The 115343-nt window shown below is 30.8% G+C and carries 131 protein-coding genes, 1 riboswitch and 1 other annotated feature (2 of these 133 cut by a window edge); of the genes, 11 read left to right on the top strand and 120 right to left on the bottom strand.

The window, feature by feature from the left end; translation table 11 throughout:
• From RH95_RS03090 to hflX, 10 genes are all read right to left on the bottom strand, one after another.
• Window positions 1-177: the start of an ABC transporter ATP-binding protein gene (locus RH95_RS03090; RefSeq protein ID WP_010244232.1), read on the bottom strand. It extends 573 nt beyond the left edge of the window; the window shows 177 of its 750 coding nt (coding positions 1-177); its start codon is at window positions 175-177; its stop codon lies off the left edge, out of view.
• A complete protein-coding gene (locus RH95_RS03095) occupies window positions 164-1048 on the bottom strand; it encodes an ABC transporter permease (protein ID WP_010244234.1) in 885 nt (294 codons plus the stop codon). Before RH95_RS03095 ends, RH95_RS03090 begins: the two co-directional genes overlap by 14 nt.
• A gap of 27 nt (window positions 1049-1075) precedes the next feature.
• The gene (locus RH95_RS03100; protein WP_010244236.1) at window positions 1076-2074 is read right to left on the bottom strand and encodes an ABC transporter substrate-binding protein; all 999 of its coding nucleotides are present in this window, start codon (window positions 2072-2074) and stop codon (window positions 1076-1078) included.
• A gap of 36 nt (window positions 2075-2110) precedes the next feature.
• Window positions 2111-2342 (bottom strand) — a binding site (T-box leader).
• Window positions 2343-2490: 148 nt separating this feature from the next.
• The gene (locus tag RH95_RS03105; protein WP_010244239.1) at window positions 2491-3150 is read right to left on the bottom strand and encodes an ATP-binding cassette domain-containing protein; all 660 of its coding nucleotides are present in this window, start codon (window positions 3148-3150) and stop codon (window positions 2491-2493) included.
• A 1-nt stretch (window position 3151) separates the two neighbouring features.
• Window positions 3152-5020 carry a bacteriocin-associated integral membrane family protein gene (locus RH95_RS03110; protein WP_158309963.1) on the bottom strand — a complete coding sequence of 623 codons (1869 nt, stop codon included), beginning with the start codon at window positions 5018-5020 and terminating at the stop codon, window positions 3152-3154.
• 125 nt (window positions 5021-5145) lie between these two features.
• The gene (locus RH95_RS09880; RefSeq protein WP_267888186.1) at window positions 5146-5274 is read right to left on the bottom strand and encodes a hypothetical protein; all 129 of its coding nucleotides are present in this window, start codon (window positions 5272-5274) and stop codon (window positions 5146-5148) included.
• Window positions 5275-5716: 442 nt separating this feature from the next.
• Window positions 5717-6148, bottom strand: a complete 432-nt coding sequence (locus tag RH95_RS09210) for a hypothetical protein (RefSeq protein ID WP_010244245.1) — start codon at window positions 6146-6148, stop codon at window positions 5717-5719.
• Between the two features lie 567 nt (window positions 6149-6715).
• Window positions 6716-7435 (bottom strand): NAD(+) synthase, encoded by a 720-nt coding sequence (gene nadE, locus RH95_RS03125; protein ID WP_010244248.1) that lies wholly within the window; start codon window positions 7433-7435, stop codon window positions 6716-6718.
• A gap of 17 nt (window positions 7436-7452) precedes the next feature.
• Window positions 7453-8085: a YigZ family protein gene (locus RH95_RS03130; protein ID WP_010244251.1), complete on the bottom strand. Its 633-nt coding sequence runs from the start codon at window positions 8083-8085 to the stop codon at window positions 7453-7455.
• Window positions 8078-9367 carry a GTPase HflX gene (gene hflX, locus RH95_RS03135; RefSeq protein WP_010244253.1) on the bottom strand — a complete coding sequence of 430 codons (1290 nt, stop codon included), beginning with the start codon at window positions 9365-9367 and terminating at the stop codon, window positions 8078-8080. The genes RH95_RS03130 and hflX overlap by 8 nt, the downstream gene beginning before the upstream one ends.
• 192 nt (window positions 9368-9559) lie before the next feature.
• Between hflX and RH95_RS03140 the strand changes: the two genes are divergently transcribed.
• Window positions 9560-12451: a transglycosylase domain-containing protein gene (locus tag RH95_RS03140; RefSeq protein ID WP_010244256.1), complete on the top strand. Its 2892-nt coding sequence runs from the start codon at window positions 9560-9562 to the stop codon at window positions 12449-12451.
• 13 nt (window positions 12452-12464) lie between these two features.
• Window positions 12465-12662 (top strand): hypothetical protein, encoded by a 198-nt coding sequence (locus tag RH95_RS03145; protein WP_010244259.1) that lies wholly within the window; start codon window positions 12465-12467, stop codon window positions 12660-12662.
• A 45-nt stretch (window positions 12663-12707) separates the two neighbouring features.
• Here the strand turns inward: RH95_RS03145 and RH95_RS03150 are convergent, their stop codons facing one another.
• The 4 genes from RH95_RS03150 to RH95_RS03165 form a co-directional block, all read right to left on the bottom strand.
• Entirely contained in the window at window positions 12708-13220 is a 513-nt protein-coding gene (locus tag RH95_RS03150) for a macro domain-containing protein (protein ID WP_010244262.1), read from the bottom strand.
• 136 nt (window positions 13221-13356) lie between these two features.
• A complete protein-coding gene (locus RH95_RS03155) occupies window positions 13357-13785 on the bottom strand; it encodes a hypothetical protein (protein ID WP_010244265.1) in 429 nt (142 codons plus the stop codon).
• A 130-nt stretch (window positions 13786-13915) separates the two neighbouring features.
• Entirely contained in the window at window positions 13916-15424 is a 1509-nt protein-coding gene (locus RH95_RS03160; RefSeq protein ID WP_010244268.1) for a Na+/H+ antiporter NhaC family protein, read from the bottom strand.
• A gap of 24 nt (window positions 15425-15448) precedes the next feature.
• Window positions 15449-16159, bottom strand: a complete 711-nt coding sequence (locus tag RH95_RS03165) for a beta/alpha barrel domain-containing protein (protein ID WP_010244271.1) — start codon at window positions 16157-16159, stop codon at window positions 15449-15451.
• A gap of 69 nt (window positions 16160-16228) precedes the next feature.
• A riboswitch (Lysine riboswitch) is annotated at window positions 16229-16368 on the bottom strand.
• Window positions 16369-16521: 153 nt separating this feature from the next.
• Here RH95_RS03165 and RH95_RS03170 point away from each other — a divergent pair.
• Entirely contained in the window at window positions 16522-17424 is a 903-nt protein-coding gene (locus RH95_RS03170) for a HEPN family nuclease (protein ID WP_010244274.1), read from the top strand.
• A gap of 21 nt (window positions 17425-17445) precedes the next feature.
• Here the strand turns inward: RH95_RS03170 and RH95_RS03175 are convergent, their stop codons facing one another.
• The 14 genes from RH95_RS03175 to RH95_RS09670 all read right to left on the bottom strand — a co-directional run bounded on the left by RH95_RS03175 (window position 17446) and on the right by RH95_RS09670 (window position 29413).
• Entirely contained in the window at window positions 17446-17670 is a 225-nt protein-coding gene (locus RH95_RS03175; protein WP_235777708.1) for a DUF1294 domain-containing protein, read from the bottom strand.
• Between the two features lie 61 nt (window positions 17671-17731).
• Entirely contained in the window at window positions 17732-18130 is a 399-nt protein-coding gene (locus tag RH95_RS03180; protein ID WP_026038578.1) for a hypothetical protein, read from the bottom strand.
• A 204-nt stretch (window positions 18131-18334) separates the two neighbouring features.
• Window positions 18335-19246, bottom strand: a complete 912-nt coding sequence (locus RH95_RS03185; protein ID WP_010244282.1) for a metallophosphoesterase — start codon at window positions 19244-19246, stop codon at window positions 18335-18337.
• A gap of 8 nt (window positions 19247-19254) precedes the next feature.
• Window positions 19255-20259 (bottom strand): ABC transporter ATP-binding protein, encoded by a 1005-nt coding sequence (locus tag RH95_RS03190; protein WP_010244284.1) that lies wholly within the window; start codon window positions 20257-20259, stop codon window positions 19255-19257.
• Complete coding sequence (locus RH95_RS03195) at window positions 20256-21035, bottom strand: ABC transporter permease (RefSeq protein WP_010244285.1); 780 nt, start codon at window positions 21033-21035, stop codon at window positions 20256-20258. The genes RH95_RS03190 and RH95_RS03195 overlap by 4 nt, the downstream gene beginning before the upstream one ends.
• Entirely contained in the window at window positions 21035-21874 is an 840-nt protein-coding gene (locus RH95_RS03200; RefSeq protein WP_010244287.1) for an ABC transporter permease, read from the bottom strand. Before RH95_RS03200 ends, RH95_RS03195 begins: the two co-directional genes overlap by 1 nt.
• Before the next feature lie 9 nt (window positions 21875-21883).
• On the bottom strand, window positions 21884-22972 hold the full coding sequence (locus tag RH95_RS03205) for an ABC transporter substrate-binding protein (RefSeq protein WP_010244289.1): 1089 nt from the start codon (window positions 22970-22972) through the stop codon (window positions 21884-21886).
• A 203-nt stretch (window positions 22973-23175) separates the two neighbouring features.
• Complete coding sequence (locus RH95_RS03210) at window positions 23176-24024, bottom strand: MetQ/NlpA family ABC transporter substrate-binding protein (RefSeq protein ID WP_010244291.1); 849 nt, start codon at window positions 24022-24024, stop codon at window positions 23176-23178.
• A 58-nt stretch (window positions 24025-24082) separates the two neighbouring features.
• Window positions 24083-24733: a methionine ABC transporter permease gene (locus RH95_RS03215; RefSeq protein ID WP_010244292.1), complete on the bottom strand. Its 651-nt coding sequence runs from the start codon at window positions 24731-24733 to the stop codon at window positions 24083-24085.
• Window positions 24734-25738 carry a methionine ABC transporter ATP-binding protein gene (locus RH95_RS03220; protein ID WP_026038579.1) on the bottom strand — a complete coding sequence of 335 codons (1005 nt, stop codon included), beginning with the start codon at window positions 25736-25738 and terminating at the stop codon, window positions 24734-24736.
• 313 nt (window positions 25739-26051) lie between these two features.
• Window positions 26052-27659: a hydroxylamine reductase gene (gene hcp, locus RH95_RS03225; RefSeq protein ID WP_010244296.1), complete on the bottom strand. Its 1608-nt coding sequence runs from the start codon at window positions 27657-27659 to the stop codon at window positions 26052-26054.
• Window positions 27660-27857: 198 nt separating this feature from the next.
• Window positions 27858-28418, bottom strand: a complete 561-nt coding sequence (locus RH95_RS03230) for a TlpA family protein disulfide reductase (RefSeq protein WP_010244298.1) — start codon at window positions 28416-28418, stop codon at window positions 27858-27860.
• Window positions 28390-29274, bottom strand: coding sequence for a 4Fe-4S binding protein (locus RH95_RS03235; protein WP_010244300.1), 885 nt, complete (start codon window positions 29272-29274; stop codon window positions 28390-28392). Before RH95_RS03235 ends, RH95_RS03230 begins: the two co-directional genes overlap by 29 nt.
• Window positions 29267-29413, bottom strand: coding sequence for a CD1871A family CXXC motif-containing protein (locus RH95_RS09670; RefSeq protein ID WP_010244302.1), 147 nt, complete (start codon window positions 29411-29413; stop codon window positions 29267-29269). The genes RH95_RS03235 and RH95_RS09670 overlap by 8 nt, the downstream gene beginning before the upstream one ends.
• A 324-nt stretch (window positions 29414-29737) precedes the next feature.
• Between RH95_RS09670 and RH95_RS03240 the strand changes: the two genes are divergently transcribed.
• Window positions 29738-30229, top strand: coding sequence for an LURP-one-related/scramblase family protein (locus tag RH95_RS03240; RefSeq protein ID WP_010244304.1), 492 nt, complete (start codon window positions 29738-29740; stop codon window positions 30227-30229).
• 11 nt (window positions 30230-30240) lie between these two features.
• Complete coding sequence (locus tag RH95_RS03245; protein ID WP_010244306.1) at window positions 30241-31278, top strand: M42 family metallopeptidase; 1038 nt, start codon at window positions 30241-30243, stop codon at window positions 31276-31278.
• Between the two features lie 142 nt (window positions 31279-31420).
• On the opposite strand, the gene RH95_RS03250 is transcribed toward RH95_RS03245, so the two are convergent.
• The 8 genes from RH95_RS03250 to RH95_RS03285 form a co-directional block, all read right to left on the bottom strand.
• Entirely contained in the window at window positions 31421-31618 is a 198-nt protein-coding gene (locus RH95_RS03250) for a hypothetical protein (RefSeq protein WP_010244308.1), read from the bottom strand.
• 444 nt (window positions 31619-32062) lie between these two features.
• Entirely contained in the window at window positions 32063-33046 is a 984-nt protein-coding gene (locus RH95_RS03255) for a nucleotidyl transferase AbiEii/AbiGii toxin family protein (RefSeq protein ID WP_010244310.1), read from the bottom strand.
• On the bottom strand, window positions 33039-33650 hold the full coding sequence (locus RH95_RS03260) for a DUF6088 family protein (protein WP_010244312.1): 612 nt from the start codon (window positions 33648-33650) through the stop codon (window positions 33039-33041). Before RH95_RS03260 ends, RH95_RS03255 begins: the two co-directional genes overlap by 8 nt.
• A 464-nt stretch (window positions 33651-34114) precedes the next feature.
• A complete protein-coding gene (lysS, locus tag RH95_RS03265) occupies window positions 34115-36004 on the bottom strand; it encodes a lysine--tRNA ligase (RefSeq protein WP_050992398.1) in 1890 nt (629 codons plus the stop codon).
• Window positions 36005-36047: 43 nt separating this feature from the next.
• Window positions 36048-36521 (bottom strand): transcription elongation factor GreA, encoded by a 474-nt coding sequence (gene greA / locus RH95_RS03270; RefSeq protein ID WP_010244316.1) that lies wholly within the window; start codon window positions 36519-36521, stop codon window positions 36048-36050.
• 168 nt (window positions 36522-36689) lie between these two features.
• A complete protein-coding gene (locus tag RH95_RS03275) occupies window positions 36690-36950 on the bottom strand; it encodes a hypothetical protein (RefSeq protein ID WP_010244318.1) in 261 nt (86 codons plus the stop codon).
• 48 nt (window positions 36951-36998) lie between these two features.
• Window positions 36999-37931, bottom strand: a complete 933-nt coding sequence (dusB, locus tag RH95_RS03280) for a tRNA dihydrouridine synthase DusB (RefSeq protein WP_010244320.1) — start codon at window positions 37929-37931, stop codon at window positions 36999-37001.
• Between the two features lie 10 nt (window positions 37932-37941).
• Window positions 37942-38724, bottom strand: coding sequence for a type III pantothenate kinase (locus RH95_RS03285; RefSeq protein ID WP_010244322.1), 783 nt, complete (start codon window positions 38722-38724; stop codon window positions 37942-37944).
• A gap of 240 nt (window positions 38725-38964) precedes the next feature.
• Between RH95_RS03285 and RH95_RS03290 the strand changes: the two genes are divergently transcribed.
• Both RH95_RS03290 and RH95_RS03295 read left to right on the top strand, forming a co-directional pair.
• Entirely contained in the window at window positions 38965-39501 is a 537-nt protein-coding gene (locus tag RH95_RS03290) for a biotin transporter BioY (protein ID WP_010244323.1), read from the top strand.
• Window positions 39502-39667: 166 nt separating this feature from the next.
• Window positions 39668-42067 carry a transglycosylase domain-containing protein gene (locus tag RH95_RS03295; RefSeq protein WP_010244325.1) on the top strand — a complete coding sequence of 800 codons (2400 nt, stop codon included), beginning with the start codon at window positions 39668-39670 and terminating at the stop codon, window positions 42065-42067.
• A gap of 236 nt (window positions 42068-42303) precedes the next feature.
• On the opposite strand, the gene ftsH is transcribed toward RH95_RS03295, so the two are convergent.
• The 38 genes from ftsH to rpsJ form a co-directional block, all read right to left on the bottom strand.
• A complete protein-coding gene (ftsH, locus tag RH95_RS03300; RefSeq protein ID WP_010244326.1) occupies window positions 42304-44253 on the bottom strand; it encodes an ATP-dependent zinc metalloprotease FtsH in 1950 nt (649 codons plus the stop codon).
• Window positions 44254-44258: 5 nt separating this feature from the next.
• Window positions 44259-44804 carry a hypoxanthine phosphoribosyltransferase gene (gene hpt / locus RH95_RS03305; protein ID WP_010244328.1) on the bottom strand — a complete coding sequence of 182 codons (546 nt, stop codon included), beginning with the start codon at window positions 44802-44804 and terminating at the stop codon, window positions 44259-44261.
• On the bottom strand, window positions 44794-46125 hold the full coding sequence (gene tilS, locus RH95_RS03310) for a tRNA lysidine(34) synthetase TilS (protein ID WP_026038581.1): 1332 nt from the start codon (window positions 46123-46125) through the stop codon (window positions 44794-44796). Before tilS ends, hpt begins: the two co-directional genes overlap by 11 nt.
• Before the next feature lie 45 nt (window positions 46126-46170).
• Complete coding sequence (locus RH95_RS03315; RefSeq protein WP_010244332.1) at window positions 46171-46548, bottom strand: S1 RNA-binding domain-containing protein; 378 nt, start codon at window positions 46546-46548, stop codon at window positions 46171-46173.
• Between the two features lie 16 nt (window positions 46549-46564).
• Complete coding sequence (locus RH95_RS03320) at window positions 46565-46879, bottom strand: FtsB family cell division protein (RefSeq protein WP_010244334.1); 315 nt, start codon at window positions 46877-46879, stop codon at window positions 46565-46567.
• Window positions 46880-46911: 32 nt separating this feature from the next.
• Window positions 46912-47154 (bottom strand): RNA-binding S4 domain-containing protein, encoded by a 243-nt coding sequence (locus tag RH95_RS03325; RefSeq protein ID WP_010244336.1) that lies wholly within the window; start codon window positions 47152-47154, stop codon window positions 46912-46914.
• A gap of 95 nt (window positions 47155-47249) precedes the next feature.
• Window positions 47250-47528 carry a non-specific DNA-binding protein Hbs gene (gene hbs, locus RH95_RS03330; protein WP_010244339.1) on the bottom strand — a complete coding sequence of 93 codons (279 nt, stop codon included), beginning with the start codon at window positions 47526-47528 and terminating at the stop codon, window positions 47250-47252.
• A gap of 134 nt (window positions 47529-47662) precedes the next feature.
• Window positions 47663-48580 (bottom strand): SAM-dependent methyltransferase, encoded by a 918-nt coding sequence (locus RH95_RS03335; protein WP_010244342.1) that lies wholly within the window; start codon window positions 48578-48580, stop codon window positions 47663-47665.
• Between the two features lie 59 nt (window positions 48581-48639).
• A complete protein-coding gene (gene rplQ / locus RH95_RS03340; protein WP_010244344.1) occupies window positions 48640-48981 on the bottom strand; it encodes a 50S ribosomal protein L17 in 342 nt (113 codons plus the stop codon).
• Window positions 48982-48991: 10 nt separating this feature from the next.
• Window positions 48992-49939, bottom strand: coding sequence for a DNA-directed RNA polymerase subunit alpha (locus tag RH95_RS03345; RefSeq protein ID WP_010244347.1), 948 nt, complete (start codon window positions 49937-49939; stop codon window positions 48992-48994).
• 26 nt (window positions 49940-49965) lie between these two features.
• Entirely contained in the window at window positions 49966-50361 is a 396-nt protein-coding gene (rpsK, locus tag RH95_RS03350) for a 30S ribosomal protein S11 (RefSeq protein WP_010244349.1), read from the bottom strand.
• 12 nt (window positions 50362-50373) lie between these two features.
• A complete protein-coding gene (gene rpsM / locus RH95_RS03355) occupies window positions 50374-50736 on the bottom strand; it encodes a 30S ribosomal protein S13 (RefSeq protein ID WP_010244351.1) in 363 nt (120 codons plus the stop codon).
• 11 nt (window positions 50737-50747) lie between these two features.
• A complete protein-coding gene (gene rpmJ, locus RH95_RS03360; protein ID WP_010244353.1) occupies window positions 50748-50861 on the bottom strand; it encodes a 50S ribosomal protein L36 in 114 nt (37 codons plus the stop codon).
• A 23-nt stretch (window positions 50862-50884) separates the two neighbouring features.
• Window positions 50885-51103, bottom strand: a complete 219-nt coding sequence (infA, locus tag RH95_RS03365) for a translation initiation factor IF-1 (protein ID WP_010244355.1) — start codon at window positions 51101-51103, stop codon at window positions 50885-50887.
• An 18-nt stretch (window positions 51104-51121) separates the two neighbouring features.
• The gene (locus RH95_RS03370; RefSeq protein ID WP_010244358.1) at window positions 51122-51376 is read right to left on the bottom strand and encodes a KOW domain-containing RNA-binding protein; all 255 of its coding nucleotides are present in this window, start codon (window positions 51374-51376) and stop codon (window positions 51122-51124) included.
• 3 nt (window positions 51377-51379) lie between these two features.
• Window positions 51380-52021 carry an adenylate kinase gene (locus tag RH95_RS03375; RefSeq protein ID WP_010244361.1) on the bottom strand — a complete coding sequence of 214 codons (642 nt, stop codon included), beginning with the start codon at window positions 52019-52021 and terminating at the stop codon, window positions 51380-51382.
• 10 nt (window positions 52022-52031) lie between these two features.
• Window positions 52032-53312: a preprotein translocase subunit SecY gene (secY, locus tag RH95_RS03380; protein WP_010244363.1), complete on the bottom strand. Its 1281-nt coding sequence runs from the start codon at window positions 53310-53312 to the stop codon at window positions 52032-52034.
• Window positions 53312-53761: a 50S ribosomal protein L15 gene (gene rplO, locus RH95_RS03385; RefSeq protein WP_010244366.1), complete on the bottom strand. Its 450-nt coding sequence runs from the start codon at window positions 53759-53761 to the stop codon at window positions 53312-53314. Before rplO ends, secY begins: the two co-directional genes overlap by 1 nt.
• Window positions 53762-53774: 13 nt before the next feature.
• Window positions 53775-53951 (bottom strand): 50S ribosomal protein L30, encoded by a 177-nt coding sequence (gene rpmD / locus RH95_RS03390; protein WP_010244369.1) that lies wholly within the window; start codon window positions 53949-53951, stop codon window positions 53775-53777.
• Between the two features lie 11 nt (window positions 53952-53962).
• Window positions 53963-54469 (bottom strand): 30S ribosomal protein S5, encoded by a 507-nt coding sequence (rpsE, locus tag RH95_RS03395; protein ID WP_010244371.1) that lies wholly within the window; start codon window positions 54467-54469, stop codon window positions 53963-53965.
• A 13-nt stretch (window positions 54470-54482) separates the two neighbouring features.
• On the bottom strand, window positions 54483-54845 hold the full coding sequence (gene rplR, locus RH95_RS03400) for a 50S ribosomal protein L18 (protein WP_010244374.1): 363 nt from the start codon (window positions 54843-54845) through the stop codon (window positions 54483-54485).
• A 15-nt stretch (window positions 54846-54860) separates the two neighbouring features.
• The gene (gene rplF / locus RH95_RS03405; RefSeq protein ID WP_010244377.1) at window positions 54861-55397 is read right to left on the bottom strand and encodes a 50S ribosomal protein L6; all 537 of its coding nucleotides are present in this window, start codon (window positions 55395-55397) and stop codon (window positions 54861-54863) included.
• A 14-nt stretch (window positions 55398-55411) separates the two neighbouring features.
• Window positions 55412-55807 carry a 30S ribosomal protein S8 gene (gene rpsH / locus RH95_RS03410; RefSeq protein WP_026038582.1) on the bottom strand — a complete coding sequence of 132 codons (396 nt, stop codon included), beginning with the start codon at window positions 55805-55807 and terminating at the stop codon, window positions 55412-55414.
• 29 nt (window positions 55808-55836) lie between these two features.
• Window positions 55837-56022, bottom strand: coding sequence for a type Z 30S ribosomal protein S14 (locus RH95_RS03415; RefSeq protein ID WP_010244383.1), 186 nt, complete (start codon window positions 56020-56022; stop codon window positions 55837-55839).
• 11 nt (window positions 56023-56033) lie between these two features.
• A complete protein-coding gene (gene rplE / locus RH95_RS03420; protein ID WP_010244385.1) occupies window positions 56034-56579 on the bottom strand; it encodes a 50S ribosomal protein L5 in 546 nt (181 codons plus the stop codon).
• Between the two features lie 11 nt (window positions 56580-56590).
• Window positions 56591-56899, bottom strand: coding sequence for a 50S ribosomal protein L24 (gene rplX, locus RH95_RS03425; RefSeq protein WP_010244387.1), 309 nt, complete (start codon window positions 56897-56899; stop codon window positions 56591-56593).
• A gap of 14 nt (window positions 56900-56913) precedes the next feature.
• On the bottom strand, window positions 56914-57282 hold the full coding sequence (rplN, locus tag RH95_RS03430; protein ID WP_010244391.1) for a 50S ribosomal protein L14: 369 nt from the start codon (window positions 57280-57282) through the stop codon (window positions 56914-56916).
• A 23-nt stretch (window positions 57283-57305) separates the two neighbouring features.
• Window positions 57306-57560, bottom strand: a complete 255-nt coding sequence (rpsQ, locus tag RH95_RS03435; protein WP_010244393.1) for a 30S ribosomal protein S17 — start codon at window positions 57558-57560, stop codon at window positions 57306-57308.
• A gap of 4 nt (window positions 57561-57564) precedes the next feature.
• Window positions 57565-57771 carry a 50S ribosomal protein L29 gene (gene rpmC / locus RH95_RS03440; RefSeq protein WP_005957439.1) on the bottom strand — a complete coding sequence of 69 codons (207 nt, stop codon included), beginning with the start codon at window positions 57769-57771 and terminating at the stop codon, window positions 57565-57567.
• Complete coding sequence (rplP, locus tag RH95_RS03445; protein ID WP_010244405.1) at window positions 57761-58192, bottom strand: 50S ribosomal protein L16; 432 nt, start codon at window positions 58190-58192, stop codon at window positions 57761-57763. Before rplP ends, rpmC begins: the two co-directional genes overlap by 11 nt.
• A gap of 17 nt (window positions 58193-58209) precedes the next feature.
• The gene (gene rpsC, locus RH95_RS03450) at window positions 58210-58956 is read right to left on the bottom strand and encodes a 30S ribosomal protein S3 (protein ID WP_010244408.1); all 747 of its coding nucleotides are present in this window, start codon (window positions 58954-58956) and stop codon (window positions 58210-58212) included.
• Between the two features lie 11 nt (window positions 58957-58967).
• Window positions 58968-59303 (bottom strand): 50S ribosomal protein L22, encoded by a 336-nt coding sequence (gene rplV, locus RH95_RS03455; RefSeq protein WP_010244411.1) that lies wholly within the window; start codon window positions 59301-59303, stop codon window positions 58968-58970.
• 11 nt (window positions 59304-59314) lie between these two features.
• Window positions 59315-59599 carry a 30S ribosomal protein S19 gene (rpsS, locus tag RH95_RS03460; RefSeq protein WP_010244414.1) on the bottom strand — a complete coding sequence of 95 codons (285 nt, stop codon included), beginning with the start codon at window positions 59597-59599 and terminating at the stop codon, window positions 59315-59317.
• A gap of 12 nt (window positions 59600-59611) precedes the next feature.
• Window positions 59612-60442: a 50S ribosomal protein L2 gene (rplB, locus tag RH95_RS03465; RefSeq protein ID WP_010244417.1), complete on the bottom strand. Its 831-nt coding sequence runs from the start codon at window positions 60440-60442 to the stop codon at window positions 59612-59614.
• Window positions 60443-60459: 17 nt separating this feature from the next.
• Entirely contained in the window at window positions 60460-60747 is a 288-nt protein-coding gene (gene rplW, locus RH95_RS03470; RefSeq protein WP_010244419.1) for a 50S ribosomal protein L23, read from the bottom strand.
• Window positions 60747-61370: a 50S ribosomal protein L4 gene (gene rplD, locus RH95_RS03475; protein ID WP_010244422.1), complete on the bottom strand. Its 624-nt coding sequence runs from the start codon at window positions 61368-61370 to the stop codon at window positions 60747-60749. Before rplD ends, rplW begins: the two co-directional genes overlap by 1 nt.
• Window positions 61371-61387: 17 nt before the next feature.
• Window positions 61388-62020, bottom strand: a complete 633-nt coding sequence (gene rplC, locus RH95_RS03480) for a 50S ribosomal protein L3 (RefSeq protein ID WP_010244425.1) — start codon at window positions 62018-62020, stop codon at window positions 61388-61390.
• Between the two features lie 58 nt (window positions 62021-62078).
• Entirely contained in the window at window positions 62079-62396 is a 318-nt protein-coding gene (gene rpsJ / locus RH95_RS03485) for a 30S ribosomal protein S10 (RefSeq protein WP_010244428.1), read from the bottom strand.
• Window positions 62397-62939: 543 nt separating this feature from the next.
• Between rpsJ and RH95_RS03490 the strand changes: the two genes are divergently transcribed.
• Together RH95_RS03490 and RH95_RS03495 are read left to right on the top strand one after the other, a co-directional pair.
• On the top strand, window positions 62940-63737 hold the full coding sequence (locus RH95_RS03490) for an electron transfer flavoprotein subunit beta/FixA family protein (protein ID WP_010244431.1): 798 nt from the start codon (window positions 62940-62942) through the stop codon (window positions 63735-63737).
• An 8-nt stretch (window positions 63738-63745) separates the two neighbouring features.
• Window positions 63746-64741 (top strand): electron transfer flavoprotein subunit alpha/FixB family protein, encoded by a 996-nt coding sequence (locus tag RH95_RS03495; RefSeq protein WP_010244434.1) that lies wholly within the window; start codon window positions 63746-63748, stop codon window positions 64739-64741.
• Between the two features lie 222 nt (window positions 64742-64963).
• Here RH95_RS03495 and RH95_RS03500 read toward each other — a convergent pair whose 3' ends face one another.
• Genes RH95_RS03500 through ftsE form a run of 4 tightly spaced genes read right to left on the bottom strand, consistent with a single transcriptional unit; the run spans window position 64964 to window position 68946 of the window.
• On the bottom strand, window positions 64964-66130 hold the full coding sequence (locus RH95_RS03500; RefSeq protein WP_010244439.1) for a S41 family peptidase: 1167 nt from the start codon (window positions 66128-66130) through the stop codon (window positions 64964-64966).
• Window positions 66130-67362: a murein hydrolase activator EnvC family protein gene (locus RH95_RS03505; RefSeq protein WP_010244442.1), complete on the bottom strand. Its 1233-nt coding sequence runs from the start codon at window positions 67360-67362 to the stop codon at window positions 66130-66132. The genes RH95_RS03500 and RH95_RS03505 overlap by 1 nt, the downstream gene beginning before the upstream one ends.
• 8 nt (window positions 67363-67370) lie before the next feature.
• Window positions 67371-68273, bottom strand: a complete 903-nt coding sequence (ftsX, locus tag RH95_RS03510; RefSeq protein WP_010244445.1) for a permease-like cell division protein FtsX — start codon at window positions 68271-68273, stop codon at window positions 67371-67373.
• The gene (ftsE, locus tag RH95_RS03515) at window positions 68248-68946 is read right to left on the bottom strand and encodes a cell division ATP-binding protein FtsE (protein ID WP_010244448.1); all 699 of its coding nucleotides are present in this window, start codon (window positions 68944-68946) and stop codon (window positions 68248-68250) included. The genes ftsX and ftsE overlap by 26 nt, the downstream gene beginning before the upstream one ends.
• Before the next feature lie 238 nt (window positions 68947-69184).
• On the opposite strand from ftsE, the gene RH95_RS03520 reads away from it, so the two are divergent.
• The gene (locus tag RH95_RS03520; RefSeq protein ID WP_010244451.1) at window positions 69185-70369 is read left to right on the top strand and encodes a coenzyme F420-0:L-glutamate ligase; all 1185 of its coding nucleotides are present in this window, start codon (window positions 69185-69187) and stop codon (window positions 70367-70369) included.
• 189 nt (window positions 70370-70558) lie between these two features.
• Here RH95_RS03520 and RH95_RS03525 read toward each other — a convergent pair whose 3' ends face one another.
• From RH95_RS03525 to RH95_RS03595, 15 genes are all read right to left on the bottom strand, one after another.
• Window positions 70559-71185, bottom strand: coding sequence for a V-type ATP synthase subunit D (locus tag RH95_RS03525; protein ID WP_010244453.1), 627 nt, complete (start codon window positions 71183-71185; stop codon window positions 70559-70561).
• Complete coding sequence (locus RH95_RS03530) at window positions 71175-72566, bottom strand: V-type ATP synthase subunit B (RefSeq protein ID WP_010244456.1); 1392 nt, start codon at window positions 72564-72566, stop codon at window positions 71175-71177. The genes RH95_RS03525 and RH95_RS03530 overlap by 11 nt, the downstream gene beginning before the upstream one ends.
• On the bottom strand, window positions 72563-74335 hold the full coding sequence (locus RH95_RS03535) for a V-type ATP synthase subunit A (protein ID WP_010244458.1): 1773 nt from the start codon (window positions 74333-74335) through the stop codon (window positions 72563-72565). The genes RH95_RS03530 and RH95_RS03535 overlap by 4 nt, the downstream gene beginning before the upstream one ends.
• Window positions 74316-74957, bottom strand: a complete 642-nt coding sequence (locus RH95_RS03540) for a hypothetical protein (RefSeq protein WP_010244461.1) — start codon at window positions 74955-74957, stop codon at window positions 74316-74318. Before RH95_RS03540 ends, RH95_RS03535 begins: the two co-directional genes overlap by 20 nt.
• Window positions 74958-75272 carry a V-type ATP synthase subunit F gene (locus tag RH95_RS03545; protein ID WP_010244464.1) on the bottom strand — a complete coding sequence of 105 codons (315 nt, stop codon included), beginning with the start codon at window positions 75270-75272 and terminating at the stop codon, window positions 74958-74960.
• A complete protein-coding gene (locus RH95_RS03550) occupies window positions 75272-75694 on the bottom strand; it encodes an ATP synthase subunit C (RefSeq protein WP_010244467.1) in 423 nt (140 codons plus the stop codon). Before RH95_RS03550 ends, RH95_RS03545 begins: the two co-directional genes overlap by 1 nt.
• 14 nt (window positions 75695-75708) lie before the next feature.
• The gene (locus RH95_RS03555; RefSeq protein WP_010244471.1) at window positions 75709-77646 is read right to left on the bottom strand and encodes a V-type ATP synthase subunit I; all 1938 of its coding nucleotides are present in this window, start codon (window positions 77644-77646) and stop codon (window positions 75709-75711) included.
• The gene (locus RH95_RS03560; protein ID WP_010244474.1) at window positions 77627-78634 is read right to left on the bottom strand and encodes a V-type ATPase subunit; all 1008 of its coding nucleotides are present in this window, start codon (window positions 78632-78634) and stop codon (window positions 77627-77629) included. The genes RH95_RS03555 and RH95_RS03560 overlap by 20 nt, the downstream gene beginning before the upstream one ends.
• Window positions 78627-78950, bottom strand: coding sequence for a hypothetical protein (locus RH95_RS03565; RefSeq protein ID WP_010244477.1), 324 nt, complete (start codon window positions 78948-78950; stop codon window positions 78627-78629). The genes RH95_RS03560 and RH95_RS03565 overlap by 8 nt, the downstream gene beginning before the upstream one ends.
• 402 nt (window positions 78951-79352) lie before the next feature.
• On the bottom strand, window positions 79353-80045 hold the full coding sequence (locus RH95_RS03570; RefSeq protein WP_010244480.1) for an LrgB family protein: 693 nt from the start codon (window positions 80043-80045) through the stop codon (window positions 79353-79355).
• A complete protein-coding gene (locus RH95_RS03575; RefSeq protein WP_010244483.1) occupies window positions 80035-80388 on the bottom strand; it encodes a CidA/LrgA family protein in 354 nt (117 codons plus the stop codon). Before RH95_RS03575 ends, RH95_RS03570 begins: the two co-directional genes overlap by 11 nt.
• Window positions 80389-80406: 18 nt before the next feature.
• A complete protein-coding gene (locus tag RH95_RS03580) occupies window positions 80407-81375 on the bottom strand; it encodes an electron transfer flavoprotein subunit alpha/FixB family protein (protein ID WP_010244486.1) in 969 nt (322 codons plus the stop codon).
• A gap of 9 nt (window positions 81376-81384) precedes the next feature.
• A complete protein-coding gene (locus tag RH95_RS03585) occupies window positions 81385-82152 on the bottom strand; it encodes an electron transfer flavoprotein subunit beta/FixA family protein (RefSeq protein WP_010244489.1) in 768 nt (255 codons plus the stop codon).
• Window positions 82153-82155: 3 nt separating this feature from the next.
• On the bottom strand, window positions 82156-83292 hold the full coding sequence (locus tag RH95_RS03590; RefSeq protein ID WP_010244491.1) for an acyl-CoA dehydrogenase family protein: 1137 nt from the start codon (window positions 83290-83292) through the stop codon (window positions 82156-82158).
• Window positions 83293-83307: 15 nt separating this feature from the next.
• Entirely contained in the window at window positions 83308-84720 is a 1413-nt protein-coding gene (locus RH95_RS03595) for a D-lactate dehydrogenase (RefSeq protein WP_010244494.1), read from the bottom strand.
• A gap of 219 nt (window positions 84721-84939) precedes the next feature.
• Between RH95_RS03595 and RH95_RS03600 the strand changes: the two genes are divergently transcribed.
• Complete coding sequence (locus RH95_RS03600) at window positions 84940-86340, top strand: hypothetical protein (RefSeq protein WP_235777709.1); 1401 nt, start codon at window positions 84940-84942, stop codon at window positions 86338-86340.
• Between the two features lie 130 nt (window positions 86341-86470).
• Here RH95_RS03600 and RH95_RS09325 read toward each other — a convergent pair whose 3' ends face one another.
• The 27 genes from RH95_RS09325 to RH95_RS03730 form a co-directional block, all read right to left on the bottom strand.
• Entirely contained in the window at window positions 86471-86617 is a 147-nt protein-coding gene (locus RH95_RS09325; RefSeq protein ID WP_081497997.1) for a FeoB-associated Cys-rich membrane protein, read from the bottom strand.
• On the bottom strand, window positions 86604-88766 hold the full coding sequence (gene feoB, locus RH95_RS03605) for a ferrous iron transport protein B (protein WP_010244499.1): 2163 nt from the start codon (window positions 88764-88766) through the stop codon (window positions 86604-86606). The genes RH95_RS09325 and feoB overlap by 14 nt, the downstream gene beginning before the upstream one ends.
• Complete coding sequence (locus RH95_RS03610; protein ID WP_010244501.1) at window positions 88767-89009, bottom strand: FeoA family protein; 243 nt, start codon at window positions 89007-89009, stop codon at window positions 88767-88769.
• Between the two features lie 2 nt (window positions 89010-89011).
• Window positions 89012-89242, bottom strand: a complete 231-nt coding sequence (locus RH95_RS03615; RefSeq protein WP_010244502.1) for a FeoA family protein — start codon at window positions 89240-89242, stop codon at window positions 89012-89014.
• Between the two features lie 254 nt (window positions 89243-89496).
• Window positions 89497-89703, bottom strand: a complete 207-nt coding sequence (locus RH95_RS03620) for a hypothetical protein (RefSeq protein WP_010244504.1) — start codon at window positions 89701-89703, stop codon at window positions 89497-89499.
• Window positions 89687-90268, bottom strand: a complete 582-nt coding sequence (locus RH95_RS03625) for an NYN domain-containing protein (RefSeq protein WP_010244507.1) — start codon at window positions 90266-90268, stop codon at window positions 89687-89689. Before RH95_RS03625 ends, RH95_RS03620 begins: the two co-directional genes overlap by 17 nt.
• An 8-nt stretch (window positions 90269-90276) precedes the next feature.
• Window positions 90277-90984 carry a 23S rRNA (guanosine(2251)-2'-O)-methyltransferase RlmB gene (rlmB, locus tag RH95_RS03630; RefSeq protein WP_010244510.1) on the bottom strand — a complete coding sequence of 236 codons (708 nt, stop codon included), beginning with the start codon at window positions 90982-90984 and terminating at the stop codon, window positions 90277-90279.
• Window positions 90981-91742, bottom strand: a complete 762-nt coding sequence (gene thyX / locus RH95_RS03635) for an FAD-dependent thymidylate synthase (protein ID WP_010244513.1) — start codon at window positions 91740-91742, stop codon at window positions 90981-90983. Before thyX ends, rlmB begins: the two co-directional genes overlap by 4 nt.
• On the bottom strand, window positions 91739-92146 hold the full coding sequence (locus tag RH95_RS03640; protein ID WP_010244514.1) for a Mini-ribonuclease 3: 408 nt from the start codon (window positions 92144-92146) through the stop codon (window positions 91739-91741). Before RH95_RS03640 ends, thyX begins: the two co-directional genes overlap by 4 nt.
• Window positions 92131-93528 carry a cysteine--tRNA ligase gene (gene cysS / locus RH95_RS03645; RefSeq protein ID WP_010244516.1) on the bottom strand — a complete coding sequence of 466 codons (1398 nt, stop codon included), beginning with the start codon at window positions 93526-93528 and terminating at the stop codon, window positions 92131-92133. Before cysS ends, RH95_RS03640 begins: the two co-directional genes overlap by 16 nt.
• A gap of 36 nt (window positions 93529-93564) precedes the next feature.
• Complete coding sequence (locus tag RH95_RS03650) at window positions 93565-94059, bottom strand: NUDIX hydrolase (protein WP_010244519.1); 495 nt, start codon at window positions 94057-94059, stop codon at window positions 93565-93567.
• Between the two features lie 575 nt (window positions 94060-94634).
• Window positions 94635-95978 carry a methylaspartate mutase accessory protein GlmL gene (glmL, locus tag RH95_RS03655; RefSeq protein ID WP_010244522.1) on the bottom strand — a complete coding sequence of 448 codons (1344 nt, stop codon included), beginning with the start codon at window positions 95976-95978 and terminating at the stop codon, window positions 94635-94637.
• Complete coding sequence (locus RH95_RS03660; protein ID WP_010244525.1) at window positions 95975-96601, bottom strand: cyclodeaminase/cyclohydrolase family protein; 627 nt, start codon at window positions 96599-96601, stop codon at window positions 95975-95977. The genes glmL and RH95_RS03660 overlap by 4 nt, the downstream gene beginning before the upstream one ends.
• 8 nt (window positions 96602-96609) lie before the next feature.
• Window positions 96610-98289, bottom strand: a complete 1680-nt coding sequence (locus RH95_RS03665; protein ID WP_010244528.1) for a formate--tetrahydrofolate ligase — start codon at window positions 98287-98289, stop codon at window positions 96610-96612.
• A 5-nt stretch (window positions 98290-98294) separates the two neighbouring features.
• Window positions 98295-99188, bottom strand: a complete 894-nt coding sequence (ftcD, locus tag RH95_RS03670) for a glutamate formimidoyltransferase (protein WP_010244531.1) — start codon at window positions 99186-99188, stop codon at window positions 98295-98297.
• A gap of 67 nt (window positions 99189-99255) precedes the next feature.
• Entirely contained in the window at window positions 99256-100794 is a 1539-nt protein-coding gene (hutH, locus tag RH95_RS03675; RefSeq protein ID WP_010244534.1) for a histidine ammonia-lyase, read from the bottom strand.
• A gap of 448 nt (window positions 100795-101242) precedes the next feature.
• On the bottom strand, window positions 101243-101965 hold the full coding sequence (locus tag RH95_RS03680; RefSeq protein ID WP_010244537.1) for an amino acid ABC transporter ATP-binding protein: 723 nt from the start codon (window positions 101963-101965) through the stop codon (window positions 101243-101245).
• Window positions 101958-102635, bottom strand: a complete 678-nt coding sequence (locus tag RH95_RS03685; protein WP_010244540.1) for an amino acid ABC transporter permease — start codon at window positions 102633-102635, stop codon at window positions 101958-101960. The genes RH95_RS03680 and RH95_RS03685 overlap by 8 nt, the downstream gene beginning before the upstream one ends.
• Before the next feature lie 57 nt (window positions 102636-102692).
• Complete coding sequence (locus RH95_RS03690) at window positions 102693-103547, bottom strand: transporter substrate-binding domain-containing protein (RefSeq protein ID WP_010244542.1); 855 nt, start codon at window positions 103545-103547, stop codon at window positions 102693-102695.
• 108 nt (window positions 103548-103655) lie between these two features.
• Complete coding sequence (locus RH95_RS09215; RefSeq protein WP_010244545.1) at window positions 103656-104450, bottom strand: L,D-transpeptidase family protein; 795 nt, start codon at window positions 104448-104450, stop codon at window positions 103656-103658.
• Between the two features lies 1 nt (window position 104451).
• Window positions 104452-107268 carry an excinuclease ABC subunit UvrA gene (uvrA, locus tag RH95_RS03700; RefSeq protein WP_010244548.1) on the bottom strand — a complete coding sequence of 939 codons (2817 nt, stop codon included), beginning with the start codon at window positions 107266-107268 and terminating at the stop codon, window positions 104452-104454.
• Between the two features lie 12 nt (window positions 107269-107280).
• The gene (gene uvrB, locus RH95_RS03705; protein WP_010244551.1) at window positions 107281-109272 is read right to left on the bottom strand and encodes an excinuclease ABC subunit UvrB; all 1992 of its coding nucleotides are present in this window, start codon (window positions 109270-109272) and stop codon (window positions 107281-107283) included.
• 11 nt (window positions 109273-109283) lie between these two features.
• Window positions 109284-110909: a gamma-glutamyltransferase family protein gene (locus tag RH95_RS03710; protein WP_010244554.1), complete on the bottom strand. Its 1626-nt coding sequence runs from the start codon at window positions 110907-110909 to the stop codon at window positions 109284-109286.
• A gap of 210 nt (window positions 110910-111119) precedes the next feature.
• Window positions 111120-111635 carry a PH domain-containing protein gene (locus tag RH95_RS03715; protein ID WP_010244557.1) on the bottom strand — a complete coding sequence of 172 codons (516 nt, stop codon included), beginning with the start codon at window positions 111633-111635 and terminating at the stop codon, window positions 111120-111122.
• A gap of 54 nt (window positions 111636-111689) precedes the next feature.
• The gene (nhaC, locus tag RH95_RS03720; protein ID WP_010244561.1) at window positions 111690-113225 is read right to left on the bottom strand and encodes a Na+/H+ antiporter NhaC; all 1536 of its coding nucleotides are present in this window, start codon (window positions 113223-113225) and stop codon (window positions 111690-111692) included.
• A gap of 463 nt (window positions 113226-113688) precedes the next feature.
• Window positions 113689-114954, bottom strand: coding sequence for an imidazolonepropionase (hutI, locus tag RH95_RS03725; RefSeq protein WP_010244564.1), 1266 nt, complete (start codon window positions 114952-114954; stop codon window positions 113689-113691).
• Between the two features lie 205 nt (window positions 114955-115159).
• Window positions 115160-115343, bottom strand: the 3' portion of a protein-coding gene (locus RH95_RS03730; RefSeq protein ID WP_010244567.1) for a hypothetical protein. Its footprint extends 29 nt past the window's final position; only the last 184 of its 213 coding nucleotides appear in the window; its start codon lies beyond the right edge, outside the window; it ends in the stop codon at window positions 115160-115162.

The raw sequence follows: 115343 nt of genomic DNA on the forward strand, positions 1-115343 counted from the left end.
GTCTGGATTTAGTGAACCAGAAATCATATTAAATAATGTAGACTTGCCACAACCATTTGGTCCTAAAATTGCCACACATTTATTTTCTTCAATTTCAAGGGAAAAATTATCAAATACTTTATTTTCTTCTTCCATTCCCTTGTAAAATGTCTTTGATAAATTTTTAATTTTTAACATTTTCTTCTCTCTTTTCTTTTAATGTAGATAATCTTTTTAATGAAACATTGTTATAAACTATGAATGCTACAACTATAACTGCTGTTACTCCCTTTAAATCGCTTGGAGCAAGTCCCATGTAAAGGGCAATTCCATAAATTATTCTATAAATAATCGCTCCAATAATTGCCCTTGTCGTTCTGTTTAAAAATTTTGCATTTTTTAAAAAAGCATCTCCAATAATTATTGATGCAAGTGCAGAAACAATTATTGATTGTCCCATAGTTATATCTGCATATCCATTTGATTGTGCCATAAGTGCTCCTGCAAGTGCAGAAAGTCCATTTGAAATCACAAGACCAATTGCAATGTACTTGTCTGGATTTTTGCCAAGAGATTTTACAAGAGTTTCATTATCCCCTGTCGCAAGAAGCAAATATCCCTTTTCAGTTTTTAAAAACCAATCAAGTACAAATTTTATTATTAAAACAATTACAATTAAAATTAATATTTTTGGAACACTTTCAAAAAGTTGAAATACAGTTTTATAATCAAAAAATGTAATATTAGGCGTACCTGTAATCCTAAGATTAACTGAATATAAAAAAGTCATTGTTAAAATTCCCGCAAGAATCGACTCAATTTTAACTTTTCTAAACAAAATATAAGTTATATATCCACCTACACCACCTGCCAAAAATGAAACTACCATTGCAATTATAGGATTCATTTCAAGTGTAATCATCTTTGCAAAGGCAAAAGCACCAAGGGGAAATGTCCCCTCAACAGACATATCTGGAAAATCTAAAATTTTAAATGTTATTACTACTCCTATTGTCAAAACAGAAAATATAAGTCCCATTACAATAGATTCAATTATTACTGAATTCAACTTTCTTCCTCCTAAAACTAAAATTATCTACTCGACAACTTTTGCATCATCCATTAAATTATTGTCATCATCAAGTCCAAGAGCCTCAGCAGTTTTCTTGTTAACAACTTTTCTTGTATCTGTTGAAAATAAAACTGGAACTTCAGAAACTTTTTTCCCATCTATAACTTCACTTGCCATTTCTGCTGCCTTTTTTCCAAGATCTAAATAATCAACTCCAGCACTCATTAAAATTCCATTTTCTACTGGGCCTTCTTCTGATGCAAAGGATGGAATTTTTGCAGTTTTTAAACTTTCAGCGATAATTGTCGATGCAGATGAAACTGTGTTATCTGTAATCGCCATAAAAATATCCATTTTTGGTTCAAGTGCCTTTATTGCAGTCGAAACATCATTAATGTTATTTACTCCAACTTCAGCGACATCTAAATCAAATTCAATTGCAGCTTTTTTAAGTTCTTCAACTTGAAATTTTGAATTTGCCTCGTTAGTAGAAAACATAACTCCAACAGTTTTTATATCTGGAAAAATACTTATTATCTCTTCAAGTTGTGCCTTTATTGAAAAATAATCACTTACACCAGTTACATTTTCTTCTGGTTCTTCCAAATTTTTAACAAGATCTGCACTTTCTGGGTCAGTCACTGCGTTAAAAATAATTGGAATATCTTTTACACCATTTTTTGCACCTTGTGCAGCTGGCGTTGCAATTGCATAAATTAAATCAACATCTTTGTCTTTAAAAGATTTTATAATTGATGGAACAACAGAAAGATCTCCATTTGCATTTTTCGAAATAATTTCTACATCTGGACTTTTCTTTTTTATTTCATCTTCAAAACCTTTCCTTGCCCTTTCAAGTGCAATGTGGTCTGCAATTTGAACGACACCGATTTTTTTTGCCCTTTGAACTTTTTCTGTCTTTGAAACTTTTTCTTCACTTCCATTTTCTTTCTTGACATCACTTCCACAAGATATTAAAAAAATTGACAATAAAACTAAAATAAAAACCTTCCTAAATTTCATAAAAACCTCCATAAAATAAAAAAAGTCTTTCATCCACATTGGGACGAAAGACTGACTTCGCGGTACCACCCGATTTTATAATCAAAAAGATTACCTCACTTTAAGGTCCAACAACCTCTAGCCTTAGTTAACGGTGGCTTCCGTACTTGCCTACTAATTTCAACAAATAAGCTTTAGAGTGTATATTAAATTTTTGTGTATTGCCTCGCACCAAACGACAACTCTCTTAAATCATCAAAAATTCTTTTTTCTCTATCAACGCTTTTATTAAATTAAGATGATTATATTCTAGTATCAAAATAAAGTCAATACTTTTTTTAATTTCCCAAAAAATTTTTTAGGGAGGTTAATTGTAAAATGAAATTGAGTTAAGAAAAATTTTATAATATTTCAAATTACTTGATGTCCTTGGACTATTAATTATTTTTACAATTGATTTCATCAACATTTATAATTCTAGAAAAATATTTATACAAACTACTATCATGTGTTACCATTATAATTGTTTTACCATGTCTATTTAGTTCTTTCAAATAATCCATTACAATATTTATATTCTTATCGTCCAAACCTGTAGTAGGTTCATCAGCTATAACTATATCGCTATTTTTTAAAAACAACTTAATAATAGATATCCTCTCCTGTTCTCCTCCAGATAGCTCAAATATCATTTTATTTAAAGACTCTTTCATGTTAAAACTTTCCAGATATCTTTCTATCTTCTCTTCTTTCTCCCTTCTAGAAAGTTTGCTATACTCTAAGGATAACATTAAGTTCCATTTAACATTTTCATCCTCTACTAAACCATAGTTTTGAAGTAAATATCCTATTTTGTATCTTCTTAATAGCATTGCATCTTTTGAATTTATTTTTACGCTTTTCTTATTTGCAATATTAACTTGACCACTAGTAGGCTTGCTAATTAGACCTATAATATTTAAAAGCGTAGTCTTGCCACTTCCACTGCACCCTATAAGTCCAATAAATTCACCTTCTTCAATCTCTAAAGATAGATTTTTAAAAAGATAATTATCATTAAACTTTTTATTCATATTTACAATCTCAATTAATGCCATATTAAACTCCTTTTATAACGTCAACAATATTTTTAAAAACTACTTTTTTGTAAAATGATATATAAGTCAATAAATCAATCAAAAGATATGCGACTATTATAGGTAAGGAAATTTGTAATACAAAATATAAAGTTATAAGAATAATAAAACTAATCAACATTAAAAAAATTTCTTTTCTTAAGATTTTTATATGCGAAAAACCAAGAGTATACATAATTGCATATTTAATTTTATTTACTTCATTATCTACATAATTGCTAACAATTATAATAAATATCAAACTTATATTAAAAATAACAATAAACAATATCTCACTTTTAACTATCAACTGAAGATTATCTATATCATCTCTAAATAGATTTAGTGCATTTTGTGCAACTAATAAATTCTCTAATTTATATTTTGATAGCATCTGAATAAAATCTTCTAAATTATTTTCCTCAAAATAAATTCCTCGTCTTGAAAATAAATTAATATAATAACTTCCTGACAATTTCCCATCATCTATATAGATTATTGGAAGACTCGCATTCTTAATACCTGAAGAATTCAAAAATAATTTAATATTTCCATTTGGGATTTCTAAAGTTTCAATATTTCCAATTTTTTTATACTCATTTTTCAATTTCAAATCTAAAGCTTTATAATTTTTATTTGTTTCTATACTGTCGATTAAATTAGAAATCACCTGTTCTTTGTTTTCATAATTATTAGATTGAGGAATTAAAATTTTATTTTCTAAAGTTTTTTTATCATAATCTATTTCTCTATCTAACTTTACAAACTTTTTAAAATAATCATAATTGCACACCAGAAAACTAAATCTATTGTCCTTAGATTCTAAATAATTTTCATAATTAGAAGTGTCAATTAAATAATTCTTATTATTTTTTAATAATCTTTTAATGTTTTTATCGTATCCATCGTATATTTCTATGTTTCCCAATCTGTAATCATCAGCTTCTATATCAAGACCATAGGATGTGTAATAATCCCCTAATTCCTGATTTCTTAATAAATCTTTATTGCTTTCTTTTATCTCAGAAATACTATTTTTTAAATTATTTGTAAAAATCAAAACTAAAGACATGACTAATACTTTTAAAAACTTTAAAAATATACTGTATTTGCGTGTATATAGCTTGTTTTTTATCATATTTTCAATGTCTATAAATTTTATTATAAATGTACTATTATAAATTAAAATGGAATTAATCAATATTAATATTAATAAATATGTACTTAAAAACGCAAAATATTTAAAACTAAATTTAGAATTTATAGTTAAATACATTCCATATACAAAAAAAATCAGAAAGATATTAACTATAAATATTTTAATTACTTCTTCCCAAAACTCCTTGATTATTTTTCCTTTGGAAAAACCCATCATCATTTTTAATCCATTTCTTTTTAATGTATTAGAAAAATAAATTAAATAAACCAATTGAACATTTACCAATAATAATATAATATTAAACGCAAAATATTTAATAACAATTCTATAATCGATTAAATCCTTATCTACTTCTTTTATTTCAATCCCTTTCCCTTTCAAAATGGAATTGAGTTCATTTATACTTGAATTTGAATAAAAAGTATTAGTAGAATCCTGCCATCTATTGTAATTCAAAACTCCATAGCTATAAACTACACTTTGTGACAAAGGTTTCTTTTTATAGTTAATTTCCTTTAATGAAAATATTTTATATCTACTTTTATTGTCATATTCATAATTACTTTTTAGGGTGATTAAATTATAATTACTAGATCTTATAGTATTAAATAAAATTTTTCTATTTTCAACACTATTGTCAGCAATCTCATATTTATTATAATCATTAGGCAAAATATTATTTTTATCATACATATCCAAGAATGATATATTGAACAAATATATAGCCAAACAAATTTGTAAAAAAATAAATACTCTTATGAATTTTTTCATTTTATACCTTCTTACGAGAAAAAGAGTCATCAAAGATGACCCTTTTTCTAAAATAATCTTTCATAATCATAAGATGCAGTTTCATTTGCCCAAAAAGATCTCTCTTTAGTTATTCTTGCAAAATTCTTTTTCCAACCACTAGAATATCTATTTCTACCAACATGAACAATTGCCATTACATTATAATCATGCCCTAATTTTTTCCCTTTATATGTTTGTCCAATTTCTGAATAAACTATATCTTCAGTTTGACCTCCATCAAAATATAAATCACCATGTTCAATCGTAGAACTTCTTAATTCATTCTTTCTTTCTAAATCTTTAATTGAATTTTCTTCATTTTCAATTACGTATTCTTGTTGGGATGTTTTATTATCAAGCTACTCTTATTCAGCAAAAATAAGCATTGGAAAACTAGAAAATAGAATAGTAATAACTGTTGTTAAAACCAAAATATTTTTTCTCTTCATAGCGTTTTCCTACTAAACTTTTAACTCTTTTACATTAAACCTTTTGTGTAATAATTATTACAATATACTAAGTTAACTTTATTTAAGTATATCATTTTCACGCTAAAAAACAATAATATTTTACTATTTATTATAACTTATACTTTAATTAATCTTTTTGAACAATTTTAAAGTCTATATCTATATCTCCACCTTGAGGACAACTAGCTGTAAACTTATAATCTTTACTAAATCTTCCAACTGAAGTTGATGTATAGCCTTGTCCTCCTGTTTTTACAGTAACAGCATTTCCTCCATTAATTTTTATAACAACAGGGTACCTGCCATTGTTTCTTATCCAAAAGTTTACTTTACTTCCATTCCCTTTCGTCAATTGACAATACTTTTCATACTCAATTCCTCTGTAAGAGCCTGTAGTAATAACCATACTATAAGGAGTGATTTCTTTATCTTCCTTATTAGTACATTCTATGATTTGTTCTCTATATTGATTATTAACTGTATCAGAATTTTTTGCAAATGCAGGAACTGTAAGTAAAACACAACCCAATACAATTGTTGGAACTATAAACTTTTTCATTTTATCCTCCTAAAACTATACCTGCTTTCAAATAAATTATATTAACAAATTCCTTAGCATCAATAAAAATATTATGATTTTTTTTAATCAAATTAATAAGTGTGACATTATTTTTAGAATTATCTACCTTTTAAATTTATATAAAAATAGTGAAAATATAACGTATACTAACAGCATAAAAATATCCTGTTTTATTAGGCTTATATTCAAAAAACTATTTTTATAAAAATAATAAATATTAGATATTAGCATCAATAAAACTAAAAAGCTAAAGTTTTTAAATATTTTTCTCATTAACAATCACAATAATTTTTTACTCCTATTAATTCGTTTCTATTTGAATCTGAATAAAAGTATGTTTTATACTTATATTTACCACCCGAAATCCAACTTGGATAGATAGGACTGCATGTATCTCTAAAATTAAATGTCCATAATTTTTGAGTCCAAGAAACTCTCGGCCAATGTTCCATAACTATTCTTTCTGCATATCATTCTTATCAATTAATCAATATAATATTTAAGCAAAATCGCATTAAAATAGTAGTAATTTTTTTGTAAATTTTTTTATTTAAGCTCAAACCTTGGAGCCAATTTTCTCTTATGTTCTGAGTTTTTGTGCATCTTGTCTATCTTTTCTTTTATTTCAGGCTCTGGAATTTTTTCTCCCCTGATGTAGGCATCAAGAACTTCATAAGTAAACCCCATTTCATCTTCGTCAGTTTGTCCAATCCAAAGTCCTGCTGATGGCTTTTTATTTATTATAAATTCTGGGAGTCCAAGTTCTTTTGCTATTTTAAAAATGTCGGTCTTTAAAATATTTGCAATTGGCATTAAGTCTGCACCAGAATCTCCATATTTTGTAGAATAACCAAGATACATTTCGCTTCCATTTGATGGTCCAAGGACTAAGTAACCAAGGTCTTGTGCATAATAATAAAGTGTTGTCATTCTAAGTCTTGGTTTTATATTTGATTTTGCCATTCTATTTCCTGAAATAAAAGATGCTTTCATAAGTTCATCAAAAGTACTTGTTAAATCAATTGTCTTTGTTTCTAGGTTTATTTCTTTAGCAACTTTTAACGCATCCTCTCTATCTTCATTTATACTATCGCAAGGCATAATAAGTCCAAGAGAATTTTCTGGGAAAATTCTTTTTGAGATTGCAGCAATTACTGCTGAATCAATTCCACCAGAAAGTCCAAAGATAAATCCTTCTGCACCAATTTTTTTTGCATAATCTCCTACCCATTTTACTAAATCTTCTGTAACTTTTTTATAATCCATAATATCTCCTAAATATTTTAATAAATAATTTTTCCGTCAATTGTAGGAAGTTCAATTTCCTCTAAGTCTTCACTTTCAAAATTTGCACTTGTTAAATCTTTAATTTTATTTAAAATACTTTTGTCTTCGCCAATATCAATTGTAACTTCAACTTTATCTGTGTAATTTTCTTCGATAATTTTAAAATTTTCATTGGCAAGTAAATTTATAATCGCTCCATGAAAGGTGTAATCGTAAATAATTTTTGTTCTAGTGAAATTTTTCCTCACTACTCTTTTTGCATCGTCAATTGCCTTTACAACTGCATCTGTGTAAGCACGAACAAGCCCGCCTGCACCAAGTTTTGTTCCACCAAAGTAACGAGTTACAATCACAAGGACATTTCTCATATCTTCCTTTTTTAAGACTTCAAGCATGGGAACTCCAGCTGTGCCACTTGGCTCACCGTCATCGGAATATCTCTGAGTTAGTCCATCTTCTCCAATAATATAGGCATGACAATTGTGCGTGGCAGAGTTCTCTTCTTCCTTTACATTTTTTAAAATTTCAAGAGTTTCTTCTTCACTTTTCACAAAAAAAGCTCGTCCAATGAAAATAGATTTTTTTATTTCTATTTCAGATTTCCCACTTTTTAAAATTGAATTATACATTTACTTCATAATCCTTTACTTTTTCATATTCCTTCTCGTGAAGTTTTAAATTTAAATAAATGCCATCATCTTCATAAATTGGAGCTTGTTCAAATTTATCAACTAACTTGTAGAGAATCTCCGTGTCGTCATAAGGAAATTTTAATTTTACATCAAAATATTTTTCCTCTAAATTGTCTTCAATAATTTTAAGAAGACTGTCCATATTTTCATCGTTTTTCGCAGATATATAAACTTTTTTATCTGGCAAAACTTTTAGAGGAAGATTTATCTCTTCAATATTTACCTTGTCCACTTTATTAAAAACTGTAATAATATTTTTGTCCAATACATCAATTTCTTTTAAAATTGACATAGTTGTCTTGTATTGAATTTCCAAATCTTCACTTGATGCATCAATTACGTGCAAAATTAAATCAGAATATTTTATCTCCTCAAGAGTTGACTTAAAAGCCTCCACAATTTTTGTAGGAAGTTTTGAAACAAAACCAACTGTATCAGAAATTATAAATTCACGACCAGACAAAAGCCTTGCCTTTCTAGAACTTGGATCAAGAGTTTCAAATAGCATATTTTTTACAGAAACTTCTCCAGACTCTTCTTCTTTTAATCTATTTAAAATCGTGGACTTACCTGCATTTGTGTATCCTACAAGGGATACAATTGGAATATTATTTTCAAGTCTTCTAGTTCTAGTTGTGTCCCTAGTTTTTTTTGCTTTTTCAAGTTTCTCTTTTATTTTGTCTATTTCTCTTTTAAGTCTTCTTCTATCAGTTTCAATTATTTGTTCACCAGGCCCTCTAGTCCCAATTCCACCACCAGTTCTAGACAAACCATCAATGCCAAGAAGTCTAGGCATTTGATATTCAAGCCTTGCAAGCTCAACTTGAAGTTTTGCTTCATAAGTAGTTGCACGAAGTCCAAAAATATCTAAGATTAAGTTTGTCCTATCAATTACTTTTTTCTTTATTCTCTTCTCTAAATTTCTAACTTGAATTCCTGAGAGTTCATCGTTAAAAACAATGGCATCAACTTCCAAAAGTTTTGCCATTTCTTTTATTTCATCAACTTTACCTGCTCCAATTAAATATTTTGGATTAAATTTTAAAATGTTTTGCGTGACTTCTCCCACAACCTCTGCTCCATCAGCATATACAAGATCAGATAACTCCTTCATAGAAGTTTCAAGGCTGTGAGGGTAAGCACCAATATTTGTGCCAACAATTATAACTTTTTCTAACTTTTTATTTGAATTTAAATTCTCTAAATAAACATTATCCATAATTACATTATACTACATAAAAAATTTTTACTCTTTTATTTTTTATTCGTGTCCCATTTAATTTTACAACTTATCATTTAAAATTTTACAAAATTATTATTCTCAACTTTTAAAATAAATAGACTTTCTAATATAAGTTCCAATAATAGTAATTAGCGTATTAAAATGATATAATTAAAAAAAGGAGTCCTTATGAAAACTAATGCAAATAAAAAAATTAAAATAAATAAAACTAAAAAATTTAATTTTAAAAATTTAGATAAAAATCAAAAAATTAAAATTATCCTTTTAATTATACTTTCAGTTTTTGTTCTAATTGTTTCACTTTTTTCTGCAATAGTTGTTTCAATAATTTCAAAAACTCCTGCCACAGATTTAAATAATTTAAGTTCTTCCTTTAATCAAAGTTCTTATATTTATTCTAAAGATGGCAATTTAATTGAAAAAGTTGAATCACTTGAATACAGAACTTTAATAAATATTTATGACATACCTGATAATGTAAAAAATTCTTTTATTGCAATTGAAGACCACAGATTTTACAAGCACAAGGGACTAGACCCAATTGGCATAGCATCTTCTGTTGCTGCAAATATAAAATCACACTCTCTAATTCGTGGTGGATCTACTATAACTCAACAGCTTGTTCGATCAGTATATCTCACAAATCAAAAGACTTTTGGCAGAAAAATTCAAGAAGCCTATTTATCTCTTCGTGTAGAAGATGTTTTAAACAAAGATGAAATTTTGGAAGCTTATTTAAATAGAATTAATTTGGGACAAGGTGCTTATGGCATTGAGGCAGCAGCACAAACTTATTTTTCCAAAGATGCAGTTGATTTAAATATTGCAGAATCTGCACTCCTTGCAGGAATACCAAAATCTCCAGCAAATTATTCGCCCTTTAAATCTGTGCCTTGTGAGTATTTAAAAGATGATTTTAAAATAATTGGAACAAGAGAAATTGATGGAAAAGATTATTATATGGTCTTAAATAAAGACGCCTTTGATAGACAAAAAATAGTTTTGATGAGAATGCACGAGCTTGGTTATATTGACGACAAAGAATATGAACGTGCAAAAAATTATGACATTGTAAGTGCAATCAATCCTCGCAATTTTAAAAATCACACTATGAGTACCTACTCTACTGACTACATAAAAAAGGAAGCGTCAAAGTACTTAGCCGACTTTTATAAAACAACTCTCGAAGAAGGGGAACACAAATTATTTACAGGTGGATACAAAGTTTACTCCACAATTGACGAAGAAATCCAAAAAAATTTAGAAGATAAATATGAAAACTTTAAAAATTTTTTGATTACGAAATCTTCTGCTGGCGGAAGTAAAATGTTGAATTTAACTTTTGACGAAAGTGGCAATATTATATATAAAGACGAAATTTTATATTTTGCAAGAAATAATATTTTTGATGAAAACTTTAATCTAGTTATTCCAAAATCTTCTTACAATATATCTTCCCATGGAGATTTGAAAATAAAAAATAGTTTTTTTAAAGAAATAGGTCAAAAAATAGACATCATTGATGCTTTCACAATTGATGAGGATAAAATCTTAAATACCTACGAAATTGGCCCTTTAAAAATTGAAAAGGGTTCAGCAGAACTAAAAAATAATTATTTAATTATTGACGGTGCTTATTTAAAAAATGTCCCCGATTTCTATAAAATCGAAAATGAAAATTTAATTATTTCAAATAAATATTTCGACTTTAATCCAAATCCAGTGATGCAACCTCAATCTGCAATGATTGCTGTAAACAATGAAAGTGGATTTGTCGAAGGTATAATAGGTGGACTTGATGTTCGTACAAAAAATGCAAAGATTTTAAATCGTGCAACAGATTCTTATAGACAACCTGGCAGTGCAATCACTCCTTTTACAGTTTATCTTCCTGCACTTGAAAACGAAAAAACTCTCGGCGATGTCTACGATGACGTGCCAACCACCTACGATGGAATGTTTTGGCCACATAATTATTACGATTCCTTCAAGGGACTTATGACAATGAGGCTTGCAATGGAAAACTCTTCCAACGTAATTGCTGCAGAAGTCTTAAATGAGTTGGGAAAAAATAAAGCAATTGAAGTTTTAAAAACTTTTGGAATAATAGATAGCAATGATGAAAATAAAGATTATTTTATAAGAAGAAGTGAAAATAAAAAAAAGCATGATGAAAATTTAGAATCCTTAGCCCTTGGAAATATGCAAGTTGGTGTAACTCTATCCGATTTATCAAAGATGTATCAGACAATTGCAAATGATGGAGTCTATAAAGAGGAAACTGCAATCTTAAAAATTGAAGATCCAAGTGGAAATATTATAATTGACAACTCAAATAAAAACAAAAAACTTTTTGACGAAAAAAATTCTCATCTTTTAAAAGATGTATTTATTTCCAATGCCAATAGAGGAAATGCCAAGAGAATTAAAATTTCTTCTTCTGAAACTGGAGGGTATCTTGGAGAAAATAAAAATAATTCAGATTATTTTATAAATGCTTTTACAAAGAACCACAGCATCTCTATGTGGATTGGTGCAGATTCTCCAAAAATTTCTCTATCGTCTGACAAGTCATCTACCATTGAACTTTTTAACAAAATGACAAAGGACACTTATGAAAATGAAAAATTTGACGTAGATCCATCTTATATAGTTGAAAGAAGTATATCTTCAAAAAGTGGAAAACTTGCGACAAAAATGAGCGACTATGCCAATGCAAGTTACAAAGAAAAATACATCTCTGGAACTGAACCAAAGGATCATGACGATTTATTTAAAAAATATTTAATTTGTTCAGAATCAAATAAAATTGCAACACAATTTTGTCCAAGTGAAACAGTCTTATACACTGTTCTTTTTGAAAGGCCAGAGGGATATGACCCCAAATCCCACTATGGAATTTATCCTGAAGATTACATGACCATACCTAAGTCTTATTGCGACGTGCACACAAGAGAATGGTACAAAGAAAATATGGATAACGAAGACAATAATTCAAAAGATAAAAATAGCAATACAAAAAATTCAACTAAAATAAAAGGTAGTAAATATAAAAAATAATAGGAGGAACAATATGAAAAACTTATCAAAATTCATTAAATTAATTGCATTTTTTAAACTTGTGAAACCAAAAAGAAAGATGAAAAGGCACATGACACGCAGAAAAAGAAGGCTTAGAATGTTAAATCTTTTAAATCCAAAACACAGTGGCAAAATCGCATATCATATAGGGAAAATTAAATTTAGAAATGATTTAAAAAAATTAGTTTAAACAGTATTCAAAAAAGGGCCTGCATAGGTCCTTTTAAAATTTCATTTACTTTTCAATCCACTCTTTGTTTTTCTCTTTTAAAATTTTTAAAACTTCGTCATTAAGAACAGCAATAGTTACATCCAAATCATTTTTTTCTAAAAAATCATTTATCGTAAAAACTGCCACTTCTGCCGCTTCATCTAGTGGATACCCATAAATTCCAGATGACAAAAGTGGGAAGGCAATGCTCTTTATATTATTTTCTAATGCAATATCAAGTGCTGATTTATATGCCGCTTCAAGAGTTTTTCTTTCATTTTTATTTCCATCAAAATAAATTGGTCCCACGGTGTGAATTATGTACTTTGCTTTTAAATTATATCCCTTTGTAATAACAGATTTGCCAGGATTTATTGGTGCAAGACTCCTGCACTCTTCTTCCAAAGCTTTATCATTTGCCTCTTTAAAAATTTGACCGCAGACTCCACCTCCTCTTTCTAAGTTTACATTTGCTGCGTTTACAATAGCGTCCACTTCGCAGTTCAAAATACTTTCCTTTTCAATAAATAAACTCATATTACACCCCTTTACTTACTTTATTTAAAATATATACCACAAAAAACAAATTTTAAAGGGGTAAAATAAAAATTTTAAAAATAAAAAAGACTTAACAAAACTATTTTAAACTTCGTTAAGTCTTTTACTCTCTACCTTATTTAACTTCGTCCAATTTATAAATTGAAAATTGTCCCTTTATTTGCCCAGAATCTGTTATAAAATCAAGAGATTTTTTGTTTTTATTGCCTTCAGAAATAAAAATATACTTAGTTTCACCTCTTGGAATAAAAAACACAGATGAAGAAATTTTATTTTGAAGTGCTACTTTTAATTCTTCAGAACCTTCATTTTTAATTTCAATAAGTAAATCTTTATTGTCTGAAAAACTGTAACCACTTTCGTCAATTTTCTTATCTTTAACTATTTCTTTGTCCACTTTATACTTTTTATTACTGAACAAGATACTGTCTTCAACTTTTTCAACACTTGCATCTAAGTAATAACTTTCACTCTTTTTCGGTGCAAATAAAATAATTAATAAAATAACTATTACTGCACCTAAAATATAATTCTTCTTTTTCATACCTTCCTCCTTTACCAGCGATATATATATATATATATATATCACAAAAAGTAAAATTTAACCACCAAAAAATATTTAAAACAAAAAGACTAACTTTTAAGTTCGCACTGTTAGTTAGTCTTTATTAGATTTAAATTTTTTCTACTTTTAAATATTTCTTAGATGTAGTTCTTTTTAAGAAAAAAGTTATTGTTGCAAGTATTATCAATCCTATTAAAAGTGTTAATTCTGGTCTTCCTATAACTCCTGAAATTAAAAATGCAAGTGCTGATGAAATCCCAACGCTAAGTGCATAAGGCAATTGACTTGATACATGGGCTATGTGATCGCAACCTGCTCCTGCTGATGCCAAAATTGTCGTATCAGATATTGGTGAGCAGTGATCTCCAAATACTGATCCAGAGAAAATTGCTGCTAATACAATTTCAAGATAGTGCATGTGATTTGTGTGTATTAATATTGGAACCATTATTGGAATTAAAATTCCAAAAGTTCCCCAAGCTGTCCCTGTTGAGAAAGATAAAAATGCTCCAACTACAAAAATTATTGCAGGCAAAAGCCACATTGGCATAGTTGAATTTGAAATAAGTGATGCAATATACGAACCAGTATTTAAAAATTCATCGCTAGTTATTCCACCAATAGTCCAAGCAAGAGATAATATTACAATTGCAGAGATCATTGTCTTCATTCCTTCAACTATTCCCTTCATAAAGTCTTCAAATTTTAAAAGCTTTCTAGGAATATACATTATAAACGAAACAACTATTGCAAAAAATGCTCCTATTACGAGCGATAAATTTACATTTGCATCTCCAAATGCTGCACCTGCTTTTATATCTTCTGAGAAAAATCCTCCAGTTTTAAGCATCATCAAAATTGTTACAAAAATTAAAACCAATATTGGAACAATTAAATCAAAAACTTTACCATCTTTTGAATATTCATATCCCACATCTTCATTTTCAACAAGTCTAGATGTATCATTTAGTTCATATTTTTCCATTACACCAATTTCTACATCTGAAAAACTAAAATAAAGAATCATAATTAAAGTCAATATTGGATACACATTCATTGGTATTGTATCTAAAAATACGCTCATTGGATTTTTTACACCTGTATCTCCAATTACCGCAACTACACTTGCTGCCCATGATGAAACTGGCGCCAATATACAGACTGGCGCAGCACATGAATCTATAATATGTGCAAGTTTTGCTCTAGATACTTTATTTTCATCTATTATTGGCTTCATAACTGCCCCAACTGTAAGACAGTTAAAATAATCGTCAATAAAAATTAAAATTCCTAAAAAAGCTGTGGCAAACTTTGCCATTTTCTTGCTCTTTATCTTTTGACTTGCCCACTTCCCATAGGCAAAAGATCCTCCTGCCATATTCATAATCATCACAAGAGATCCAAGCATTGTCAAGAATACTAACATAAGTGCATTGTCGCCAAGCTTCGTTCCCATGAGTTCAAAAACTGTTTCTAAAGCAGCTATGATATTTCCACCTGTAAAAATTAATCCCCCTGCCAAAATTCCAATTAAAAGAGAAGTTATTACTTCCTTTGTAATTAACGCCAAAGCAATGGCAACTATTGGAGGAACTATTGATAAAATTCCAAATTCCATTTTTTTCTCCCTTTCTTATTATTTTTATTCCGACTTCTTTTCCATATTAAGTCTATATTTTTCCATTACTTCTGAAAAAATTTCTGAACTTGACTTAGGTGTATAAGTTATTGCATTTGCACCTGCATCAATTGTTTCTAATATATGTTCGTCAGTGTGTCCACCTGTTGCAATTATTGGAAATTCCTCTCCAACAATTTTTCGTGTATATTTTACAAGTGAAGCCGTTTCTTTCCCACCAGCAATATTTAAAACCCTTGCACCTGCATCAACTTTTCCTTTAATGTCATCATACTTTGTAATTACTGATGCAATTACAGCCACATCAAGTGCCTTTGCCAAAAGTTCTATATTGTCATTTTCCATTGGTGCATTTACTACAACACCACTTGCTCCCAAAAGTTCTGCTTGAAGCCCAATATTTACTGCACGAAGTCCTGATGTTGTTCCGCCTCCTACTCCCACAAAAACTGGAACGGATGCAGCTTCAATTATTGAATTGATAATTTTTAATTGTGGCGTAAAGGGATAAACTGACATAATTGCCTGTGCATTGTTATTTACTATTACAGGAATATCATTTGTGAATATAAAAGATTTTATTCTTTTGCCCATAAAATTTATTCCACTTGCTCTATATGAAACTTCAGGAACAGACACTTGTCTTCTTCTAAGTTCTGTTTCAATTGTGGGAACAAACTTCTTTTTTTTATCTATATTTTCTGTGTTTTCCATTATCTCTTCCTCCTCAATACAAAAAACCATGAGCAAAAGACTCATGGTTTAAAACTATCTCTTGCCCTCAGAATTTAGAGCACACAACAAAAAAATTGGGCATTTTTATGTGACAGTTATACAGATTTTTTCTGTATCCCCAGGTAATTACCTTCGGCGACTTTTCCTTTCGAAATCTACTCTTAAAAGTCGCAGCCTCTCTAAAAACTGGTTTCCTATTTAATTTAGACCACTATACCATATAAAAAATTAAATTGCAAGCATAAAAAATTTATTTGTAATTTTTTAATTGTAAAATGAAATTGAACTAATTTAATTCTATGATATACTTTATTTGAAATATTTTTTAAAGGAGAATTATCGTGCTACCTGATCTAAAAAAATTTGGATTTGAATTTGAAGATTGCAAAAATAAAAAATCCTATTCTATATATCACAAAGAAAAGCCAATAGCATTAAATGCCGAGATGACAAAAACTCTGGAATATCTTTTGTGGTATGTTCCAAATATAAATTCAATTCAATCACCTCAAAATGAACTCACGTCTTCACTTGATTTTGAAGATTTTGTTTTTGGAATTATAAAGAATTATATGAATCTAAAAAATAAAGATATTGCCTTTTTAGACTATATTGACGATGAAATAGTAAAATTTTATGAGGACTCAATATGTACTGATAAACAAAAAATTCTTTTGACAAAACAAGACGAAGAATCCAAAACAGATTGTCTTCTTCGTCACATTAGAAATGCAATTGCACATGGTCACTTTAATATTGTTGATGGAATGTTAATTGGATTTGACACAAAAAATATGGAAAAAGATAAATCTATTTGTACAGGCATATTTAAGATTTTTCCTCAAAACCTATTAAGAGGACTATACAGTTTAAATGAAGAAGCTACTGCGGAAAAATTGGCTCAAATAGCACTACAAAGAACAGGATATGAAGTGGAGCGTTTCAAAAATAAAAAAGACGAAATTTATTTTGACTACTATGTCAAGAAAAATAACAAGAGATATGCTCTTGAAATAAAAAAATACAATGACACTCATGTACTTTCCCAAGAAGAGGTAGACGCTCTTGTAAATAAATTTTCAGGCATTTATGAAGATATAACTCCTGTACTTTTTATAAACACATCCTTTTTAAAAGAAGAAACAAAACAAAAATTAAAAGATGAAAATGTAATAATTTTGGATATAAAAAATATTTTAAAGATGCTAAAGAAAAGGGATATACTAGCAGAAATAGACGAGTAAAAAGGACGCAACACTGCGTCCTTAGTTTTTACATATTAAATAAATCGTTACAAATATTCCAACAATATTTGCAATATAAAATTTCTTTTTTCTAGTCTTGTGATGAAAAATTTTCATTCCCAATAGACCGCCAAATCCTGCAAAAATAGAAAAAGTCAAAAGAACTCTTTCACTTATTCTCCACGCGTTAAATTTTGCCTTAAACTTATCCAATCCATATAAAATAAAAGTAATTATATTTAACAAGACAACAAAATAAATCTGCACTGTATACACAACCTAATAAAGATATTTTATGATAATTATATTATTCTTCTAGTTTGAATTTTACATCTCCACTTTCAACTTTAAAATCTTTTAATTTCTTTTCTAGCTTTTTAAATTCTTTTTCATCGTTTTTATAATCTGCTATGCTTTTACTGTAAACTTTTGTCAGAATTTCATCTACAATTGCTCTATCAATAGAAAAATATTCTCCATTTTTATCAAAATAATTTATTTCATTTGCATCTGTAAGAATTAAAAGATAAATTCCATTTACAACTTGAGGCTTCAAATCCATTTCATAAAAATCTTTGGACTCACCTTTTGCATATATTTTTATATTTTTATCCTCTACACTTACTTTCTTTATTTTTTCTTTTTCCCAATTGAGATTATTTACAATTTTTTCTACACCTTTTAAATCAGAAACATCCGTCTTCATGGAATATAAATTTCTATTGCCACAAGCTGTAAGTAGTGAAAAAGCTATTAACAATAAAATAATTTTAGAACCTTTTATTTTTTCACAATATACACTTTCTTTCTATGCTTTATTAATTTACTTAATTATAACACAAAAATTGATTTATCATTTGGCTTTAATAAAAAAGAGATTTCTAATTATATTAATATTAATAACATTTTTTTAATCTTCATCTTCTACTACAAAAGATTTAAATTTATTCCCACTTATGTCTATAATTCGTCCGCCTCTTTTTAAATTTCCATAGGTATTATAACCGCCACATCTCCCATAATTTAAAATAATATTTCCGTATTTTGCCGTAAAATCATTTTCATGGTCATGTCCACAGTAAACTGCTCTAGTTTTTGTATTAAAATTAAGTCTTGCAAAGGCTCCTGTATTTATTTTCCCCGCACATACTTCTTCATCTTGATTACCTACTGCAAGATCTTTATTTTTTGCATCAAAATATTCTCTAAAGGGAATATGACAAAATACATATGAATCTTTATCTTTTGTAATATTTTCAAGATAATCTATTGAAGAAAAATCTAAAAACTCATAAAGTCCAAAACCATATTTGTCATAGCTTCCTGTATCTAAAAAAACTAATCTAATATTTTTTCTATCTACATAATAGTGAAATTTATCACAACTCCAAAATTCATTTTCTATCTTCACATGATTTTTTGATTTTTTTATTATGTCAAATAGTTCTTTTCTCCCATATGGTTTTAAATTTTTATAATTTTCTTTGTATTTTGTCAATTCCTTTGAATTTTTAAATTCATTTTTAACTTTTTCATCTTGTTCTTCAAAATTTTCAATTAAGTAATTTAAATTTTCTCTTTCTGAATCGTGATTGCCAAGAGTTATGGCAAACTCTACTTCCAAAGTGTCAAGGAATTTTATAAGTTCTTCAAAAATTTCAAGTGCATTTAAACTTGATGCCCATATTAAATCCCCAGTTATCGCTATAAAGTCTACTTTGTATTTCTTTACTAATTTTTCTATTAATTTTATAGTTTTTAGATCTGTGTCATCAAAGGGATAACTCCCAAAATGAAGATCTGTCAATTGTAATATTCTCAATTTATCACCTAATTTACCTCTATAATACTGTCATAAGGTATAAACAAATTTATTTCTTCATTTATTCCTCTAAAATTTGCTGACCTATTTAATCTGTCAACTGATATTCTACAACCATTATTAAGTTCAATATCAAATCTTAAAAGAGAACCTAACATGGAAATATTTATAATTTTTCCTTTTACATTTACAGAATTTTCTATTGGAACCAAACTTATGGTTTCTGGTCTTATAGCTACAAACTTAGATTTTATTTCTAAATTATTGTCTATTTCTTCAAACTTCTCTTTTTCATACACATTATACGAACCTATAAATCTTGCGACAAATTCATTTTGTGGATTTCTATATATGTCAGAAGGAGTTCCCTCTTGAATTATATCTCCATTATTCATTATATAAATATAATCACTCATTGTCATAGCTTCCTCTTGATCATGAGTTACAAAAATTATAGTTATTCCTAGTTCTCTTTGTAAATTTTTTATAAGTAATCTAAGCGTATTCCTTATTTGTGCATCAAGAGCTGATAAAGGTTCATCTAAAAGCAAAACTGAAGGCTCTGTAACAAGTGATCTTGCAAGTGCAACTCTTTGTTGTTGACCACCAGAAAGTGTTTTTGGAAATTCTTTTTCCTTTCCTGAAAGTCCAACTAAATCAATCATCTTTCTAGCTTTTTCGTCTTGCAATTTTTTGTCCATCTTTTTCATCTCAAGACCAAATTTAATATTTTCTTCAACTGTCATATTGGGGAAAAGTGCATAATTTTGAAACACCATTCCTATGTTTCTTTCTGATGGAATCTTGTCATCAACTCTAACTTTATTTATATAAATTTCTCCACTATCTATATCATTTAAACCTGCTATTGCCCTTAGAAGTGTAGATTTTCCACATCCAGAAGAACCTAATAAAGTGTTCAAACTTCCCTTTTTCATATCTAAATTCAAACCTTTTAAAACAAGATTTGAACCAAAACTTTTTTTGACGTCTTTTATCTCTATAAAACTCATTTTTTAAACCCTTTCTCTCTCTTGACAAGATTTAATGCAAAAATTGTAATTAACATAATTATTACAAAGTAAAATATTACAATCGCTGAGGATAAGTGTCCATTTACAACCATATTCTTTCTCAAAAAAATTTGTATAGTTTCAAATCTCGCCCCAAGCAAAAGATTTACTATTACAAATTCACCAAAAAGTGTTGAAAAGCTAAAAAGAGAAGAAGATAATACTCCTCTTGTAATATTTGGAAGAATAACTTTCTTAAATCCCTCAAATCTTGATGCTCCAAGAATTTCTGCCGATTCCATTAAAGATTTCGAATCAATTGCCATAAGACTATTTAATGTCCCTTGAGATATTAATGGAAAACTTGAAATTATATACGCTCCCAGTACAACTATTAACATTGGCACACCTAAATTTGCATACGCCGAAACAAGTGCTACTGAAAGTATCACTCCTGGCACTGTATAACAGGCAACAGTTATAATTCCTATTGATTTTTTTAACTTTGGATAATATAAATTTATTGCAAATATAGATGGTACAAGAAGTATTACTGATATAAATATTGAAATTCCTGCTAAAAAGAAAGATCTGCCAATAGACAATAAAAATCTAGGATCTGTTAACAATTTTATATACCACTTAAAGGTTATTCCCTTTGGCAAAATTGAATAAGACCAATCAGAGCAAATTGAAAATAAAAAAGTTGCTATTAATGGAATAAATAAATACAACAAAAGCAACACTATGGACAAAACTTTAAGAGCCTTTTTCATTATAAATCCCTCCTAAACTTTTTTGTCATCCACGATGAAATCAACATATTTACAAGTAAAATAATCGACAATACTAAAGACAGTGCCGCACCAATTTCAGGTCTTGCAAAAATATCTCCTGATACTGTATTTCCAATTCTTATCGCAAGTAAATTCACTGAAGATCCTGTAAGTGCTTCTGCAGAAGCATATGCCCCCAGTGCATTTGCAAACATAATTGAAAAAATTCCAATTAAACTAGGTGCAAGCACAGGAAGTCCAATCTTCTTCCAGTAGTAAAAACTATTTGCTCCCAAAAGTTCTGCGGCTTCTCTCCATTTCTTATCAAGCGCATCAAAAATTGGAACCATTAAAGTTATCCCCAGTGGAAGTTGAAAATAAATAAAAATTAGTAAAAGACCACTTACAGAATATAAATTAAAATCTTTTAATAAATTTATTCCAGTGAGTTTATCAAATAAAACTATTACTCCAGAATTGCCAAGAAGTATAATAAATGCAAAAGCTAAAGGAATTCCTGCAAAATTTGATGTCAAATTAGAAATAACTAAAAATTTTTCACGAGCCTTCGGAAAAAGACTAATTATGCTATATGTTGCAAGCCAAGTGAATATAACTCCAACAAGTGCTGAAAAAAATGATAAAATTATAGAATTTTTAAAAGAATCTACGTACATCTTTGCAGAAAATATTTCTTTGTAATTTTCTAAAGTAAAATCTCCGCTACTTGTCATAAAACTTGAAATTATCATTTTAACCAAGGGATACAATAAAATAGAAATAACAATGACACTAAAAAGTATCATCGTTATTTTAAAAGGTTTAAGTTGTTTTTTCATAAAGTCACCTTACTTTAGAAAAGAAATTACTTTTTCTTGCCACATTCCAGGCAATTTCTCTAAAACATTATCCCAAGCTTCTTCATCTTTCACTGGAACTACAGATTTGTAAAGTTCGTCTGGCAAAAGTTTTGCCTTCGCATCCTCATCAAGTTTTACATTTCTAATTGGTCTAGCATATCCACGAGCTAAATTATTTTGTCCTGCATCTGATAATATATATTCACGAGCAAGTGCAGCAGCGTAAGGATTCTTCGCATTTTTATTTATAATAGTTGTGTAACCTGTCATAACTGATCCATCACTTGGAATAGTTACATCAAATCTATCTTTATCTATTTGATCTCTATAATTAAGTGCATTAAAATCAAAGAGAAGAGCAACTTGATGTTCTCCAGATGATAAAGTTGCAATGTCTGCTTCTGTAACTTTTAATCTTCCTTCTTCTGCAAGTTCTTTATAAAAGTCCATTGCTGGTTCAAGATTATTTTCATCGCCGCCAAAAGCTATGGCTGCTGCAAGTACTGCAAATTGTGCTTGATTTGCTGTTTCAACATTTCCTATGGTTACTGTATAATCTCCATCTCTAAGTTCCTTCCAAGATTTCGGTGGATTTTTTACTGAATTTTTGTCACTTAAAAATGCCATTGAACCAGTATAAGCTATTACCCAATTTCCTACTCCTTCTTTGTCTTTTGCCCAGTCAGGTACTTCATCATAATAAGAAGTCTTGTATGGAAGAACAAGATTTTTTGAAACAGCTAAAGGACCAAAAGCTATACCTACATCTCCAATATCACCAGTTGCATCTTTTTTCTCTGCTTCAAATTTTGCCAATTCTTCTCCAGAAGACATATCTGTATCTAAGTGATCGATTCCATATACAGATTTTAAATCATTCCATGTTCCTACCCAGTTCGCCCAAGCATCTGGCATACCGAGAGAATTAACTCTTCCTTCTTCTTTTGCCTTTGCGGTTATTTCTTCAAGTGTCAAACTATTTAAATCTAAATCTGCATTAGGACTTTCTTTTGACCCACATGCTGTAAATAATGTTGCACATGCCAAAATAACAAACAATTTTTTTACAATTTTCAAAATTTTCCTCCCTCAAAAATTATTACTTCCAAATTTTATATAACTTATGTAAAAATAAACAATTTTTTTTGCAAAATTTTTGCAAAGTTTAATTTGATAATTTAAAAATTTATAAATATCTTTTTAATTAAGTTTTCACTAAAAAACCTCTTCACTTTTTCTCAGTAAAGAGGTCAAACATTTTTATTTCAAACTAATTATTTCTAGAATGCTGGTATTACTGCACCCTCAAATTTTTCTTCAATGAATTTTTTAGATTCTTCTGAATTTAAAACTTTAATAAATTTTTTAAACTTTTCTTTTTCTACATCTTCTTTTCTAACTGCGACTAAATTTGCATAAGGTGAATCCTTTGATTCTATTTTGATTGAATCTTTTACTGGGTCAAGGCCTTGTGCTATTGCAAAATTTGAATTGATTACAGCTGCACCTGAATCTTTGTAAACTTGTGCAATTGAAGGTGCATCCATTGCTGTGAATTTTAAATTTTTTGGATTTTCTTTTATATCTTTTTCTGTTGAGTTTAGATTCTTCTTATCTTCTAATTTTATAAGTCCTGCATCTTCAAGAAGTATTAATGCTCTTGCACCATTACTTGGATCATTGGGTATTATAATCTCTGACCCATCTTCTATTTCATCAACTGATTTATATTTTTCAGAATATAATGCCATTGGTTCTATGTGAACATATCCTAAAACTTCTAAATTTTCGATATTTCTTTCTTCTGTAAAACTATCAAGATATGGTTTGTGTTGAAAATAATTTGCGTCAAGATCTCCTGATTCTAATTGTAAATTTGGTTGAATATAATCATCGAAATTTACAACCTCTACATCAAGCCCCTCTTTTTCAAATTCATCTTTTAGCCCTTCTACAATTTCACCATGAGGCGTTGGTGAAACACCTACAACAATTTTATTGTCATCATTTTTACTTTCTTCTGTCACTTTTTCATTTTTTTCTGCATTTACATTTCCATTTTTCACTTCTCCACAAGCTGTAAGAGTTAACGCTAAAAATAGTGACAATGCTAAAATTATTTTTTTCATTTTTCCCTCCTATAATTTTATTAAAATATTCTATATAAATTCTAAAAAGAATAAATACCTATCTTTTATCAATTTTATCTGCTATTTTATTTCCTACAAATTGTACTATTTGTACAAATATTATTATTACTACTACTGCGGACCAAAGTATTAATGGTTCATTTCTTTGATATCCATATCTATTGGCAACATCTCCAAGTCCGCCACCTCCCATTACTCCAGCCATTGCAGAATAACCTATTACATTTATAATTGTCATTGTAATTGCTCCCACAATCATAGGCATTGCTTCTGGTATTAAAACTTTAAATATTATTTCTTTTTTTGTCGAACCCATGGACTCTGCTGCTTCAATTATTCCATGATCAACTTGCATAAAATATCCTTCCATTAATCTCGCAACAAAGGGTGCTGCCGAAATTGAAAGGGGAATTATCATGGCTGCAGTTCCGTAGGATTTCCCAACTATTAGTCTTGAAAGTGGAAATACAACTATCATCAAAATTACAAAGGGGAAGGAACGAAGTATATTTATAAGTCCATCTAAAAAAGAGTAAAATGAATTTGATTCACTAAGTCCTCCTGGCCTTGTAATTGTCAAAATTACTCCCAGTGGCATTCCTATTAAAAGAGCAATTGCTGTAGATGCAAACACCATTACTAGAGTTTGTGGTATTGCTGGCAAAATTATATCTAAAATTCTTTCCACTTATAACACCTCCACGTTTACATTGTTTTCTTGTAAAAATTTTATTGCTTTATTTCTATCCTTTTCTTCTCCCAGTATCTCCACTGTTAGATAACCCACACTTGAAATGTTTAATTTATTTATATTGCCTGATAGTATTGAAAAATCTATGCCACATCTTTTTACACATTCTGAAAGTATTGGCTTGTCATAATTTTCATCTGCATAAGAAAGCCTTAAAATATCTCCCTTATAATCATCAGAATTTAAATATCCCTCTTCAGTTTCATCTTGCAAATTTTTTATAAAAGATCTTGTAACAGAAGTTTTTGGATTTTTAAAAAGTTCCTTGGTTTCATTTTCTTCAATAATTTTTCCACTTTGCATCACAGCAATCCTGTCACAAATTTCTTTTGCAACTTCCATTTGATGAGTGATCATAATTATAGTAGTATTGTATTCTTCTACAACTTTTCTAAGAAGTTTTAAAACTGACTGTGTATTTGCTGGGTCAAGTGCTGATGTCCCCTCATCTGAAAGTAAAATGGATGGATTTGTTGCAATAGATCTTGCTATTGCAACTCTTTGCTTTTGTCCTCCAGAAAGTTCTTTTGGATATGAATTTTTCTTTTCCCTTAAATCTATAAAATCTAAAAGTTCATCAACTCTATCTTCTGTTTCTTTTTTTGATACACCAGAAATTTCAAGAGGATAAGCAATATTTTCTGCAACAGTCTTTTGCATAAATAAATTAAAGGACTGAAAAATCATACCAATGTCCTTTCTCTCATCTCTAAGTTCTTTTTCATTTAAATCTAAAATAGATTTTCCATGAATTAATATCTCTCCACTAGTTGGTTCTTCAAGTCTATTAATGCATCTTACAAGAGTGGATTTACCAGCTCCAGATAAACCTATGACGCCATAAATTTCTCCTCTATTCAATTTGAAAGAAACATCATCTAAAGCTTTAAAACTTTTTTCATCTGTCTTAAACTCTTTAACTAAGTTCTTTACTTCAATCATTTTTCCTCCACCAATAAAAAAAGAGCTCTCATCCAATAAGGACGAAAGCTCGTGTTACCACCTTAATTTGTCACTTCCTCACAAAAGCAACCTCTTCAAGTACTATCATACTCTACTTCTGTAACGGGAAGTCCCGTAAATATCTAATATCGATATTTCCTAGAAAAGGCCATGTTCCCCAAAAATCGATCCACTTCTTTCACCAAAACGAAGCTCTCTTAAGTCACAATTTAAAGGTACTCTTCTTCTCAAAAAGTTTATTTATAAATTGTTATTATTATACGTGGTTAATTTTTAAATGTCAACACTTTTTTTATTTTGTTATAAGATTTTTAATATCTTCATCAACATTCGTAATTCCAGAAATCCCAAAATTATCAACTAATACATTTACAACATTTGGAGATAAAAATGCAGGAAGAGTTGGTCCAAGGTGAATATTTTTTACACCAAGTGATAAAAGTGAAAGTAATACTATTACTGCTTTTTGTTCATACCATGCAATATTGTAAACTATTGGAAGATCATTTACACTTTCAACTCCAAAAGCATCGACTAATGCAAGTGCAATTTGAACTAAAGAATAAGAATCGTTACATTGCCCTGCGTCTAATACTCTTGGTATTCCATTTATATCGCCAAGATTTAGTTTATTGTATCTATATTTTGCACAACCCGCTGTCAAAATTACAGTTGAATCAGGAAGTTCTTCTGCAAATTCTTTATAATAATTTCTATCATTCATTCTTCCATCGCACCCTGCCATTACAACAAATTTTGTTATATCGCCATTTTTTACAGCTTCAATAACTTTATCAGATAGAGCCATAACTTGAGAATGAGCAAATCCACCGACAATTTCTCCCTTTTCAATTTCTTCTGGAGAATCACATTTCTTTGCAAGTTCAATTATCTTAGAAAAATCTTTGTGTCCCTTTTCGTCTTCTTTTATATAAGTGCAACCAGGGTAACCCGCTGCTCCTGTTGTAAACAATTTATCTTTATAAGAATCTTTTGGAGGAACGATACAATTTGTAGTCATAAGTATTGGACCATTAAATGACTCAAATTCATCTCTTTGTTTCCACCAGGCATTTCCATAATTACCAACAAAATTTTTATATTTTTTAAACTTAGGATAATAATTTGCAGGAAGCATTTCGCTGTGAGTATAAATATCTACTCCAGAACCTTTGGCTTGTTCTAGTAACATTTCAAAATCTTTTAAATCATGACCTGAAACTAAAATTCCTGGATTTTTTCCAACTCCAATATTTACATTAGAAACTTCAGGATTTCCGTAAGTTGTTGTGTTTGCTTTATCTAAAGTTGCCATTGCTTTATATCCCATTTCGCCAGTTTTAAGCGTAAGTGCAACTAATTCATCAACCGTTTTTTCTGTCAAAAGTTCTGCCATAGTTTTTAAAATAAAATTATTTACTTCTTCATTTTCATAGCCCAAAACTTTTGCATGTCTAGTATAAGCTGCCATGCCCTTTAGACCGTAAGTTATAAGTTCCTTTAAACTTCTAATGTCTTCATTATCTTCAGCTAAAATAGAAACTTCGCCAGAATTTATTTTATTCTCAATTTCAGAAAATTTTTCTGTACTCCAATTTGCAGCATCGCTATAATTTTTTTCTTCTCTCAAAGAATTCATAAGCTTAATTGTTTCTTCTATTCTATTTTTTATTGCAATATCGTCAAAATTTGCATTTGTAATAGTAGTAAACAAATTTAAGATGACTTTATCTGTTGCTTCTTTATTGTCTTTTCCACTTTTTATTACAATTTCAGAAAGGCCCTTTGATATCCAAATCAAAAAATCTTGTAAATTTGCAACTTTTGCACTTTTTCCACATACACCCTTTTTCACACAACCTGTGTTCTTAAATGTTTCTTGACATTGAAAACAAAACATATCCATATTTTCTCCTCCTATTATTTTTCACTCATTACATTTAATTTCTAAAAATATTTTAATAAAAATTTTTATACTTTTCTGTTGCATATGCAACAATTATTGTCTTGTCTATGTAAATTTTTGCAAAGAAAAAACTCATGGCAAAGCACGAGTTTTTTATAATATGAGGATTTATTAAATTTACTTTCTTAAAAATTATTTGTTTTCATTTTCTATTATTTCATCAATTTTCTTGTAAAGTTCATCAACTTTTTCTTGAGAACCAAGACTTATATTGTCAATTACTTTTCCATCTCTATCAATTAAAAGAGTTGTAGGAAAAGCTGTCAAATTTTTAAGATAAGCATCACTTTCTTCAGAAGGCTTTACAGCAATATTTGTGTAAGTAACTCCCTTAGTCTTCAAAATCTTTTGTGCATCTTCTTTAATATTTTTATTTTCATAAGTATCTAGACATATTGACATAACTTTTACATTTTTGTCTTTTAATTCTTCACTTATTTTTTGAAGAGTTTCCATTTCATCTATACAACCCTTGCAGCCAGTAAACCAAATACTCATAATTGTCACTGGACTATCCTTAAAAACTTCATTATTTATAGGATTTCCTTTAAAATCAATTCCTTCAAACTTTGGGAAGAAATCTCCCGTAGAAAGTTGTGTGCCTTCTGGTGCCTTACTTGTGCAAGCTACAAGAGTAAAAACTAAAAATAAAATAATTGACAACTTACTTATCTTCGAATAAATATTTTTCATTTATATCTCCTTTATTAAAATTTTTATTTTTAAATGAGGTTGAAATTGCTGATGTAGGGCAAGCTTTTATACAATCACCACATCTAATACATTCCAAAGCTCTTTGATTTTTCGACATATCCACATCCATCTTGCAAACTTTTTTACACTTCCCACAAGAAATACAACTGTCATTAACATGGTATTGATAAAAAGAAAATTTATTAGTTAGTGCATAAAATGCCCCTAAGGGACAGAGGTATTTGCAAAAAGGTCTGTAAAAAAATATGGAAAGTACAATTATAAGAATAAGAATAACTGATTTCAACAAAAATAAATTACCAAGAGAAGCTCTAATACTTTTATTTGCAATAGATAGTGGTACTCCACCTTCCAATATTCCCTGTGGACATATATACTTGCAAAAATAAGGTGAAGCTATCCCCAGTTCATCTGTAAAAATCACACCACAAATCCACACCACAAAAATTAAAATAAAATACTTAATATACTTTAAAAAAGAAAATTTTCTTGTGCTAAACTTTTTTGTTGGAATTTTATAAAGTAAATCTTGAAAAAATCCAAAAGGACATAAAAATCCACAAATCAATCGCCCGAACAAAGTTCCAAATAAAAGCATAAGTCCCGTCACATAATAAGAAAACTTAAATTTTGATGAGCCAACCACTGCTTGAAAGGAACCTATGGGACAAGACAAAGCCGCACCGGGACATGAATAGCAGTTGAGCCCTGGTACACAAGCACTTTTTAATTTGCCAGTATAAATTGTACCCTTAAAAAAATTTGTGATATATAAGTTAGTAAAAATCGTAAAAAATCCTTGTACGAAATTTCTTTTATTTCTTAAATTATCCAATTCCAACGCACTCCAAGCAAATTTTTATAGCCTTTGAAAGCACAGTATCCACTTCAGATCTATAAGATCCATAAAAAATAAACGCAATAGATAAAATTAATATTGCATAAGAAAACTTTCTATCAACAAAATCTTTCATTTTTTCACCTCACAAATAGTATAACATTCGGAGTATAAAGATTGCGTTAAGATAAAATAAAAAATTTTTATAATTTAAAAATCTTAAATAAATAATAAAAAACTCCTACATATATTACAAATATAAGAGTTTCATAAATTTCTCCAAAAATTACATGATTTTTAATTTCATATACAAATAACTTTCATCATAAACATAGGTTATGATATTATTTATATAAGTTGTATAATATAATTACAATGCTGTAAAAAAGTTGATTTCTTATAATTTATAGCAAAGGATATATTTATTTTTAATAATTATATTTTCTAAAAAGGAGAAATTATGAAAAAATTATATTTTAAAGAAAAATTTTTTAAAATTACAGATCATTACCCTATACTAGATGAAAACGAAAATGAAGTTTACTACTTAGATCAAGATTTTACTTTCATCGGTTATAAATCCTCTGTCAAAGATTTTAATGGCAAAAATATATTTAATATAAACAGGGAAATTATATCTTTTTTCCCAAGATACAATGTTACATTTAACGACAATACAAATATGATTGTACAACAAAAATTCGAGTTTCTTAAACACAAAGTCGAAGTTTATTTAGACGATGAAACTTTAAATCTCTCAGGCAACTATTGGCATCTTGACTTTGATATAAAAAATGAAAATAAAAAAATAATAGGAAAAGTTACTAGGGAACTTTTTGCCCTTACAGACACCTATGAACTTACTATTTTAGATGAAAATTACACAGAAAAATTAATCGCACTTGTTATTTGTTTAAATAATATGATAGATTTAGAAAAATCTTCACGCTAGGAGGAGGAAAAATGGAAAAACAAATTTTAGAATATATTGAAAACTTATGCAATACACCATCACCAACAGGTTACACAAAAAGAGCCGAAAAATATCTAATAGATGAATTTACTTCCATGGGCTACAAACCTTACCAAAGCATAAAAGGCAATGTAATAGTTCCAATTAACAAATGTGAAGGTGAAGGGCTACTTTTGTCATCTCACATAGATACTTTGGGACTTATGGTAAGAAGTATAAAATCAAATGGAAGACTTCGCGTCACAACTCTCGGTGGATTTCCTCTTTCCTATGTGGAACAAGAAAATGTAACTATTATTACAAGAAATGGAAAAGAATTTACTGGCGTAATGAGAATAAATAACCCATCAGTCCATGGTTCAAGTGATCCAAAGGAAATTTCTCGTGACGATAAAAATATGGAAGTTGTCATAGATGAAATTACAAACTCCGCAGAAGAAACTGAAAAACTAGGAATTTCCTCTGGGGATTTTATTGCTCTTGATCCAAGATTTACCCTTTCAAATGGCTTTGTAAAATCTAGACACTTAGATGACAAGGCCAGTGCTGGAGTTCTAATGGCACTTGCAAAAGAAATAAAAGAAAAAAATATAAAAATAAATCGTCCACTTTATATGATGTTTACAATTTATGAAGAAGTTGGACATGGTGCTGCAAGTGGAAATCCATCTAATGTAACAGACATGATTGCAGTTGACATGGGAGTAGTTTATGATGATTTAAAAACAGATGAAACAAAAGTATCTATTTGTGCCAAAGATTCCTCTGGTCCCTACAATTATGATTTAACAAATGAATTAATAAATTTAGCTAAAGATAATAAAATAGATTATGCAATAGATATTTACCCATTCTACGGATCAGATGCCTCTGCTGCAATGTCTAGTTCAAATGACTTCCGCCACGCTTTAGTTGGGAGTGGCGTTGCTGCAAGCCATGGCTATGAAAGAACACACATTAGTGGTTTAAATGGTTTATATAAATTATTAAAAGCTTATATAACAAAACAAAATAAATTAAATAATTAAAATGATAAAAATTAAAATTAAATATTTCAATAACTATTTATGCCCTTATTTTTTAAAAGACGACAGATTTTCCCTTTCTGTCGCCTTTTAATTTATTATTTAATTTTAATAAAATACTTATATATTAATTAGATAAAATAAGTTAAAATAGCAAAGTAGATATTAGATACAAAGTAAAATATGTAATGTGAAGAGGAATATTAAATCTAACATATTCTTTAACTTCATTCATTTCTACTTTTTGTCCACTATTTACTAAATTCTCTACTTTTCCAAAACCTGTTAATACATGAAACATCAACATTATAATTGGAACAATTATATTAAAACATAATGGCATAAGTCCACTATTGCAATTAAGAATCAAAGATATAATTGATACTATGACTTGTCAAACTAGTATAACAAAATGATTTCTTTTGACTTTAGTATTTGAACGGAAGAAAGAATAATCTTGAAATCCACTTAATAAATTAATTTTTAAAATATAATTAAAATAACTTCCTAAAGTAATTATATACATCAGCATCATTCCTGACATAATAGCTGTGTATATAATTTGTATTTTCAAAATAAAAATAACTAAATTCAAAAAATCACTTCTATCTTGTCTATCACATATCGTTGTAACAATAATGCTCTAATAAAATAAAAAGAAATAGTAGAGCCTAGTGCTCCTATAGAACTTATTTTTTCATCTCCCAATAGATATTTATAAACCCCAAATTTATCTCTCGCTTAAATTTCCTCCCTGAATATTATATTATTTTCGGGAGAATTTTATTTACTTATTAATTTCTTTTTCTATTTCTTGAAGGACATTTATAATCTCTTCAAAGTTTGGATATTCTCCATATATCATTTCTGACATAGCCTTATAATCTTTTTCTATTTCAGAAAATCGAAACTCTCTTGGAATTAATCTTAATCTTCCATTTAATGCTTCTTCATACCTTGCCCACTTTCTAGGGTAGAATTTCATTTTAAATTCAGTCACTTTCTTTAGTAATTCTTTATCCTCTAAGGCTTTGTTTTTAAAATCTGATTTTGCTATTTTATATAAGTCATAAAAGTGTCTTGCATACCTATGGGGCATAGGAGAAGATTCTGGTCTATTCGCTTCATGATGAAGTATAGTTGCCTTTTCCCAAAATGTTCTCTCTGCTGATACTGTTCTAATATTAGTTTTTTCTTTAAATACGTTTGGGTAGGCTTCACTAATTATTGGTGAAATTTTAACTCCAATTGCAGGTGTCCATGCTGCAAGGCTTCCTATTTCAAGTCTTATATTTTGTGTTAAATAATTAGATTCAAAGATTTTAGGATATTTACATAGAATTGTTTGTGGATCAAGAATATCAATCATAAATTCAAAGTCCATGTCCTTTAAATCTTGTTTTAAAACTTTTAAAAATTCATCTCTTAAAAATACTTCTGTCTTTTCATTAACTTCTTTGTTGAATTTATCCTGTTTGGTATTTGACCTTTCTATCCATGGTTCTTTTTCTTCATATCCTAATACTCGCCAATCTAAGATTAAATCTATGTCTTCAGAAAATCTTTCTATAAGACCAAAACACTTTGAAAGTGATGTTCCTCCTTTAAAGGTAAAATATTCCCTCCATTTGTTTTCATTAAATAGATAATCTAAGATAAAAGTAACCCAATAGTCTTTTTCAATAACTGCCTCAGATATATTTTTCTTTCTTGCAGTGTTTACTATTAAAATCCTTAGATCTTCTTTGTTTTCTACATAAAACTTATTCATTTTGACCCTCACAAATTTCCCTTATCACTTCATATATCCATGATGGAACTGATTTTGATTCATTCATTAAGTCTATTCTTTCTTTTTCACTTAAATTTTTTCTTATCTTTTGTATAACTTCGTTACTTATATTTTCTTTTCCCAAAGACTTAATTGCTTGAATAACTGTTGCAGTCTTTAAGGACATATTGGCAATTTCTCCTGGATTTACTTTTTTAAATTCTAAAACCGTATCCCCAATTTTATATTCCTTATATCTTCCACTAGATATATATTTATAATGTGTTGGTACTTGTGTTGAAAGTCCTAATAAGTTTAAGGCTGTGCTATTATATGGTGCAATATTCCAATTGTATTTTCTTGCTATGGCAAGTGCTAATTCGTGAATTGATACTGCTTCGTACTCTCCGATTAATTCACTGTATCTTGGATTGTAATAAAAGCCATCAATGACACGCTTAATTTTATCTTCATTAACCATTCTATTCAATGTCTTTCTAGCAGTTTCATAAGAAGCAATATCTAAAAAGTCATTAGCAAAAAATACTTTATGTGAGTCAAAATCATTTATTTTATCTGATATTTTTTCTGTATATGAACTCATTACAATCCTCCTTTGTCCCAAATATCATATCATATCTGGGACAAAAGTTCAATTGTACTTAAATTTTATTCCTCTATAATAGTTCATCATCCTCATCTAGTATCTCTTTTTCATCTTCATTATTTCCCACTTCATCTTCTGATTCAATCATATAGAGTAGGTCTTGTTCTTCTACTTTTTTTAAGAGCTTACATTATTTTAAATTTATAAGTAATCTGCTCTTAGTTTTAAATGTTAAAAATTGTCTTGTATCTATTGGATTTACTTTATCTTTTTTTAAATCTCCACTTGATATAATATATTTTCCATTCCTATCTAAATTTTCAATTACTAAACCACTTTTTTTATTTTCTTGTATTGCAAGATTATTTTCTGCCTTTATTTCACCACCTTTAATTAAAAAACGATAGAATTTTAATTTTCTATCGTCTTTATAATTTATTATTTAATTTTAGCGCATTCTTTTAATATAGTTTTGCTCCAGCTGGTATATTTTCATTTACCATTACTAAATTCAAAAGTTCTTCTCCATCATATTCGCATACTGCTGATAAAAGCATTCCACAGGATTCTTCTCCCATCATTTTTCTTGGTGGAAGGTTTGTTATCGCCACCAACTTTTTGCCCACAAGTTCCTCTGCACTGTAGAAATTTTTAATTCCTGACAGTATTATTCTTTCTTTTTCAGAACCATCATCTAATGTAAATTTCAATAGTTTTTTTGACTTAGGAACTTCTTCGCAGTTCTTAACTTTTACAACTCTAAAATCAGATTTTGAGAATGTATCAAAATCAACCATATCTTCAAATATTGGTTCTACTTTCACTTTTGAAAAGTCGATTTTTTCTCTCGTAAGTTTGTCGTAAGTTTCGTAAGTTTCATTTGACGAATCTTTATTTTCTGCCTTTTCTAAGCCTACTGGCTTCATTGTTGGGAATAATAATACATCTCTAATGCTTGGTTGGTCAGTTAATAACACAATCATCCTGTCAACACCAATTCCAAGTCCTCCTGTTGGTGGAAGTCCAACTTCTATTGCATTAATAAAATCTGAATCCATTGGATGAGCTTCGTCATCCCCTGATTCTTTTTCTCTAACTTGTGCTTCAAATCTTTCTCTTTGATCTATTGGGTCGTTAAGTTCTGAAAAAGCATTTGCAAACTCCCAAGTGTTGATAAAAGCTTCAAATCTTTGTGTAAGTCTTTTGTCTTCTGGATTCCTTTTTGCAAGTGGTGAAACTTCTACTGGATGACCAATTACAAAAGTTGGTTCAACAAGGTGTTCTTCACAGAACTCTTCAAACATTTCTGATAAAACTTTTCCCCATGTATCATGTTCAGATATTTCAAGTCCCTTTTCTCTTGCAACTTCTCTTGCATCTTCATCTGTGTCAATTTCGTTAAAATCAACATCAGCATATTTTTTAACAGCGTCAATCATTGTAATTCTCTTCCAAGGAGCTTTTAAACAAATTTCTGTGCCTTGATAATTTATTGTATCTGTTCCCAAAACTTCTTTTGCAACATATTCAAATAGATTTTCAGTTATTCTCATCATCTCTTCATAATCTGCATAAGCTTGATAAAGTTCAATATTTGTAAATTCAGGATTGTGTTTTGGATCCATTCCTTCATTTCTAAACATTTTTCCCATTTCATAAACTTTGTCAAATCCACCTACAATTAATCTCTTTAAGAAAAGTTCGTTGGCAATTCTAAGTTGCATATCAATATCAAGAGTGTTGTGATGAGTGTAAAAAGGTCTTGCATTTGCTCCACCTGCTACTGTTCCAAGTATTGGTGTTTCAACTTCTAAGAAGCCTTTATTATCTAAAAACTCTCTAATTTTTTTGATAATTTTATTTCTCTTTATAAATACATCTTTTACTTCTGGATTTACGATTAAATCTACATATCTTTGTCTATATCTAAGGTCTGGATCTTTAAGTCCATGAAATTTTTCTGGAAGAATTTGAAGTGATTTAGAAAGTAAAGTTAAATCAGTTGCACGAACTGTAATTTCACCTGCTTCTGTTTTAAATACAATTCCCTTAACACCAATAATATCTCCAATGTCAAGTCCCTTGACGTCTTCATATTTATCTTCTAAGACATCTTTTCTAGCAAAAACTTGGATAGTTCCAACTGAATCTCTCACATCTAAGAAACAAATCTTTCCATGACGTCTTTTGCTCATTACACGACCAGCAATGGAAACTTCTCTCTCTTCATCTTCATTAAATTCTTCTTTAATGTCCTTTGAGTGAGCAGTCACATCGTAAGTTTCATTTACAAAAGGATCTTTCCCTTCATTTTTTAACTCATCTAGCTTTCTTCTTTTTAACAAAAGCATTTCATTTAGTTTTGCATCTTCTGTCTTTTTCACAAACTGCCTCCTAAATAGTTATTCCACAAATTTCGTACTTTATAATTCCATCTGGAACTTCAACTTCAACTACATCGCCAACACGACTGCCAATTAATTTAGACCCAACAGGCGATTCATTGGAAATTTTACCTTCAAGGGGATCTGCTTCTGCAGAACCAACAATTGTGTATTCATCTTCTTCGTGAGATTCAACTTCTCTAACTTTTACATTTGAACCAATATTAACTACATCTGTATTTAAATCTTTTTCATCTATAATCTTAGCATTGCGAACCATCATTTCAAGTTTTGCAATTCTTTCTTCAACTTGTGCTTGTTCGTTTTTTGCTTCATCGTATTCAGAGTTTTCAGAAAGGTCGCCATAACCTAGGGCAACTTTAATTCTTTCAGAAACTTCCTTTCTTCTAACAGTTTTTAAATATTCAATTTCATTTTCAATTTTTTCTAAACCTTCTGGTGTAAAAAATATATCCTTTGCCAAAATTCTCTCTCCTCATATATAAAAAATAAGGCGTTATCCGCCCTTTAACAAACCTTTTAATCTAGGCTATTATAGTTTATAGTTCTCTAAATGTCAAGAATTTAAAGTATTTGAAAAAATTTTTCTATAAATAAAAACTCTGCAACTTTCATCACAGAGTTTTAAAATCTATTTAACTTTATTTTCTTTTTCCTTATTCTTATTTTGATAGAAAAAAATTAAATTGTCTATTGCACAGCCTATTACTAAATAGGAACAAAAATCGTAAAAAGTCATTTTGCTATAAATATTAAATTTTTTAAAAAAAATTGTAAATATTATATAAGATGCTACAGTTAATCCAATTAAGACTGGCAATCTCCTAATTGAATTTTTCTTGTGATTTAACAAGTATACAATGATTCCCAAAACCGCTAATGAATAAAACATATAGAGTCCTCCCTTTAAAACCTAAAACTAAATTTGAATTTTAAAAAATTATAAATCTAAATTAGATATATAATCTCTTATAACTTCTATTATCTCATCTTTGTCCTTTAGGGTGTTTAATTTATTTCTAACTTCCTTTGAGCCCTTCATTCCTTTAAAATAATCGGAATAAACTTTTCTCATCTCAAGAACACCAAGTTTTTCTCCTCTGTACTTTATCTTTCTCTCAAGCTCATCAATCATGAGTAGAAGTTTTTCTCTATCACTTGTTTTTTTGTAATCTCCAGTTTTTAATAATTCTTCAATTTGATTAAAGATGTATGGGTTACCCACAGCACCGCGACCTATTGCCACTCCGTCGACCTTTGAATAATTTATTTTTTCAATTGCATCTTCTGGTGTTTCAATGTCGCCATTTCCAATTACAGGAATTTTTACATTTTCTTTAACTTCTTTTATATAGTCCCAATCAGCTTTTCCTGTGTAATATTCTTCTCTCGTTCTACCATGGACTGTTACAAAACTTGCACCCGCTGCTTCAATATTTTTTATGGCTTTTATAGAAGACATTCCGCCAATTCCCTTTCTCACTTTTACAGATACTGGCTTTTTTGAATTTTCCACAACAGATTTTACAATGTCATATACAAGTGAAGGATCACTTAATAGATATGATCCAGACTTATTTTTTACAATTTTTGGAGCAGGACAGCCCATGTTTATATCAACATAAGAAAAATTGTAATCATTTAAAATAGAAGCTGCCTCACCCATAATTTTTGGATCACTTCCAAAAATTTGAACAGAAACTTTTTTCTCTCTTGGAGAAATATCTAATAAATCAATTGTCTTTTTATTTTGGTAAACAAGTGCCATTGCAGACACCATTTCAGTTACAGTTATATCTGCACCTTTTTCTGTTGCAACTTCTCTAAAAGCTATGTCAGTGTATCCTGCCATTGGTGCTAAAATTTTTAACAAAAAATCACTCTCAATCTATCTTTCTATTTTTCTCGTATATAATTTTAAGCCCCTCAAGTGTCAAGAACTTATTGATTATAAAATTATATTTAGAATCTTCTGTCAACATTGTGGAAAAACCGCCAGTTGAAATAATTTTAGTTTCCTCTTCTTTCCAATTTAGTTCTTTTAAAAGTTTCGCAACTATTCCATCAATCATCTCAGTATACCCGTAGTAAAGTCCAGATTGCATTGCTCCAACTGTATTTGATTGAATAACTCTATCTGGTGCAATTATTTCAATTTTTGGAAGCTTTGAAGTCATCATAAAAAGAGCTTCAGCAGAAATCCCAATACCTGGCATAATCAAACCTCCAAGATAATTTTTTTCTTCATCAATTACACAAAAAGTCATAGCAGTTCCAATGTCAACTATAATTGATTTCTCTCCATAAAGTTCTAGTGCTCCAACTGCATTCACAATTCTATCTGCACCAACTTCTTTTGGATTGTCATATTTTATATTAAGTCCCAAGTTCAAATCTGCACTTACTATCATTGGATTTTTATTAAAATATTTTCTAATCATTGAAGGAAGTGTGTGCATAAGGTTTGGAACAACTGATGAAATAATTACATCTTCAATATCTTGTGGATCAATATTTGCATGAGTTAGAGTTTCTATAAAAATAAGTCCATATTCATCTGATGTCCTAGTCTTTACAGTGGAAGTTCTAAAATCATTTACAAGTTCATCACCCTTATAAACACCCCAAGTTATGGAAGTATTCCCAACATCTATTACTAATAACATTTTACACCTCATTTAACAAATTGTTTTCATTATATATTGTATAAAGCTCACTTTCAACTAAATTATTGTTAAAAATCTTTTCTGTTTACATTATTCTTCCTTTTATTATATTATGTGTAATTTTAAATTTGTTTAATCAAAATGTAGCCTTAAAATTATAAAATAGTTTATTAAATAAAATTTAGTTAACCTCATTGACTTTGTGGTAAACATTGTGTAATATAGACCCTGGAGGTTAAAATGAAAATAAAAACAAAAGACATAACAAAAATTGCACTTTTAGTTGCACTATTAGCAGTGGGAGCCTTTATAACTATACCAATTGGACCAGTTCCTTTCACTTTGCAAAACTTCTTTGTGTTTATGACAGGACTAATACTTACTCCCTCCTATGCTTTTTTAACAGTAATTATATATATACTATTAGGTTTAATTGGTCTTCCAATTTTCGCAGGATTTCACGGAGGTATTCAATCAATTTTTTCTCCAAGCTTTGGATTTTTAATTGCTTTTGCAATTGGAGCAGCATTTATTTCTAAATTTGCTCATGGAGAAAAAAACTTTAAAAAGATTATGCTTATTCTTATTCTTGCAGAAGTTATCTTTTATGCAATTGGTCTTCCCTATATGTACCACATTTTAAACAATGTAATGGGAAATCCTATGAATATATCAAAAGTCTTTACTATTGGTATGATTCCTTTTATAATTCCAGACCTAGCTAAGGCAGTTGTGGCAGCAATTATTACTCCAAGAATTTTAAAAGAGTTGAAATAATTTTATTAAAAACTGTTTTATAAAAAAATTTTTAAATATTTTTTAATTTTTATAATAAATAGAATAATTTTTGAAAAATCTCATCCTTGTGATGGGATTTTTCTATATATATTTATTATAGTTATATGATTAAAATTCTGTTATAATAACTAAATAGGAGGTTATTATGAAAAATTCCAAAAAGAATAAACCTCGTGGAATGATAAAACTATCAGGCGTAATAAAAATAATATTACTTGTAATTTTAGCTGCAATAATTATTTTAGGTTCTATGGTAACTGCTGTTGTGCTTGGTATTATTAAAAAAGCTCCTGTAATAGATCCTACTGAATACAGATCTCAACTTTCTGAAACTTCAAGGATTTATTCAAATGACGGAAAACTAATTGAATCATTAGTATCTGACGAGTTTAGTGAATTTGTTCCCTACGAGGAAATGCCAAAAGATTTAATAAATGCCATTGTAGCAATTGAAGACGAAAGATTCTTTGAACACAATGGAGTAGATTATAAAAGAGTTGCCGGTGCACTTGTTCACGACATAAAAACTAAATCCTTTGACCAAGGTGCTTCTACAATTACTATGCAACTTGCAAAGAACTTATACACATCTTTCTCCAAAAGCATCGTTAGAAAAATAACTGACATTTACTATTCATATCAGATTGAACAAAAACTTACTAAAGAACAAATTCTAGAAGCTTACTTAAATTCTGCAGGCTTTTCCAAAGGAACTGTTGGTGTACAAGCTGCAGCAAAAACTTTCTTTAACAAAGATGTTTCTGAACTCGACCTTGCAGAGTGTGCTCTTATAGCAGGGGTTACAAACTTACCTGAAAAATACACACCCTACAATACTCAAAACATCGAGGATTCAGATGATCTTGGAAATATAGAAGTTGTCCTTCTTCCCAAAAATGAAAACTCAAAGCCAAATTCTGATCGAATTATTGAAATTTCAAAAACTTTAAATGAACTTGGACAAATTGATAATTTTGAACTAATTCAAATAAAAAATGATATGCTAATGCCTGTTAAAGCTGTCTTCAACGAAACTTCTAGTGAAAGACAAAAGTTAGTCTTAAAGAAAATGGCTGAGAGAAACTTAATAACAAATGAAGACTATGAAAACGCCTTAAATGAAAAAATTGAAATTAAAATTGGCTCTCGTAGAGAAAGTGGTATTTCTTCCTTCTATACAGATGTAGTTCAAAAAAACACCATCAAAATCTTGATGAATTCTGGATATTCTAAAGAGGAAGCCACAAATAAATTATTTAAAGGCGGACTTAAAATTTATACTCCAATGGATATAAAGATGCAACGAACTCTTGAAGAAGTTGTGTCAAATCCAAAATACTATTATGGAGAATTTAGAGAAAAAAATGGAATAATTCAGCCACAAGTTGCATCAGTAATAATAGATCAACACACTCACGAAGTTAAAGCTCTTGTTGGGGGGAGAAATGTAAGTGGAGGAAGACTTTTAAATAGAGCTGTAGTCCCAAGGCAACCTGGATCATCTATTAAACCAATTTCTGTTTATTTAACTGCATTTAATAATGGAGCAACTGCTGGAGATATTTATCTTGACGCAAAGATGCCACAAAATTTATTTGGCAACCACTCTCCAAGAAATGCCGGAAATTATTACCAAGGTTGGACTACAATAAGAAACCTTTTACGCCAATCTTCAAATGTAGGTGCTTTCCAAGTTGCAAGAGATATATCTGCAGATAAAGACGCAAAGATTAATCAAAACTCAACTTACACAAAATCCTACGACGATGACGAATCAATTGCAAAAATGGTTGAAACATTAAAATCCATTGGTGTTACTTCAATTGTGGAAAAAGAAGATAATCCAACCTACAACGATTTGGCATACTCTCCATTAACTCTTGGTGGTATGACTTCTGGCATAAGTCCACTTGAAATGGCAGGAGCTTTTACAACATTATCTAATGAAGGAAAGTACGCAGATCCTTATGTAGTTTCAAAAATTGTTTCAAACACTGGAGAAACTATTTACGAAGTTAATCCTGAAGAAAAAGAAATTACTTCTCCAGAAAATGCGTATATCTTGACAGATATGTTAAAAGATGTAGTAAGTAGAGGTACTGGTAGAAATGCTTCCTTTGCTGGTCAAGAAATAGCAGGTAAAACTGGTACAACTAATGATAAAAAAGATGTTTGGTTTGTTGGCTACACTCCATACTACACTTGCTCAGTTTGGATTGGCAATGACAAACATCAAAAACTTTCTTTTGGTTCCACTCAATCTGCATATCTTTGGAAACAAATTATGAAAACTATGCACGAAGATTTAGACAAAAAAGAATTTGAAAAACCTGATGGAATTTACACTAAATATGTAAATGGTAGACGAGAAATTTTTGTAGATGGAACTAAACCACATTATACAAATAAACTGGGTTGGTACAGATCATCTAGTTCAACGAAAAAAGAATCCAACGATGATGACAATGACAATAACAATAACAACAAAAAATCATCAAAGTCAATACTTTCTTCTGAAAACAATGATAACAACAATAATAATTAAATAAAATTAAAACTGCTGAAGCTTTGAAAGTTTATCAGCAGTTTTTTTGTACAATATAAATGAATCTTTAAAAATCTCCTTTCATATATTTAGAACCTGTCTAACTTGAGTTTTATAATTATAAAATTCATTTAGATAAATTTCTAAATAAATTTAAATCATATTTGAATTTATTTTATACAAAACAAAAAGGCCTCTTTTCGCAGAGACCAATTTTAAATCCTTTATATTTTATTCTACTTATTTTCTTCAATATTTTCTTTCTTTTTTTCCTCATCTTTCTTATCCATTATATTGCGAGCTTCATCAGAAAGATCTGTTATTTTTATTGAATCGTCAATATCAATGGATTCTTCATCTAACTTTTCTCCATTAAAAATCTTTTCAAAATCTTTTGAATAAATAGTTTCTTTTTCTAAAAGTGCATCAGAAAGAGCAATTAGTTTATCTAAATTCTCACTTAAGAGTTCTTTACACTCTGAATAAGCTTCATTTACTATTCTTGAAACTTCTTCATCGATTTCAGCTGCTGTCCTTTCAGAATAATCCTTTGAACGTCCAAGATCACGTCCTATAAAGACTTCATTTTCTGAAGAATCATAATTTATCGTTCCAAGTCTTTCGCTCATACCATATTGTGTCACCATTGCTCTAGCAATTTTTGTTGCTCTCTCAATATCATTTGAAGCTCCTGTTGAAATATCATCTAGAACAAGGGATTCTGCAACCCTTCCACCCAAAAGAGAAATTATAGATGCCTCCATTTTCTTCTTAGTCATAAAGGATACATCATCTTCAGGAAGATATGCTGTAAACCCTCCAGCCATCCCCCTTGGAATTATTGTAATCATATGAACTGGATCTTCCTCTGGAAGAAGTCTTGAAACAATAGCATGTCCTGATTCGTGTACTGCTGTCAACTTTCTTTCTTTTTCAGAAACTACACGAGATTTTTTTGCAGGACCTGCTTGGACTTTTATTGAAGCTTCGTCTACATCTTCCATAGAAATTTCGCTATTGCCTTGTCTTGCAGCCAAAAGTGCTGATTCATTCATAAGATTCTCAAGATCAGCTGGAGTAAATCCAGGAGTTCTTTTTGCTATAACTTCTAAATCTACATCTTTTGAAAGCTTTTTGCCCCTTGAATGTATTTCTAAAATTGCTTTTCTTGCACGCACATCTGGCTTTCCTACATAAACTGTTCTATCAAATCTCCCTGGTCTAAGAATTGCCGGATCAAGTATGTCTGCTCTATTTGTCGCAGCCATTACTATTACTCCTTCATTAGTTCCAAATCCATCCATCTCTACTAAGAGTTGATTTAGAGTTTGTTCTCTTTCATCATGACCTCCGCCAAGACCTGCTCCTCTTCTTCTTCCCACTGCATCAATTTCATCTATAAAAATTATACAAGGTGCATTCTTTTTTGCATTTTCAAATAAATCTCTAACTCTTGAAGCTCCCACTCCAACAAACATTTCCACAAAGTCAGAACCACTCATTATAAAGAAGGGAACTCCTGCTTCTCCTGCCACAGATTTTGAAAGATAAGTTTTTCCAGTTCCTGGAGGCCCTACTAAAAGAACTCCTTTTGGAATTCTTGCTCCCATATTTATAAATTTCTTTGGATTTTTTAAGAAATCTACAATTTCTGAAAGTTCCTCTTTCTCTTCTTCAAGACCAGCAACGTCCTTAAACTTAACCAAATTTTTAGAATTTTCTTTATTTATAAGTTTGGCTTTACTCTTTCCAAAGGAATTCATCTTTCCGCCGCCAGCTCCAGCTTGTTGCATCATTCTATACCAAAAGAAAATCAAAACTCCAAACATGAGAAGTGTTGGAATCCATTCTGCAAAGACAGAAGTCTGTTTAGTAGGTGTAGATAAGACATCAATCTCTCCAGCATCATTTTTATCTTTTAAATAATCAGCATAAAAAGTATCTGATGCTTCCTGAGGTATTACAGTTTTAAATGAATCACCTTTTTTTAACTGTACACTTGCAATAGAATCTACTCCATTTTGAAGTTTTACACTTTTAACATTTCCCTTGTCAAGCTCACTTACAAATTCTGTAAAACTTTTTTCTTCAATAGTCGTTGCGGGGGGGCTAAAAAATTTAATTGTTGTCAAAAGTACAAGTATTAAGACAATATAAAACCCAGCTCCTCCAAATTTTTTATTCAAAAATATCACTCCTCATCATTTAAATACACAGACTCATCAAGTATTCCAATAAAAGGAAGAGCTCTGTATTTTTCATCATAATCCATTCCATATCCAATTACAAAATTATCTTCTATTTCATATCCATTATATTTTACAGGAAGTTCAACTTTTCTTCTACTAGGTTTTGAAAGCATAGTTACAATTTCAATAGAATTTGCCCCTCTTGATTTTAAAACCTTAGTCAGATAAGATAGTGTAATTCCAGTATCAATAATATCTTCAACAATTAATATGTCCTTTCCAACTATTGAAGTAGAAATATCCTTTAAAATTCTAACTTCTCCAAGGGATCGAGTTCCCTTATAACTAGACACATCCATAAAATCATATTCAAGATCCAAATCTATTCTTCTCATAATATCTGCCATAAAGGGAACTGCACCCTTTAATATTCCCAAAAGAAAAAGATTTTTTCCCTCATAATCCTCTGTAATTTTTTCTCCAAGTTCCTTAACTTTATTTTGAATTTCTTCTTCAGAATAAAGAACTTCTTTAATATCACAAGACATTTTTAACCTCCAAATTGAGTTTATTAAAAGTTTTTTTATCCACTTTGACATCTTCAGAAATATCCATGCCAATTACGCAGACTATTTTTTCATCATCACAAATAAGACCTATCTCATCTCTTGAAAGTCTATCTACTTTTCTATCAATGAAATAGTCCTTTAATTTCTTATTATTTTTCATTCCAAGGGGCTTAAATTTATCTCCCCTCTTTCTAGTTCTAACATAAAGCTTACCTTTAATTTTATCACAATCTATTACTTTTATAAAGTTATCACTACCAGTATATAACAGATCTTTTGAAATAAAAATATCCCCAAAATCTGTGCGATTTTCACCATATTCTAAATAGAATTTTTCCTTTTTAACCTTAGACTTCTTTTCTTCAATAATAACTTTGCCATAAGATTTTCTAGCCACCATATTTTTCCCAAGATCTATTTCTTTTCCACTCTCGCTATTAAATAAATCATAAATATTTAAAATATTATTTCTATTTAAAATATTTTTATCATAAAAATTTTCTTCCAAATATTTCTTTATAATTTCACAAGCTAAAAATTTGTGAATATTTAAAATTTCATCTGCGACAAAATAATTATCAATAACTATTTTTTCATAATTTTCCTTTACAACATCTTCAATAAAATCATTTGCATCACTTGCATTCTCAGAAAGTCTTATAACTGAATCTAAAATATTTGGATTCAACTCTTTTAACCTAGGAATTAAATTAAGTCTTATTTTATTTCTAGTATAAATATCTTCAAAATTAGTTTCATCATCAAAATACTTTAAATTATTCTTATGCAAATAATATTCTATGTCTTCCCTTTTAATATCTATTAAAGGTCTAAAAATATTGCCTTTCTCCTTAGAAAAACCAACTAAACCCTTTAGCCCTGTTCCTCTAATAATATTAAATAAAACTGTTTCTACGAGATCATTGGCATTATGAGCAGTTAAAATTTTTCTATCCTTAGAATTTTCTCTAAAAAAAGAATATCTCAAAATTCTTCCCGCTTCTTCAGAAGATATTTTATTAGCTTTTGCAAAATCGTTCATATTCACTGTCTTTGCAACACATTTTACATTGTATTTTTCACAAATACTTTTGACAAAATCTTCATCCCTTTTGGCTGTACTTCTAACCCCATGATTTAAATGACACACAATTATATCGAGATCAAGTTCATCTTTTAAATCCATAAGATTATAAAAAAGATACATTGAATCAGCCCCACCTGAAACAGCAAGAGTGAGTTTATCCCCTTTATTAACAATCTTTAACTTTTTTAAATTTTCATAAAATAAAATATCCATAATAAAAAATAGTGGTATAACTATCAAAAGATAGCCAACCACTCACTAATTTCTAGAATTCCTTTTCTTTGTCTTTTGATTATACCTTGCTCTAGCTTCATCAAGCTTAGTATTACTTTCCTTCATAAACTTGCTTAACAAATCTTCAAATTTGGCATCTACTTTTTCTTCTTTAGGTTCTTCTTTTTTTTCTATGGCATCCTTAATAGAAAGAGCAATCTTTCCCTTCTCATCAATACTAAGAACTTTTACCTTTACTTCGTCACCCTCAGAAATATGATCTGATATATTCTTTACAAAAGTATCTGCAATTTCTGAAATATGTACTAAACCACTTTTACCTTCTCCTAAATCAACAAAAGCACCAAATTTAGTGACTTTAGTAACAACACCATCTACAATATCGCCTGGCGATAAATCCATAATTTCCTCCTAAATTTTATTTTAACCCTTCAGTTTTTGAAGTTTTATCCTTATTTTTATCAACATAAACTACTTCTCTTGGCTTCACCATTCCAAGTTCTTCTCTGGCAACTTTCTCAATAAAATCAGTTGAAGAAGAATTCTCAAACTCAGAATTTAAATTATCTATTTCAAGTTTTAAATTAGAGATTTCTCTATTATTTTCTGAAATTATTTCAAGTTTCTGTTTTTTTAAAGAAATAGACTTTCCAATTTTTACAGAACCATATAAAGCAGAAATTAAAATAATAATAGCAAGTGCCAATGGAAATTTTTTTCTTTTAACATTCATAAAATCCGCTCCAATTTAAATCAAAAAATCCTTTAACTAATCCTATCATAAAGAGTCTGTGCATCACGCTTGCTATTAACATCAGAAATATCTTTGACTCTTACTTTTATTTCCTTATCACCAAGTTTTAGAGAAATAATATCATCAATATTTACATCTTCAGAAGGTTTTGCTACCTTTTCATTTATCTTAACAAGACCCTTTTCACAAGCTTCTTTTGCCACAGTCCTTCTCTTTATAAGTCTTGAGTTTTTCAAAAATTTATCTAATCTCATAATCCACTCCACTTATGAATATATCAAAAAAACAAGAAAATTTCAATACAAAGAAAAAAATTGCATAAAAAAAGAAGGCATTGCCTTCTTCTTTATTACTTATTAACAGCTTCTTTAAGAGCCTTACCTGATCTAAAAACTGGAGCTTTAGATGCAGGAATTTTAATAACTTCTTCTGGATTTCTAGGGTTTCTTCCTTCTCTAGCTTTTCTTTGTCTAACTTCGAAAGTACCAAATCCAACTAATTGAACTTTTTCTCCATCAGCAAGAGCTTCTTGAACTGAAGTTAAAAATCCATTTAAAGCTTGTTCAGCATCTTTTTTTGTAAGACCTGATTTTTCAGCAATGCTTGCTACTAATTCTGATTTGTTCATTTTATATCCTCCTTGAAGAATTTTTTTTAATCTTTTCTTAGAATTGCAATATCAAAAAAATTACGCACTCGCAAGTGGGTACGCAAACCTAAGACTGTTACAATTATAACTCATGTTGACTTTATTTTCTACACTTATTTGAAAAAAATCGCTATTTTATCCAATTTTTTATCCATTTCTTCTAAAATATCTCGCAAATCAATTATACCTTCATTATATTTTAACAAAATCAAAATTAATGAGTAAATTAGAATATCTTCCTCATTTTCAAAATCCATAGAAAGGTTCTTTGATTTTTTTATAACTTCTGATTTCATTTTCTCAAAAATTTCTTCATCTAAAAAAATATCTTCATCACGCAACAAATTATTTATTTTAGAAAACAAAACATTAAAACTACTTCCACTAGTTCTAGGTATATATACACAGGATTGATGATTATAATCTTCAATTCTTGAAAGCTTATAGATCTCTATTTCCCTTACAATTTCATCCTCAAGTCCAGCATTAGTAATTACATAAGCTAAATCATTTTCTCTATAAACTTCTTGCAATGAAAGAGAAACATCAGATGCAATCCTCTTGTTATAAATTTGAGTAATTAATGTGTCCCTTCTTAAATCAAAATCAAATCTATTTGCATAAGAATCTAAAAACAAAAGACCATCAACAGCGTCACGACCTACTGCTGCAAGTACAGGCTCAATAAAAGAAATACCACTAGTAATATTTATGTCAACATCACTATTTAATAAAAGTTTCACTGTTTTTTCTGCCACAAATGGATTTCCCGGAACAAAATAATTTATATCACCTTTTTTTGATTTTTCAATTAAAAAATCTACAATTTTATTGTAAACATCCTCAAAACTTTCTGATTCTTCATATAGATAATCAAAAGATTCATAAGAAATTTTATTTTCTTTAAAAAATTTTACAGAATCATGATTATCTGTCCTTAAATAATTATTATTTCCATTCTTCATAATTTCTACTGCTTCAAGTGTCAAATCTTTTGAAGAAGTAGAACCAAGTCCAACAACATTTATCATATTATCACCAAATATATTATATTAAAACAATTAAAAAAAGGAAACCCCATTGGATTTCCTTATACTAATTCTATAATTGAAATTTCTGCACCGTCTCCACGTCTTGGACCAACTTTCAATACTCTAGTGTATCCACCATTTCTGTCAGCATATTTTTCTGCATATTCATCAAATACTTTTGTTACAACATCTTCTGAATAAATATATGCTAAAGCTTGTCTTCTTGCATGAAGATCGCCTCTTTTTCCAAGCGTAATCATTCGATCTGCAATTCTTTGAACTTCCTTTGCTCTAGTGTGAGTAGTTTGAATTCTACCTTCACGTAAAAGAGAAGTAACAAGGTTTCTAAGCATTGCACGTCTATGACTTGAATTACGGCCAAGTTTTCTATTTTTTGCCATAATACCCTCCTTATTCTTCTTCAGATTTGAGACTAAGTCCTAATTCTTCAAGCTTCTCAGTAACTTCTTGCAAAGATTTCCTTCCAAGATTTCTTACTTTCATCATTTCGCTCTCAGTCTTATTAGTTAGTTCCTCAACGCTATTTATTCCAGCTCTTTTTAAACAGTTAAACGATCTAACAGATAAATCTAATTCTTCAACTGTCATTTCAAGAACCTTTTCTTTTTGATCTTCTTCTTTTTCAACCATCAAATTTATTTCACTGACATGTTCTTTAAGACCAATGAAAAGTTCAAGATGCTCTGTCAAGATTTTTGCCGCAAGAGATGTAGCTTCATCTGCTTTCATTGAACCATCTGTTGTGACTTCAAGGATCAATCTATCATAATCAGTTCTTTGGCCAACTCTTGTATTTTCGACTTTCCAGTTTACTTTTTCAACAGGCGTAAAGTTAGAATCCATTGGAATAACACCAATTTCAGTTATTTCATCTTTTTTAAGCTCAGAAGGTTCATAACCTCTTCCTTTTTCAACCATCATCTCAAGATAAAAATCAGCATCGTCATTTAAAGTAGCTATATGTTGATCTGGATTAATAACCGTTACATGAGGTGCAAGCTCAATATCTGAAGCTTTAATTTCTCCCTTGCCTTTTTTTTCTATTGTTAGTTTTACTGGCTCATCTTCAGTCATCTTTAAAACTATAGATTTAATATTTAAAACTATTTCAGGTACATCTTCCAATACACCAGGAATTGTATCAAATTCATGTTCAACGCCACGTATATTTATAAAAGATACCGCTGCGCCAGGTAAAGAGGAAAGTAACACTCTTCTTAAGGAATTTCCAATAGTGATACCAAATCCTGCTTCTAGTGGTTCGACAACAAACTTGCCATATAAACCTGACTCATCTAATTCTTCAATACTAATTCTAGGTTTTTCAATTTCTATCATGGGTACCCTCCTTTTCGACAAATAGTTTAGACTCTTCTACGTTTTGGTGGTCTACATCCATTGTGAGGAATTGGAGTAACATCTTTAATCATAGTTACTTCAAGACCTGATGCTTGAAGAGATCTAATTGCAGCTTCTCTTCCTGAACCAGGACCCTTAACATATACGTCAACACTCTTAAGTCCATGTTCCTTAGCTTTTTCAGCCGCTTCTTGTGCTGCTTCTTGTGCTGCAAAAGGAGTTGACTTTCTTGAACCTCTAAATCCAAGTTGTCCAGCACTTGCCCAAGAAATAACATTTCCATTAACATCAGTAAGAGTAACCATAGTGTTATTAAATGTTGAAGCTATATGAGCTTCTCCTTTTTCAATATTTTTACGTACACGTCTTCTTGAACGTGTAGTTTTTTGTTTTTTAGCCATCAAAGTCCTCCCTTACTTACCTTTACTAACAAGTTTCTTAGGACCTTTTCTTGTCCTAGCATTTGTCTTAGTCTTTTGTCCTCTAACAGGAAGACCTGCTTTATGTCTTCTTCCACGATAGCAGTTGATTTCACGAAGTCTTTTAATATTCATTGCAACGTCACGACGCAAATCTCCTTCTACGTGATATTTATCTATTTCTTCTCTGATTTTAGCAAGTTCAGCTTCTGTCAAATCTTTAACACGAGTGTCGAAATCAACACCTGCAGCAGTTAAAATTGCTTGAGCTCTAGGTTTTCCTATACCGTAAATATAAGTGAGTCCAATTTCAACTCTCTTTTCTCTCGGTAAATCTACACCGGAAATTCTAGCCATAATTACCTCCCTTATCCCTGTCTTTGTTTATGTTTCGGATTTTCGCAAATTACCATTACTTTTCCGTTTCTCTTAATTATTTTGCACTTTTCGCACATCTTTTTTACAGATGGTCTTACCTTCATTTAAATGCCTCCTAACTTTAGGACTATTTTTTTCTCCAAGTTATTCTACCCCTTGTAAGATCATAAGGTGAAAGCTCAACTGTCACCTTATCACCAGGGAGAATTCTAATATAATTCATTCTCAATTTACCTGAAATATGAGCAAGTATGATATGTCCGTTTTCAAGTTCTACTTTGAACTGAGTATTGGGAAGAGCGTCCACAACAACGCCTTCGACTTCTATTACATCTTCTTTAGCCATATTATTAAGGATCCTCCTTTAGCTATAAGGTAATAGTTTCTTTCTAATATAACTGTCATTTAAATCTTTTATATCAAGATCAACAAAACTGTTATAAATATAAAGATGTTTTACCTTTTTTTTCTTTGGTCGATCTAGCTTTCTAAGTTTCCCATCAACTAGATAGAGAAAATTCTCATCTATAATCTCTGTGATTACAAATACTTTTCCCTCGTCTCTCCCTTTTTTGGATCTTACAACTTGTCCTCTCAAAAGACTAAATGTATTATCCATTATCTATTCTAAACCAGTCACTATATCTTCAAATACTTTGTCAATATCTTTTGCACCATCAATATCAATAAGAAGATTTTGTGCCCTGTAATAGTCAATAAGAGGTGCAGTTTGATCAAAGTAAACTGAAATTCTTGTCTTTACAGTTTCTTCAGTATCGTCATCTCTTTGAATAAGCTTAGTACCATCTTTATCACAAATTCCATCTTCTTTTGGAGGATTGAATTTTACATGATAAGTCATACCACAAGTTTTACATACACGTCTTCCAACAGCTCTTTCAATTAAAATCTCAGGATCAACTGAAATATTAATTACTTTAGTAAGCCTTTCATTATTCTTATCCAAAATTGAATCAAGACTTACTGCTTGAGCTACAGTCCTTGGAAAACCATCTAGCAAAAATCCATCTTTTGCATCATCCTTGTCAAGTCTATCTTCAACAAGTGCAATTACTAGTTCGTCTGGAACTAAAAGACCTTTGTCCATATATGACTTTGCTTTTTTTCCAAGTTCTGTATTATTTTTAATATTTTCTCTAAAGATATCTCCAGTTGAAATATGTGGAATATTGTATTTATCTACAATATATTCAGCTTGTGTGCCTTTGCCTGCTCCTGGAGGTCCCAATATAACTAATTTCATATAATGCCCCCTATTTATTCTTTAAGAAACCACGATAATTTCTCATAATCAATTGTTGTTCTAATATCCTATGAATTTCAAGCACAACACCAACTACGATAATGATTGAAGTTCCACCATAGTTAAATGGAAGTTTTGAAACCATTGTTAAAATTGTTGGAAGAATTGCAAGTATAGAAAGTGCAATTGCACCCGGCATAACTAATCTATTTAAAGTTCTTCCAAGATAATCACTTGTTGGTTTTCCTGCTCTAATGCCACTAATAAATCCGCCATTAGCTTGTAAATTTTTAGAATACTCAACAGTATTAAATTGAATTGTCGTATAGAAGAAAGTAAAGAATACAATCAAAATTACTGTGAAAATTATATAAATCACAGCTCCAGGTCCTCCTGCAGGAGTTAACCATTTTTGAATCCAATTTCTTGTTGATTCACTTGTAAACATTGCAATAGTAGCTGGAATTGCAAGAAGTGAATTGGCAAAGATAATTGGCATTACACCAGTCATCAAAACTTTAATAGGAATATGAGTAGATTGTCCACCATACATTTTTCTTCCTACAACTCTTTTTGCATATTGAACAGGAATTCTTCTTTCACCTTCAGTAAGTGTAACAACAAATACAACAATTGCAATTGAAATTATTACGAATAGCACTAAGAAAACAGGACTTGCTTGACCAGCTTTAACAAGTGCTATGGACTTAGCAATATCAATTGGAAATCTTGAAACAATACCTGCAAAAATTAATATTGAAATACCATTTCCAATTCCATGTTCAGTAATTTGTTCTCCTATCCAAACTAAAATTGCTGTACCTGCAACTATTGAGATAATAACAGTTATATATTCAATAGTAGTTGTAGCATTAATGGCAGTTCTAAAAAATCCAAAAGTATATCCAATAGCTTGTACAAGAGCTATTGCGATTGATAAATATCTAGTATATTTTGCAATTGCTTTTCTTCCAGTTTCTCCTTCTTTAGCCAAAGATTCAAGAGATGGAATTGCAATTGTCAAAAGTTGAAGAATAATTGATGCTGTTACATAGGGATATATGTTTGCAGCAAAAATTGTAAATCGTCTAAAGTTTCCTCCTGCCATTAAGTCAAGGAAGGAAAAGATTGATCCATCAGCCCCGCTCATAAGTTGTGAAATAACTTGTGAATTCATATATGGAACTGGAATATGAGATCCAAGTCTATAAATTAGAAGCATAAATAAAGTGAAAAGCATCTTCTTTCGAAGTGACTCTACTTTCCATGCTTCCTTAAAAGTGGATAACATTAGATCACCTCGGCCTTTCCTCCGCAAGCCTCAATTTTTTCTTTAGCAGATTTTGAGAAATGCTGAGCTCTAACAGTTAATTTAACATTTAATTCACCATCTCCCAAAATTCTAATTCCGTCTTTAGCTTTTGCAGCTTTTACATAATTATTTTCTATTAAGAATTCAGGAGTGATTTCAGTTCCTTCTTCAAATACATTAAGATCTGCTACATTTAATACTGCATATTCTTTCTTAAAGTTATTTGTAAATCCTCTTTTTGGAAGACGTCTAAATAGTGGCATTTGTCCACCTTCAAAACCAGGTCTAACTCCTCCGCCACTTCTTGCATTTTGTCCTTTGTGACCTCTGCCAGAAGTTTTGCCAGTACCGGAACCAATTCCACGACCTACTCTTTTTCTAGCTTTAACTCCGCCGCCTTCATTTGGTCTTAAGTCATGTAACTTCATTAGGTACACCTCCTTATTCTTCTACTTCGATCATATAATCGACTTGTTTTAACATACCTCTAATTTGAGGTGTATCATTTTTTTCAACAACTTGGTTAATCTTTTTAAGGCCAAGAGCCTTTATTGTCTTTCTGTGTTTAGGTATTTTGCCGATAGGACTTTTTACAAGTTTAATTTTTATTGTACTCATCTAATTTCCTCCTATCCTAAAATTTCATCCACTGATTTATTTCTAAGTTTTGCAACTGATTCAACTGTTTTTAATTGTTTTAAACCTTCCATAGTTGCATTAACAATATTTCTCGGATTGTTAGTTCCAATATTTTTTGTACGAATATCAGTTATACCTGCAAGCTCACAAACAGCACGAACTGCTCCACCTGCAATAACCCCTGTACCTTCTCTTGCTGGTTTTAAGAAAACTCTACCTGCACCATAAATTCCAGTTACTTGATGAGGAATAGAAGTGTTTAATAGGTTTACTTTTATAATATGCTTTCTAGCATCTTGTGTTGCTTTTCTTATTGCTTCAGGAACTTCTAGAGCTTTACCTGTACCTACACCAACATGTCCATTTCTGTCGCCAACAACAACTAGAGCAGAGAATCTAAAATTTCTACCACCCTTAACTACTTTAGCAACTCTATTTATAGATACAACTCTTTCTTCAAGATCAAGTTCTGCCGCATTTATTAATGAACGCTCCATTACTTCCTCCTTCTTAGAATTTTAGACCGGCTTCTCTAGCTGCTTCTGCAAGTGCTTTGACTTTTCCATGGTACACATAACCACTTCTGTCAAAAACAACTTCTTTGATGCCTTTTTCTTTTGCTTTATTAGCAATAGACTCTCCAACAGCTTTTGCCGCATCAATATTTCCAGTATTTTCTAAATTTAATGACTTATCAAGAGTTGACGCACTTGTTAAAGTATTGCCTGCTTCATCATCAATAATTTGAGCATAGATATGTTGTGATGATCTGTAAACTGAAAGTCTAGGTTTTATAGAATTACCGGAGATATTATTTCTATGTCTAGCGTGTCTTTTTTTTCTGTTTTCATTTTTATTAATCTTTTTTAACACTTAAATTCTCCTCTCTTACTTACCTGTCTTACCAACTTTACGTCTTACATATTCGTCAGTATATCTAATTCCTTTACCTTTATAAGGTTCAGGTTCTCTAAAGCTTCTGATGTAAGCTGCATAAGCTCCAACCTTTTGCTTATCATTTCCCTTTACAATAATGGAATTAGCTGAAGGAACTTCAACTTCAATTCCTTCTGGATCTTCAAGTTCAAGAGGATGTGAAAATCCTAAATTAAGAGAAAGAACCTTTCCCTTTTTAGCTGCTCTATATCCAGTACCGATTATTTCAAGTGATTTTGAATAACCTTCTGTAACGCCAATTATCATATTATAAATTAGAGTTCTAGTTAAACCGTGAAGTGCCTTTATTCTTTTTATTTCATTTGGTCTTTCTACAGTGAGAACTCCGTCATTTAATTCTATTTTTAAATCTTTATCAAAAGATTGTGTTAGTTCACCCTTTGGTCCCTTAACAGTAACTGTTTGACCATCAACTTTAATGTCAACGCCCTTTGGGATTTCAATAGGTTTTTTACCAATTCTTGACATTTTTCACCTCCAAATTACCAAACGTAGCAGATTACCTCTCCGCCAACTTTTTCTTTTCTTGCCATTTTATCTGTAATTATTCCCTTAGATGTAGAGATAATTGCTATTCCAAGTCCTCCAAGAACTTTTGGAACATCTTCGCACTTAACATAAACTCTAAGTCCCGGTTTAGATATTCTCTTAAGTCCAGAGATAACTTTCTCTCCGTCTTCTGAATATTTAAGATCAACTTTGATAATACCTTGTTTATCATCTTCAACAACATCAAATCCATTAATGTAACCTTCATCTAATAAAATTTGAGCTATTTCTTTCTTGATGTTTGAGCAAGGAATATCAACAGATTTATGTCTTGCATTATTTGCATTTCTAATTCTTGATAGCATATCTGCAATTGGGTCTGTCATCATATCAGTTTGCCTCCTTTCATCTAAGGCTTTTACCAGCTAGCTTTTCTTACACCAGGAATTTCTCCCTTGTAAGCAAGTTCTCTAAAGCATATTCTACATATTCCATATTTTTGTAAAACACCATGTGGTCTTCCACATATTTTACATCTTGTATATTCACGAGAAGAATACTTCTGTTTTCTCTTTTGTTTTGCAATCATTGATTTTTTAGCCACAATGTACCTCCTTAAGCCTTTGCAAAAGGCATTCCCATCTTTTCGAGGAATACTTTAGCTTCTTCATCAGTTTTGGCAGTAGTTACTATATTGATGTCCATTCCTCTAATAGCATCGACTTTATCGTATTCTATTTCAGGGAAAATAAGTTGTTCTTTGATACCAAGTGCATAATTTCCTCTACCATCAAATGCAGTAGGTTTAACACCTCTAAAGTCTCTTACTCTTGGAAGAGCAACATTCATTAATTTATCTAAGAATTCATACATTCTTTGTCCTCTTAAAGTAACCTTTACACCAACATTTTGACCTTCACGAAGTTTGAAATTTGCAATTGATTTTCTAGCTTTAGTTACAACTGCTTTTTGTCCAGCAATAGTTGTAAGTTCTTCAACTGCTGATTCAAGTGCCTTATGATTATCTTTAGCTTCGCCAAGACCAATGTTAATAGTAATCTTTTCAAGCTTTGGTACTTCCATAACATTATTATAATTGAAATGTTCCATTAGGTGGCCCACAACTTCTGTTTTATATTTCTCTTGTAATCTTGAAGTCATTACCTTACCCCCTACTTAATTGTCTTATTGCTAGATTTTACAAATCTAACTTTTTTTCCGTCTTCAAATCTATATCCAATTCTTGAAGCTTTTCCAGCTGAACTATCAAAATACATTACATTTGATACATGAATTGGTGCTTCCATTTTTTCTATTCCACCTGGATTTTGTGGTCCTCTTGGTTTTACATGTTTAGTAACAACATTTACCTTTTCAACAACAACTAAATCTTTCTTAGGAATTGTTCTTAGGACTTTACCAGTTTTGCCTTTATCTTTTCCGGCTATAACTTTTACGATGTCATCTTTTTTAATTTTCATATTACACCTCCAAATTATAGTACTTCCGGAGCTAGAGAAATAATTTTCATAAAGTTTCCAGCTCTAAGTTCTCTAGTTACAGGTCCAAAAATACGAGTGCCAACAGGGCTTCTATCATCTTTAATTACAACAGCAGCATTGTCGTCAAATCTTATATAAGATCCATCTTTTCTGCTGATACCCTTGTTTGTTCTAACTATAACTGCCTTTACAACAGCGCCTTTTTTGACAACGCCACCGGGTGTTGCATGTTTTACGGAACACACTACAATATCCCCGATATTAGCTGTTTTTCTATTAGTTCCACCAAGGACTTTAACTACAGATAGTTCTCTTGCACCTGAATTGTCAGCAACACGCAATCTTGTTTCTTGTTGAATCATGTTTTTCTCCTTTCAAGTTAAAATTATTGAGCTTTTTCAATAATTTCTACAAGTCTCCATCTTTTATCTTTGCTTAGTGGTCTAGTTTCCATAAGTCTTACGCGATCACCTATACCACATTCGTTGTTTTCATCATGAGCCTTGAATTTAGTAGTCTTCTTAAATCTCTTTTTATAAACTGGATGAGTTTTTAAAGTCTCAGTTTGAACAACAATAGTTTTATCCATTTTATCGCTTACTACAATACCAGTTAAAGTCTTTCTTGAATTTCTTTCCATGAGATTAAGCCTCCTTTCCAACTTCAAGTTCACGTTCTCTAATGATCGTTTTTACTCTCGCTATATCTCTTTTAACATTTTTAATGCTTGATGGATTGTCAAGTTGGCCAGTTGCCAATCTGAATCTCAAATTAAAAAGTTCATTTTTAAGTTCATTAACTTTATTATTTAAATCTTCGCTAGACATTTTGCGAATTTCATTAGCCTTCATTTGAGTCACCATCCTTATCTTTCATTACGAATTTTGTTCTAACAGGAAGTTTCATAGACGCAAGTCTCATAGCCTCTCTTGCCACTTCTTCTGAAACACCGCCCATTTCAAATAAAACTCTTCCTGGTTTTACAACTGCAACCCAATATTCTGGAGCACCTTTACCTGAACCCATACGAGTTTCAGCAGGTTTTTCAGTAACAGGTTTGTCAGGGAAAATCTTAATCCAGATATTTCCACCTCTACGAATATATCTTGTCATTGCACGACGTGCTGCTTCTATTTGATTTGAAGTTATCCAACAAGGTTCTAAAGCTTTTATGCCATATTCTCCATATGCAAGCTCATTACCACGCATAGCCTTGCCCTTCATTCTGCCTCTGTGAACTTTACGATACTTTACTCTCTTAGGCATCAACATGACTATTCCTCCCTTCTTTAAGACTCTTTATTCTTATTGTCTTTTCTATTATTTCTATTGAAATTATTATTTCTGTTATCGCGTCTTTTACGGTTTCTATTATCTCTAGGTTTTCTTCTAAAATCTTCTTTTAATTCCGGAAGAACTTCACCTTTATAAAGCCATACTTTTACACCTATTTTACCATAAGTAGTATCAGCTTCTGCAAAACCATAATCTATATCAGCTCTTAATGTTTGAAGAGGAATAGTTCCTTCAGAGTAGCCTTCTGTTCTAGCCATATCAGCCCCACCAAGACGTCCTGACACAGAAGTCTTAATACCAAGAGCTCCTTGACGCATTGTTCTTTGAATAGCTTGTTTCATTGCACGTCTAAAAGCAACTCTTCTTTCAAGAGCTTCTGCTATACCTTCAGCAACAATTTGTGCATCTAAGTCTTGATTTTTAATTTCTTCAACATTTATAACAACAGATTTTCCTGTAAGTTTTTCAATTTCATTTCTAAGTTCTTCAACGCCAGCACCGCCACGTCCAATTACCATACCTGGTTTAGCTGTGTATAGTGAAATCTTAACTCTATTAGCAGCTCTTTCAATTTCAATTTTAGAAATTCCTGCAGCATAAAGTTTCTTCTTAACATATTTTCTAATATTGTTGTCTTCAACTAAAAGATCGGAAAAGTTCTTTTTATCTGCATACCATTTTGAATCCCAATCTTTGATTACTCCAACACGAAGTCCATGTGGGTTTACTTTTTGACCCATTCTCTACCTCCTCACTCTCTTTCTGCTACTACAACGCCAATGTGACTTGATCTTTTAAGGATTGGATAAGCCATACCTTTAGCCTTAGGATGAAATCTTTTCATTGTAGGTCCATCATTAGCGTATGCCTTTTTCACATAAAGATCATCTCTGTCCAAATTAAGGTTGTTTTCAGCATTTGCTACTGCTGAGTTTAATACCTTATAGAGTTCATGAGCTCCTCTCTTGTTAGTAAACTTTAAAATAGAGAGGGCCTCATCAACGCTTTTACCGCGTATTTCTGCGCAAATATAATTCACCTTAAGAGGTGAAATTCTTACATATTTTGCAATTGCTTGTGCTTGCATTATAACCCTCCTTATTTAAGTGTTGTGCTCTTTTCGCTCTTAGCACCGTGGCCTCTATATGTTCTTGTTGGAACAAATTCACCTAATTTATGTCCTACCATGTCTTCAGTTATATATACTGGCACATGTTTTCTGCCGTCATGAACAGCAATTGTATGTGAAACAAATTCAGGGAAAATAGTTGAGCGACGAGACCAAGTTTTTATTACTTTCTTTTCGTTCTTTTCGTTTAACTCGTCAACCTTCTTTAGAAGGTGTTCATCAGCAAATGGTCCTTTTTTTATTGATCTACTCATTATACCCTCCGATTACTTAGTTCTTCTTCTTACTATATACATATCAGATTTTTTAGATTTCTTTCTAGTCTTAAGTCCTAGAGCTTTCTTGCCCCAAGGAGTCATTGGTGAAGGTCTACCTACTGGAGTTCTACCTTCCCCACCACCATGAGGGTGATCAACAGGGTTCATTGCAGATCCTCTAACATGAGGTCTATTTCCAAGATATCTGCTCTTACCTGCCTTACCTAAAGTGATAAGTTCGTGAGAAATATTTCCAACTTGTCCAATAGTTGCTTTGCATCTTTGATTGATTAATCTAAATTCACCTGAAGGAAGTCTAAGTTGAGCATACTTTCCTTCTTTAGCCATAAGCTGTGCTGATGATCCAGCAGATCTTGCAATTTGTCCTCCACGTCCTGGAGTCATTTCAACATTGTGAACAGTAGTACCTACAGGAATGTCTGCAAGCATTAAAGCATTTCCAACTTTTATATCTGCATCAGAACCAGATTCAACTACATCTCCTACTTTTAACCCATTTGGTTGAATAATGTATCTTTTTTCACCATCTGCATAGGATAAAAGTGCAATGTAAGCAGTTCTAAATGGATCATACTCAATAGCTGTAACTTTTGCTGGAATATTGTCTTTATCTCTCTTTAAATCTATAATTCTATATTTTCTTTTAACTCCGCCGCCTCTATGTCTACTAGTAATTCTACCTTGTGAGTTTCTACCGGCAGTTTTGCTCATGCTAACTAAAAGAGATTTTTCAGGTGATTTTTTAGTAATCTCTTCGAAAGTAGCAACAGTCATCTTTCTACGGGCAGGAGTTGTAGGTTTAAATCCTTTTATCGCCATTTTAATACCTCCTACTATCAGATAGAATCAAAAAATTCTATCGGTTCTGAGTCATCAGTAAGCTTTACTATTGCCTTTTTCCATGAAGGGCGTCTTCCTTGATGAACTCCTTGTCTTTTTAATTTACCACGCATATTCATAGTATATACTTTTTCAACCTTAACGCCGAAGACTTCTTCAACAGCTTTTCTGATTTCAGGTTTTGTGGCATCTTTTTCAACTACAAAAGAGTATTTATTGTCTGCCATCATATCCATACTTTGTTCAGTAATTAAAGGTCTTTTGATAATGTCATATCTATTCATCAGTTAAAAACCTCCTCAACTACATCAAGTGCAGATTTGCTGATAACTAGATTATCATATTTTAATAAATCATATACATTTATATCAGTAGCTCTTGATGTCTTTACGCCAGCGATGTTTCTCGCTGCCCTTTGCACATCCCTTTCATCATCATTTAAAACTACAAGAGTCTTTCCTTGTGCATTAATATCTTTTAAAATATTTGCAAAAATCTTTGTCTTAGCTTCTTCCATTTCAAATTTGTCAACAAGAATCATTTCACCATCTTGGAATTTGCTTGTAAGAACTGACTTAAGAGCAACTCTTCTAGTTTTCTTTGGAGTTGTATAAGAATAATCTCTTGGTTTTTTAGCAAAAACAACTCCACCACCTCTCCATTGAGGTGATCTAATAGAACCTTGTCTTGCACGACCAGTTCCCTTTTGTCTCCAAGGTTTTCTTCCGCCTCCACGAACTTCAGCACGTGTCTTCGCAGAGTGAGTGCCTTGTCTTTGGTTTGCCAAAATATTTTTAACAACTAAATAAACAGCATGAGTGCTTACAGGAGCATCAAATAGCCCTTCACTTAGTTCGACTTCTTCAACAGGATTTCCCTTAATGTCAATCATTTGAATTTTAGGCATTTCTTTACCTCCCTATCTTATTTAGTTAGTTTTACAGTGCTTTTAATTCTAACAGTTCCCTTCTTAGGTCCTGGAATTGCACCCTTTACTAAAATTAAATTTTTATCTGTATCTATTCTAACAATTTCAAGGTTTTGAACTGTAACTCTTTCATTACCCATTTTCCCAGCCATTCTATGGTTTTTGAATACTTTTCCTGGATAAGAAGCAGCACCCATACCACCTGGCATTCTGTGGAATTTAGAACCGTGAGTTTCTCTACCACGTCCAAAATTATGACGTTTAATAACCCCAGCAGTTCCTTTACCCTTTGAAGTTCCTACAACATCAACATGTTCTGCAACTTCAAAGATATCTACCTTTATTTCATCTCCAAGATTATAAGAATCAACATCATTAGTTCTAAATTCTGAAAGATGTTTTTTATAACCTACTCCTGCTTTATCAAGATGTCCCTTTTGTGGTTTGTTAAGTTTCTTTTCTTTAACTTCTTGTGTTGCAACTTGGATGGCATTATATCCATCACTTTCAATAGTTTTCTTTTGCACAACAACATTTGGTTCTACTTCAATAACTGAGACAGGAGTGACAGTACCCTCTTCATCAAAAATTTGGGTCATGCCAATTTTTTTACCTACTAAATATTTCATGTTGCACCTCCTAATATTTACAGCGGACTTTTAAATAAAAGTCATATAAAGCAAAGTTTTAAAGTTTAATTTCTATATCCACACCAGCTGGTAGATTTAATTTCATAAGTGAATCTACAGTTTTTTGTGTAGGATTTAAAATATCAATTAGTCTTTTGTGAGTTCTTTGCTCAAATTGTTCTCTTGAATCCTTGTATTTGTGTACAGCTCTTATAATTGTAATAATTTCCTTTTCTGTTGGAAGAGGAATTGGACCAGAAACTTCTGCACCGCTCTTCTTAGCAGCTTCTACAATTCTTAGTGCTGAATTATCAAGTAATTCATGATCGTAAGCTTTAAGTTTAATTCTAATTTTTTGTTTGCCTTTGTTAGACATATTTACCTCCTATTCGCTAAAGCCTTACTTGCGAATGGGGCTATCGATAAACGGAGCCTAGTGTATCAAAAGACCCGTCTGAAAAAAATAACCCTCGCCCAAGTCCAGCTTGAACTTCTCTATCATAATTACCTTGAAACCTCTTTTTTTCAACAAAATTTCAAGCAACTTATGACTTCATCGCAACATTCTTTTTTAAACGCTTAAGCATTATACAATAAAAAACATCAATTGTAAAGACAATCTAGCCAATTTTTTTATGATTTTTTACTTTTCAATAAAATTTTTGCTTAATTAATTTTTTGTTTAATTTTTTCTCATCTTATTTAAAAATAAAATTTCTAATTTTCTTAGATACTTTTATTAATACATATTATTACAGTTTGTTAAATTATATATGTAACAACTTAGAAAAATATCTCTTACAAACAAATTAAAAGGTTTAAAATTAATTTTTTGATTTCCTTTTAACTTTTTTAAATACTTTATTTTTTTTAGGGTATGATAAATATATAAGTATAATTAATTTTTTAAGGAGGAAGTATGAAAATTTTAGTTTGCATTAAAACTATTCCAGATACTAGCAATGCAAAAATAGATCCAAAAACTAACAACCTTATTCGTGAAGGTATTAAAACAATTATAAATCCGTCTGATTTATGTGGTCTTAAATTTGCGTTAAATATCAAAAAACAAGTTGAAGAAGACGTTGAAATTTCTGTTTTAACTATGGGACCACCTAGTGCAGAAACTTTTTTACGTGATTGTATCCAAATGGGTGCTGATGAAGCATATCTTTTAGAAGGTATTGAATTTAAAGGTTCTGATACTTTGGCAACATCCTATGCTCTTGCTGAGGCTGCAAAAAGCATAGCTGACTTTGATATTGTTTTTACAGGTGATCAAACAATGGATGGCGACACTGGACAAGTTGGCCCACAAATTGCTGAAAATTTAAAAATGAATCAAGTTACTTATGTTTCCGATATTAAATATGCAGATGGCGAATATGAAGTTAAAAGAAATTACGGCACTGGAGTTGAAACTGTTAGATTAAATACTCCATTTTTAGTTACTTCTTTAAAGGATTCTGTAAATAAGCCTTCTAAGTTTGCTCTTGGACGCGAAGAAATTGCTAAAGAAAAGGAAATCCACGACTTGACTTGTAAAAGTCTTGGCCTAGATTTGGATAAGGTTGGACAAAAAGGTTCTAAAACAATTGTTAAAAATGTTGAGGCTCCTCATTCAATGGAAAAGGGTATAGAGATTAATGAAGGCTCTGCTGAAAAAAATGTTGAAAAGATAATTGAAATTCTTAAAGAAAATAAAGCATTAGTGTAGGTGATATTATGAAAAATGGAAATATATGGATATTAAATGAAGCTTTAGACAATACACTTTCACCTATTTCAACAGAAATTATGTCTAAAGGAAGAGAATTGGCTGATGCTCTAGAAAAAGAGCTTGTAGTTATAGAACTTGGTTATGAAAATGATGAAATTGTTAAAGAAATAGGTTATTATGGGGCAGATAAAGTAATTCAAGTTAATGACAAACTTTTAAAGCATTATAATACTCTTGGCTATGTAAAAGTTTTTGATAATCTTATGGACAAGTACGATCCCTCTATTATTATGATACCTGCAACATATAATAGACGTGATTTAGCAGGTAGAATCTGTGCAAAAAGAGGAATTGGTCTAGTTGCTGACTGCTCAAAGGTAGAACTTACAGATGATAAAAAAGATATAAAATGGATAAGACCCACTTTCGATGGAAAATTGTTCTGCGATGTTAGAATAACTTCAGAAACTATGATTGCTACAATTGGCAAAGGATCTTTTGTTGCTGCAAATAGAAATGAAGACAATAAATTTGAAATTATAAAAGAGGATTCTCAATTGACAGAAGAGGATATTAAAACAAAATTTGTTGATTTTAAAAAATCTGACATAAACCCTCTAATAGAAAAATTATTAAATTCAAAAGTTGTTGTAGCTGGTGGTAAAGGTCTTGGTGGCCCAGAAAATTGGCACTTAGTAGAAGAGCTCGCAAATGAACTTGGAGGAGCTGTGGGTGCAACAAAAGTTGTATGTGACCTTGACTGGTGCGACAAGAATCTTCAAGTAGGTGTTACAGGGATAAATGTAAAACCTGATGTTTACATCGCTCTTGGTATTTCTGGTGCAATTCAACACACAAAGGGCATGGAAAATTCTAAGGTCATAATTGCAATAAATAATGATCCTAATGCTGAAATCTTTAAAATTTCTAATTATAAAATAGTTGGAGATCTTTTTGATATTGTTCCTCTTTTAATAGAAGAAATTAAAAAAAGAAAATGATTTATAAATTTGCATTATAGTTTAAAATTTAATCTATATCAAATTATTTAAGAGGCTTTATATAAAGTCTCTTTTTAATTTTAAATTTTTATTTTAATTCATTTTTAAGAGCCAAATAAAATGGATGCCACCTAATTTTATAGGTTAACATCCATAAAGAAAATTTAAATATTTACATCACTAGTTTTATTTACACATTACATTAAACTTCTAACTTCTTTATTATTTTTCAATCATCTCAATTGCTTTTTTTAGTTGAGTATCTGTGTCCTTATAGTCCACGCCAATACCTTTTATATCTTCCGGCAATTCTACTTCAACATCAGGTTTTACACCTTTTTTATTTATAGATTTTCCACTTGGTGTATAATATTCTGATATAGTGAGTTTAAGCCCATCTCCATCAGGAAGCCCTATTACATTTTGGACTACTCCCTTTCCATAAGTTGTCTTTCCCACAATTTTTGCACGATGAAGATCACTTATTGCTCCTGCTAAAATTTCTGATGCAGATGCTGATCCTTCGTTGACAAGTACAACCATTTTTATATTATTATAATTTTCATCTAATTTATACTCGTCGATTATTTCGTTTTTATTGTTTTTCAAAGTTACAAAAGTTCCTTTTGGAAGAATTGCATCTCCAATTTCAACTGCTGAGTCCACAACTCCACCAGGATTACCCCTCATATCTAAAATAATTCCCTTGACATTTTCTTTTGTAAGCTCGTCTAAAACTTTTACAAAGTCCTTGCCAGTATCCTCATCAAACATTGTTATTCCAATGTATCCTATATCTCCAATTTTATTTTTGATTACAGAATCAATTTTTATTTCATCTCTTTTTATTGAAACTTCTTCTGTCTTAAGACTCTTCTTTTTTAAAACAAGAAGATCAACTGTGCTTCCGGCTTCTCCTCGCATTTCCTTTGATGCTTCTTCAATTTTTTCTGCATTAAAATCTTTTCCATTTATTTTCAAGATCTTATCACCAGACTCAAGCCCAGCTCCATCTGCTGGAGAACCTTTTATTGGAGAAATTACTGTTACAGTGCCATCTTCTGCTGGAGAAATTATAACTCCAATCCCTTGGAATTTACCAGTAGTCTGTTCTTGCAATTTTTTCATTTCATCTTTAGTTAAATATTGGGAATAAGGATCTTCCAAACCTGCAACAAGTCCTTTTAAAATTCCTGTTTCTAAATTTTCTTCTTTTATCTCCTTATTATATAGATAATTTTCTTTTAAATAATCCTCCATAAGTATTACTTTTCCAAAATCTCTATTATTTCCCAAAATTTCTTTTACAGTATACATTCTTGTAATAAAAGCAGTTGTAACAATTAAAAGTACAACTGCTGCTATTTTTAAAATTTTATTTTTTTTCATCAAATATAACCTAATGGATTTACAGTAGAACCATTTACTCTCACTTCAAAATGTAGGTGAGGTCCTGTTGAAAGTCCTGTCGTTCCTACAAAAGATATGACATCTCCTTCTTTTACACTTTCTCCTACTGAAACATTTACTGCAGAACAATGAGCGTAAACTGTAACAGTATCACCATGATCTATCATAACAACATTTCCATATCCACTCATTAGTTTTGACATAATAACCGTTCCAGATTTAGCTGCAACTATTGGAGTTCCACTTGGTGCAGGTATGTCTACACCTGAATGGAATTTTGCATAACCAAGTATTGGATGAATTCTATAACCATAAGGTGAGGAAATAGAATAGTGTCCTGGCACAGGCCAACTATATTTTTGACCATTTCTAGGCCCAGAAGAAACTGACATGTCTACATTTACTCTAGTTGCATTTCTTTGTTGAGCAAGCCTTGCTGCCTCTTGTTCTTTTTTCTTTTGTTCAGTTATTTCTTTTTGAAGTCTTGAAATTTCAGAATCTAAGCTATTCCAATTTGACTCAGCTTTTTCATATTCTTGTCTGTACAAATCTAAATTTGACTCCAAAACTCTCATGTATTCATTTTTCGCATCTACAGCATACTGATAAGTTTCTCTTTCATTTTCAACAGCTGCTTTATTTGCTGTTACCTTTGCCCTATCTATTTCAAGCCTTTGTTCTGCTTCTTCTATCGTGTCAATTTGTTCTTTTATATATTCAATTAAATCTCTATCAGCTTCGGCAATAGATGAAATAATTTCATTATTTCTAAGTAATTCTTCAATGTCTTTTGAATTTAATATAACTTCAATATAATTGACATTGCCTCTTTTGTACATTTCTCTAAGTCTTTTTCTAAGTATGTCTGTGTTTTTAGAAAGATTTGCCTGTGCTTCTTCCAACTTCCTTTGATTTTCTTCAATATCCTTATTTAAACTTGATATTTCATTTTCAAGAGAAGAAATTCTTGAAGATGCAACTTCTATTTTTGCATCTAAATCTTCAATCTCACTAGAAACCGATTTTTTCTCTGTTTCAGTATTTGAAATATTATTTTTTTGTTCATTTATCTTTTTATTTATTTGTCTTTGTTCTTGTTGTTTTTTATTCTTTTCAATAGTCAGATTCTTAGAGCTCTTTGCAATAGCTCCAGTTGGAATAGCCATAAGAGCTACTAGACAAAGTGAAAGAATCTTTTTTTTACTATCCATTTTTTCACCTACACATCCAAAAATTTCTTAGTTGAAAATAAACTTCCAAAAAAGCCTATTCCAACGCCGATACACAAAAATATTATATACAATTCCCTTTGAATAGACAAGCATGATATTAAATCCAAATTAGTTATATCATAAAGTTGAGGGTTTAACTTGTCATATAAAAGTTCATAAAGCTTCATACTTAAAAACCCCGCAAGCATTGCACCCAAAACTCCAAAAATGATTCCATTTATAAGAAAAGGCCCTCTTATATAAGTATCTGTCGCACCCACATATTTCATAATATTTATTTCTTTTCTTCTATTTGAAACAGCTATTTTAATAGTATTATGAATAATTAAAACAGAAACTAAAACTAAAACTAATACAATACCTGTTCCAACATATTTCACTCCATTTTGCACCTTCATCATTTGAGTTACAAAATCATAATAATAATTGTGGTCTTCAACTATATCAATATCTTTATATTTCTCTTCAATTTCTTTTCCATATGAAAGTTCTTCCATTTCAACAGTAATAGATGCAGGAAGTGGATTCCCTCCAGGAATATTTTCTAATATAGTTGAGTTTTCTCCAAATCCTTTTTTGAATTCTTCAAGTGCTTCTTCTCTTGAAACATAGGAAACTTTTTTTACTTTGTCATTTTTATTTAATTCAGAAATAAAAGCATTTACCTCCTTGGAATCTGCCTCATCTTTCAAAAAAAATACAACCTTGTCAAGTTTCTCACCTGTCTGATAAACTATGCCATTTAAATTTAAAATCATAAGCATAACTATTCCAAAAAGAGTTAACATTGCCGCTATAGAAATCACTGAAGTAAAAGACATTGTTTTATTTCTCCAAAAGCTTGCAAAGGACTCTTTCAAAACATTAAAGAATTGTCTTATTATTTTCATAATATCCCCCTTCCCTAACGTCTGATATGATTTTCCCTTTATTTAAAGTGACTACTCTTTTATTAAATTTATTTACAATATTTACTGCGTGCGTTGCCATAATGACAGTCTTTCCATCATCATTTATATTTTTTAAAGCTTTCATTATATCCCATGCAGTGTTTTCATCTAAGTTTCCAGTGGGCTCATCGCACACAAGATAAGGTGCCCTATTGACAATCGCCCTAGCAATGGAAACTCTTTGTGACTCTCCCCCAGAAAGTTCTGAAGGATAGTCTTTTTTCTTTTCACTTAAATTTACAAGCTCAAGAGCATAATCAACATTTTTATTTATCTCTTTTTTTGAAGCTCCCAAAATTTCAAGTGCAAAAGCAACATTTTCAAAAACTGTCTTTTTTTCCAATAATCTGTAGTCTTGGAATACAACTGAAATATTTCTTCTAAGTTTGGGTATCATATATTTTGAGATTTTAGTTATTTCATCGCCGCCAATAAAAATTTTGCCACGATTTACTTTTTCCTCTCTAATTAAGAGTTTTATCATAGTAGATTTGCCTGCGCCCGATGGCCCAACTAAAAAAACAAAATCACCGCGAGGTATTTCAATATTAATATTTGAAAGTGCAGCAACACCATTGTTGTATTCCTTAAATACATTTTCAAATTTTATCATAGATACTACCTTTCTTTATTCTCTATAAGATTATATTACAAAGTGGTTACAAATGTATAGTCTATTTACTAAATTTCTCATAAATATATAATAATTCTTAATATATTTAAATTTGTCATTAATATTTTTAAATCTGGGGGAATTTTTTAAATTTCTTTAAAAAAAAATTTTACATTTTTAATAACATCGTGTATAATTTTGAAGTAAAAACGTAATTTATGTAAATGTAGGAGGAATTATGCAAAGATACATTGGAACAGTTGTACGTGGAATCCGTACTCCGATTGTAAAAAGTGGAGACAATCTAGTTGATATTGTCGTAGATTCCCTAGATAAGGCTATTGAATCAGAAAATATTTCTATGCACGATAAGGATGTTGTCGCTGTAACAGAATCATTAGTTGCTAGAGCTCAAAATAATTATGTAACTACTTCTGATATAGCAGAAGATATAAATAAAAAATATGATGGAGAAATTGGGATAGTATTTCCTATCTTGAGTAGAAATAGATTTTCAACAATCTTAAGAGGAATTGCAAAATCAGGAAAAAAAGTTCATTTCCTATTTTCTTATCCTTCTGACGAAGTTGGGAATTCACTAATGGATCCAAACCTTCTATATGAAACTAAAATAAATCCTTTCACGGATGTTCTAGAAGAAAAAGATTACAGAAAAATTTTTGGTGAAGTTGTAAAACATGAATTTACTGGAATTGATTATGTTACTCTTTATAAAGAAATTTGTAATGGCAACTGTGAAATACACTTTTCAAATGACCCAAAGACAATTTTAAATTATACTGACGAAATTTTAATTGGATCTACTCATACAAGATTTGATATAAAAAGAATTTTAAAAGATCAAGGTGCAAAAACTGTTCTAGGTCTTGACGATCTACTAAATGAATCAATTAATGACAGTGGTTACAATAAAGAATTTGGTCTACTTGGATCAAACTTCGCATCTGAAACAAAATTAAAACTTTTCCCACGAGATGGAGAAACTTTTGTAAATGAAGTTCAAAAAAAATTAAACGAAAAATACAACAAAGAAATTGAAGTTATGATTTATGGCGACGGAGCTTTTAAAGATCCCGTTGGTAAAATATGGGAACTTGCAGATCCCGTAGTGTCCCCTGCTCACACTAAAGGCCTTAGCGGAACTCCAAGTGAACTTAAAATAAAATACATTGCAGATACTGATTTAAAAGATATGGACACAGAAACTGCAACTGCCGCAATGAAAGAAAAAATTTCCCACAAAAATAAAGATTTAGTTGGTAAAGACGAAACCCTAGGCACAACTCCTAGAAGAATAACTGATTTACTAGGAAGTTTGTGTGACCTCACAAGTGGATCTGGCGACAAGGGAACTCCTGTAGTTTTAATACAAGGTTACTTCGACAACTTCGCCACAGAATAGTATTTTAAAATTAAATATTTTATTAAAGCGTTGTTTTTTCAACGCTTTTTTGTTCTATTTTTAGTTATTTTAAGTTTAGGACTAAATGCGTATAAGTGCAAATTTTTTATATAAAAATATCTGTTAGAGATTTACTCCCCAACAGATATCATAGAACCTTATAGAAATAAGAGCAGGTACTCCAAGGAGTTACTTGCTCTTTCTATTTTTCTTATTTTTTACTTTTTTAAGTCTAAAGAAATCTTCTCTTTCTTTTTCTGCCAAAATTTCTTCTATCTCTCTAATTATATCTTTATATTTTGGAATTTGAATTTTATCTAGAGCATTTGCCCTTTTTGCAGTCTTTTTTATTTCATTTGCAAGCCTAAAAACCGAAGTTTCTATCTCTGCAAGTTCATAAATAACAGGAAGAATTTCCTCAATATTTATCTTTGCCCTGTCAAAGGCGGCATTTGATTTGTGAAGCGAATACTCAGCTTTCACATCTCTTTTTTCATATTTTACTTTTGGAAGTTCAAGACCCATTACTGATCGAGATAGAATATTATATTCATCCTCAAGAGGTGCAAACTCTCCCATTTCTTTTAAAGAAAGAGCACCCATTGAAATTGTTGCTTCAACTAATTCAGAATAAGAATTTCCAAATTTTTCTTCTATTTCATCTTGAAGCTTTTTTGCATTTTTATTTAAATCCATCATTTCTTTTATGAGGACTGTTCTTTTTTTATCGAGAAGATCATATCCCTTTTCTGCCAACATAAGAGCATTTTTTGACGCTATTAAATTTGCTTTTGTCGGTGTGACCTTAATTGTCATTATCATCACCTAAATATTTTTCTTTTAACTTAGGATCAATTCTATCAATCATTTCAGATGGAAGTATTTTTAAAAGTTCCCATCCTAAATTTAATGTTTCTTCTATATCTCTATTTTCATTTTGGTCTTGAGTCAAAAATCTTTTTTCAAATTCATTCCCAAATTTTAAAACTAATTTTTCATCATCAGATATGTCATCTTCACCAATAATTTGAGCTAGAGCCCTTGTTTCTTGTACCTTTGAATAAGATGCAAATAATTGTGAAGATAAATCTGGATGATCTTCTCTAGTGTATCCTTCTCCAATTCCATCTTTCATAAGTCTTGATAGTGAAGGTAATACATCTATTGGAGGATAAACTCCCTTTGAAAATAAATCACGACTTACAACGATTTGTCCTTCAGTAATATAACCTGTAAGGTCTGGTATTGGGTGTGTGATATCATCATTTGGCATTGTTAATATTGGAATTAATGTGACTGAACCATTGCTATCTTTTGTCATCCCAGCTCTTTCGTAAAGTGATGCAAGATCTGAATACAAGTGTCCAGGGTAGCCCTTTCTTGAAGGAACTTCTTCCCTTGAAGATGAAACTTCTCTTAAAGCTTCTGCATAAGAAGTTATATCAGTCATTATAACTAAAACTTGCATATTTTTTTCAAAAGCCAAATATTCTGCCGCTGTAAGAGCACATTTAGGCGCAATCAATCTTTCCATAATTGGATCATCAGCATAATTTATATACATTACTACCTTGTCAATTACTCCAGAATTTTTAAAACTTTCTCTAAAGAAATCTGCTTCGTCATGTTTTACACCAATTGCAGCAAAGACTATGGCAAAATTATTTTCTCCATCTTCATCTGCAATTTTTGCTTGTCTTACAATTTGTGCGGCAATTTCATTGTGTGGAAGTCCTGATCCAGAAAATATTGGAAGTTTTTGTCCTCTAATAAGAGTCATAAGTCCATCAATTGAAGATATCCCTGTTTGAATAAAATTTCTTGGGTATTCTCTTGCAGATGGATTTATTGGACGACCATTGATATTATAAACATCACTTGAATAAATCGCACCTCCCTTGTCTATCGGCTCTGCTGTCCCATTAAAGACTCTTCCCAAAATTTCTGATGAAAGAGGTACTTCAAAGGGGTGTGCTGAAAATTCTACTTTAGTATTATTTGTAGAAACACCTAAGTTGTTTCCAAAAACTTGCACAACAGCTTTGTCTTCGTCAACTTTTATTACTTGACCAATTTCTGATCTCTTTCCATCCTTTGATTTAATTCTTACAACTTCACCATAGCTAACTCTGTGAAGATTTGAAAGTTCTAATAAGGATCCTTCAATTCTATCAAGTGTTAAATATTCTTTTTTCATTCTTCATCACCATAAGTTGTACTAAGATTTAAATAAAAATCATTTATTTCATTATTTAAGCTTACAAATTTTCTCAAATCTTCATTTTCTATATCATACTTCATATTTATAACTTTCCCATAAAGTGCATCATTTTTTATAACTGAAATTGGGATTTTATATTTAAGTGCTTGCTTTCCCTTTTCGTAAAGATTATCTATTGTTTTTAACATTTCAAATTGTTTTTCAAGGGGAACAAAAGTGTCAATTGGATTGAACGCATTTTGTTGCAAAAATCCAACTTTTACCACACGACAGATTTCAAGAACAAGTCTTTCTTCATCTGGCAAAACATCTTCTCCAACTAACATTACAATTTCATTTAACTTTGCTTCTTTGTGCAAAAGATCTAAATATTTTATCCTCAAATCAGGAAGATCACCATCAAGCCTCATATCGTAATAATTTTTAAGAAGGGGAATGTAACCTGAATATGAGTTCATCCAATTTATTGCAGGATAGTGCCTTGAGTAAGCAAGTTCTTTATCAAGTGCCAAAAATACATTTACAAATCTCTTTGTATTTTCAGTAACTGGTTCAGAAAAATCTCCACCGGCTGGTGAAACTGCACCAATAAGAGTAACTGATCCTTCAGTTTCAGAAAGAGTTTTTACATATCCAGCTCTTTCATAAAAACCTGCAATTCTTGAAGGAAGATAAGCAGGATAACCTTCTTCTGCCGGCATCTCTTCAAGACGACCAGAAATTTCACGAAGTGCTTCTGCCCAACGAGATGTGGAATCGCCCATTAATGCAACGTGATAACCCATATCTCTAAAATATTCTGCCATAGTTACACCAGTATAAATAGAAGCTTCACGAGCTGCTACTGGCATATTTGATGTGTTTGCAATAAGAATTGTACGATCCATAAGTGCCTTACCTGTATTTGGATCTATTAGTTTTGGAAAATCTTCCAAAACTTCTGTCATTTCATTTCCACGTTCTCCACATCCAATATATATAATAATATCTGCATCGCAATATTTCGCAATTTGATGTTGAGTCATTGTCTTTCCAGTACCAAATCCTCCAGGTATTGCAGTAGTTCCTCCCTTTGCAATTGGGAAAAATACATCAAAAACTCTTTGACCTGTTACAAGAAGTTTGTCAATGGGAAGTCTTTCTTTAACTGGTCTAGGAATTCTTACTGGCCAATTTTGGTACATTTTAACTTCATTTATTTTTCCAAATTCATCTTTTACTTTTAGGAGAACTGTTTCAATATTGTACTTTCCATCTTCCAAAATTTCTACAATCTCTCCATCCACTTCTGGTGGAATCATAACCTTGTGAGTTATAATATCAGTTTCAGGCACTTCAGCAAAAATTTGGCCTCCATAAACTTTATCATGCAACTTAACTTTAAATTTTACATCCCAAAGTTTTTCTTCATCTAAAGAAATAAGACCAATACCTTCAGGCATAAAAGATCCATGTTTTTCTTTAATAGTTTCAAGAGGTCTTTCAATCCCATCAAAAATCCCTCTTATCATTCCTGGCCCAAGTTTTACAGAAAGTGGTGCACCAGTGGATATAATATCTTCATCACGTTTTAGCCCTTCAGTTTCTTCATAAACTTGAACTGTTCCTAGGTCTCCATCAATTGAAATAACTTCGCCAATTAATTTTTTCTCGCCCACAAGAACCATTTCTCTAATTTTGTAATCGGCCATATTCTTGCCAATTACAACTGGTCCGTCAACTGATTTAATTAATGCCTTTTCCAATGACTTCACCTCTTTCTTTTAATTTTTCATGTAGCATAGAGCCTATTTCATATCTCATATCGTCTAACTTATTTTTAAGAGATAAATTTATATTATAAGTTTTATCCACATCAGATATTATAAAACCACCAATATGATAATCAAAAAGCTCATCAATTTCTAATTCCATGCCCTTTTCTTTTGCTATCTCTTTGAATTTTTCAACGAGCTCTTTATTTTCATCATTTTTTATATATAGATAAATTTTTTTCTCATCAATTTCATCTAATATTTCTCTAAAATTTTTTATTTCTAGATTTACATATTCTTCTGTCTTTGTAAAAGCCAAAAGTTTTTGTGAAAGAGTTTCGAGAAGTTCTCTCAATAATTTTTCATCTTCTTCTAGGAAAAGAACTCTTTTTTGTTCTTCAACTGATGCAATAAGTTCATAACCCCTTCTCTTTGCAAGAGCTACTCTCCTATCCACATAGGATTTTTCATCCTCTTTTAATTTTTCTACTTTGTCAGCTAAAACTTTTTCTGCTTTTTCCTTTTCTTCTCTTATTTTATTTTCGCACTCTTCTTTTTGCTTTAAATAGACAATCTTATTGAATATGGCAATTTTGTTTTCAAGTAAAATCATTTAATCACCTACAGCTTTCACACCGACAGATTCTCTTACATATTTTAAAATAAAATCATCTTCCATCTTTCCATCTAAATCGGGAATAGTTACAACTAAAGGAAGCTTTCCAGTTAATTTAAATTCCAATACTTCATCTTTTATTTCATTAAAAGATGAATAAGTTAAAATTATTATCCCAATTTCTTCATCATTTTTATAAGCTTTAAAATTTTTTAAAAGTTCAGATCTGTCTTTACATTTAACAGACCTTACACCTGCAAGGCGAAGGCCGTTAATTATATCGTCATTTGATGTTAAAAGAATTGATCTCATTATATTCTTCCAAGAATCATAATTGAAATAATAAGACCATAAATTGCAATACCTTCTGCAAGTCCTAAATAAATCATTGATTTACCAAGAATCTTAGGATCTTCTGATACAGCTCCAATTGCTGCAGAACCTACATTTGATACAGCAACTCCGGCACCTAGTGATGCAAGACCTGTTGAAAGACCTGCTGCCAAAAATCCAAGGCCATTACCTGATGCTGGTGCTGCTGTTGCTGCAGATGCCATTTGTGGTACAAATGTAATTAGACCAAATACAAAAACTGGTGCGAAAACAAATAAATTTAATTTTAAAAGTGCACGAGCAAATTTTTTATTTGAATTCGTTCCCTTTTGAATAAAATAAAAACCTGTAACTACCATTGAAAATACTGTCAAAACTGCTAAAATAATAATCTTTTCCATCTTTAAACTCCTCTTTAATAAATTCTGTCGGGTTCAAAAAGAACTCCGTCGCCACTATAATACTTGCTAAACATTTCATAATATTCAAGTCTAAGTGATTGAATAAATACAATTAAACCTTCAAGACCCAATATCAAAATATTGCCAAAAATTAAAACTGCAATATTTCCTCCACTTGAGCCAACCATTTCTCCAAGAGTTTTAAATGCTAAGAATAAACCCACGTGGTTTATCGCAAAGGCACCCACTCTTATAAATGAGATAATTGAACTCATTGTTGAAAGAAGTGCTTCCAATAGTCCAAAAGAGGACTCAATATAATAATCAGATGCACTGCCCTCAGGTTTTTTCTTAAATAAAACTTTAAGTATTGGTCTTTTAAATAACATTAAAAGTAGACTTACTACTAAAATTCCAACAGATATTTTCTTTGGAAGAGGTGCATTTCCACCCATTACAGCTATTCCAATATTTATCATAGCTATAAAAATTAAAACTCCAAGCACACCTTCTTTTGAAAAGAAGGCTTCATCTGCTTTGTTATTTTTTAATCTATTGTAAATACCAATACCATAGGAGATGGCAAGTAAAATAATGCCAAAATAAATCGCAATTATAAGCGTATCATCTATATTATCAAAAGGTCTAAACCAAATTGCAGGAATAATTTCTTCACTGCCAAATACTGACCCATACATCACTCCGAAAAACATTGAAGATGCTCCCATTCTTATTAAGAGTCCTCCAAAGTCTTTGTTCTTTTTTGTCAATAAAAGTCCGGCAATTACAAACACAGCCCCTTGACCCAAATCGCCAAACATCGCACCAAACAAAATCATGTATGTTATCCCAAAAATGACAGTGGGATCAAACTCTTCATAATTTGGAGTTCCATACATATTTATCAGTAGCTCAAAGGGCTTGAAAAAATTTGCATTTTTAAGCTTTGTAGGTGTCTTCATTTCCTCATCTTTAGGATCTACATATTCTATATCTATATTTTTATATTTAGAAAGTTTATCTTCCAACTTCTTCTTGTCTGAATCTCCAATCCAACCAGATAAATAAAAATATTTATTTGACTTAAGCATATGCTTTTTTGCCTTTTCAATTTCTTCATAACTAAGCATATGGGCAAGAGTAGTCTTTAGTTCCTCACTTCTATTTTCCAATAAATTCTTATTGTACTCTTCAATTTCAAACATTTTTCTCTTTACTTTTTCTTCTTCTTCTTCAAGATTTTTGTAAATAAGATTTGCTGTCCCCTCTACATTTTCTCCAAGAAGTTCAACTTCTGTAAAGTTTAAACTATTTAAAACTCTATTTATATCTTTCTCAGTTTCCTTAGGATAAATTACAAGAAAAAGTTCCCTATTATCCACAGTCCCTGTGTGATAAATCATAGCGAGAATATTCCCATAGTTCTTTTTAAGTCTATATCTTGCATCTTGATCTAAAAAACCAAATCTAGTGTTAAAATACTTTAAATCAGCAATATCCTTTAAATCAATATCTACATTCTTAAAAAGTTCATAATTCTCTTTCAAAGTATCTAAAATTTTTAGATTTTCCTTCGTCTTTTCATATTCATCAATTTTTTCACTTATATTTGCCACAAAGGAATCTACATCCTCATCTACATTTACCTTTTCAAAATAAGACTCATCAATTTCTTCAATTCCCAAGAATTTCATTATCTCTTCTGCCTTTTTAGCAGAAGTCTTGTGAGATTCATCTTCTTCAACAGGAGAAATATAATTTAATTCTAGATTTCTCTCCAAGTTTTCTTCATTGTCAAGACTAAACATAAATTTGTTATCAGCAACATTAGCTTCAGCCGACATAAATTGCATACAATTTAAATTTAAAATGTCCAGCACAACTGAATCCATATCATCAATCTTTCCAATGATATTAGCGACCTTCATTTTTTCAACGGCCAATTTTTTCACTTCCCTCTCTATCTACAATCATATATTTTAATTTTTCGTCTTTATCAAGACCAAATCTAGTACCCTCTAAAATTCTTTCAATATTTGCAATCTCAAAATCTAAAAGCACCAAAAAGCTCATAAACTTTCCAATTCCATCAGTCTTTCTAAAGTTTTTTCTTGCAATTCCATACATGGTCTTCTTTGCAGTTCTTCCAGTCTTAATAACTCTTCCTCCAGAAAACAAAACAGAGTATCTAGAATTTTTGATTTCTTCCTCAAATTCTTCTTCATCTAAATATGAAAGATGTAGCAATTTTTCAGAAGTATAATTCCCACCAAAAATTGTAAAATTAAAAATTTCTTCAGGTGAAATATTGTAATATTTTTTTGCCCTATAAATCCAAATAATATTTAAAAGATCAATATTCACACCAAAAATCTTTTTGAATTCTTCTCTGTCCTCTTTAGATAGAGATTTCACCGCCTCAGTTAGATTCATATAATAAAACTTATCTAAATTCATCTCAATGGAAAAAAGTGCATCTTCATCCTTAGAAGACTTATAATTTTTTATGGAGTCATAATAATGAGTTCCCTTTAAATTATCTATAAAAGACTCAAAGGTTTCATCTATAAAATTTATCTTTTTTCCACCTATTACAAGTTCATCCACTTTTGGATTTTTTCCCATTTTAAGAGCTCTTAAAATTTTAGAAATTTTTTCTACATTGCTTCTTTCCAAATAAGCCTTCAAAAAATCTCTATATCTTAAAGGAAGAAATCCACGAAGCTTTAAAACTTGTCTTCTCCTATAATCTTCTAAAAATTCTTCAACTTCATAAATATCCGAAAAAGAATCTATGTCAGGAAATTTCTTCTCTTTTAAATAAGAAAGCACCTCTCTTGCGGAATCTTTTTCAGCCATTATTACAAAATCATCATAATCCAAAAAATCTGAATACATTTTTGAAATCTTTGCATTTAATGCCTTTAGACCATCAAACATCTCTTTTACTTCCAATCACCATATTAAAAGCACTTTCAATAAGACTATCAGAGTTCTCATTGTAAAATTTTTCAATCTCTTTTAAATTTCTTGCATTGTCATTTCGCAAATTTTGAGCTTTTTCTTCAAACTCAGATAAAATTTCATCACTTTTTTCTTTGCCAAGTAATTTAGACTTTTCAATAGATTCATTCTCAAGGTCTGTAAGTTTTTCTCTCAGATCTTTTTTTATCTTTTCAATCTCTTCATCAGTATCTTGAACAAGTTCTCTGGTTTTTTTATCTATTGTTAAAATACTATCTATGCTTTCTTTCAAAAATATCACCACTCTTTTTATTTCTTCACACGTTCTTCATTATAGACCTTTTAACTTCGATTTCAAGAGCTTTTTATAAATTTGCATAATTTCATTTAATTTTCACATTTCACATAGTGAATATTTTTTTGCAAAATGAAGACAAATATTTATTAGCTTTTTCTAATGTTTATATAAAATATTTTTTACCAAAAAAACTATTTATTTTGCAGTTTTTTTACTTTTAATTCTGTAAAACTGTTTTTATCGAATTCAAAATAGCTATCTTAAATCCTTTAGCAATTTTTTTCTATGTAATTTACTTATTGAAATATTCTCTCATGCCTGAACAAAAAAAGAACTTAAACCAAAGTGATCTAAGTTCTAAAGTACGATTTTTATATTTATATTTTAAATTTTATTTTAATATAATACAGTTATTAGTTTCATAGCTATTGGCATTAAAACTACAGTAACAAGTCCTGCTACTGCAATTGAAAGACCGCTCATAGCCCCTTGGATTTCGCCAAGTTTTCTTGCTTCAGATGTACCAACTGCGTGAGATGATGTTCCTATACCAACACCTTGTGCCGTTGGATCTGTTATGTTAAATATTTTCATTATTATTGGTGCAATCACAGCTCCAGTAACTCCTCTGAGAACTACAAGTACTGCTGTTATTGCAGAATTTCCACCATACTCCGCTGATAAAGATATTGCTATTGCCGTTGTAATAGATTGTGGAGTTGATGAAACTACTAAATTTTCATCTAATCCAACAAACTTTGATGCAATTATTACAAAAGCGAGAGATATAATAGAACCTAAAATTGTACCTGTTAAAATAGGCATTAAATTCTTTTTCAATTCCTCTAAGTTTTCATAGAGATCTACTACCATGGCAACTGTAGCAGGTGCGATAAAGAACATAATAAAATCTCCGCCTTGCTTATAGGACTCATAAGGAATGCCAGTAAGTTTTAAAAACAATATACATATAGCAATTGAAATTAAAAGTGGATTGGCAATTGGAGATTTTAATTTATTGTTAATCATCTTTCCTATTTCGAAAGTTGCAAAAGTTAAAATAATACCAAAATATTTATTATCTAACATTTTTCCTCCTTTGCAATATTTCTATTACCTTACCAGTTAATCCCATAGTAATACCTGTCCCTACTATTACTATAAGAGCAAGTGTTAAAGTCTTACCTTTTATCTCGTCATAACTATTCATTATTCCAACACCTGCTGGTACAAATAATATTGCCAAATTTTGAAGAATACCATTTGATGTCTTTTTAACATCGTCAGGTTCTAAAATTTTAAGGGCAAAAGCTATGAATAGATAAATCATCCCATATACTGCTTCTGGAATAGGAAAATTAATAAGATGTCTTGTAATTATTCCTAAAAATAAACATACACATAGGATTACAAACTCCTTTAAATAATTCATAGTTAACTCCTATTTTAATTAATTTTCTTTTATTTTTTTAATTTCTTCAGTGAATAGGGGAAGAATAACCTTACAATCACCAACAATACCAATGTCAGCTATATTAAATATTGGAGCATCTTCATCTTTATTAATAGCTACTATAAAATCTGAATTCTCAATTCCAGATATATGTTGCACTGCTCCACTAACTCCGCATCCAATGTAAAGTTTTGGAGAAACAATTTTGCCAGATTGACCTATTTGTGAAGCCTTTGGCAAAACTCCATCGTCAATTACTGGTCTAGTTCCAGAAATAGGTGCATCAAGAACATCAGCTAATTCTTTAACAAGGGGATAAATTTCTTCTGAACTTGCGCCTCTTCCACAAGTTACAATAATTTGTGCATCTTCAAGATTTATTACTTCTTCTGTTGAAGTAACAACATCTCTTATAACTGCTTTCAAATCTTTTAATTCATCAACTTCTTCTTTTATGATTTCTCCTTTTCCAGCTAAATCATCTCTCTTATCAAAAGATCCACTTCTTATAGCAATAATTCTAGTCCCTTTTTTTACCTTTGATACAGTTAAAACTGTTGCACCATAAGATGGAGTAACATAGTGAACTTCGTCCCCTTCAAATTTAATATCCATTACATTAGTAACAGAAACTGTATCAAGAATAGCTGCAACATTAGCTGCTAAATCTTTTCCATCAAGACTTCCAGGGATAAATATATCTTCTGCATCATATTTTTCAGCAACTTTAACAATAGTATTGGAAAAATCTTCCATATTGTAAGCATCTCTTTTAACAATTATAATTTTATCAGCACCTGCTGCTTTTAGCTTTTCTACTTCTTCATCAACAATATCATCAAAAATTAGAGCAATAGATTCAGTTGATTTTTCCTTTGCAATTTCACTTGCCTTAGATAATGACTCCAAGCTTAGCTTTATAGGAGCCCTATCTTTTATTTCTATATAAGTTAATATATTTTTCATCTTGACCTCCTATATAACCTTTTTTTCTTTCATTAATTCAATTGCTTTTTGAACACTTACTTCGGCATCTTCTTCGTTGATCTTAACTCCTGCTTGTCTTTTTTCAGGTTCAAAGTCTTTTAATTCTTCAAGAATCAATTCTGAGATGCTATCAACTTCTATATCGTCAATTTTTTGTCTTCTTGCAGCCATTTTACTCTTTATAGTAGGATATCTAGGTTCATAATTTGGCTTAGCAATTGTTAGCACAGATGGCATCTTTGTTTCAACTTCTCTATATCCACCATCAATTTCTTGTTTAGAAATTAGAGAATCCCCATCCTTTGTAATTTCAATTACAGATGTAACAACACCTTGACCTACTTTATTTGCAAAATAAACTCCAACTTGTGAAGCTTCTTTATCAGTAGTTTCTTTACCAAAACAAACTAAATCAAAAACGCCACATTCTTCTTCTAATTTTTTCTTTGCATCTATTAAAATATTTGTAATTGAATTTGTGTCTAAATTTTTATAATCATCGCACTTAATTAAATATGCTTTGTCAGCACCAACTGCTAAACAGTTTTTAAGTGAATTTTTGACACCTTCATCTCCAATAGAAACTACTACAACTTGCCCCTCTTCTTTTTCCTTTAATCTTACTGCCATTTCCAAGGAGTAAGTATCAAAAGCATTTACAATTGGCGTGATGTCTTCAGTAACAGCTCTGTCATTACTGACAGAAACTGATACTGAATCATCAGGCACTTCTTTAATACACACTAAAATATTCATCTATTAACCTCTCAATAAATTATTTGCAACAACAATTCTCAAAATCTCATTAGTACCTTCAAAAATTTGGAAAATTTTCGCATCTCTTAAAAGTTTTTCAACAGGATATTCTCTACTGTAACCATATCCACCAAAAAGTTGAATAGAATTTTCAGCGACTCTCATAGCAATATCTGATGCAAAGCATTTTGCAATTGCAGACTCTCTGTTGTAAGTTAATCCCATATCCATTCTTGTAAGAGCATTGCCAACCATTTGTCTTGCTACTTCTGTTTGAATATCCATATCTGCAAGTTTAAATTGTATTGCTTGATTTTCGTTTATTGATTTTCCAAATTGAACTCTCTCACTTGTATATTTTTTAGCTTCATCTATGCCCCTTTGAGCAATACCAACTGCAATACAACCCATCCAAGCCCTAGCTTGGTCAAGAGTTTTCATAGCAATTGAAAATCCCTTACCTTCTTCACCAATAAGGTTTTTAGCAGGAATCCTACAATCTTCAAGAACAACATCAGTAGTATTAGAAGTTCTAATACCCATCTTGTCTTCTTCTTTTCCTGCACTTAAACCCTTAGTTCCAGCTGGCACTAAGAACATAGACATTCCTTTAACGCCCTTTGATTTGTCAGTAAGAGCAGTTATGCAATAATATGATGCAACAGCTCCATTAGTAATAAAACACTTTCTTCCGTTTAATACATATTCGTCGCCATCTTTTACAGCAGTAGTTGTTCCTGAACTTGCGTCAGAACCTGCACCTGGCTCAGTAAGGCAAAACGCTCCAAGTCCACCTTCCATAGTAATGTCAGCAATGTATTCCTTTTGTTCTTCAGTTCCTGCAATAAGAACAGGTTTCATTCCTAGTCCTGACGCTGAAATAGTAGTTGCAAAACCAGCATCAGCCTTTGCCATTTCTTCAAATAAAGCAGCAATGTCAATTCTAGAAAGACCAGGTCCTCCCAATTCTTCAGGAACTTCTAGAGCAAAATATCCTTGCTCTTTTGCTTTTTCATAAAGCTCTTCTGGCCATTCACCAGTACGATCAGCTTCCTTTGCAACTTCTACTACTTCTTTTTCACAAAAATTCTTAACATCTAATAATAAATCTTGTGCCTCTTCTGAAATTAAATATGACATTTATATCCCCTTTTATTAAATAACTTTGTTTGGATTTAATATTAAGTTTGGATCAAATACTTTTTTAATACCTCTCATTAAATCAGTATTTACATCCCCTTCAAAAATCTTCAAAAATTCTTTTTTACCAAAACCAATACCATGTTCACCAGAAATTTGTCCACCAAATTCATAAGCTTTTCCATAAATATCTTTCATGAATTCTTCAACTTGTTTCATGAATTCATCTTTTTCCATATCATTTGAACAAGTGTAAATGTGTAAATTTCCATCACCTGCGTGACCAAAGCTCTTAACTTCAAATGAATAATTCTTTGCTTTTTCATTAACATATTGAACGTATTTAGCAATCATATTAATTGGAACAACAACGTCACATTCGTCAAGAAGCTTAGTTTGAGATTCAATTGCTTCAAGAAAAGATGATCTAGCAGCCCACGCTTCTTTAATCTTTTTTGGAGTATCAGCTACAAGAATGTCAATTGCTCCAGCTTCCATTAATACTTCAGCGGCTTCTTCAATAATATCATTAAGTTCATCTTCGTCATTACCATCAAAAGTTATTAATAAGTAAGCACCAATTTCAATTCCATCTAATTCTTTAGGAAAAGTAGATTTTCCAATGTAGATTTCAGACATATCAACAATTTCTTTTTCCATAAATTCGATAGCTTGTGGATTTAAGTGAGCTTTAAATAATTGTGGAACAGTTGAAATACAAGTGTCTAAATCTTCATATGGAACAATTAATGAAATAGTTTCTTTTGGAGCAGGAATAATTTTAAGAGTTAGTTCAGTAATAATTCCAAGAGTACCTTCAGACCCGATAATAAGATCCTTTAATGAATAACCTGTTGAAGTCTTAGAAACTGTTGCACCAAAATTAGTTATTTCTCCAGTAGGAAGAACAACTTCCATTGAACGCACATAATTTCTTGTAGTACCATATTTAACAGCTCTCATACCACCTGCATTAGTAGCAACATTTCCGCCAAGAGTAGCAAATTTTTCACCTGGATCTGGTGGATACATATATCCTTTTGCTAGACAGTCTTCAGCCAAATCATTAAGTAATACGCCTGGTTCTACCTTAACTACCATGTTTTCTTCATCATATTCTAGAATATTATTCATTGATTGCATATTAATCATAACGCCACCAAATCTAGAAACTCCAGCACCAGTAAGTCCTGTTCCAGCACCTCTTGGCACTACAGGAATCTTATTTTCATTACAAATTTTAACAATTTTGGAAATTTCTTTTGCATTTACTGCATCAACAACAAGTTCAGGTTGACCTTCGCCATATATAGGCATTTCATCGTGGAAAAAATCAATATTAATTTCTTCTCCAACATATACATTGCCACTGACAGAACTTTTGATTTCTTCAATAACTTTATCAGTTACAGTATTATAGTTTACCATTTTCTCCTCCAAATAATTTTTTATATATTAAAAATATACTCATATTTATTTTATTATATAATGGCATAGGCTTAATTTAATATTTTACTTCTTGAAACATGTTGCACTTTTAAGACATTATTTGACTTTTAGTCAATAAAACAATATAATGTACTTCATACTATATAAGAGGTGCTTCATATGTGGTCTTACAGACAAGTTTTTAAAACACTAACAGATATGACAAATACAAAACTCTCTACTATTGCCTATATTTTAGATTACGACATATCCTATATAAGCAAGTGGAATAGTGGCAAAAAACTTCCCTCTTATAAAAATATTTATATAATTAACGGAAAATTGGCCACTCTCTTCTCTAAAGCTTTAATAGAAGAAAATAAAATAAATGAATTCTTGCTTTTCTTTAACTTAAAGAGCTCTGAAATATTGAAAACAAACGAAGAAAGGGGTCTTGAGTTTTTAATTTATAAACTATTAAATGATTCTTACAATTACACAAATTCCGATGTTCCAGCAAAATATAGATCCAATACAAACTTTATTTTTAGGAATCATAACGCTGATGATGATATAAAGAAAATTTTCAAAAAAATAATATTTGAAAATAATGAATTAGACATTTGGGCAACCTTTGACATATATAGTCAATATGCAAATTTACTATTTAATATTACAAAAAAGGCAAAAAACAAAAAAATAAAATTGCATCTTCTCTGTGATAAAAAAAATTTACAAGATAAGAATATATTGAAAAGTATAACAGATAACTCCAATGTTGAGATAGAGCTATATGAGGATAGTAATGTAAATTACAATTATTTATTAGTAAAAGATAAAATGTATATAGTATTTAACAACGATGCCCAAAACTTAAATACTATAACTTACGGCAACGAATTAGACACCCTACTTGAATTTTCATCTTATATCGACAATCTATTTAATGAGTTAAATAAAATTATAACAATATCATCACCAGAAGAAATTGCAAAGACAAATTACAGAAAATACTTTTATTCAGATAATGAATTTCTATTTCTGTCAAATTATGGCTTCGAATTTTTACTGCCAAATTATATAATAGATAAAATCCTTAATTCTATCAGTGATAAATTTGAATACAAAAAATCTGAAATATTAAACATAAAGCTTATTTGGGATGAGTTATTTGCAGACTCAAATATAAACTTTCTGACAACAAAGACAAGCCTATTAAATTATTTCGAAACGGGTGATATGCTTTACTGTTCCACAAAAGCAAAGTTAAGTTACAAAGACCGAGAAGCACACTTTAAAAATATAATTAATGTAATGAAAAATAATAAAAAAATAAATTTTTACATTATAAATGACAATAGGTTTATTTCTTCTCTTGGTCTAGATCAATTTAATTTTTTTATAAGTGAAAATAATATGTTTTTCAAAAAAATATTATCAGAAGACTCAAACACCCCTACATCCATAGTATCAGATACAAAAATACACAACAATATGTGCCAAGCATTAGAAGAAATAATGAGAAGTCCATATAGTAAAAAATATAGTGTAGAAGAATTGGAAAAGACTTTCTCAAAATATGCGGAAGTTTTTAAAAAAATATCAAATAATTCAAATTAACAGATGGTGATTATTTTTAGTTGTCATCTGTTTTTTATGGTTTTATTTCCATCACTTGCATAACTTCTTATTTAATCTAAATTAAAATAAAAAAGGAATACCTTAAAAAAAGCATTCCTAAAAATTTAATTTATTTTTCTATATTATGTGCAGCACATGAGCTATGACATGACTCACAACCACAACCGCAACTACCTTTTTTCTTTACTACTTTTCTTGTTGCAAAGAAAATTACAGTAATTATCACAAGAGCAACCACTATATTAATTGGACTCATATTTTATCACCTCATCTTTTTTGTTGTGATCAAAATCTTTATTTTTAAGTTTTGATCTATCTTTTCTAAATAAAAAGTATCCATAGATGAATAAAACTACTATTGCAATGGCTGTGCCTACATTAAATGCTCCACCTTCTATAACTCTTCCAAATTGATAAATCATAAATGCAATTGTATAAGAGAATAGAATTTGATATCCAATGGCAAATAAATACCACTTTCTTGATCCCATTTCTTCTTTTATCGCTCCTGTTGCTGCAAAACAAGGAACTGTAAGTTGATTAAAGAATACAAAGGCAAAAGCTGATGCCACTGTAAATTGTGAAGAAACTAATGCAACCATTGGTGCGTCTTCTGCTCCAACTTCTCCTATACCTGCAAGAACTCCATAAGTTCCTACTACAACTTCTTTTGCAACAAGTCCAAGTATCGTTGATACACTTGCAATCCAATTTCCAAATCCAAGAGGTTTAAAGATTGGAGCAATCACTTTTCCTGCTGCAGCAAGAACAGAATCAGATGGATCTCTATCAAAGTCCATAAATTCTCCTGTCACTGAAATATTTTTCAAGAACCAAATTGCAACAGTTGCGAGTAAAATTATCGTTCCCGCTTTTACAACGAAGGCTTTACATCTATGCCATGTTGCTTTTAAAACATTGTGTGCACTTGGCATGTGATATTCTGGAAGTTCCATTACAAATGGAGCAGGATCTCCTGAAAAATATTTTGTCTTTTTCAAAATAATTCCAGAAATTATTACTGCCATTATTCCACCAAAATACCAAATAGGAGCATACCACCAGCTTCCTCCCAAAAATGCCGCAAACATTGCAATTATATCAAGTTTTGCACCGCATGGCATAAAAGACGTAGTCATAATAGTCATTCTTCTGTCGTTGTCAGACTCAATTGTCCTCGTCGCCATTATAGCTGGGACTGAACAACCTGTACCCATTAAAATTGGAATAAAACTTTTCCCAGAAAGACCAAACCTCCTAAAAATTCTGTCGAGGATAAACGCAATTCTTGACATATAACCAACATCTTCCAAGATTGAAATAAATAAAAATAATACAGCAATTACTGGAAGAAAACCAAGAACTGCCCCCACACCACCAATAATTCCATCAACTAAAAGTGACGTCAAAAATTCTGATGTTCCAGCATTTTCTAGAAACCCTCTAAAATTTTCTCCAATAATTTCGCCAAAGAAAACATCATTTACCCAATCAGTTACAGGTCCTCCAACAACATTTATTGCAAGCATATATACCAAAGTAATTATTCCTACAAAAATTGGAATTGCCAAAAATCTATTTGTTACAAACCTATCTATTTTGTCAGACTTTGTCATTCCCTTTCTGCCCTTTTTGACAGCATCCTTTGTTATCTTTGATACGAAATTATATCTTCCATCAGTAATAATTCCTTCGCCATCATCATCAAACTTTTCTTCAGCTTCTTCAACAATTTCATCAAGCCTTTTAGTTTCATTTCCATAAAGGGGAAATTCATTTATTATTTTTTCATCTTGTTCAAAAAGTTTAACTGCAAGCCATCTCTTTGCAGGATTGTCTTTAATTACACTAAAATTTTCTATTTCTTCAATGTATTTTTCAATATCATCATCAAATTTTTGATAATGTGTTTCTTTTGACATAGCTACACTTTTTGCTACATCTATTAATTTATCAATATTTTCATTTTTAAGTGCAGAAATCTCTACAATCTTGCAACCCAAACTTTTTTCTAATTTTTTTATATCTATATAGTCATTATTCTTCTTGACTACATCCATCATATTAAGTGCAATTACAACAGGTATTCCCAATTCAACAAGTTGTGTTGCCAAAAATAAATTTCTTTCAATATTTGTCGCATCTACAACATCAATAATTGCATCTGGTTTTTCATTTACAAGATAATCTCTCGATACAACTTCTTCCAAAGTGTAAGGCGAAAGAGAATAAATTCCCGGCAAATCTGTGAAGTGAACTTCCTTATCTTTTTTATACTTGCCAGTTTTTTTCTCAACAGTTACGCCAGGCCAATTGCCCACATATTGATTTGAACCAGTTAGTCCATTAAATAGTGTGGACTTTCCGCTGTTGGGATTGCCAGCAAGTGCGATAGTAATAGCCATTTAGCCCTCCTTTTTTTCTACTTCTTCAATTTCAATTAACTCTGCATCTTCACGTCTAATGCTTAATTCATAATTTCTAATATTTATTTGTACAGGATCACCAAGAGGTGCTACCTTTCTTATGTATATTTCAGAATTTTTCGTAATTCCCATATCCATTATTCTTCTCTTCAGTGGTCCTGAACCTTTAATTTTTTTGACAATGTAGTATTTTCCTACAGCTGCATCTCTTAAAGTTTGCAATTTTACATCTCCTCAACCATTATTTTTTTTGCAATGTCTTTTCCAATTGCAACTCTTGCACCTTTTATTGATACAATTAAATTCCCATCATTTTCATTTAAAACTTTTACTATTGCTCCTCTTACAAAACCAAGATTTGCAAGATGTGATTCTGTAACATTGCTATTTTTAAGACTTTTAACTCTTACAATTCTAAAGTCTACATTTAAAGGAGCCATCACCAAGCTTAACATTTTTACACCAACTTCTAACTTTTTATAGAAAACTAAATTCAAAGAAATCTTACAATACTTGAATTCGATTATCAATTTCGTATTTAATTATAACATATATAAATGAAAATTAAAATCAATTTGGTGAATTTTTTTATCTTCGTCTTTAATTTTCATAAAAACTAGTTGTAAAATTAAATAGTGCACAAATAAAAAATCTGCCCAAAGGACAGATCAAATACAGTTATTGAATTTTTACAAAAACTTCTCAAAAATTAAAAAATATATTTAAATAAAATAGAAAACAAAATTATCCCAATCACAACAAACCCAAAAACGACTCCTTTTTCTCTCACAGAAAGAGAATTGTCTTCAAAAGAATTATTTTCAATTATCCTTTTGTCGTCTTCAGTATATTCTTCTTCAGCACTTGAAATAGAAGAATATTCAAAATTTTTATTTTTATTATTTTCTCTTGTCATTTTTCTTCCCCTTTATCTTTTTATTTTCTCTCTCCATTAAATTTCTCTTCAAAATTTTAAGGGCCTCTATGTCACTTTCTTGAAAGGCAGAAACTTTTTCTTCCTTTAATTTTTTAGCAACTTTAGAAATTTTTTCCTTAGAATTTTCTACTTCAGCTTCAAGTTCTCTTGCAGAAATTCTAGTACCACCACGAGATAAAATAATTTGCTGTTCAACATTGTCGCTTGTTGCAACTCTCACATTTGTGAGCTTTCCTATTTCATCAAGTTGCCTTTCAATATAGTGGTCAGCCGTTTCAAATTCCTTTGTAAAAACTATATCAATCCCATCTTTGATATAAATTTTTCCACCAGATTTTTTCACCAAATAGGCATCAAAGACAAGTATTATATGCTCCCTCGTGCTGTGTGAAAACTCAATCATAATATCAATTAATTCATTTCTAGCATCTTCAAGAGATATATTTTTTAGATCTATTAAGTTTTGCCACGAATTTATAATATTGTATCCATCGACAAAGAGATAGTTTTCATCTCTTTTATACCTACTAATGTATTTCTTCATTTTATTTTTTATCTAAAAATTTCATACATTATAATTGCAGCAGCAACTGAAGCATTTAGAGAGTCAAAATCTGAAAAATTTGGAATAGTAATAATTTTATCAGAATTCTTCAAGAGATTTTTAGAAACTCCCTTACCTTCATTTCCAATAATTATCCCAGCTTTTCCAGAAAAATCACAATTCCTTATGTCTTCTCCATTAAGATCTGCGGCATAAATCCAAAACCCAGCATCCTTTAATCTTTCCAAAGTTTGAGAAATATTGGTAACTTTACAAACATCAATATCATAAATCGCCCCAGCAGATGATTTCACTACTGTGTCATTGACAGTTGAAGCCCTTCTATTTGGAAAAATAATTGCATCTACACCAAAAAAGTTAGAACTTCTTGCAATTGCCCCAAAATTGTGAGGATCTTCAATTTTATCTAAGATAAAAATTTTAGCATCAGATTTATTTTCTAATTTGTTTATTAAATCTTCAAGTTCAATATATTTAAAATCACTTACAAGAGCCACAACTGCTTGATGATTTTTCGTCCCAGCAAGTTCTTCCAATTTTTCTATATCACTTGTAACTGTGGGAACCTTCAAATCCCTTGCCATTCCAATTATTTTTTTTATTGAACCTGTTGCATTTTTCCCAACATAAATTTTTTCTACTTCTTCATTTTTTAGAGCCTCAATAACTGGCCCTCTTCCATATATATATTTCATTTTAAATTCTTAAACTTCTCTCTAATTTCTTTTGCTTTGCCGCAAGTCATATTGCCTTCTGGACATGGACCTGTAACACAAGCTGGGCCTTCATCTCTAAATAAAAGTGGGGCAACCTCTTTTACTTCTCTTAACATTTCTGTTGCAAGCTCTCTAATCTCCCACTGTGCTCTCTCGCAACATCTTACTGTAAAGAAATGTTGTAGAGTCCTAACATTCATTGTAACAACAATTTTTGTTTCACAAGCATTTGGAAAAACATATCTTGCATCTTCAATGGACATTTTTTCAACAGATTTTTTTGCCTTTTTTTCATCCATTCCATTTTCAATAAGGGGTTTTGCATTCTCATTTACAAGAATTTCTACTAATTTATCGTAATCCTCTTGATCCCTTTTCATTGCCTCTACAAAAACTTTCTTTGCCTCTTCATTTTTTTCTATTTGAGGCGGAATAATGTATTCAAAACTATCAAGCTTTACATATCTCTGTGACTGTTGCGAATATGATGCAATTCTATGCCTTACAAGCTGATGTGTAAGTGTCCTAGACACCCCTTCTATTGCAAAGGTAAAACTGACATGTTCCAATGGAGATACATGCGAAAAAGACATAAGTCTATTTAAAAATTTTTCCGTAGATTCCTCTGTCAAATTTTCAGTGATTTCCTCCACTCCAACTCTTGAATAGCAAAGTTTTGCAGCAGATGCAATGGTCTTCTCTGGTTCCATTGTATGTGAAATAATTTTTACCTTCATTTAATCATCTCCCTAAATAACTCTCGTATTCTATCATATCTTTTTAAAAGATAGAGATAACCAAAAAGTGCTTCTACTCCTGTGGCTATTCTGTAATCAATTGGATCTGCATTTTTAGGAACAGTGTGCGATTTGGCATTCCTTCCTCTTTTGAAAATTCTCATCTCATCTTCTGTAAGCATATCCTCTATCTTTTCAAAAAGATCCCTTTGTCCTTTTGCACGCACAAACTTTATGCTCTCTCTGTGAAGTTTATTTGGATTTTTCCTCAAATCCAAAATTTTACTTCTAACCAAAATTTCATAACAAGCATCACCAATATATGCCAGTGCTAAAGGACTAAGTTCTCTTATTTCGCTCTCTTTATAATTTTTAACTTCTAAAAAGTTTAGATTCTCTTCCAAGTTGTCCCACTTCTCGTATCTTCTATTTCAATTCCCATTTCTTTTAAATTATCTCTAATTTCATCAGCTCTCGCAAAATCCTTATTCTTTCTTGCATCATTTCTCTCTTTGATAAGCTTGTCAATATCATGAGAAAGCTCTTCTCTGTCATTTTCCATTATCCCAAGAACTCTCGTAAGCTTCTTTAAAAGTTCTAAAGTATTATTTAACATTTCCTTTGAATTATTTTCATCAAGATTTAAATTAATATCCTTTATTAAATCAAAAATTGCAGTTATAGCATCGGCAGTATTCAAATCATCTTCCATGGCATTTTCAAATTTTTCTATATGCTTGTCAAAAGAATTGTATAAATTTTTTTCTTCATCAGAAATTTTTTCAACACTTGATTTTTCTATTGCATCTTCAAGTTTATACTTTGCATTGTAAAGTCTTTTGCTAGCATTTTTTGTCTGCTCCATGACTTCCCTTGAAAAATTAATTGGAGAACGATATTGAGTTGTTAAAAGGAAAAATCTCAGCACTTCAAGGTCAAACTCATCTGCGATTTCTCTTACAGTAAAGAAATTCCCCTTAGATTTACTCATCTTTTCGTTGTCTACAGTTATCATGCCATTGTGTAGCCAATAATTTGCAAAAGGAACTCCATTGCAAGTTTCAGATTGAGCAATTTCATTTTCATGATGAGGAAACTGCAAATCTTCTCCACCAGTATGAATGTCAATATTATCTCCAATAAGTGTCTTTGCCATTACAGAACATTCTATGTGCCATCCAGGTCTGCCTTCGCCCCAAGGTGCACTCCAGAAAGGTTCTCCTTCTTTTTTATTTTTCCAAAGAGCAAAGTCTTGGGGATTCTTCTTGTTGTCATTTATGTCAACTCTGTGTCCGGAAATTAAATCTTCTAAATTTTTCTTGGAGAGCTTGCCATAATCCTTTGCATAACTTATATCAAAATAAACATCTCCATTTGAAACATAAGCCGCTCCCTTATCTATTAAAGTTCCTACAAAAGAAATTATTTCACCAATATGTTCTGTTGCCCTTGGGTTCAAAGTTTCATAATCATATAGATGAAGTCCATTTGCATCTTTTTTAAATTCTTTAATATATCTTTCTGCAATATCAGAAACCTTAACACCTTCATCATTTGCCTTGTTAATCATTTTGTCATCAATATCAGTAAAATTAACAACAAATTTTACTTTTATGCCTTTATATTCAAAATATCTTCTGAGAGTGTCAAATACAATAAGAGGTCTGGCATTTCCCACATGGATAAAATTGTATACAGTTGGCCCACAGTTGTAAATTCCAACCTCTCCCTCTTTAATTGGAACAAATTCTTCCTTCTTTCTACTTAGAGTATTGTATAATTTCATAAATCCTCCTATAAAAAAACGCCTCACTCGAGACGATTATTTAAAAATACTTTCGAAAAATTTTTCGTAGTAATCAAGTCCTATAAAAGTTTTGTCCTCCACCATTTTCTTTATCTTTTCTGGATCTGCAAGTGCCACATCCATAACTTCCTCTTCCTGCATAATTATATCCTTTAGAGAAATATTTTTTCGCACTAAAAAAATGTAAAATATTGTATTATTTTCAGTTATAATTCTTTTAAGAGAGAGTTCATCTTCTATTATATTAACACCAAGTTCCTCTCCAAATTCCCGAATCATACCTTCCTTTGGTGTTTCTCTTGATATTACAGACCCACCAGCAGAACAATACCACATACCTGCAAAAGACTTTTTATTGAGAGATCTTTTTTGAATAATAAAATTTCCATCATCTCTTAAAATCCATCCTTCAACAATGATGTGATAGTCACTTTTTTTAAGACGCTCTCCTTTTCTTATAACGCGTCTTTTCCACTTTCCTTTTTTATTATATACATCCCAATATTCCACGACAAAACTCCTCATCACTATTTTACACTATTTATAGAATTTTTAAAAGATTAAGACACTTTAAAAATAAAAAATGCTGCGAATAATATTTATTTTACATAAGTCTAAAAAAGAATACTTATACAAAGAAATTATTTTAAGAAATATTTTGTTAACTACTTTAATTATATCCCTAGTGATAGATAAAACATACTTGACTATATTTTGCATGTTGTTAGGCATATTATTTTTTCTATATGATGAGAATGTAAATAAGAAAGGAACTGAATATTTATATCTATTGTCTTTAATTATATTAACACCCTTGATATCCTTAATTCTTGATTCATATTATCCTGAAACTGCAAATTTATTTTCTCCTAGGATTTCTCTATATTTAATACTTTTAATTAGTATTCTAATTTTTATACTAAATATATATTATTTTAAAAAAACAGAATTTTGTTCCAAAAATAAATTGTATTTGTTCATACTTTTACAATTAATTGTATATGTAGAATATTTTTACTTAATCTACTTTTTTATATTAAAATAAAGCTTAAAAAAAGAAGTTGCCACAAATGACAACTTCTTTTTTATAATTCTTTTAAATATTTATTTAATAATTCGTAGGAAGCTTTTTCGTCAACAGTACTTATAAGACCTGCCGATGATAAAATATATTTCTCGTCCAAATAATATTTTATATCTTCATTTATTAAATATTTATCATCTAAATCTCCTATCGCAGATAGAATTTTTTTAGGATCATCTGAATTTATTAGTGACCCACCTGTTCCGATAAACATTTCTGCTGGCCTCAAATCTTTTCCATACTGCTTATAAATAGTTCTTGTAGGTGTTTCAATTTTTTTTATATGACCGATGTGCCTCTCAAGAGATGTCTTTGTTGCAATATAACAAAGTGCATTGTCAAAAAATAAATCTTCATCATTGTCTGGAACATAATCTGTATGGAAAAATCTATATTCCACCTTTTCTTTTGCATCATTTATTCCAAATTTCAGGAAAGGTTCATCTCCCACTGATTCATAAAGAGCCGTTGCAGAATATCTCATTCCCATATCACCTTCCACAGTTCTCTTTTCAAAGGGTTCATCAATTGGTGGCGATATTACATTTTCTTCTCCATAATAAGTTTTTCCAATTGAATGAATGTCAGTAGTCGCTCCTCCAATATCAACGGATAAAATTACTTTACCTAAATATTTTGCATAGACTGACATTGCCTTTTGAACAGCAATAGGTGTTGGAAGAAGTACTTCAAAATTCTCGCTCAATAAATCAATACCCTTGGCATGGGCAATTGTCTTTATAAAAATATTACCAATTGCATTTCTAAGTGGCTTATAATTTATTGTATTTGTAGTTGGCATTACATTTTCTGTAAATTCACATGGCACTCCTTTTTTATAAAAAATTTCTTTTATATATTTTTGAGTGTCAATATTTCCAGCAACAACTATGGGAATTTTTATACTTTCCTGTGCAAGTTTTTTGGCATTAAAGATTATATTTTCTCGATTTCCATGATCTGTTCCACCGCACAAAACAATAATGTCAGCACCAGAATTTTTTATTTCTTCTACGTCTTCTAAAGAAAGTTCATAAGAATAAACCTTTAAAATTCTGGCACCGCTAGACAGTGAAGCAAGTCTTGCGGCATTAGTTGTAAGATTTTTTGAAAAACCAATTGCCACAACTTTTAGTCCTCCTGATGCTGAAGAGCAACCTAAAATTTTATCATATTTGACATCAGTCTTTTTTGATAATTTTTCGTAAGCTTTGTTGAAGCCTTCTCTGACGTCAGTTTCCACAGTAGTGTAACTTGACGCACTGCCCAAAATTTCATTTTTTTCTGTATCCACTAAATTTAATTTTGTATAGGTTGATCCAACATCAACTAAAAGATATATCATGCTAATTTTTCATCTACTATTTTCATTATTTCTTCGTGATTTTTATCTACAATTTTTCTTACAGAATCCATTTTTTCTTCAAGTTCACGTCTATAATCTTGATTTTTAAGAGAATTTAAGTTGATGATTACATTTAAGAATGCTCCTTCAACTGCAGCTTTAATATTTAATAGAGCTACTGCAACATCAGTGATTGCATTAGAATTTCCTTTTTCTGCAAGTTCTCTTGCATAGTCGTAAAGTTCTGTAACTTTAGTTCCAAGTCCAAGAGGTACTTCAATTGCAGCTTTGTATCCTTCTTGAATCTTTTCTGATCTAAGTTCTTTTTCTTCGTCAGTTTCCTTAGGAAGTTTCATTGCATCCATAACTCCATTAAAAGAGTTTGCATCTCTATCTATTCCTTCAACAAATTCATCTTTGTATTTATTAAGTTCTGTTTGAAGTTCTTCCATTCTTTCAGAAACGTCCATATACTTTTTCTTTCCAACAGTTAATCCTGCAACCATTGCAAGAAGTGAAGCAGCCATTGATGCATTAAGTGCAGCAATGGATCCACCTCCTGGTGCTGGTGAATTTGATGCAGTTTCGTCTGCGAATTCAACTATATTTAAATCTTTAAGCATTTTTCCTCCTAGAATAATCCAGTGATAACTCCATCATTGTCAATATCCATCTTGTTGGCAGCTGGTACTTTTGGAAGTCCTGGCATTACCATGATATTAGATGTTTGAACAACGATAAATCCTGCTCCTGCAGAAACTCTTACATCTTGAATTTCAATGTCAAAATCAGTTGGTGCTCCCATTATATTCTTATCATCTGTAAATGAAAATTGAGTTTTTGCTACACAAATTGGAAGTTTGTCAAGTCCAAGTTCTTCAAGTTTTTTAACTTGTTTTTTAGCAGCAGTAGTAAATTTTGCTTGTCTACCTCTATAAATTTCAGTAACAATCTTATTTACTTTATCTGTTATGCTGTCATTTTCATCATAAAGATATTTAAAGTCTTTATTTCCTTCGTCGATTAGTTCAACAACTTGTTTAGCTAGGTCTTCTGCACCTTCGCCACCTTTTGCGAAACATTCACAAAGGGAAATTCTTACTCCAAGTTCTTTGCAAAGTTCTTTTAATTTTTCGATTTCAGCTTCAGAGTCTGTGTCAAATCTATTTATTGCAATAATAGGAGATACGCCGAACTTTTTAACATTTTCAACGTGACGTCTTAAATTTGCAAATCCTTTTTCAAGAGCTTCAATGTTTTCGCCTTTTAATTCTTTTTTGTCAACTCCACCATGCATTTTTAATGCTCTAATTGTTGCTACAATTACAACAGCATCTGGAGAAATTCCAGCTTTTCTACACTTGATATCCATGAATTTTTCTGCACCAAGGTCTGCACCGAAACCAGCTTCTGTAACAGCATAATCACTAGTCTTAAGTGCAAGTTTAGTAGCTAAAACTGAGTTACATCCATGAGCAATATTTGCGAAAGGTCCACCATGAATAAATGCTGGTGTATTTTCTAGAGTTTGTACCATATTTGGTTTTAACGCATCTTTAAGAAGCATTGCAACTGCACCTTGGATTTCAAGATCTGCAACAGTTACAGGTTCTCCATCAAGATTGTATGCAACAATCATCTTAGCAAGTCTATTTTTTAAGTCTTCGATATTTTCTGAAAGACAAAGAACTGCCATAATTTCTGATGCAACTGTAATCATAAAGTGGTCTTCTCTAGGGAATCCATCTGCTTTTTTACCAAGAGATATAACAACATTTCTAAGAGATCTGTCATTCATATCAATTACTCTTTTCCAAGTAATTTGTCTTGAATCAATTCTAAGAGCATTACCTTGGTGAATGTGATTGTCAATACAAGCTGAAATTAAGTTATTTGCAGCTGTCATTGCGTGTAAATCTCCCGTGAAGTGAAGATTGATATCTTCCATAGGAACTACTTGTGAGTATCCGCCACCTGCAGCTCCCCCTTTAACACCAAAAACTGGTCCAAGAGATGGTTCACGAAGTGCTACTGCAGATTTTTTACCAATTCTATTAAGTGCTTGAGAAAGTCCAATAGATACAGTTGATTTACCTTCTCCTGCTGGTGTTGGGCTGATTGCAGAAACTAAAATTAGTTTACCATTTTCATTATTTTCATCTATTTTTTTAATAGCTTCCCAAGAAATTTTTGTTTTATATTTACCGTATTGTTCAAGATCGTCTTTTTCAATTCCAATTTTAGCAGCAACTTCTTCAATAGGAAGCATAGTAGCTTCGTCAGCTATTTGTATATCTGTTTTAAATGCCATTTATATCACTCCTCAATTAATAATGTTTCAAGAACTTGTTCTTGCTTTAAACCATCAATTTGCATATAGTAAGCTGCTGAATCAACTAAAGCTTGTAATGGAAGAAGTCCAATAAGTTCAGTGTTAACAACAGTTACTCCATATCTCTTGGCTTCTGATTTTACCATTTCAAGAGCTTGATAGATTGCAGTCTTTTCGAAGTTAACAAGGTTCATAGATACTTGAGTTTGTCCTTTTTCTTCAAGTTCAAGCCCAATAGCCTTAACAAATCTTAATCCTCCACCAATGTGACGAACTGTTTTTGCAATTTTATCAGCAATTTCAAGATTTGGTGTATCTAAGTTTACATTAAATGCAACTAAGTGGAATCTTGCTGCAACAGCAGTAGCTCCAGATTTTTCATTCATTTCTTGTGGACCAAAGTCAGGTTTCCATTCATCTTCTTTAATTTTGTCAAAGAATCCTTCGTATTGTCCTTTTCTAACTTTTGCTAAGTTCTTTCTAGCAGGAGTTGAAGCTGCATCTTCATATAGATATACAGGTATTCCCATATCACCTATTGCTTTACCAACTCTTTTTGCATATTCAACACATTCTTCAGTAGTACATTCAGTTACTGGAACGAAAGGTACAACATCTACTGCTCCCATTCTTGGGTGAGCACCTTTGTGTTTAGACATATCAATTACTTCAGTTGCAACTTTTACAGATTCAAGAACTGCATCAATTACAGCTTCAGGTTCGCCAATTACTTCAACAACAAGTCTGTTATGATCAGCATCTGGTTGATAGTCAATTAATTTAATATTTTCTTTTGCTCTAAAACATTCAGTGATCTTTTCAACTTTCTTTAGGTCTCTACCTTCAGAATAGTTAGGAATACACATTACTCTTTTCAATTTATTTCCTCCCGTCGAATATTTAATACTTTTTACTAATTCTTACAATTATATTATAACCAATTTATTAAAGTTCTACCACTTTTTCAACTTCTTCTAGAAGTTTTCCAGAATTAATTAATTCTTGAGCTTTTTCAAGTTCTTCATAAATTTCAATTTTTGAATCATCTTCTATGAAAGCAACTTGATTTCTAATTATATCGTGAGCAACTTTTGTACCTTTACCAAGTTCGAATTTGTTTTCTTCCATTTCCATTCTAAAGTCAAGAGCTTGTGCTGCTATCATAAGTTCAGTAGTTAAAATTCTTGCAGTGTTTTTAACAACTTCTCTAACTTTTCTAGAAGCCCAGTTACCCATTGATACAAAGTCTTCTTGGTTTTCGCAAGATGTTATTGAGTCAACACTTGCTGGGTGAGATAAAGTTTTATTTTCAGATGCTAAAGCTGCTGCTGCATATTGAGTAATCATAAATCCTGAATTAAGTCCTGGGTGTTTAACTAGGAAAGAAGGCATTCCTGAAAGTGTAGTGTTAACCATTCTTTCAATTCTTCTTTCAGAAACATTTCCAAGTTCAGAAACTGCAATTGCTAAGAAGTCAAATGGTTGAGCCATTAATTCTCCATGGAAGTTACCACCAGAAATTACTTTTCCATCATGAGTGATAATTGGGTTATCAGTTGCAGAGTTAAGTTCGATTTCAACTTTTTCTTTAACATATTCAAGAGTATCTTTAGAAGCTCCGTGAATTTGTGGCATACATCTGAAAGTATAAGCATCTTGAACTCTAAGTTCAGCAGTGTGAGTTACATAAGTTGATCCTTCAAGAATATTTCTTAAATTTTCAGCAGTCTTAAGTGATCCTGCGTGAGGTCTAATTGTGTGAAGTTCTTCCCAGAATGCGTCAATAATTCCTCTAGAAGATTCACATGCCATTGCTCCAGCGATATCTGCAATTTTAGAAAGCTTAAGTGCATCATAAAGAGCAAGTGCGCCAGTTGCAGTAAGAACAGTAGTACCATTTATTAGTGCAAGACCTTCTTTTGCTGCAAGTTCAATTGGTTCAAGACCTGCTTTTTGCATAGCTTCTTTTCCTGGAAGAAGTTCTCCATCATAATAAGCTTTACCAAGTCCAAGCATTGGAAGAACCATGTGTGCAAGTGGTGCTAAGTCACCAGAAGCTCCAAGAGATCCTTTTTCAGGAATAAATGGAACAACATTCTTGTTTAACATTTCAAGAAGTAATTCAATTGTAGAAAGTCTAATACCAGAAACTCCCTTTAATAATGAATTAATTCTAATAAGCATAACTGCTCTTACTTCATCTTCAGGAAGTGGATTGCCAAAACCAGAAGCGTGAGTTCTAATAATATTTTCTTGAAGTTGAGCTGAATCTTCTTTAGAAATACTTACTCTTGAAAGTGAACCAAATCCAGTGTTGATTCCGTAAACAACTCTTTCTTCTTCAACAATTTCTTCAACATATTCTCTTGATTTGTTTACATCAGCAATTGCCTTTTCGTCAATTTCTACTTCAACATGATTTCTTGTAACAGCTACTAGTTGCTCAAGATCTAGATCATTACCTGTTAATACTACTTTGTTCATAATTGTACTTCCTTTCTTTTTAATAAATTCATTAACTGTTTAAGTTAAAATTAATATATTTTAACAAGCAGTTCTTGACAAATTTAATATTCTAACAAGTGCAAAAATTTTTATATATTTTGCAAATGTTTTCTAACTTGATTTTATTCTAAATATATATCAATGTCAATAATTTTATCAGAAATAAAACTATATTATACAAAAAAATACAATATTTTAACTGTTTTTTTTGTTAATTTATTCTTTTATATTTTGCCTTAAAACTAATTTTATTATGCTTTGATAATAAACTTGTACTATATTTTGATAAACAAATGAATTTTTACAATGTATTTTAATCATTTACTTTTTTCTATATATTCTCAAAAATTTATTTCACATTAATAATTTAAAATCTTCCAAATAAAAAATGACTTAGTTTCCCAAGTCATTAGTTTAAATTTATTTTTTAAAGTACTTTTGCCAAGAAATTTTGGGTTCTTTCATTTTTTGGATTTCCAAAAACTTCTTCTGGAGTTCCCTCTTCAATAATATATCCTCCGTCCATAAAAAGTATTCTATCTCCAACTTCTTTAGCAAAACCCATCTCGTGAGTTACAACTACCATTGTCATTCCTTCTTTTGCAAGATCTTTCATAATATCTAAAACTTCACCAACCATTTCTGGATCAAGGGCTGATGTTGGTTCGTCAAATAGCATAACCTTTGGATTCATGGCAAGAGCTCTTGCAATTGCAATTCTTTGCTTTTGCCCTCCTGATAGCGAACTTGGATAAACATCTCTTTTATCTGGGAGCCCTACTCTTTCTAAAAGTTCCATTGCTTTTTTTTCTGATTCACTTTTATCCATATTTTTTACAAGAGTAGGTGCAAGTGTTATGTTATCAATAATATTTAAATTGTTAAAAAGATTAAAGGATTGAAATACCATTCCCATATCTTCTCGAACTTTATTTATGTCAGTTCCTCTTGACGTAATCTCTTCATCATCCACAAAAATTTTTCCATTAGTAGGTTCTTCCAAAAGATTTAAGCAGCGAAGGAAAGTCGATTTTCCAGAACCAGATGGTCCAATTACTACTACAACTTCTCCATCTTTTATAATTTCATCTATTCCCTTTAAAACTTCTAATTCTCCAAAGGATTTCTTCAAATTTTCTACCTTAATCATTTGCAAGTCTCCTTTCCAAACGTCCCATTGCCTTTGAAAGACTAAATGTCATTATAAAGTAAACAAGAGCTGTATATATAAAAGGTCTCACTGGTTCGTATATTCCAGAAGATATACTTTTTCCTGCATACATAAGCTCACCAACTCCAACTGTGTATGTGATTGAAGATTCTTTTATAAGCGTTATAAATTCATTTACAAGTGCTGGCAAAATATTTTTTATTGCTTGTGGAAGTATTACTTTCTTCATAGCTTGTTTGTGATTGAGTCCAAGAGATCTTGCTGCTTCCATTTGCCCTTTGTCTATTGAACTTATTCCTGATCTAATAATTTCTGCAATATATGCCGCAGAGTTTAAACTTATTGACAAAGAACACAAAAACATTGGAGCAGTTAAAATTGTAAACTGTTCTGGTATTACTTTTTTTAGTCCAAAATAAACTATCATTATTTGGACAAGCATTGGCGTGCCTCTGACTATTTCTATATAAATACTTGCTATAATATTTAAAATTTTTGACTTTGATATTTTCATTAGAGCAAGTAAAACTCCAAGAGTAAAACCAAGTAGAACTCCGACAATAGAAAGCTCAATCGTAGTTATCGCTCCATTTATATATGCGGGAAAATATCTCTGTAAAAAATTAATTTGCGATGTTAAAAAACTCATTTTATTCTCCTCTAAAATAAAAAATTCCCCACATCATGTAGGGAATATTTAATTAATTTATTTCGCTGCTTCTTTATTAGACAATTCAATATACTCATCAAGCCACTTTTCTACCTGACCCGAATCTTTTAATCCTTTAACTACTTCTGATATTGCATCAGTTAAATCATCATTTCCTTTCTTAACAGCTGCTGAAAAACCTTTTTCCTTAGGCACTCCAATATCTTCTATAATTACTAGTCCGTCAGTAATTGATGCAAATTGTTTTGCAGGAAGTTCTGATAAAAATGCTACATCAATTGACTTGTTTTTTAGTTGTTCGATAATTACATTATTTAAGTCAAATCCCTTGCAATTATCTCCAAATTTTTCTGTTGCAAATTTATGTTGAACAGTTCCAAGTTGTGTCCCTACAATTTTTCCCTCAAGATCATCAATACTTTTGTATTTATCTTTATTTTCTTCTGTCACAAGTAAAACTTGTTCTCCTGAATAATAAGGTTCTGCAAAGTTAACTTGTTCTTTTCTTTCTTCATCAGCTTCCATTCCTGCAAGTACGAAATCAACATCACCTGCATTAAGTGAAGAAATAAGTCCTTCAAATGCCATATTCTTTACTTCAAGATCAACTCCAAGTGAATCGGCAACAGCTTCAGCAAGTGCAATGTCCACTCCTGCATATTCTTCCTTACCACTTTGGAAAGAAACCCATTCCATTGGTGGAAAATCTGCTGACGTTCCAAGAACTATCTTTCCCTTTTCTTTTATTGCATCAATTGTTGGTCCAGTAGTTTTTATTTCAATTTTTACTGCTTCCTTATTTTCATTTTTAGTGTCTTCTTTTTTGCCACAGCCAAATAAAAACAAAGCTGCCATTGCTACAATTGCAATATTAAAAAATTTCTTTTTCATATTTTTCTCCTCTTTCTCTTCGACAAATATTTTAAAGTCGCACTTAATTTTAAAAATTATTATACCTTAAAATATTGTAATTTTCAATCTTTCCTTTAACCTATTTAGCTAAAATTCCAAAAGATCTTCTGAAGGAGTATTTTCTATAATTTCATTTGGACTTTTTTCTACTGGTTTTTGATTTTGTATTTGTTCTTTTTTATCCACTTTCTTTTCTCTAGAATACTGATACACTCCCCAGCTTTCAAGTTCAGCATCTGTTCCAAGCCAAACTGGTGCGCCCACAGGAATATTTGGAAAAACATGATTTTCAATATCATAATTAAACATTCTTATACATCCATTTGAATAATAACCTCCAATCTGATGAGGTTTAATATTTCCATGAATTCCATATCCATTTGCTCCCGTTATGCTTAACCCCATCCACCTTTCTCCAAGGGGATTGTTGGGATCATCAGCTGCGATTGGAGTATATTTTCCATTCATTCCTCCCCAAGCTGGATTCTTGCGTTTATTTTGAATTTTACCCTTTGCTGATGGAGTTGGTGTTTCACTTGTACCAAGTGTTACAGGATATTTGCCAATTGAATTTTCTCCTTTATACATCGTAAGGGTTCTTCTCGATTTATTTATCACAATCCATTTTCCCTTTGTTGGAGGATTAACAACCATGTCATAAGCTTCATAATTTTCTGTATATAAAGCCTTCTTGGTTTTGTCATTTAAATTTCCAGTGACAGGCAAATTCATTTGTGCCTGCCATCTCTTTAGTTCATCTCTTTTCTCTGTACCAGTTTTATTCATAAAATTATTTTCTCTCACAAAGCCCTCTGCAAAAACAAAATTTGACAAAAGGCTTAAAGACAAAATAAAAATACTTAACTTTTTTATTTTATTCAAATCAATCCTCCAATTTATCCTTTAAAAATTCACCTGTGTATGAACTTTTGCACTTTACAATCTCTTCAGGTGTTCCAGTGAAAAGAACTTCTCCTCCACCTTCTCCACCTTCGGGTCCAAGATCTATTATGTGATCAGCACATTTTATCACATCTAAATTATGTTCAATCGTGATTACAGTGTTTCCACGATCTACAAGTTCTTGCAGAACTTTTATAAGTTTATTCACATCTTCAGAGTGAAGACCTGTTGTTGGTTCATCTAAAATATATAGAGTTCTACCTGTCGCTCTTTTCGAAAGTTCTGTGGCAAGTTTAATTCTCTGTGCCTCTCCTCCTGACAAAAGAGTAGAGCTTTGTCCAAGTTTAATATAAGATAAACCTACGTCCCTTAAAGTTTCAAGTTTTCTTAAGACTCTCTCGTGATTTTCAAAAAATTGAATTGCCTCTTCGACTGTCATATCAAGCACATCGTAAATATTTTTGCCCTTGTATTTCACTTCAAGAGTTTCACGATTGTACCTCTTCCCATGGCAAACTTCGCATGGTACATAAACATCAGATAGAAAGTGCATCTCAACTTTTAAAATTCCATCGCCCTTGCAAGCTTCGCATCTTCCACCTTTTACGTTAAAAGAAAATCTTCCCTTTTTATATCCACGCATTTTTGCCTCATTTGTATTTGCAAAAATATCTCTTATTATATCAAAAGCTCCAGTGTATGTTGCTGGATTTGACCTTGGCGTCCTGCCTATTGGCGACTGATCTATATCAACTACTTTGTCAATATTTTCAAGTCCTTCAACTTTTTTGTGCTTTCCCGGTTTTATTCTCGATTTATTTATCTTTTGCGCCAAACTCTTGTACAAAATTTCATTTACAAGAGATGACTTGCCCGAACCAGAAACTCCAGTTACACAAATAAATTCTCCCAAAGGGAATTCCACATCAATATTTTTCAAATTATGTTCACTTGCACCAATAACTTTTATCGAGTTCCCGTTGGATTTTCTTCTCTCTTTGGGAACTTCAATTTTTTTCCTGCCACTCAAATAAGCTCCAGTTATGGATTCTCCTATTTCCATAATTTCTTCAGCAGTACCTTGTGCAACAATTCTTCCGCCATTAACTCCTGCAAGTGGCCCAATATCAACAATTTCATCAGCAGCAAACATTGTGTCTTCATCGTGTTCAACTACAATTAAAGTATTTCCTATATCTGTTAAATTTCTTAAAGACTCTAAAAGTTTTGCATTGTCCCTTTGGTGAAGTCCAATGCTTGGTTCATCTAATACATAAATTACACCTACAAGTTGTGATCCTATTTGAGTTGCAAGCCTAATTCTCTGTGCTTCTCCGCCAGATAAAGTCCCCGCCATCCTGGAAAGAGAAAGATATTCAAGGCCAACATTTACTAAAAATTCTAATCTTGACTTTATTTCTTTTAAAAGTTCTTCTGCAATAATCATTTCATTTTTAGTAAATTTTAAATTTTGAAAAAATTCTAAACATTTGTCAATTGAAAGTTCTGTCAGTTCAAAAATATTTAGTCCTCCAACTCTTATAGCAAGTGAAGAATCTTTTAATCTACTTCCATGACATTTTGGACATGGAACTTCTTCCATAAACTCATCAATCTTATCCAACATTCTATCTGAACTCGATTCAGTGTATCTTCTCTTCAAGTTTTTTAAAATCCCTTCGAACCCACCAGAATATTTTTTTTCTCCAGAAAAATAAGAGTTAAAAGAAAAAGATAAATTTCCCCTGTAACCATTAAAAATCGCATCCATAAATTCCTTTGGTGCATTTTTTATTGGCTCTTTCGTACTAAACTTAAACTTTTTTGCAATTTCAGAAATTATTTCATAATAATAAGTTCCCTTTGAGTTTGAATAGCAGGCAATAGCACCTTCATCAATAGAAAGTTCTTTATTAGGAATAACTAAATCCTTTGAAACTTCTTTAGAAAATCCAAGACCTTTACATTCTTCACAAGCACCCATAGGAGAGTTAAATGAAAAAGATCTTGGCGTAACTTCTTCTATTATAATATTGCAATGGGGGCAGGCAAACTTCGTTGAAAAAATTAAATCTTCACCATCAATTACATTTATCTTAGCAATTCCATCACTTAAATTAGTTGCAATTTCAAGAGAATCTGCAAGTCTAGATTCAATCTTTTCCTTTACAATAATTCTATCAACTACAACATCTATATCGTGATTTTTATTTTTATCCAGCTCTATTTCATCGGAAATGTCGTGTATTTCTCCATCAACAATTACCCTCAAAAATCCTTCTTTTTTTACCTTCTCAAAAACTTTTTTGTGTTGACCTTTTCTATGTCTTACAATTGGGGATAAAATTTGGATTTTAGTCCTCTCTTCTAATTTCATAATTTCATCCACCATTTGATCAATTGTATATGACGAGATTTCCCTTCCACACTCAGGGCAATAAGCATGACCCACTCTTGCATACAAAAGCCTTAGATAATCGTAAATTTCTGTAACTGTCCCCACAGTTGACCTTGGATTTTTTGATGTGGTCTTTTGATCAATAGATATAGATGGGCTCATGCCTTCAATATAATCAACTTCAGGTTTATCCATCTGCCCCAAAAATTGTCTTGCATAAGAGGAAAGACTCTCTACATATCTTCTTTGGCCTTCAGCATAAATTGTGTCAAAGGCAAGAGATGACTTCCCAGATCCAGAAAGTCCAGTGAAAACTACAAATTTATTTCGTGGAATATTTAAGTCAACATTTTTTAAATTGTTGACTCTTGCTCCCTTTACTATTATTTCATCTTTCAATAATAACACCTCTTAAAGGATGGCGTCCTTTTTCTTCTCTTTTAATTCTTTGATTTTATCTCTAATTTCAGCAGCCTTTTCAAAATCAAGTTCCTCTGCCGCCCTATACATTTCAGGTTTTAAAGCATCAATCATTTCCATAATTTCATCTCTTGTAAATTCAGTTTCTTCATCTTTTGCACTCTCAAATAATGTTTCATCTTCTGCTGCAATTGCAGTATTTATAACATCACGCACACTTTTCACAATAGTTTTCGGTGTGATGTTATTTTCTTTATTGTAATCTTCTTGAATTTTTCTCCTTCTAGAAGTTTCATCAATTGTCACTCGCATAGAAGGTGTAATTGTATCTGCATACATTATAACCTTTCCATCAGCATTTCTTGCAGCACGCCCTGCCGTCTGAATAAGAGATGTAACTGAACGCAAAAAACCTTCCTTATCCGCATCGAGTATACAAACTCGTGAAACTTCTGGCAAGTCCAATCCTTCTCTCAAAAGATTTATCCCAACTAACACGTCAACTTTTCCAAGACGCAAATCTCTTATTATTTGCATTCTCTCAAGTGTATCGACATCAGAGTGCATGTAGGTTACTTTATACCCAATTTCTTTTAAATGTCTTGACAAATCTTCTGACATTTTTTTTGTTAAAGTTGTTATTAAAACTCTTTCACTTCTTTCAATTGCACTGTCAATCTCATTCACAATATCATCAATTTGATTTTTTATTGGTCGAACTTCAATAATTGGATCAAGAAGACCTGTTGGTCTAATAATTTGTTCAACTTCTTGTTCAGTATGTTCAAGTTCATAAGGTCCAGGAGTTGCAGAAACATAGACACATTGATTCATCATATTTTCAAATTCATTAAATCTAAGTGGTCTGTTATCAAGAGCAGAAGGAAGTCTAAAACCATAATCCACTAAAGTTTGTTTACGAGATCTATCTCCATTAAACATTCCTCTAATTTGTGGAATTGTTTGATGAGATTCATCTATAATAGTGAGAAAATCCTTTGGAAAATAATCTATCAAAGTATAAGGTCTTGAGCCAGGTTCTCTTCCTGATAAATGTCTAGAATAATTTTCAATTCCAGAACAAAATCCCATTTCAGAAAGCATCTCCAAATCATATCTTGTTCTCTGTTCAAGTCTTTGTGCTTCTAAAAGTTTTTCTTGATCCTTTAAAACTTTTAGTCTTTCTTCTAGTTCTTCCTCTATTGTAACAATTGCTCTTTTTACTTTTTCCTCTGATGTTGCAAAGTGAGATGCAGGAGTTATAAAGGCGTGATTCAAATAGGCTACCACTTCTCCTGTGAGAGCATTTACTTCGCTAATTCTATCTATTTCATCTCCAAAAAATTCAACACGAATGGAATTTTCAGAAGAAGATGCAGGGAAAATTTCCAAAATATCTCCACGAACTCTAAAAGTTCCACGTTTAAACTCATAATCATTTCTAACATATTGTATGTCGACAAGTTTTGTCATTACATCATTTCTATCTTTTATCATTCCCGGTCTAAGTGATATGGCAAGACTTTCATAATCAATTGGATCTCCCAACCCATATATGCAAGAAACTGATGCAACAATTATTACATCTTTTCTCTCAAAAAGAGACATTGTTGCAGAGTGACGAAGTTTATCTATCTCATCATTAATAGAAGAATCCTTCTCTATAAATGTATCTGTCCCTGGCACATAAGCCTCTGGTTGATAATAATCATAGTAAGACACAAAAAATTCAACTGCATTTTCTGGGAAAAATTCCTTTAACTCTGAGCAAAGTTGATAAGCAAGAGTTTTATTGTGTGCAATTACAAGAGTTGGCTTTTGCACCTTCTCTATTACATTTGCCATTGTGAAAGTCTTTCCCGAACCAGTAACACCCAAAAGATTTTGGTGTTTGTAGCCTTTTTTTATTCCCTCAGTCAATTTATCAATAGCCTGTGGCTGATCTCCTGTTGGTTTATAATCTGAATGAATTTTAAATTTCATTAACTCACCTTTTAATAAGCAAAAATATTGGAGTCCGTTCTCTTCTCAGTCCCTCCAATGTAAACATCATCTTTCTTCAAAATAATTTGACCACGGCCCATATTCTTAAAATCACTTACAACATTTACATCATGTCCATGACTTTTAAGTCCTTCAATTATTTCACTATAAAAATCACACTCCACATCAATTTTCTTGTCACCAGTCCACATAATTCTAGGTGCATCAAGAGCAGCTTGTGGATTTAAATTAAAATCAATCATATTTGTCAAAACTTCAACATGAGCTTGTGGCTGCATAAAAGCTCCCATTATCCCAAAAGCTCCAAGAGCTTCTTCATCTCTTGTCATAAAACCAGGAATAATTGTGTGGTAAGGAAGTTTACCCCCCTCCAAAGAATTTGCAAGTCCAGCTTTAAAATAAAAATTTTCTACTCTATTGTTAAGTGCAATACCTGTACTTGGCACAACAATACCAGAACCAAATCCAGAATAATTTGACTGAATCATGGACACCATATTTCCATATTTATCTGCTGTTGCAAAATAAACTGTATCAGATGATTTTATTGCGTACTCTTCTGGAATAATTGCATTGTCTTTTATTTCACCTCTTCTTTTTCTTGCATAATTATCTGACAAAAGTTCTTCAATTTTTATCTTCATATCTTTTGGGTCTGCTACATAAGCTTTCGCATCAGTAAGGGATAATTTTATAGCTTCAATAATATTATGAATTGTATTAGGATCTCTTCTGTCTTTAAGTTCCATTTCACTTAAAATATTTAAAGCCATTAAAACAGAAATCCCATGACCATTGGGAGGTATTTCCCAAATATCAATACCTCTGTAATTTGTAGAAATAGGATTTACATAACTTGGATTAAAGCTTTTTAAATCATTAAAATCTAAAAATCCGTCTAGCCTTTCCACTTCATCAGAAATTTTTTCTGCAAGTCTTCCATTATAAAAGGACTTGCCACTAGTGTCTGCAATTTCTATTAAAGTGTTTGCCATATCCTTTGATCTAAAAATCTCTCCAGCTTTTGGCGCATTTCCGTCAACTGTAAAAGTTTTAAAAAATTCAGAAAACTCATCTCTATTTAATCTTTTATACTTTTCACAATTTTCTTTCCAAAGTTTCGCAATTTGTGGCGTCACTGCAAATCCCTCTTCTGCATAAGAAATAGCAGGTTCAAAAACTTTATCAATGCTCATCGTAGAAAAATCTTTGTGAAGTTTCATAAATCCACCAATTAATCCAGGAGTGTTTATAACATTTATACCACAACTTGGCATACTATCATAACCCTTTTTCTTTAAAGCATCAATAGAAATATTTTTAGGACTTCTTCCACTTGCATTTATACCATAAAGTTTTCCATTATAAAAAATAATTGCAACCATATCGGAACCAAGTCCGTTTCCTGTAGGTTCAACGACAGGAAGTGCCATTGAAACAGCAAGAGCAGCATCAATAGCATTGCCACCATCCAAAAGAATTTTTGCCCCTGCACTTGTTGCATAAGGTGAAGAAGTCGCCACCATTCCATTCTTCCCAAAAATTACCCTCCTAGTAGAATGATAGGGATACTTATTGTAATCAAAATCTTTATAAAAATCATAATCAAAATTCATTTAATCATCCTCGTTTTATATAGTAAAAAACTTAAATAACTAAACTTAATTCTATAATTAAATGGTAAATAATTCAACTTTTTAAGTTTATTTTATTATCACGAATTTCATCTTTATAATTAAAACTTTTTATAGCATGTGTTTTTAAAAATTTACAAAAAAAGAAACTCCTTAAATATGAAAGAAGTTTCTTCTCAATTTGTTATTTAATTATTTACGCCATTTTCTTTTTGTCTTTTTTAGTTCTTTTTTAAATCTTTTTAAATCTTGTTTGTATTCATAGGCATCATACACTTTTATTTTTCTATTGTATTTATGAGCCAAATCAAAAACTCTTTCTTTATCTCTCTCATCAAAGAAAAATCTTTTTGTAACATCTCCCTTTGTGAAATATAAAAGTATTAATTTTGGTTCTTCTGGCTTTTTTTCATAAGTTATGGCATCAATTTCTGACCAGTCCCAAATATGATATGTGTGAGTTATCTTCATATCAGTATACATCTCAAGTCCCTTTGGAGTTGCCGCAACATACCTTTTTGTCAAAAGAGAAAGTAAAAGTAAAAGTGCCAATACAAGAGTCAATTTGTACTCTGTGAATATCCCCAACAAAATTAAAATAGAAGTGATTACGTAGGCATATTTTTCAGAAAAGCTTTTTCTAGGGTTCACATATACGTATTTTATTGCTTCGCTGTCATTATCCCAAGGTAGTTTTTTTTCTGACACATAATCACTTCTTTCTAAAAATTTTTAATATTTATTGTTCTTAATTAATTCTAATTAAGCTGTAACTTTAGGAGCTTTACCTTCAGCTCTTAATTTTTCAAGTTGAGAAACTGCATATTTATGTGCTTCTTCAGGAGCAGCTGCAGCTTTCTTCATTTTAGTTTTACCGAATAGATTTGTATAAGCACCATCTGCCCAGAAAATATTTCTTCCTGCAAATGCTGTTACACAAGCATAAATTGGGTTTAGTAAGTTAACAAATGCAAATGGGAAATATGTGAATGGACTCATTCCCAAAACTCCACTTTGATAAGCTCCACAAGCTGTCCATGGGAACATACATGCCCAAAGTGTACCTGCATCTTCAAGTGTTCTTGACAACATATTTCTTGCAAGTCCAAGTTCATCATATTTATCATCATATAGTGGAGCAGGAACTCCAATTCCTAAGAATTGGTCACACATTGCTGCATCACAGAATAATGATGTAAGCATTGTTGCAAATACAAGTCCTCCAACAGAGTTGATTCTATTTTTAACATTTCCAAATATTCTTTCAACTGATCCACATCTTTCAAGAGCTCCACCAAAGGATACTGCAAGTATAATTAAGTTGATTGTCCACATTTGGTTATCCATACCACCCTTGACAAGAGCAGCGTCTACAAATTCATTTCCTGTTTCAATTGATGGACCATAGTGAAGAACTGAGAATAATTCCGCAAGATTGTTTCCACCTTGGAAAATTACTGAGAATAAAACACCAGTTGCTACTGAAATAAGAACACCTGGAAGTCCAGGAACTCTTAATATACATACTACAACAATTACTACAATTGGAAGAAGCACTGCTGGGTTTAAATTAAAGTTTGCTGCTAATGCATCTTGTATTCCTTCTGCAATTGTAGGGTCATAATTGCTAGCATTAATTCTTGATCCAAGGATTGCATAAATAATAAGTGAAATTAGGAAAACAGGTCCTGTTGTTGAAACCATTGCATTTACGTGATCAAATAATCCTGTATTTGAAACACCAGCTGCAAGGTTTGTTGTATCAGATAGCGGAGAGAATTTATCTCCAACATAAGCTCCTGAAATTACCATACCAGCAGTAAGTGCAGGGTTAATTCCAAGACCAACACCTATTGTCATAAAGGCAATACCTATTGTACCAGTTGCTGTCCAAGATGAACCACAAGCAAGTCCAACTATTGCTATAAGAATACATCCTACAGGTAAAAATGATTGCGGTGTAAGTAATTTTAAACCATAATAAATAACTGCAGGAATTGTTCCTGAAATCATGAAAGAAGAAATCAATAAACCTACTGTAAGTAAAATTAAAATTGCTTCAAGTGTAGCTGTAAGTCTTTCAACCATACCTTCCAACATTTCAGAAAAATTATGTCCACAAGCTGCTCCAACTGCACATGCAACAACTATCGCTATAATTAGCGGCATATGTGCTGCATTATAAACTTCATCACTGAAGTTGAAAACATATACCATTAGTGCAACCATAGTAACGATTGGCAAAATCGCTTCAATCATATTAGGTAGTCTAACGGATTTTTGACCTTCATTTTTCATATAATTACCTCCTTAACACGTCATTAGACATATTAATCTTGTATAAAAATTTTTAATATGTCTGCAATACAATTTCTTATAATTTAGTATTGCTGAAAATGTTTTCTAAGTAAATTTTAACCTAGATAACAATACAAGTCAATCAATTAATTTAAAAAATGACATTATTACTATAAAAAATACAATACATCATTATCTTTTTATGATAACTTATTAGCATAGAAGTAATTCTTTTCATGTAAAATTGTTCTGTAAAAGTCCTCCAACTCTCTAATTAACAGTAATAAAAAATTGATTTTCTTTTAAAGTTTAATTTTATGTTAGAGAAAAAAATAAATTTTAATAAATTTAAGGCAATTTATTTTATTAGGTTTCTAAGATAAAATTCATCCTAATTTCTTTGAAAATTTTTGAAATAAAAAGACCTCTCTAATGTTTTCCACTAGAGAGGAATCTAAAATTATTATTTAACAAGTTTTCTATCTTCTACAACAAGTTCTCCATCTACATAAACTTGTTTACATAAGTTTGTAGCAAAGAAGTAAAGTGTATAATCAATATTTTTTGCGTCAAATATTGTAATATTTGCTCTCTTGCCCTTGTCAAAGGATCCAATAGTTTCTGCTCTATCAACAGAATAAGCCGCGTTAATAGTAACAGCATTATATACTTCAACTGGAGTAAGTTTCATTTCAAGACAACCAAGTTGCATTATAAATTGAAGATTTGCAGTTGGACAAGATCCTGGGTTTGAGTCTGTACAAAGTGTAATCGCCATTCCCTTTTCAAGCATCTTTCTTGCAGGTGCATAAGTGTCTAGCATAAGTGAAAATGTTGTTCCTGGAAGAAGATTTCCAATTACATTAGCCTTAGATAAAGTTTCAATTTCTTCATCATCAACAACCATCAAGTGTTCTGCAGAAACTGCTCCAACCTTAGCAGCAACATCTACACCGCCAACATTTTCAATTTCATCAGAGTGAATTCTTGCTTTAAAACCATGTTCTTTTGCAGCTTCAAGAATTCTTTCAGATTGTTCTGCTGTAAATACTCCCTTTTCACAGAATACGTCACAGAATTCTGCCAAGTTTCTTTTTGCGACTTCTGGCATCATGTCAATTACTATATCTACATATTCATCAGAATTATCTTTATATTTTTCATGGATTACATGAGCTGCCATAAATGTTCTTACAAGTTCTGTTGGAAAATCTTCATTTAACTTTTCAAGAACTTCAAGTTCTTTAAGTTCAGTTTCAAGATTTATTCCATATCCGCTTTTTGCTTCAACTGTAGTTACACCATGAACTAGCATATGTTCTAGAAGATCTCTTGTCTTATTATATAATTCATCAAAGCTTGCTTCTTCAGTTGCCTTAAGTGTAGAAAGAATTCCACCGCCTGCTTCAAGAATTTCAAGATATTCCATTCCATTAAGCTTCATTGCAAATTCATTTTCACGACTTCCACCATATACCAAATGAGTGTGTGCATCAATAAGACCTGGAGTTGCAACTTTTCCTGTAAGGTCTACTATTTCAGTATTGTCATCTTTTAAACTTTCGTATCCCTTTCCTTCGCCAACTTCTAAAATCTTTCCATCCTTAATTGCGATGTATGCATTTTCTAAAATATCGGCTTCATTCATTTCTTCACCTCTCAAAGGTCTACCTATATCCTTAGGTGAAAAAACTTGTTCTAGATTAATTAATATTTTATCCGCTTTCATAAATAACCTCCCTATATTGTTTACCCATAAAATTATTATTTACTAAACTAATTTTGACACAACAAAAATTATAGGTCAATATAGTTTTTTGTGATTTAGTTTATCGATTTAATTAGTTTAAGGTGAATTTCCACTTTATTTATAAATATAATAACATAAAAAACTGCAAGCTTAAAATACATAAACTTGCAGAAGTATTAATTTATTATTTATCATCAAAATCTTCTTTTTTTGAAGACTGATTATCTAATAACTCTAATATCCTATTTAACTTTTCATCTACTATTGTGAAAAGTGTAACTATTCCAACTACAATAATGTTTTTTGAATAAACCTGAAAATTAAATAGTCTGTCTAATAAAAGTCCTAACAAGAAAAATAAAAAACTG

The organism is Peptoniphilus rhinitidis 1-13 (assembly GCF_000246925.1).
GTDB lineage: Bacteria > Bacillota > Clostridia > Tissierellales > Peptoniphilaceae > Peptoniphilus_A > Peptoniphilus_A lacydonensis.

What these genes read in the sequence shown, in the direction of transcription:
- RH95_RS03100 (WP_010244236.1), bottom strand. Translation starts at nt 2,074, where the DNA reads ATGAAATTTAGGAAGGTTTTTATTTTAGTTTTATTGTCAATTTTTTTA.
- RH95_RS03105 (WP_010244239.1), bottom strand. Translation starts at nt 3,150, where the DNA reads ATGGCATTAATTGAGATTGTAAATATGAATAAAAAGTTTAATGATAAT.
- RH95_RS03110 (WP_158309963.1), bottom strand. Translation starts at nt 5,020, where the DNA reads ATGTATGATAAAAATAATATTTTGCCTAATGATTATAATAAATATGAG.
- RH95_RS09880 (WP_267888186.1), bottom strand. Translation starts at nt 5,274, where the DNA reads ATGGCAATTGTTCATGTTGGTAGAAATAGATATTCTAGTGGTTGGAAA.
- RH95_RS09210 (WP_010244245.1), bottom strand. Translation starts at nt 6,148, where the DNA reads ATGAAAAAGTTTATAGTTCCAACAATTGTATTGGGTTGTGTTTTACTT.
- nadE (WP_010244248.1), bottom strand. Translation starts at nt 7,435, where the DNA reads ATGGATTATAAAAAAGTTACAGAAGATTTAGTAAAATGGGTAGGAGAT.
- RH95_RS03130 (WP_010244251.1), bottom strand. Translation starts at nt 8,085, where the DNA reads ATGTATAATTCAATTTTAAAAAGTGGGAAATCTGAAATAGAAATAAAA.
- hflX (WP_010244253.1), bottom strand. Translation starts at nt 9,367, where the DNA reads ATGGATAATGTTTATTTAGAGAATTTAAATTCAAATAAAAAGTTAGAA.
- RH95_RS03140 (WP_010244256.1), top strand. Translation starts at nt 9,560, where the DNA reads ATGAAAACTAATGCAAATAAAAAAATTAAAATAAATAAAACTAAAAAA.
- RH95_RS03145 (WP_010244259.1), top strand. Translation starts at nt 12,465, where the DNA reads ATGAAAAACTTATCAAAATTCATTAAATTAATTGCATTTTTTAAACTT.
- RH95_RS03150 (WP_010244262.1), bottom strand. Translation starts at nt 13,220, where the DNA reads ATGAGTTTATTTATTGAAAAGGAAAGTATTTTGAACTGCGAAGTGGAC.
- RH95_RS03155 (WP_010244265.1), bottom strand. Translation starts at nt 13,785, where the DNA reads ATGAAAAAGAAGAATTATATTTTAGGTGCAGTAATAGTTATTTTATTA.
- RH95_RS03160 (WP_010244268.1), bottom strand. Translation starts at nt 15,424, where the DNA reads ATGGAATTTGGAATTTTATCAATAGTTCCTCCAATAGTTGCCATTGCT.
- RH95_RS03165 (WP_010244271.1), bottom strand. Translation starts at nt 16,159, where the DNA reads ATGGAAAACACAGAAAATATAGATAAAAAAAAGAAGTTTGTTCCCACA.
- RH95_RS03180 (WP_026038578.1), bottom strand. Translation starts at nt 18,130, where the DNA reads ATGAAGACGGATGTTTCTGATTTAAAAGGTGTAGAAAAAATTGTAAAT.
- RH95_RS03190 (WP_010244284.1), bottom strand. Translation starts at nt 20,259, where the DNA reads ATGAGTTTTATAGAGATAAAAGACGTCAAAAAAAGTTTTGGTTCAAAT.
- RH95_RS03195 (WP_010244285.1), bottom strand. Translation starts at nt 21,035, where the DNA reads ATGAAAAAGGCTCTTAAAGTTTTGTCCATAGTGTTGCTTTTGTTGTAT.
- RH95_RS03200 (WP_010244287.1), bottom strand. Translation starts at nt 21,874, where the DNA reads ATGAAAAAACAACTTAAACCTTTTAAAATAACGATGATACTTTTTAGT.
- RH95_RS03210 (WP_010244291.1), bottom strand. Translation starts at nt 24,024, where the DNA reads ATGAAAAAAATAATTTTAGCATTGTCACTATTTTTAGCGTTAACTCTT.
- RH95_RS03220 (WP_026038579.1), bottom strand. Translation starts at nt 25,738, where the DNA reads ATGATTGAAGTAAAGAACTTAGTTAAAGAGTTTAAGACAGATGAAAAA.
- hcp (WP_010244296.1), bottom strand. Translation starts at nt 27,659, where the DNA reads ATGTTTTGTTTTCAATGTCAAGAAACATTTAAGAACACAGGTTGTGTG.
- RH95_RS03230 (WP_010244298.1), bottom strand. Translation starts at nt 28,418, where the DNA reads ATGAAAAATATTTATTCGAAGATAAGTAAGTTGTCAATTATTTTATTT.
- RH95_RS09670 (WP_010244302.1), bottom strand. Translation starts at nt 29,413, where the DNA reads ATGAAAGATTTTGTTGATAGAAAGTTTTCTTATGCAATATTAATTTTA.
- RH95_RS03240 (WP_010244304.1), top strand. Translation starts at nt 29,738, where the DNA reads ATGAAAAAATTATATTTTAAAGAAAAATTTTTTAAAATTACAGATCAT.
- RH95_RS03245 (WP_010244306.1), top strand. Translation starts at nt 30,241, where the DNA reads ATGGAAAAACAAATTTTAGAATATATTGAAAACTTATGCAATACACCA.
- RH95_RS03250 (WP_010244308.1), bottom strand. Translation starts at nt 31,618, where the DNA reads ATGCCATTATGTTTTAATATAATTGTTCCAATTATAATGTTGATGTTT.
- RH95_RS03255 (WP_010244310.1), bottom strand. Translation starts at nt 33,046, where the DNA reads ATGAATAAGTTTTATGTAGAAAACAAAGAAGATCTAAGGATTTTAATA.
- RH95_RS03260 (WP_010244312.1), bottom strand. Translation starts at nt 33,650, where the DNA reads ATGAGTTCATATACAGAAAAAATATCAGATAAAATAAATGATTTTGAC.
- lysS (WP_050992398.1), bottom strand. Translation starts at nt 36,004, where the DNA reads ATGCTTTTGTTAAAAAGAAGAAAGCTAGATGAGTTAAAAAATGAAGGG.
- RH95_RS03275 (WP_010244318.1), bottom strand. Translation starts at nt 36,950, where the DNA reads ATGTTTTATTCATTAGCGGTTTTGGGAATCATTGTATACTTGTTAAAT.
- RH95_RS03285 (WP_010244322.1), bottom strand. Translation starts at nt 38,724, where the DNA reads ATGTTATTAGTAATAGATGTTGGGAATACTTCCATAACTTGGGGTGTT.
- RH95_RS03290 (WP_010244323.1), top strand. Translation starts at nt 38,965, where the DNA reads ATGAAAATAAAAACAAAAGACATAACAAAAATTGCACTTTTAGTTGCA.
- RH95_RS03295 (WP_010244325.1), top strand. Translation starts at nt 39,668, where the DNA reads ATGAAAAATTCCAAAAAGAATAAACCTCGTGGAATGATAAAACTATCA.
- hpt (WP_010244328.1), bottom strand. Translation starts at nt 44,804, where the DNA reads ATGTCTTGTGATATTAAAGAAGTTCTTTATTCTGAAGAAGAAATTCAA.
- tilS (WP_026038581.1), bottom strand. Translation starts at nt 46,125, where the DNA reads ATGGATATTTTATTTTATGAAAATTTAAAAAAGTTAAAGATTGTTAAT.
- RH95_RS03315 (WP_010244332.1), bottom strand. Translation starts at nt 46,548, where the DNA reads ATGGATTTATCGCCAGGCGATATTGTAGATGGTGTTGTTACTAAAGTC.
- RH95_RS03320 (WP_010244334.1), bottom strand. Translation starts at nt 46,879, where the DNA reads ATGAATGTTAAAAGAAAAAAATTTCCATTGGCACTTGCTATTATTATT.
- RH95_RS03325 (WP_010244336.1), bottom strand. Translation starts at nt 47,154, where the DNA reads ATGAGATTAGATAAATTTTTGAAAAACTCAAGACTTATAAAGAGAAGG.
- hbs (WP_010244339.1), bottom strand. Translation starts at nt 47,528, where the DNA reads ATGAACAAATCAGAATTAGTAGCAAGCATTGCTGAAAAATCAGGTCTT.
- RH95_RS03335 (WP_010244342.1), bottom strand. Translation starts at nt 48,580, where the DNA reads ATGATAAATGTTGTTGGACTTGGTTCTACTTCTTCAAAAGATTTGACA.
- rplQ (WP_010244344.1), bottom strand. Translation starts at nt 48,981, where the DNA reads ATGGCAAAAAATAGAAAACTTGGCCGTAATTCAAGTCATAGACGTGCA.
- RH95_RS03345 (WP_010244347.1), bottom strand. Translation starts at nt 49,939, where the DNA reads ATGATAGAAATTGAAAAACCTAGAATTAGTATTGAAGAATTAGATGAG.
- rpsK (WP_010244349.1), bottom strand. Translation starts at nt 50,361, where the DNA reads ATGGCTAAAAAACAAAAAACTACACGTTCAAGAAGACGTGTACGTAAA.
- rpsM (WP_010244351.1), bottom strand. Translation starts at nt 50,736, where the DNA reads ATGGCTAGAATTTCCGGTGTAGATTTACCGAGAGAAAAGAGAGTTGAA.
- rpmJ (WP_010244353.1), bottom strand. Translation starts at nt 50,861, where the DNA reads ATGAAGGTAAGACCATCTGTAAAAAAGATGTGCGAAAAGTGCAAAATA.
- infA (WP_010244355.1), bottom strand. Translation starts at nt 51,103, where the DNA reads ATGGCTAAAGAAGATGTAATAGAAGTCGAAGGCGTTGTTGTGGACGCT.
- RH95_RS03370 (WP_010244358.1), bottom strand. Translation starts at nt 51,376, where the DNA reads ATGGATAATACATTTAGTCTTTTGAGAGGACAAGTTGTAAGATCCAAA.
- RH95_RS03375 (WP_010244361.1), bottom strand. Translation starts at nt 52,021, where the DNA reads ATGAAATTAGTTATATTGGGACCTCCAGGAGCAGGCAAAGGCACACAA.
- secY (WP_010244363.1), bottom strand. Translation starts at nt 53,312, where the DNA reads ATGTTATCCACTTTTAAGGAAGCATGGAAAGTAGAGTCACTTCGAAAG.
- rplO (WP_010244366.1), bottom strand. Translation starts at nt 53,761, where the DNA reads ATGAAGTTACATGACTTAAGACCAAATGAAGGCGGCGGAGTTAAAGCT.
- rpmD (WP_010244369.1), bottom strand. Translation starts at nt 53,951, where the DNA reads ATGAGTACAATAAAAATTAAACTTGTAAAAAGTCCTATCGGCAAAATA.
- rpsE (WP_010244371.1), bottom strand. Translation starts at nt 54,469, where the DNA reads ATGGAGCGTTCATTAATAAATGCGGCAGAACTTGATCTTGAAGAAAGA.
- rplF (WP_010244377.1), bottom strand. Translation starts at nt 55,397, where the DNA reads ATGTCAAGAATTGGTAAAAAACCTATTGAAATCCCAAAGGGCGTTGAC.
- rpsH (WP_026038582.1), bottom strand. Translation starts at nt 55,807, where the DNA reads ATGATGACAGACCCAATTGCAGATATGCTATCAAGAATTAGAAATGCA.
- rplE (WP_010244385.1), bottom strand. Translation starts at nt 56,579, where the DNA reads ATGACTTCAAGATTACAAGAGAAATATAAAACAGAAGTTGTGGGCCAC.
- rplX (WP_010244387.1), bottom strand. Translation starts at nt 56,899, where the DNA reads ATGAAAATTAAAAAAGATGACATCGTAAAAGTTATAGCCGGAAAAGAT.
- rplN (WP_010244391.1), bottom strand. Translation starts at nt 57,282, where the DNA reads ATGATTCAACAAGAAACAAGATTGCGTGTTGCTGACAATTCAGGTGCA.
- rpsQ (WP_010244393.1), bottom strand. Translation starts at nt 57,560, where the DNA reads ATGGAAAGAAATTCAAGAAAGACTTTAACTGGTATTGTAGTAAGCGAT.
- rpmC (WP_005957439.1), bottom strand. Translation starts at nt 57,771, where the DNA reads ATGAAGGCTAATGAAATTCGCAAAATGTCTAGCGAAGATTTAAATAAT.
- rplP (WP_010244405.1), bottom strand. Translation starts at nt 58,192, where the DNA reads ATGTTGATGCCTAAGAGAGTAAAGTATCGTAAAGTTCACAGAGGCAGA.
- rpsC (WP_010244408.1), bottom strand. Translation starts at nt 58,956, where the DNA reads ATGGGTCAAAAAGTAAACCCACATGGACTTCGTGTTGGAGTAATCAAA.
- rplV (WP_010244411.1), bottom strand. Translation starts at nt 59,303, where the DNA reads ATGCAAGCACAAGCAATTGCAAAATATGTAAGAATTTCACCTCTTAAG.
- rpsS (WP_010244414.1), bottom strand. Translation starts at nt 59,599, where the DNA reads ATGAGTAGATCAATAAAAAAAGGACCATTTGCTGATGAACACCTTCTA.
- rplB (WP_010244417.1), bottom strand. Translation starts at nt 60,442, where the DNA reads ATGGCGATAAAAGGATTTAAACCTACAACTCCTGCCCGTAGAAAGATG.
- rplW (WP_010244419.1), bottom strand. Translation starts at nt 60,747, where the DNA reads ATGAATAGATATGACATTATCAAAAGACCTTTAATTACTGAACAAAGT.
- rplD (WP_010244422.1), bottom strand. Translation starts at nt 61,370, where the DNA reads ATGCCTAAAATTCAAATGATTGACATTAAGGGAAATCCTGTTGAAGAA.
- rplC (WP_010244425.1), bottom strand. Translation starts at nt 62,020, where the DNA reads ATGAAATATTTAGTAGGTAAAAAAATTGGCATGACCCAAATTTTTGAT.
- rpsJ (WP_010244428.1), bottom strand. Translation starts at nt 62,396, where the DNA reads ATGTCTAACAAAGGCAAACAAAAAATTAGAATTAAACTTAAAGCTTAC.
- RH95_RS03490 (WP_010244431.1), top strand. Translation starts at nt 62,940, where the DNA reads ATGAAAATTTTAGTTTGCATTAAAACTATTCCAGATACTAGCAATGCA.
- RH95_RS03495 (WP_010244434.1), top strand. Translation starts at nt 63,746, where the DNA reads ATGAAAAATGGAAATATATGGATATTAAATGAAGCTTTAGACAATACA.
- RH95_RS03500 (WP_010244439.1), bottom strand. Translation starts at nt 66,130, where the DNA reads ATGAAAAAAAATAAAATTTTAAAAATAGCAGCAGTTGTACTTTTAATT.
- RH95_RS03505 (WP_010244442.1), bottom strand. Translation starts at nt 67,362, where the DNA reads ATGGATAGTAAAAAAAAGATTCTTTCACTTTGTCTAGTAGCTCTTATG.
- ftsX (WP_010244445.1), bottom strand. Translation starts at nt 68,273, where the DNA reads ATGAAAATAATAAGACAATTCTTTAATGTTTTGAAAGAGTCCTTTGCA.
- ftsE (WP_010244448.1), bottom strand. Translation starts at nt 68,946, where the DNA reads ATGATAAAATTTGAAAATGTATTTAAGGAATACAACAATGGTGTTGCT.
- RH95_RS03520 (WP_010244451.1), top strand. Translation starts at nt 69,185, where the DNA reads ATGCAAAGATACATTGGAACAGTTGTACGTGGAATCCGTACTCCGATT.
- RH95_RS03525 (WP_010244453.1), bottom strand. Translation starts at nt 71,185, where the DNA reads ATGACAATTAAGGTCACACCGACAAAAGCAAATTTAATAGCGTCAAAA.
- RH95_RS03530 (WP_010244456.1), bottom strand. Translation starts at nt 72,566, where the DNA reads ATGAAAAAAGAATATTTAACACTTGATAGAATTGAAGGATCCTTATTA.
- RH95_RS03540 (WP_010244461.1), bottom strand. Translation starts at nt 74,957, where the DNA reads ATGATTTTACTTGAAAACAAAATTGCCATATTCAATAAGATTGTCTAT.
- RH95_RS03545 (WP_010244464.1), bottom strand. Translation starts at nt 75,272, where the DNA reads ATGAGATCAATTCTTTTAACATCAAATGACGATATAATTAACGGCCTT.
- RH95_RS03550 (WP_010244467.1), bottom strand. Translation starts at nt 75,694, where the DNA reads ATGGAAAAGATTATTATTTTAGCAGTTTTGACAGTATTTTCAATGGTA.
- RH95_RS03560 (WP_010244474.1), bottom strand. Translation starts at nt 78,634, where the DNA reads ATGTTTGATGGTCTAAAGGCATTAAATGCAAAGATTTCAAAAATGTAT.
- RH95_RS03570 (WP_010244480.1), bottom strand. Translation starts at nt 80,045, where the DNA reads ATGTTAGATAATAAATATTTTGGTATTATTTTAACTTTTGCAACTTTC.
- RH95_RS03575 (WP_010244483.1), bottom strand. Translation starts at nt 80,388, where the DNA reads ATGAATTATTTAAAGGAGTTTGTAATCCTATGTGTATGTTTATTTTTA.
- RH95_RS03580 (WP_010244486.1), bottom strand. Translation starts at nt 81,375, where the DNA reads ATGAAAAATATATTAACTTATATAGAAATAAAAGATAGGGCTCCTATA.
- RH95_RS03585 (WP_010244489.1), bottom strand. Translation starts at nt 82,152, where the DNA reads ATGAATATTTTAGTGTGTATTAAAGAAGTGCCTGATGATTCAGTATCA.
- RH95_RS03590 (WP_010244491.1), bottom strand. Translation starts at nt 83,292, where the DNA reads ATGTCATATTTAATTTCAGAAGAGGCACAAGATTTATTATTAGATGTT.
- RH95_RS03595 (WP_010244494.1), bottom strand. Translation starts at nt 84,720, where the DNA reads ATGGTAAACTATAATACTGTAACTGATAAAGTTATTGAAGAAATCAAA.
- RH95_RS03600 (WP_235777709.1), top strand. Translation starts at nt 84,940, where the DNA reads ATGACAAATACAAAACTCTCTACTATTGCCTATATTTTAGATTACGAC.
- RH95_RS09325 (WP_081497997.1), bottom strand. Translation starts at nt 86,617, where the DNA reads ATGAGTCCAATTAATATAGTGGTTGCTCTTGTGATAATTACTGTAATT.
- feoB (WP_010244499.1), bottom strand. Translation starts at nt 88,766, where the DNA reads ATGGCTATTACTATCGCACTTGCTGGCAATCCCAACAGCGGAAAGTCC.
- RH95_RS03615 (WP_010244502.1), bottom strand. Translation starts at nt 89,242, where the DNA reads ATGTTAAGCTTGGTGATGGCTCCTTTAAATGTAGACTTTAGAATTGTA.
- RH95_RS03620 (WP_010244504.1), bottom strand. Translation starts at nt 89,703, where the DNA reads ATGACAAGAGAAAATAATAAAAATAAAAATTTTGAATATTCTTCTATT.
- RH95_RS03625 (WP_010244507.1), bottom strand. Translation starts at nt 90,268, where the DNA reads ATGAAGAAATACATTAGTAGGTATAAAAGAGATGAAAACTATCTCTTT.
- rlmB (WP_010244510.1), bottom strand. Translation starts at nt 90,984, where the DNA reads ATGAAATATATATATGGAAGAGGGCCAGTTATTGAGGCTCTAAAAAAT.
- thyX (WP_010244513.1), bottom strand. Translation starts at nt 91,742, where the DNA reads ATGAAGGTAAAAATTATTTCACATACAATGGAACCAGAGAAGACCATT.
- cysS (WP_010244516.1), bottom strand. Translation starts at nt 93,528, where the DNA reads ATGAAATTATACAATACTCTAAGTAGAAAGAAGGAAGAATTTGTTCCA.
- glmL (WP_010244522.1), bottom strand. Translation starts at nt 95,978, where the DNA reads ATGATATATCTTTTAGTTGATGTTGGATCAACCTATACAAAATTAAAT.
- RH95_RS03660 (WP_010244525.1), bottom strand. Translation starts at nt 96,601, where the DNA reads ATGCTTAAAGATTTAAATATAGTTGAATTCGCAGACGAAACTGCATCA.
- RH95_RS03665 (WP_010244528.1), bottom strand. Translation starts at nt 98,289, where the DNA reads ATGGCATTTAAAACAGATATACAAATAGCTGACGAAGCTACTATGCTT.
- hutH (WP_010244534.1), bottom strand. Translation starts at nt 100,794, where the DNA reads ATGAACAAAGTAGTATTAACAGGTAATGATCTAGATCTTGAGCAACTA.
- RH95_RS03680 (WP_010244537.1), bottom strand. Translation starts at nt 101,965, where the DNA reads ATGATTAAGGTAGAAAATTTGAAGAAATCCTTTGGAGAATTAGAAGTT.
- RH95_RS03685 (WP_010244540.1), bottom strand. Translation starts at nt 102,635, where the DNA reads ATGAGTTTTTTAACATCGCAAATTAATTTTTTACAGAGATATTTTCCC.
- RH95_RS03690 (WP_010244542.1), bottom strand. Translation starts at nt 103,547, where the DNA reads ATGAAAAAGAAATTTTTTAATATTGCAATTGTAGCAATGGCAGCTTTG.
- uvrB (WP_010244551.1), bottom strand. Translation starts at nt 109,272, where the DNA reads ATGAAATTTAAAATTCATTCAGATTATAAACCAACAGGAGATCAGCCA.
- RH95_RS03710 (WP_010244554.1), bottom strand. Translation starts at nt 110,909, where the DNA reads ATGAATTTTGATTATGATTTTTATAAAGATTTTGATTACAATAAGTAT.
- nhaC (WP_010244561.1), bottom strand. Translation starts at nt 113,225, where the DNA reads ATGAAAAATGAAGGTCAAAAATCCGTTAGACTACCTAATATGATTGAA.
- hutI (WP_010244564.1), bottom strand. Translation starts at nt 114,954, where the DNA reads ATGAAAGCGGATAAAATATTAATTAATCTAGAACAAGTTTTTTCACCT.